Origin of the sequence: Aeromonas sp. ASNIH1 (genome assembly GCF_002934285.1) — a bacterium.
Lineage (GTDB): Bacteria > Pseudomonadota > Gammaproteobacteria > Enterobacterales > Aeromonadaceae > Aeromonas > Aeromonas caviae.
On sequence record NZ_CP026228.1, the window covers coordinates 3,593,006 to 3,706,121 of the forward strand.

Genomic DNA, 113,116 nt, shown 5'->3' on the forward strand with positions numbered 1-113,116 from the left:
GCAGGCGGTGAGCCGCCTCGAGCAGGAGACTCAGCAGATTGGCTCCGTGCTCGACGTCATTCGCGGGGTGGCGGAGCAGACCAACCTGCTGGCCCTCAACGCCGCCATTGAAGCGGCACGGGCCGGGGAGCAGGGGCGCGGCTTTGCGGTGGTCGCCGACGAGGTGCGTACCCTGGCGACCCGCACCCACAGCTCCACCGACGAGATCCGGCAGATGATCCAGCGGCTGCAGGAGGGGGCCGGCAAGGTGGTCAGCGGCATCAGCCAGTTGCAGCAGCTCTCCCGCGCGACGGCGGACAGGGCCGGCGATGCGGATGTCGCCATCAATGCCATCGATGGATCCGTCCACACCATTACTGCCATGAATGGGCAGATTGCCACGGCGGCGGCGGAGCAGAGCCGGGCGGCGGAGGAGATCAACCAGCGGCTGGTGGCCATCACCCAGCTGGCGGCGGATGCCCTGGCCCAGAACCGGCTGACCGAGCAGGCATCCGGGCAACTGGCGCTGGCCTGCGACGAGCTGGGGGCCCTGGTGGCGAAATATCGCATCTGACGGCCTTTATCCCCGCTTTTTCGGGATAAGGCTTGAGTCTGGGGGGCTTTTGGGACACCATCTGCCCCATTCTCGGCCAGCCCTGGCCGACAGCCTGCCATTGCTTTGCAAGAGAGAGACCCCATGAGCAAACTAACTGACAATCTTGACGCCAATTTCCAGCTGTTCATCGAAGAAGTCCGCGAGTCGGGTCAGGTGTGGGGTCTGCGCTACGGTGAAGACTGGGTGGTGTGCCGCTCCGCCGAGTTCGAAGATGCGGACGTGATGCCGCTCTGGTCCGCCGAAGGAGATGCCCGCCTGCACTGCGTGGACGAGTGGGCGGATTACGAGCCGGAAGTGATCGAGCTCGAAGAGTTCCTGGACATCTGGATCAACGATCTGGACGAGGACGACGTGCTGGTCGGCCCGAACTGGAACGCCGATCTGGAAGGCCAGGAGCTCGAGCCCATCGAGCTGGCCAAGGCGCTGGTGGAACTGGACGCCTGAGTCTGCCGTCTTGCCGGATTGTGATGAACCGGCCCCCTTCGGGGGGCCGGTTTTTTTATGGTTCTTCGCGGGATCTTGGGGAAGTGGAAGTTGACAGACAGGGTGCTGGTAAACTGGCTGTCTCCAAACACACCACCACCATCACCCTGCTGTCGCCGTGCATCATATTGATATTGCCTCCTTCTGGCCAGGTTATACCGTCATCGCCCAAGCGCTTTCTGCCAACCATCACACCCTGTTTACCCTTGAGCCTCGCGCCGACCTGTTGCCCCGTTGTCGCCGATGCCTGCAACCCACGCCATTGATCCACGACCAACGTATCCGCCGGGTGCGTGAGCGAGACCTATTTGACCGACAAGTCTGGTTACAACTGCCTGTTCGCCGCGTCGACTGTCTGCGCTGTGGTCGCGTCAGTGAACATATCGACTGGCTCCCCTCTGGCTCCCGCCTCACCCGGCGCATGCAGTGCTGGATTGAAGCGCTCGTTCAGTACCTCCCCATCCGCCATGTCAGCCAGCTCACCGGGGTCGGTTGGCACACCATCAAGGAGATCGACAAGCGCCGTTTGCAGACCAGTGTGGGCACCATCGAACTTGGGGAGGTGCGGCGGCTGGTGATGGATGAGTTTGCCCTGCACAAGGGACACCGCTATGCCACCGTGATCATGGATGCCGAGCGAACCCGCGTCCTGTGGGTGGGGCACGGCAACAGCCGGGCCGCTATCCGTCCCTTCTTCGAGCAGCTCGGCGAGCGATGCCAGCAGATTGAAGCGGTGGCGATGGACATGAACACGGCGTTCGACCTGGAGGTGAAGCAACACTGCCCGCAGGCGGAGGTGGTCTACGACCTGTTCCACGTGGTGGCTCGCTATGGCCGAGAGGTGGTGGACCGGGTGCGAGTGGAGCAGGCGAATGCACTGAAAAGCGATAAACCGGCGCGAAAAGTGGTCAAAAGTGCGCGTTGGTTGCTGCTACGTAATCGGGCGAAGTTGAGTGAAAAACAGGATGTGAAGTTGCAGGAGCTGTTGGCGGCGAATCAACCGCTGGCGATGGTGTACGTGCTGAAAGAGGGGTTGAAGGGCATCTGGTATGCGCCGAGCGTGTGGGAAGGATGGCGACGATGGCGGAGCTGGATGCGGCAGGTGAAGGAAAGCGGGCTAGCGCCGCTGCAACGATTTGGTCGAAATTTATCGAAATATATGCGGGGGATCCTGGCGAGTGCAAACTACCCGATGCACACGAGTGTGCTGGAAGGGGTGAACAACAAGATCAAAGTGATAAAGCGTATGGCATATGGATTTAGGGACTCAGAATACTTTTTTCTGAAAATCAAGGCGGCCTTCCCCGGAAAGCCGCGATGAACCTTTTTTATGGCCGCCATGGGCCATGAAAAGGCGATTTGCCTTTGCACCCGTCCCGGGGATGGGTCATCATCAACCCTTTGCCGATCGGGAGGTGCCATGTTTGTCTTTGACGTGACCACGAAGGCGGGGGCGCAGGGGCGGATCCAGGTGCAGGCGCTGGACTGGAGCCAGAGCGGCCCGGTGAGCTTTCAGTGTGACAGCGACGAGCTGGCCCTGGTGCTGCTGAGCGGGTGTCGCTGTGATGCCGTGGGGTACTTCAATCTACTGGGGGGCTGCAAGCCGCTCTACGTGGAGCAGTGGCTCACCTATTTGCAGGAGCGTGGCCAGCTGGAGAAGGTCACGGCCCGCCAGGAGAGCCCGTCCCAACCCGATTACCTGACCCGGGCCGGGCTGGCGGACGACGAGCTCAATGCCCTGCTCGGCCAGATCTACAAGGTGGCCGGGTTCAACCGCCTGCAGATCAACCGCTACCTCAAGCATCGCCACAACCCGACCATGCTGGCGACCCGTTACGATCAGAAGGAGCTGGAGCGCTATCGCCAGCTCAACGACATCATTCTGACCCTGTTGAAGCTGAAACCGTCTCCGTGAAGATCCCCATCTGACCGATCTCCGGTCCCAGCTCCTGGGGCCGGGCGATGAGGTAGCCCTGCAAGCCGTCCACATACATGCTCTGCAGCATCTGCTTCTGGCCTATCTGTTCCACCCCTTCCGCGATCACCAGGCAGCCCATGCGATGGGAGACGTCGACGATCATCCGCACGAACTGCTGGTTGGTGAGATCCTGCTCCAGCTCGGTGATGAGACCGGGGTCCAGCTTGATGTAGTCGGGTTTGAGCTCGCGAAACAGGCTGAAGGAGCCGATCCCCTTGCCGAAGTTGCAGATGGCCGAGCGGCTGCCGTGGCGCCTGAGCAGCTCGAACAGCCGCCTGGACCCGGTCAGGTTGCGCTCCAGGTGCTCCTCGTCGAGCTCGAACACCAGGTTGGCCCCGATGTCGGGGTCTTTTTGCAACTGGTGATCCAGCCAGATGAGAAAGGCGCTGTTTTGCAGCAGGGAGCCCGGTAGATTGAGACCCCATCGGCTGTTGTGGCCTCCGAAGGCGCGGTATTGGCGGATGACGTGGCGGATCACCATCTGGGTCAGGCGCAGTACCATGTCCAGCCGCTGCGCCATGGCGAGCAGGGTATCGCTTGGCAGCACGGTGCCGTCGCTGCTGCAAAAGCGGGGATAGATCTCGTGATAGGCGAGCATGCCGCGATGCAGGGGCTGGATGGGCTGGCAGGTGAAGCTGATGCTCTCCTGTTCCAGCAGATCGGTCAGCACCTGGGTCCAGTGACGCTGACCCTGCACTTCGACCACCTCGTCGTTCTGCTGGATGGCCCAGCCATTGACTACCTCTGTCTGGGCGCGGGCCAGCGCGAGATCCGCCCGGGCCAGAATGGCCTCTATCTTCTGCTCGCTGCTCAAGCGGGTCATGCCCGAGTAGGCGGCGCTCTCGAGCTCGTGATCGTGCTGATAGCGATCGAAGGCGAGCTTCAGATCCCGTCCCAGCAGATGGGGCGGGATCTGGGCCAGGGGGGGCAGCAGGACGGCAAAATCGGCCCCCGAGATGCGATAGACCCGGTGGCCCGGGAAGCGGCTGACGGTGTGGCTGATGAGGGCGGCGATGTCCCGGATGTAGGCATCTCCGGACTGGAAGCCGCGCTGGGCATTGAGCTTGCCGAGCTCGGTGGCGCGGATCAGCACCAGGATGGCGGTCTGGGTGTTCTCCTGCTGCAGCAGCTCGGTCAGATCGCGCCGGAAGGCGTGGCGATTGCACAGCCCCGTCATCTCGTCACGGGTCGCCTGGTTGTGCAGCTCGGTGATCTGGCGGTGGGCATCGAGCTCGGCCTCATTGAAGGAGGCGAGCAGCTGGCGCAGAGTCGTTTGTGCCTGTAGGCTGTCGAGCATGGCGGGATCCCGCTGCTGCAGCGCCAGCAGCCAGCGTTGCTCCTGCCTCGCCTTTTCCCCACGGCGCACGCTGTGGGTGAGAAAGAGCAGCAGGGCGAATCCCGTCAGGGTGGTCATCAGGACCAGCAGCAGGGTGAGCGGTGAGGCGGGGGGGGCGAGCAGCACTCCCTGCAACAGCAGCATGGGAATGCAGACCAGTGCGCTGACCAGCAGCAGGTTTCCCTCATGTTTATTCAACATCGTTTCATCCTTGATGATGTTCATGATGTAGAAATTCTAACCAAGTCGCTGGCGCAAAACATGAGTACTCACGCAACTCCACGATAAAGCGCCGGCGGAATGCAACTAAATGTGAGTGAAAACACTTTCATGGTCTGTAAAAAAAGCGAAGATGGGTTGAAAACAGCCCCAACAGAGAAGAGGTAGATATGTCGCTAGAACCCGTAAACACAGCCAAAGCGCGGCAGCTATTGAATCAGAGTATGGCCTTGGTGCTCGCAGGGGGACGAGGCAGTCGCCTGAAGCAACTGACCGACAACCGTGCCAAACCCGCCGTCCATTTTGGCGGTAAATTCCGCATCATCGACTTCGTGCTCTCCAACTGCATCAACTCCGGCATCCGCCGGGTGGGTGTGATGACCCAGTACAAGTCTCACAGTCTGTTGCGCCACCTGCAGTCCGGGTGGTCCTTCCTGCGCTACCAGATGAACGAGTTCATCGACTTGCTGCCCGCCCAGCAGCGGGTGGACGAAGTGCACTGGTATCGCGGGACAGCAGACGCCATCTACCAGAACGTGGACATCATTCGCGACTACGGCCCCAAATACATAGTGGTGCTGGCGGGTGACCACATCTACAAGATGGACTACGCCGCCATGCTGCTCGATCACGTGCGCCTCGGCGCCAAGGTGACGGTGGCCTGTATCGAGGTACCGCGCTGCGAGGCATCGGCCTTCGGCGTGATGGACATCGACGAGCAACGCAAGATCCGCGCCTTCGTGGAGAAACCGGCCAATCCGCCCGCCATGCCGGGTAACGAGAACGTTTCCCTGGCCTCCATGGGTATCTATATCTTCGAGGCGGATTACCTCTACCAGCTGCTGGAGGAGGACATCCACAACCAGGAGTCCAAGCATGACTTCGGCATGGACGTGATCCCGCGCATCGTGGGCGAGGGCAAGGCCTTTGCCCACCCGTTCAACATGTCCTGTGTCGGGGCCAAGGAGGGGCAAAAACCCTACTGGCGCGACGTGGGGACCCTGGACTCGTTCTGGGAGGCGAACATGGATCTCGCGTCCGTGGTGCCCGAGCTCGACATCTACGATGAGAGCTGGCCCATCTGGACCAGCCAGAACATGTCGCCGCCCGCCAAGTTCGTGCAGGACAGAAACGGTCAGCACGGCATGACCATCAACTCCATGTTCGCGGGGGGCTCCATCGTCAGCGGCTCCTTCGTGTTGAACTCGGTGTTGTTCACCAATGTGCGGGTGCACTCTTTCTGCACCCTGGATCAGGCGGTGATCTTCCCCGGGGTCGAGATTGGGGCCGGTTGCCGCTTGCGCAGGGTGGTGGTGGACAAGGGCTGCAAGCTGCCAGATGGCCTGGTGGTGGGGGAGAATGCGGACGAAGATGCACGCCGCTTCTACCGCTCCGAGCAGGGCATAGTGCTGGTGACCAAGCCGATGCTGGCCAAGCTGGTGTGAGCTTGACGGCAGGATAAAAAAAGGGAGCCAAAGGCTCCCTTTTTCATGGGGTATTACAGGGTTCACTCGCCGATCACGGCCTTGCCAGCCATCACCATGGCGGTGCCGTGCTTGCCACCGGCGGCGGTCACCTGGGGCACGCCGTCTTCGTCGGTGTCATGGCCCGCGCCTTCCACCAGATTCTCGCCGGAGTCGCCAACCCATTCGGCCATCTGCATGCCGCCGTTCACGGTGCCGCGGAACCAGCTCACGTACTGCTTGGTCAGAGTGGCGAGTTCCAGTTCGGGCGCCTTCTCAGCCCCTTCGTTGCGCAGGTTCAGCATGGCAGAGCGCAGGGCGCCGGAGATGGCGGCCTGGGTCCAGGGGGTGTATTCACCCTGCTTGCCCGCCAGCCAGGTACCGGCCTTCTGGTTGAAGTAGGCCTTGTCGGTGGCGATGAACAGCTCGCGTGCCGCGGTGCGGTACTTGGCATCCGAGGTGGCCAGGAAGGCGGCGGTCAGGCCGCGGATGGCGGCGAACTGCGCGTCGATGGACTGACCGGCGTCAAGCTTGCCGCCCAGGGTCAGACCGTCATGGACCAGGCCGTTCTTGCCCTTTAGGTTGGCGAGGATGAAATCGGCCTGCTTGCGGACCAGTGCGATCGCCTGCTCACCCTGTGGGGTCTTGAGGTTCAGCTCGCCATTGTCACCGGCGGCGTAACCCACCGGCAGCGCATCCTGGGCGCGCTGGAAGATCTGTAGGGCGACTAGGGCGTAGGCGGCGTCGAAGGTGGTGACGTGCCCGGCCTGTTTGCCAGCCTGCCAGCTGTCGACCAGGGTGCCAGCCTTGGGCTCGAAGTGCAGGGCCAGCAGGTTCTTGAAGGTGAGGTTGGAGAGGTTCAGGGCCAGGGAGAAGGCATCGCTGCCCGCCACCGCCTTGCCCAGATCGTTGGTCTGGTTGGCAGCCGGAGCGGCGGCGAACGGGGCACCGTCAAACACGGCGTGGAAGGCCGGGTTCTGATTGGTGTTGGCCGTGCGCTGATCGCTGAAGGCGTAGAACTCGGAGAGGGGCCACAGCAGCATCCAGGCGTCGCGCAACTGGGCGGAGCCGTCCACGACCTCCAGCTTGCCGATGGCACCGGCGTCGTTCTTGCTGGTCTCGGTCACTTTCACCTGATGAGGGAAGTAGACAACCCCCTTGGCCGGATCGTACTGCGGGGTGATTTTGGCGCCCAGGGTCTTGCCGTCAAAGCCGAGCTGATCTTGCAGGATGGCGAGCTTGTCGATGGACTGCTCGGTCAGCATCATGCCGTTGAAGCCGTCGGCGGCAGAAACCCCCAGCTTGTGCTTGCCGTCCTGATCCATGGTGACGGACGCGGCTTCCACCTCTTCATCGGTCTCGGCTACGTGCATGCCCCCCAGGAAGTCCTGGGACCACATCACCTCCTTGAGCAGGATGCCGCCCACGGCGGCCGGGACCAGCAGGTTGTCACTGCCGCTCCAGCGCAGGGTGGCGTAGTCGCGGAAGTAGGCGGGGACCTGGGTCTTGACGCTCTTCTCGTTGCCCTTGGCGGTCTTGATGGTGATCTGGTCACCGTTGACTGGGGTGGCGTTGACGGCTTGCGCGAACTCCGGGTTGGCGGAGGCGTAGGGCAGGGAGAGGGGATACATGCCCTGAGGAATTTCATCGGCGGGGAAGCCGACGGCCTCGGCCATGGCCAGTACCCGTTTGCCCAGGTCGGCCAGGGTGCCGCCACGCGCCTGGTTTTGCGGCCCGTTTACCAGATGGGGGCCCATGCCGGACTGGTAGTTGAGGGCGTACATTGCCTCTTCGGAGTATTCATAGGATTCGATCCCGGCGGCGAAGTCGAACGGGGTCGGCTCGTCGGCGCGGTTGGCGTCCAGCACATCCAGATCCAGCCCCAGGGCCTCGGCCAGCGGCTCGCCGGAGAGCTCGAATTCGGTGTAGGCCAGCATGTTGGCGGCGGTGTTGAACGTCTTGTCCTCCACCTTGACGGCAGCCTGTGCGGCGCTGCTGAGGAGTGCGCAGGCGATCGCCTGCACCAGTACGGTTTTTCTCATGTCCTTCTCACCATATTGTTGATTTTATTATGACGCTTCTCATGAATCTAAATGAGAATGGTGTGCATTATGGGGCAAAGGGCGGGGCTTGAGAAGAAAAAAACCGCGCCCCGGTGGGGTGAAGAGGAGAGGCGCGGCGGCAGGTGTCACATCAGTTTGAAGGGGATGACCAGTCGGCCCGGCTCCACCTTGAGGGCTTCGACCTTCTCCTTGATCCGCGCCTCGTTCTGGCGGCTGCCATCGAGCCGGTAGACGGGGGTCTGGGAGAGGAACAGGGAGAGGGACTGGTTGAAGGTGGGCAAGAGCGGGGAGAGGGCGGTGCCCACGTCCGCCGGCTCGGTCTTGACGGAGAGCAATTCGAGATCGCGCAGATAGATGGCGCCCTGCTCGGCCACATAGTCCGGGCGTGCCCGCAGGGAGAGGCGGATCTTCATCTGCTGGCTGCCAAGGGGGCTCGCCACCTGCAGCTCGCCGGCGGCATCCAGCTCGACCTTGTCGGCCTGGCTGCGGCCGATGCGGCTTTGCATGTCATCGAGTCGGATCTTGCTCGACATGATGCCGGGGATCCCCAGCTGTTTCTCGAAGGCGACTCGCTCCTTGAGGTACTGGTTGATCTCCCCTTCGCTGACGCTGTACTGGGTCAGCGAGCAGGCCGCCAGCAGCAGGGCGAAGGGAAGCAGAAGCAGGTGTTTCAACATGGGAGGGTTCCATTTTCGGGGCTGTCACAAGAGGTGGCGCCATCTTAGAGGCAAAGCGGGTTGGCCGCCAGTGGGGCCGCCCTGACCGGTTTCTGTCGCATCCCCCATATGGGGATGGCAATCCGTTTTCATTCGAGTAGCTATTTCCCTTCACCGCCAGCAGGCCCGCCCTGGCGTCATCCCCGACATACCCACAGACAAGCTCCTGTTTTAACGATGCAAAATCCCATTGACCCCGCGATTTCAAAGCGAGTATTTTACCGCCGCACAAAGTCAAATTGATAATCATTATCATTTTGAATCTTCTTTGAGGGTATGACGTGAAGACTCGAGTAATGGAAAATGGCACACCTGCCGAGGCGAAGATGTCGCCTGATTTCTTGTTTACCTCGTGTCAGGGCACGATCAGTGCCACTGACCTGGGGCAACCCATCACCACCCCCGCCTGCGAGTGGCCCCTGCTGGCACAGCAGATAACCCTGGCCCTCGATGCCGCTAGGGCTGCCGGCCAGACCAACCCCCTGCTCATCGGTGCTTTTGCGTTTGATCCGGCGGAGGCTTCCTGCCTCTATGTGCCCGGCCGCTATGAGCGGGGCGAGAAACTGGCCCCGACAGAGCCGACACCGGCGACAGAAGTGGAGCAGACCGTCGAGGCCAACCGGGTCATCTCGGTGCAGAGCACCCCGCCGGCCAGCGAATTCCAGGCCTCGGTCAGTGCGGCGCTGGATGCGTTTGCACAAGGCCGGCTGTCCAAGGTGGTGTTGTCGCGCAAACTCACCCTTACCCTGCACCAGCCTGCCGACCCTAAGCAGGTGATGGCCCGTTTGATGGCCCAGAATCCCCACGCCTTCCACTTCTCCCTGCCGCTCGGCCAGGGTCGCCGCCTGCTGGGCGCCAGCCCCGAGCTGCTGCTGCGGGTCAGCGGGGGAGAGGTGTTCACCCACCCGCTGGCGGGCTCCGCCAGACGGGTGAGCGAGCCGGCGCAAGACGAGATGGTGGCCCGGGAGCTGCTGGCCTCTCGCAAGGATCAGCATGAGCACCGCCTGGTGATCGACGAGATCCGCCGGGTGTTGACGCCCCACTGCCGCGAGCTGGCGATCCCGTCCAGCCCCTCGCTGATGAGCACGGATACCCTCTGGCATCTGGGCACTCCCATCGCCGGCCGACTGCACGGTGGCGAGGCCTCGGTGCTCTCCTTGGCCTGCCAGCTTCATCCCACCCCGGCCCTGTGCGGCTATCCCACCGAGCTCGCCCGCCAGTTTATTCGCGAGCAGGAGCCCTTCCGGCGCGCCCTGTTCAGCGGCATCGTCGGCTGGTGCGACAGCCAGGGCAACGGCGAGTGGGCCGTGGTGATCCGCTGTGGCGTGCTCGATGGCCATCAGGTCGAGCTGTTTGCCGGCGCCGGCATCGTCGCGGGCTCGGATCCCGCCATGGAGTGGGCCGAGACCGGCACCAAGCTGGGGACCATGCTCAAGGCCCTGGGCCTGGATTTGGAGGTGGCGCAATGACGCAGCTTCAATATCTGGGTTGGCAGAGTGTGCAGCCGAATTTGAAAGCACTGGGCCTGGATTTGGAGGTAGCGCAATGAGCCAATTCAACCGCTTCCTGCCCTATACCCGCTGGCCCGACGAATTGGCCCGGCAGTACCGCGCCAAGGGCTATTGGCGTGGCGAGCCGCTGACCGCCATGCTGGCGCGTCAGTGCGAACTGGCCCCCGACGCCGAGGCCATTCTCTGCGGCGAGCGCCGCTTGAGCTATGGCGAGCTGGACGCCGCCTCGAGCCGGCTGGCCGCGAATCTGGCCTGCCACGGCCTGGGGGTGGGGGACACCGCGCTGGTGCAACTCCCCAACGTGGCCGAGTTCTATCTGGTGTTCTTCGCCCTGCTCAAGGCCGGCATCGCGCCGGTCAACGCGCTCTTTAGCCACAACCGGCTGGAGCTTCTCTCTTATGCCGAGCAGATCACACCGCGCCTCTTTATCGGCTCGCTGGCTCATCCGCTGTTTGCGAGCAAGGGTCGCGAGAGCGATCTGCTGACAACCATCGGCACCGAGCTGGTGCTGCTGGAGGGCGATGGGGGGGAGCTGGGGCTGACCCACTGGTTGACGAAGGGGGATGAGAGTGAGCCGGTGAAATGTGGCCCGACCCCGGCGGACGAGGTGGCCTTCTTCCAGCTCTCCGGCGGCAGCACCGGCACCCCCAAGCTCATCCCCCGCACCCACGACGATTACCTGTACAGCGTGCGCCGCAGCAACGAAATTTGCGGCCTCGGCCCCCATACCCGCTATCTGTGCGCCCTGCCGGCGCCCCACAACTTCCCCCTGAGCTCCCCGGGCGCTCTGGGGGTATTCGAGGCGGGCGGCACTGTGGTGCTCGCCCCCGATCCCAGCCCCATCAGCTGTTTCCCGCTGATTGCCCGCCACCGGGTCAATCTCACCTCGCTGGTGCCGCCGGCGGTCTCGCTCTGGCTGCAGGCCGCGGAAGCGGATCCCACCGCGCGCACCCAACTGGCGAGCCTCGACTTGCTGCAAGTGGGCGGCGCCAAGCTGGGGGAGGCGGTGGCCAGCAAGATTGGGCCGCTGCTCGGTTGCCGGCTGCAGCAGGTGTTCGGCATGGCGGAGGGGCTGGTCAACTACACCCGGCTGGACGACCCCGACGAGAAGGTGATCCATACCCAGGGCCGCCCCATGAGCCCGGACGACGAGGTGCGCATCCTCGATGAGGCGGGCAATCCGGTTGCCCCCGGCGAGCCTGGCGCCCTGCACACCCGCGGCCCCTATACCTTCCGCGGCTACTACCAGAGCCCGGCCCACAACGCCCGGGTGTTCGATGCCGAGGGTTTCTACTGCTCCGGCGATCTGGTGGTACAGGATGCCGATGGTTACCTCACCGTGGTGGGGCGGCAGAAGGATCAGATCAACCGGGGCGGCGAGAAGATCGCGGCGGAAGAGGTGGAAAACCAGCTGCTGCACCACCCTGCCATCACCCATGCGGCCCTGGTCTCCATGCCCGACAGCGCCATGGGGGAGAAGAGCTGCGCCTTTATCGTCAGCACGGATCCCGCCTTGAAGCCGCTGGCCTTGCGCAAGTTTCTGCGCGAGCGCGGGGTGGCGGACTTCAAGCTGCCCGACCGTTTCGAAACCCTGGACGCCCTGCCCATGACGGCGGTGGGCAAGATTGACAAGCAGGGGCTGCGGGCGCGCATTGCGCACGCCATCGCCGCCAACCAGCCCCTGACAACAGCATAAAACTAAAAAGGAATCATGACGTTATGGCTATCCCAACCCTGAACAATTACGCCATGCCCAGCCAGTGGAAGGCCAACAAGGTCGACTGGTCTCTGGATCCCAAACGCGCCGCCCTGCTGATCCATGACATGCAGGAGTACTTCACCGCCTTCTATGGCGAAAACAGCCCGCTGATTGCGGCGCTCACCGAGCGCCTGGCCGCCGTGCGCAAGCAGTGCAAGGCCCTCGGCATTCCGGTCTTCTACACCGCCCAGCCCAAGGATCAATCCCCTGAAGATCGCGCCCTGCTCAACGACATGTGGGGCCCGGGGCTCAACAAGCGGCCCGAGCAGCAGCAAGTGGTGGCAGCACTCTGCCCGGAGCGTGACGACACCGTGCTGGTCAAGTGGCGCTACAGTGCCTTCCAGCGCTCCGAGCTGGAGCAGATGCTCAAAGCGCTGGGACGGGATCAGCTGCTCATCGGCGGCATCTACGGCCATATTGGCTGCATGATGACCGCCTGCGACGCCTTCATGCGCGACATCCAGCCCTTCTTCCTGGCGGACGGGGTGGCGGACTTCTCCCTGGCCGACCATCAGATGGCGCTCGACTACGTGGCAACCCGCTGCGGCAAGGTGATCCCCTGCGAGGAGGTGCTGGCCCTTGCCCCGGCTTCCGCTTCTGCCGCCCAGCCCACCAATCCCTTGCTGACGTATGAGGGGCTCAAGGCGCGGCTGCTGAGTCATATCGACGAGGACGAAGATGAGTTTGACCCCGACGAGAACCTCATCGACTACGGTCTGGATTCGGTTCGGATCATGGCCCTGCTCACCGAGTGGCGCGCCGCCGGGGTGGAGCTCGGCTTCGTGGATCTCGCCAAGCTGCCGACCCTCAACGGCTGGTGGCGCCTCATCGAGGCCAAGCTGGCAGCCCAGGCCCTGGAGGTGACCCCATGAACCGCTTCCCCTTGACCATCCCCCAGCAGGGGCTCTGGTCCGGACATCTGCTCAATGACGACAAGGCGATGTTCAACACCGCCGAGTGCATCGCCTTCGACGGCAAGGTCGAGGCGGCCGTGCTGGTCGCGGCCCTTGCCAAGGCGGTGGGGGAGTGCGAGGCGCTCAAGGGCCACTTCGAAGACGATAAGGAGGCGGTCTGCTTCGTCTCGCATGAGCTGCCCCTGGCCTATGAAGAGGTCTCCCTCGAGCACGATGACGAGACGCTGGCCCGCGCCTGGGCTTGGGCCGATCTGCGCCGCCCGTTCGAGCTGACCCAAGAAGCGCCCTGCCGTTTCGCCCTGCTGCGCGGCCCCGGCCGCGATTATCTCTACAGCTGCGTGCACCACATCGCCCTCGACGGCTTTGGCACCACCTTGCTGTTCCAGCGCATCGCCGAACTGTATGCAGAGGGGCTGGCCGGTGAGATGAACTCCCCATCTCCCTTCGGCTCGTTGGCTGAGGTGCTGGCAGAAGAGGCGAGCCGCGAGCAGAGCGGCAAGAACGACGCCGCCCGTGCCTTCTGGCAGGAGCAGCTGCAAGGCTGGCCCGAGGTGAAGTCCTTTGGCGAGACCCGCGCACCGATTGCCGCCGACTTTATCCGCGAGAGCCGTCCGCTGCCGGCGGCGCTGTGGCAATCCCTGACCGGCTTTGCCGACGAGCACAAGCTGGGCTGGCCCGATCTGCTGCTGGCCGGTCTCTCGGCTCAGTTGTCGCTGTCGAGCGGCCAGAATAAGACCCTGCTCGGCCTGATGATGATGAACCGCATCGGCTCGGCGTCGCTGACCGTGCCCTGCATGCAGATGAACATTACCCCGCTGGCGCTGACTCTGGGTGAAGAACTGGATCTGGCGGGGGCTGCTGGCGCCGTGGCCAAGGCCAAGCGCGGGGTGCGCAAGCACCAGCACTACCGCTACGAGCTGCTGCGCCGCGACCTTGGCCTGGTGGGGGGCGACAAGCGCCTGTTCGGCCCGCTGGTCAACATCATGCCGTTCGATCACGCTCGCCGCTTCGGGCCGTTATCTGCCCATATTCTCAACATCAGCGCCGGCCCGGTGGAGGATCTCACCATCGAAGTGCAGGTCGGCGTCGATGGCCTGCCCAGACTGGATCTGGACGCCAACCCCGGCTGCTACCAGCAGGCCGATCTGGCGGTCATCGCCGATACCCTGTTTGCCCTGCTGGGACGTTGGCTGGCCGAGCCCGCCCAGACCCTGGGTGCGCTCAAGGCCGACTGGCTGGCCGAGCAGCGAGCCAGCGCCCTGATCGCCGGCCCCGCCCATGAAGTGATCAAGACACGGTCGGTGCTGGAGGCGCTCTGCCACTTCGCCGCCCAGACCCCGGACAAGATCGCGCTGGAGCAGGGAGAGGCCCGCTTCAGCTACGAGGCGCTGCTGGCCAGAGCCGAACAGATGGCGGCCGCTCTGCAGGCCGAAGGCGTCGCCCCCGGCGACAAGGTGGGGGTCATGCTGGCCCGCACCCCCCAGGCCATCTTCGCCCAGTTGGCGGTGCTGCTGGCGGGCGCCGTCTACGTGCCGCTCGATCCCGAGCAGCCGCTGGAGCGCCAGGGCCATATTCTGCGGCTGGGGGAGGTCAAGACCCTGATCACCCAGGCCGAGTATCGTCACAAGCTGGCCAGCCTGTTTGAGGGGCGCACCCTGCTGGCGGGGGATCTGGTGAGCGGTGATCGGCTCAACCAGCCGGCCGCCGGCCGCGCCGTCGCCTACCTGATGTTCACCTCGGGCTCGACCGGCCTGCCCAAGGGAGTGGCAGTGAGCCACGGCGCGCTGGATCACTTCGCCGCCGCCGCCCGCTGCCGTTATCACCTGGATGAAGAGGCGCGAATGCTGCAATTCGCCCCCTTCAACTTCGACGCCAGCATCGAGGAGGTGTTCGCCACCCTGAGCGCCGGCGCCACCCTGGTGCTGCGCACCGACGCCCTGCTCGAATCCATGCCCGCCTTTGCGACCGGGGTGGAGCAGATGGGGATCACCCACCTCGACCTGCCCACCGCGTTCTGGAACGAGTGGGTGGTGGCGCTGACGGCGGGTCAGGCCCACATCCCTGCCGGGCTTACCGCCGTCATCATCGGTGGCGAGGCGGTCTACCCCGAGCAGCTGGCCCAGTGGCAGCGTCAGGGCCGCTCCGATGTGCGCCTGTTCAACACCTACGGCCCCACCGAGACCACAGTGGTGGTGACCACCCAGGAGCTGCAACAGGAAGACCCGAGCCAGGCCCAGCTACCCATCGGCCTGCCGCTGCCCGGCATGCAGGCGCTCATTCTGGGAGCGGGGGATCAACCCGCCAGCGAGGGGGAGCTGGTGCTGCTCGGCCCGCAGCTGGCCAATGGCTATGTGGGGGGCGTGCAAGGGAGCTTTGGCTCCCTGCGGATCGGTGAGGAGGAGCTGCCCGTCTACCGCACCGGCGATCGAGTGCGCCTGGTGGCCGGCCGGCTGGTCTACCTCGGTCGGCGCGACAACGAATTCAAGATAAGCGGCTATCGCATCCAGCCCGGCGAGGTGGAGGCCCAGCTGTTGGCCCTGCCGGGGGTGGACGAGGCCTGCGTGCAGGGGGTGAGCATCGGCAGCGTGCGCCGGCTGGTGGCCTTCGTGGCGGGGCCGGAGCGCGACAGCCGGGTCATCAAGGCGCAGCTGGCCAGGGTGCTGCCTGCCGCCATGATCCCCACTGATTATCGCCACTATGACCAGCTGCCCCGCACCGGCTCCAACAAGCTGGATCGCAAGGCCCTGCTGGCCGCCTACCAGGCGGGTGGTGAGGCGTTGACCCTTGGCAGCGAAACTGAGAACCGGGTCGGCACCATCTGGCAGCAGATCCTGGGGCTGGCCACCATGGCGCCCACGGACAACTTCTTCGAACTGGGGGGCCAGTCCCTGCAGACCATCCAGATAGTCAATCGGCTCGGCGCCGAGTTCGGGGTGCAGGTCAAGGTCTCCGACGTGTTCGATCACCCGCGCCTCGATGACTTCTGCCGTTTCCTCGACGGCCTGCTTGCCGAGGATGAAGAGAGCGTGGAGATGGTGTGGTGATGGATAAGGAGCAACAAGCAATGGCCTTTGATTTCACTGGCAAGCGGGTCTGGGTGACCGGGGCCGGGCGTGGTATCGGCCGCGAGGTGGCAACGCAGTTCGTGGCGGCCGGCGCATCCGTGGTGGGGCTGGATCTGGCGTTTCCCGAAGCCGACTACCCCTATGCCACCCGGCTGCTCGATATCGGCGACTCGCAGGCGGTCAACGCCTGCTGCGCAGCGCTGCTGGCGGACGGCGGGCTCGATGTGCTGGTCAACGGGGCCGGGGTCTTGCGCCTCGGCTCCACAGAAACCTTAAGCGATGACGACTGGCACGACTGCATGACGGTCAACACCAGCGGCGTCTTCTATCTGCTACGGGCCCTGGTGCCCCACTTCAAGGGGCAGCGGCGCGGTGCCATCGTCACCATCGGCTCCAACGCCGCCCATGTGCCGCGCATGCAGATGGCGGCCTATTGCGCCTCCAAGGCGGCGGTCACCAGCCTGACCCAGACGGTGGGGCTGGAGCTGGCCCCCTTCGGCGTGCGCGCCAACCTGGTGTCGCCGGGCTCGACGGATACCCCCATGCTGCGCGGCATGCTGCCAAGCGAGGAGGCCATGGCCCGCACCATCGCCGGGTTGCCGGAGCAGTTCAAGCTCGGCATCCCCCTGCGCAAGGTCGCCACCCCGGCGGAGATCGCCCATACCGTCCTCTTCCTGGCCTCGGATCTGGCCAGCCACATCACGCTGCAGGATCTGGTCGTCGACGGCGGCGCCACCCTGAGTGCCTGAGGCTTGAGAAATAGATGAACAATATGATTTTGCTGTTGAAACAGCTGGAGCGGCAGGGGGTCAAGCTGGCGCTGAACGACAAGGGCCAGCTTATCTCCCAGTCGAGCAAGGAGGCGGTGACGCCGGCCATCGGCGCCACCATCAAGGCCCACAAGGATGAACTGGTGCGCTGCCTGGCGGCCCGCGCCGCCTTCGAGGCGCCCATTCTTGCGCAACGTGATGCCGAGGGCGCCCGGCAGGGGCCGCTCTCGTCGTCCCAGAGCGGGCTCTGGTTTATCGAGCAGTACGAGGAGGCCTCCCACCTCTACAACATGCCGGTCTATTTTCGCGTCAAGGGAGAGCTGGACACGGCGGCGCTGGAATTTGCCTTCGACCACCTGTTTGCCCGCCACCCCAGCATGCGCACCCGCTTCATCAAGGACGAGGCGGGCAGGGGGGCCCAGGAGATCCTGCCCCACGTGCCCTTCAAGTTGCACATTGAGAACGTGAGCGCAGAGCCCGCAGCCGAGCGGGAGGCCTATGTGGCCCGCCGGGTGCGCGAGGAGATAGGGCGTCCCTTCTCCCTGACCCTGGGGGATCTCAGCCGGGTGCACCTTATTCGGCTCGGCAGCCGCGAGCACGTGCTGCTGATCACCCAGCACCACATCATCTCCGACGGCTGGTCGGTCAAGAACATGTTCGCGGATCTCAAGCGCGCCTTTCTTGCCCATCAGAACCGCGAGCCCCTGCAGGTGAGCGAGCTGCCCCTCACCTACATCGACTATGCCCGCTGGTTCAATTCAGACCGTTTTCTCGATTATCATGCCGAGTTCAAACCGTTCTGGGTCGATCGGCTCGGTGGCAGCCCCGAGGTGCACGGCCTGCCGCTCGACAAGCCGCGCCCGGCCCATCAGGACAGCGGCGGCGAGCTGGTCTTCTCCACCATCGATAACGATCTGTGGGAGAGCTTCAAGCGCCTCTGTCAGCGCCACAGCACCTCCAACTTCATCGGTCTGCACGCCCTGTTTGCCCTGCTGATGGTGCGCCAGAGCGGCGAGAAGGAGGTGGTGATCGGTACCCCGCTCGCCTATCGCGAGCGCCACGAGATCGAGTCGCTGGTGGGCTTTTTTGTCAACACCCTGGTGCTGCGCACTCAACTCAGCGGCAAGCCCAGCTTTGTCGACTATCTGCAGCAGTGCCGGGAGGAGGATCTGGCGGCCTTCGATCACCAGCTCTACCGTTTCGAGGCGCTGGCCGAGGCCATCGGCGCCGATCGCACCACCGCCATCAACCCCATCTTCCAGATCATGCTGGTCTATCAGGCCAAGGTGGACTTCAACGATCTCATCCCCGGTTGCCAGCTGGTGGAGGAGACCTCGCCTGTGTTGCCGGCCAAGACCGACATCTCGGTCAAGGTGACCGAGCTGATGGACTCCGTCCGGGTGGACTGGCTGTTCGCCACCGCCTTGTTCGAGCGAGAGACCATCCAGGCCTACGCCGATCGCCTGCTGCACCTGATGCGCGCCGTGGTGGCGGCCCCCGAGACCGACATCTGGCAACTGCCGCTGGAGGCGGGCACCGACCAGGCAGCGCTGGCCGCCGAGCTTGCCGATCTGCCGCCGGACTACCCGAGCCGCGACACCCTGCTCTGTCATATCGAGCGGCGCGCTATTCAGTTGGCGGACGCGCTGGCGGTCAGCGACGGCGTGCAATCGTTGACCTATGGCGAGCTGGAAACGCGTGCCAACCGGTTGGCCCACTGGCTGCAGGCTCAGGGCGTCACCCCGGGCGCCGCCATCGGCATCCAGGCCAGACGCGATGTTGCCTTCGTCATCGCCCTGCTCGCCTGCTGGAAGGCGGGGGCGGCCTATGTACCCCTCGACCCTGCCTATCCTGCCGAGCGGCTGGCCCATATCTTAGGCGATGCATCCATCAGCCTGGTGTTGGGCGGCGTGCCGGATCCGCGGCTTGGCGAGGCGCTGGCGGGCACGACTGCCGAATATCACGATCTGCACCAGCTTGCGCTGGACAAGATGCCAACCAGCACGCCCGCACTGTCTCGGGACGCTGCCATGCTGGCCCAGATCATCTACACCTCCGGCAGCACCGGCTTGCCCAAGGGGGTGATGGTGGAGCAGGGCAGCCTGGTCAACCTGATGGCGGATCACGGTGAGCGCATCGCCCTTGGGAAGGATGGCGCCATGTTCAACTGCATGTCCCTCTCGTTCGATGCCGGCAACATGACCAGCTTGCTGCCCCTGTACTGCGGCGCGGCCCTGCACTTTGGCGAGCCGGGCGAGGGGGTGATCAGTGCCGCGATCGCTCGGGGTGCCAGCCATATGATTTTGCCGACCGCCCTGCTCGCGAATCTATTGCCACCGGCGGAACTCGGTTCCCTCAAGGCCATCGGCTTTGGCGGCGAGGCGTGCCCGAGCAGCCTGGTGGAGCGCTGGGGGGAGCGGGTGGCGCTGTTCAACATGTACGGCCCGACCGAGTGTACCGTCACCGCGCTCTGCGCGCAGCTCACCCCGGGGGCGCCCATCACAATCGGTCGACCCGTCAACCACCTGAAGGCGCTGATCCTGGACGAGGCGGGCAACCTCTGCCCGGTGGGAGTGCCCGGCGAGCTCTGCCTGGCAGGGCTGGGGCTGGCCCGCGGCTACCTCAATTTGCCGGCGCGCACTCAGGAGGCCTTTATCGAGCTGGCGCTGGCTGATCGACCCCATCGCCTCTATCGCACCGGCGATCGGGCCTTGCTGCGCCGCGACGGCAACATCCAGTATCTGGGCCGGATGGACGAGCAGATCAAGCTGCGCGGCTATCGCATCGAGCCGGGTGAGATAGAGACCCGGCTTGCCGAATTGTGCCCGGCGATGCGCCAGGTCAAGGTGGTGGTGCAGGAGGGGCGCCTGCTGGCTTACGCCTGTTTGCAGGCCGGAGCAAGGGAGCCCGACGGCGATGCCCTGCTGCAGCGGGCCGGCGAGTGCCTGCCCGAATACATGGTGCCGGTGCGCCTCTGCTGGCTGCCCGAGATGCCGCTCACCCCCAACGGCAAGCTGGACTTGCGCCGCCTGCCCGCCATCGTCTGGCAGCAGAGCAAGGGCGAGCCGCAAAACGAACTGGAGCAGACCGTGCTCGCCATCTGGCAAGGGGTGCTCAAGCAACCGCTCGGGGTGGAGGATGACTTCTTCCGCTTAGGCGGTGACTCCATCCTCAGCATCCAGCTCACCACCCGGTTGCGGGATGCGGGACTGCACTGCAGCGTGAAGGACGTGTTCGAAGCCAAGACGGTGCGCCGCCTCTGCCGCCAGCTCGGCCAGCAGCAGGCGGTCAGCCACAGGAGCGAGCAGGGCAGCCTGACCGGCGAGTTCCCGCTCCACCCCATTCAGCACTGGTTCTTCGAGCAGGGCTTTGCCAGGCCCGGTCACTGGAATCAGGGGGTGATCCTGCGCCTGCCGGCCGGGGTGGACGATGAGGCCCTGCGCGGCTGGCTGAATGCCCTGCGCCAGCACCACGATGCCCTGCGCCTGGCGGTGACCCCGACTGGCCAGCGCTACCTGGCCGAACTGCCATTGCCGCTGCTGCCGACCCTGGATGCCGCCAATCTTGACGAGGCCGAGCTGCAAGCCCGCCTGACCGAGCTGCAGGGAGAGCTCGACCCTGCCAGCGGCCACACCCTGGCCTGGGCCCGCCTGCGCAATCTCTCTCTGGAAGGTGAGCGGGAGGGCGAGCGCGAGACAGTGGAGGGGCTCTTCCTCGCCTTCCATCACCTGGTGATCGATGCGGTCTCCTGGCGCATTCTGGCCGAGGATCTGGCACGGGTGAGCAAGGGCGAGCCACTGCCCGCCAAGGGCAGCAGCTATCGCCAGTGGGGCGAGGGGCTCGCGGCCTACGCCAAACGAGAAGAGGATCAGCTTGGCTTCTGGCTGGCTCAGGGGGAGGCCAGCAAGCCAGGCTTGCTGGAGGAGCGACGCGCCGCCGATGGCCGCGCCGCCGCCAGCCTGCTGCAACTGAGTCAGGAGACCACGGCCCGGCTCATCGACACCGCCAACCAGGCCTACTTCACCCGGGTGCCCGACCTGCTGCTGGCGGCACTGACCCGTACCCTGAACGAGCAGGGTTACGGCAGCCGTCACTGCGTGATGCTGGAAGGACACGGTCGTGAGGCCATCGATGCTGAACTGGACGTGAGCCGTACCCTCGGCTGGTTCACCAGCACCTATCCGCTGGCGCTGGCGGATGCCGGGGCGTGGGATGCGCTGGTCTGCGCCACCAAGGAGCAGCTGCGCGCCGTACCGGACAAGGGGGTGGGCTTCAACGCCCTGCGACTGCACCACCCTCGTGGGTCTGAGCTGCCCCAGGCCCTGGTGGTCTTCAACTACCTGGGGGTCAGCCATCAGGGTGAGGCCGCTCAAGCCTGGCAGCCCCTGCCGATGGCGCCGGGGGCACCCAGCTCCCCTGACAACCTGCCGCGCGAGCTGGTCAGTCTGCACGGTGGCGTGTTTGATGGCCGCCTCACCCTGCGTCAGGTGGGCGCCCTCAACCAGCAGGCGAGCGACGCCCTGATGGCGCGGCTGGCGGACAACCTGACGGCGCTGGTGGAGCACTGCTGCAACTTGAAGGCTCCGCGCCATACCCCGAGCGACTTCCCGGGGCTTGGCCTCTCGCAAGCCGCGCTCGATCGGGTGCTGAGTGGGCGCGAAGTGGAGACCCTGCTGCCCATGACCTCGCTTCAGCAGAGCATGTTCCATCACAGGGCGCTGGCGCCCCGGGATCACGCCTATCACCTGCAGACCGAGATGGACTATCACCAGCCGTTGGACGTGGCGGTCTACCGTCAGGCCTGGCAGGGGCAGATCGCCCGCTGGCCGGCCCTTCGCAGCGAGCTGGTGCTGGCGGATGGGGTGGCGCTCCAGCGCATCCTCAAGCACGCCGAGTTGCCATTCCACTATGAGGATTTGTCTGAAGTGGAATATGCAGATACACGGGTCCAGGCCTATCGCGAGCAGGATCTGGCCAGCCCGATCCCGCTGGAACAGGCCCCCCTGCTGCGCCTTGCCTGTTTCAAATTGGCCCCCGATCACCACAAGGTGATCTTCAGCGCCCATCACGGCGTGCTGGATGGCTGGAGCGGTCCCGTGTTGCTGGGTTCCTTGCATCGCGCCTATCAGGCGCTGATGAACGGCCTGTTGCCGCAGGGCGAGCCGGATACCGCCTGGCTCGAATTTGGCCGCCATATTGCCAGCCAAACCCGCAGCGCCGACGCCTATTGGCAGGGGCAGGGCGAGCTCTTGGCAACGCCTAACGATCTCGCCTGCCTGTTCGGGGTGACGCTGGACGCAGGCTCAAGCGGGCGCCATACCCAGCAGCGACCGGCGGTGCGCGCCACGGCGCTGCCGGCCGAGGTGGCGACCCTGCTCGCGAGTCGTGCCCGCGACCTTGGCGTGACTGCGGGCCTCTTGGCCCAATATGCCTGGCACCGTCTGCTGGCACGCCGCTCTGGCGATGCCGTCACCCTGGTGGGCAACGTGACCCCGGGCCGGGATTACCCCATCGAGGGGATCACCGCGAGCGTCGGGCTCTACATCAACAGCCTGCCACTGGCCCTGGAGTGGTGCACCGAGTTGACCCTGGCCGAGCATATCGCCCGGTTGCAGACCGACCTGATGGCACTCAATGAGCACGGCACCCAGTCGCTGGCGGCACTGACCAAAGGCCGGGCGCGTCTGTTCCAGAGTCTGTTCGTGTTCGAGAACTACCCCATGCCGGCGGCCCCTGTCGCCCCCGAACCTCACCAGCTGGTGCCGCGCTTTGGCACCGTGGTGGAGAAGGTGGAGCTTCCTCTGTCGCTCGTGGTCAGCAGCCGGGGCGAGACGCTCCAGCTGCGCCTCGAGTTCGATGGCGAGCAGATCCCCGAGGCTCGGGCAGAGGCGGTGCTGGCTGACTGGCTGGCCGAGCTCGACTGGCTGGCGCAGGCGGACCTGAGCCAGCCGGCCAGAGTGGCGGCGGCCGCGCCGTCCCCGGGGAGGGCGCAAGTGGCCACCACCAGGGCGGAGCCCAGCCTGGCTCCGCCACCGGCCGAGGCCCGCGCGCTGTTGGCCCTGTGGGAGCGCCAGTGCGGCGTGCCCGGGATCTGGCAGCAGACCCTGTGTGAACTCGGGGTGGATTCGGTGCAGCAACTCGCCCTGCTGGCGGCCCTCAACGAGGCGTTTGCACAGGAGCGAGCGCCGCTTACCCTGCAGACGCTCAAGGCCCATCCATCCCCCAGCCGACTCTATGGGCACTGGCTGGTACGCCAAACGGAGGCAGCGCTATGACGGTGACCATCAAGCATAAGGCTCCGCTCGTGCAAACCCGGCCTGCCCCCCGTGAGGGGGCGGCCAACCTGGGGGCGCGGCTGGCGGCCTGTCTGGCCGCCACCCCGCTGGCCCCCGCCATCCGCATGGGCGTGGCTGGCATCAGCGAGGACGGATCAGGTGAGCAGTGGCTTAGCTACGGCGCGCTCAATGTCAGGGTCGGCGAGATTGCCGCGCGATTGCAGGGGCTGGCGGTGGGGGAGCGGGTCGGCCTCCATCTCTCCCGTAGCCCCGACCTGGTGGCCTGCCTGCTGGCCTGCCTGCGGCTCGGCCTCACCTTCGTGCCCCTTGAGCCGGACTTTCCGGTGGAGCGGCTGCAGGGGATCGCCCGCCAGGCGCGCCTGTCGGCGGTGATCTGCGACGGTGACAGACCGGCTCCCGCCTTCGGCTGTCCGCTGCGCACCCTCGACGGGCCGGCAGCGGCAGGGCTCGTCTCCTGGCCCCAGGTGGATGATGCCCTGGCCGCCTACATGATGTTCACCTCGGGCTCCACCGGCGAGCCCAAGGGGGTGGTCATCAGCCGGCGGGCCCTGCTCTGCTTCCTCGACGGGATCCGCGAGCGGCTCGGGCTCTCACCGAGTTGCCACTGGCTCTTCATCACTACCCCGGCCTTCGACATCTCCCTGCTGGAGATGCTGGGGCCGCTCTGGGGCGGTGGTCGGCTGACGGTGGCCGGGGGCGAGCACAACAAGGATCCGCTGGGGATGCAGGCCTTGCTCGAGGCCGATCCCTCCATCAACTGGCTGCAGGCCACCCCGGCCTGCTGGCGCATGCTGCTCAAGGCCGGCTGGCAGGGGCGCAATACCCTCACCGCCCTGTGCGGCGGCGAGGCGCTGGATTTGGGATTGGCCGAGCAGCTCTGTGCCCGCACCCGGCGACTGTGGAACTGCTACGGGCCGACCGAGGCCACCGTCTGGTCCCTGGTGAGCGAGGTGCGCTGGCCACCGACTGATGGCCAGATTACCATCAGCCACAGCCTGCCCGGCTATCGGCACTGGGTGCTGGACGAGGCGGGGCAGCCGGTAGCAGAGGGAGAGTGCGGCGAGCTCTGCATCGAGAGCCCGGCCCTGTGCGAGGGGTACTGGCGCAAGCCGGCCTTGACCAGTGCCGCCTTCCTGCGCCTTGCCACCCATCGCCTCTATCGCACCGGTGATCGGGTGCGCCTCCTTGGGGCGGACCGCTTCCTCTATCTGGGGCGGCGCGACGATCAGATCAAGCTGCGCGGTTTTCGCATCGAGCTCGGCGAGGTGGAGGCGGGACTGCGCCGCCAGGCCGGGGTGCAGGAGGCAGCGGTGCGTCTGGTGGGAGAGGGGGACGAGGCCATGCTGGTGGGCTACGTGGAGGCGAAAAGCGGGGTGACCCTCAATCGCCTCGCCCTGCGCAAGGGGTTGCAGGCGACGCTGCCGCACTACATGGTACCGGCGCGGCTCATCCTGCTGGATGCCCTGCCCAAGACCAGCAGTGGCAAGCTCGACAGAAAGGCGCTGCCATTGCCGGAGTAGACGGCCTTGCCGAGCCATGGATAAAAAGAAGCCCGCATCATGCGCAATGCTGTTCACTTAAGCGGAGCCGCATTGCGATTTACCGGAAAACGGGTCTTTGATATCTTCACCGCCCTGGGTCTCGATGGCCTGGGGCGTTTTTCTATGAACATGACGCCTATGCAGCCCCGCAACTCCGCCAACCTCCGTGGCGTATGGGCTGGCGATAACGCGCCCGCCATCACTGCCATCTGGTTCGCGATGAGCTGACAGGCAAACTTAAAGCTCACCTCATTGGGCGCTCGCTGATGGGCTACGGCGGCCTGGCTGGCCTCCCGCCTGACCAGATTGTATCCAAGCAGCAATCCCCACAGCTCCTGATAGACCAAGTCCACTTTCTTGCTTCTCAGCGTGATGGCGTTGTGCTGCATCGCGCTTTTGATATCCCGGTATCCCAGCTCGATTTCCCAGCGCTCGTGGTACAGGGTCGCCACCTGAGCTGCACTGAATCGCGCCACGGGCAGGGAGGTAAAGACCGTTTTCTCCTTGCCTGCCACCTCATAGGTCACTGCGCGAACTTGCCAGTGTGTCGGCAACGCCGGGTTTTTCTTGCGAGCCTGAGGCGAGACCGTCATTTGCAACAGACGGTCACCGTCGCCATAGCGCTCAAGTTCCGTGTATACCAGCCCCTTGCGTTCCGGGATGAGCCAGTGACGGTCGGTGTCTTCGGCCTGAATACGCAGCAACAGGTCGGCACCGAAGAAGCCTTTATCCAGCAGGGTCACTGACTTGTCCGGCAATGAGTGAATGAACTCGCTGGCCAGGGGGATTTCCCCTTTGCGGTACGGGCTGATGGCCGCGTTGGCAATGACATGCGAGCGGACATTCATGAGCGTGACCAACCGCAGCATCGGGTAGGGTGTCTGCCGGTTGGTTGAGGTGTTACCCGAGCCGAAATGTGCTCTGAGTTCAGGCATATCCTGGGTTCGGAACAGGGCCCCATCGATGGCAAAGACCTGTAAACCGTGCCAATGGTCTTCAGGATAACGTTCCCGCCCCCACACATCGGCGCACTGTTTGAACAGCCACTCGAGCGGCTGTTTGCCGAGTCGCTGACGGGCCTGAGACAGGGCACTGTCCGCGAGCAAGGCATCATTGGCCAACCCTTCTGCACAGATGTTGAGGCGCCGAGCGACCTCGGAGATGGGCTCATTGCGGAAAAAGGCCATCCCCACGACGAGCCACAAGACCATATCAGAAGGTAAGCGGCGTCGGCGGATAGTGGCCTTTTCAGACAAGGCGGCAGCGGCAGTAATCCATTCGTCGGGAATATGGTCGGCAAAAATGGCCAGCCGAGCCAGCATGTCGCCAGATGCCTCAACAACATCGTTCAGATCGTTTGCAATAGACATAAAAAAATCCGGAACCAGTGATTGGTTCCGGATTGTCCTACAGCAGAAGGATCGGTCAATGGATCCTTAACTGATCAGCATTGCGCATCATGCGGGCTTCTTGTTGGCCGTCAACCGAGGGGGGATTAGTGAGCGATGGGGGCGGCATTCGGTTTGGTCAGCAGGCGCTCGACGTCGTCGATCACCTTGAGGGCCGCCTGGGGGCCGCCGGTGGAGGTCCAGAGTGACCCGTCCACGGCGCCGAAGCGCTTGCCCTTGATGGCGCCGAGCTGCTGGAAGGCCGGGGTCTGCTCGGCCTGCTTCATGGCATCCACCGCATCCCCGCTGGTGCTGAGGGTGCCGATCACCAGCCAGTCACCGTCCAGCAGGTTGAGGGATTCGAGGCTCAGGGCCGGGGAGTGGGGGCTCTTGTCGCCAATCTGGTGGGACGGTCGGGTGAGCCCCATCTCGGTGACCACGCTGCTGGCAAAGGTGCCGCCGTGCATGTAGCTCGGCCCCTTGGGGTTCCAGCGCACTATGCTCATCTGCTCCCCCTGATGCTGGGCGAGCTTGCTGCGGGCCTCTGCCAGGCGGGCCTCATACCGGGTGAGGAACGCCTTGGCCTCGGCCACCCGGTTCATCGCGTCGGCGCTGCGACCGAACACGGTTTTCCAGGGCTCGCCCCAGTTGCCGGTGACGACGGTAGGGGCGATCTCCTTGAGCAGGGCGAGGAGCTCGGGCTTGGTCTGGCCGGTGAGGATGAGGTCCGGCTCCAGATCGATGAGGGTCTCCAGATTGGGGTTGTCCAGATCCCCGACCACGGCGATCTCCTTGCCCGCCTTGTCCAGCAGATAGCGGGGCAGGGTGGACTGGCCGCGTCCATTGACGGTGCCTACCGGCTGCACCCCCAGAGTCAGGGCGCTGTCGAGATCGAGTTCGCTCAACACGACGACCCGCCGGGGCGCATCGGGGACGCTCTGGGACTGGCCGTTGGCATCGATGACCTGGCGGCTGCCCGCCTGGGCCTGGAAGCCCGTCAGGCTGGCCAGCATGAGCAAGGTGGCCAGCGGGGAGAAGATCTTCATGGTGACATCCTTATGGGTGAAATCGGTGGGCCGGAGTCTGTGGAAAGTGCCTGAGAGCCGCCCGGCCAGCCCCGAATGGGCGGGGACATGCTACCACAAAGCAAGTGAGAAGCGTTGTCATTTGTATTTGTGGCATGACCTCGGCTTGCTTTGGTACCATCGCAGACCCCTGTCAGGAGCCTTTCATGTTGCCTCGTTGTCCCTCACTCGATGGATCCTTTGTCCGTCAATCCGATACCTTGTGCCTGCCGGGCCTGGAGACGCTGCCTCTTCATCGGGTCAGTTTTGATCCCGCCGCCTTCTCGCCGGAGTGCTTTGGGGCCCAGGGCATCACCCTGCCTGCTTCATTGCAGGGGGCTGCCCCCAAGCGCCTCGGGGAGTTTCTGGCGGGGCGCCTCGCGGCCCGCGAGGCCCTGCGTCCCTTCGGTCTTGCAGGATGCAGCGTGGACATCGGAGCGGCCCGGGAGCCGCTCTGGCCTGAAGGGGTGGAGGGGAGCATCAGCCACAGCCGGCTGGCGGGAGAGGGGGTGGCCCTGTGTGCGGTGCGCCCGGGCCAGGAGGGAATAGGGCTGGATCTGGAGGCCTGGCTCGATGGCGACCAAGGGGCGCAGCTCTGGCCCGGCATCATGGATGGGGAGGAGTGGGGGCGGCTGGAGGCGGGGGTTCACGACGCCCAGCTGAGCCTGGCAGAGGGCGTGACCTTGGTGTTTTCCGCCAAGGAGAGCCTCTTCAAGGGGCTCTATCCCAGGGTGGGGCGCTACTTTGATTTTCTCGATGCCCGCTGGCTCGCCATGACGGTGCAGACTCTCACCCTGGAGCTCAAATGCCCGCTGACGCCGGCCCTGCCTGCCGGCTGGCGCTGCACCCTGCACTGGCAAGCCCTGCCGGGGGGTGTGCTCACCGTCTTGCTGCTGTGAGCACGATGCCAGCGCCCGGATAACGCCAACGCAAAGCCCAAAAAAGAAACCGCCATCAGGCGGTTTCTTTTTTGGGCACAGGATCTGGCTCAGGCCGACACGCCATGGTCGGTGCGCAGGCGGGGCACTTCGTCAGCCCGTCGGCGGGGCACGATGACAGGGGCCCCGTCGCCGGGGGCGTGCAGTATGTCCACATCGGTCTGGTAGAGGCGATCGATGAGGGGCTTGGTCACCACCTCCCGGGCCGGGCCCATGGCCTGGATGGCGCCATCCCCCAGGGCAATCAGCTCGTCGCAGTAGCGGGCGGCGGTGGCGAGATCGTGGATGACGATAAGCACCGTCTTGCCCTCGGCGGCGACCCGATGGATGGCCTCCATCACCTCGGTCTGGTGGCCGATGTCCAGCGCGCTGGTGGGCTCGTCCAGCAAGATGATGTCCGCATCCTGGGCCAGCACCATGGCGAGCCACACCCGCTGGGCCTGACCGCCGGACAGCGAACTGGCGCTCTGGTGCCAGATGGCATCGAGCTGCATCCGCTCCCGGGCCCAGTCCACCATGCGGGCATCTTCCTCGCTCCACTGATTGAACCAGCCCTGATGGGGATGGCGGCCATATTGCACCAGCTGCTCCACCAGGATACCGGGGGGGACCAGGGGACGTTGGGGCAGATAGGCGAGCTCCCGAGCCAGGGCTCTGGCGCCATAGGCACCGAGTGGCTTCTCCTTGAGCAGGATCTCCCCGGACCGGGGTTGCTCCTGTCCCGCAAGGAGCTTGAGCAGCGTGGATTTGCCACCGCCGTTGGGGCCGACGATCCCCACCAGCTTGCCCCGGGGGAGGGAGAAGGAGATCTCCTTGAAGATGGTCTTTTGCGGGTAGCCGAACTGGAGTCGGTTCACGGTGAGCGTCATCGGGCGGCCCTCGGTCTGTATTGAAAATGGATGAATGCCATGGTCAGTCGGCCTTCTGGCGATCTTTGAGCAGGATGAAGAGCAGCAGCAGGCCGCCGAGAATGCGGGTCATGATGCCGGTAGCCACTTCGTGGGGGCTGGCCAGCACCCGCACCAGGGTGTCGCTTGCGAGCAGCATCAGGGCGCCGCACAGGGCGGCAATCCAGAGCGGCACGATGCGATCCCGGCTGAGCCAGGAGGCAAGGATGGGGGCCGCCATGGCGATGAAAACCACGGGGCCGCCGATGGCGGTGCCAAGGGCTGCGACGATGATGGCCTGGGCCAGCACCCCGAGCTGCACCCGGTTCACGTTCACCCCGAGAGTTCGGGCGGTGACCGGTCCCAGGCGCAGCACGCCAAGGGAGCGGGAGAGACAGACGGTCCAGGGACAGATGAGCAGGAGCAGCAGGCTTACCGGCAGCAAGGTGCCATAGCCCTGACCGACGAAGTTGCCCATGTTCCACAGATAGAGGCTGGTGAGGTGCACCAGGGACTGGGTGGACATGACGAACTGGCCGAGGGCGTTCATCAGCTCCGAGACCCCGATGCCGATCACCACGAACAGGTAGCCCTGCTCCCCCGGCTTGTTGCACAGGGCATAGAGCACGGCGGCGGCAAACAGGGCGCCGAAGGGGGCGGCCCACCAGGGCCAGGTACCCAGGGTCAGATAGAGGGAGAAGATGATGATGGCCAGGGATGCCCCCTCGTTGACCCCGATCATGTCCGGGGTGGCGAGGCGGTTTCGCACCAGGGTCTGCACCAGGCAGCCCGAGAGTCCCATGGCGGCGCCAGCCACCAGCACCGCCAACAGGCGCGGCAGTCGGATCTTGAAGACGGTCACCTGATCGAGTCGGCTTCCCTCCCCGAGCAGGGTCTGGATCACCCCCATCATGGTGATCTTGCCGGAACCCAGGGTGAGGGCCAGCAGGGAGAGCAGGGTGAGGGTGACCAGGAGCCACAGGGTGATGAGCCAGGCGCGGCGGTGCAGCAACAGGGTGCGGCTGCCAAGGCGAAGGCAGAGGGTGCCGCTCGGGAGTGAGAGAGAGTTCTTCATGGGCGTGGCACCTTATTTGACGGCCAGCAGGGAGCGGAAGCCGCCGCTGCGCACCACCAGGATGAGCACAGGCGCCCCGATGAGCGCCAGAATGACGCCGTTGGGCAGCTCGTAGGGCTGGATAAGCCAGCGGGCCAGCACATCGGCACCGAGCAGAAAGAGCACCCCGAACAGGGCGGAGAAGCGTACCTGGATGGCGAGGCGAACCGGCTCCACCAGGCGGGCGCAGTAGGCGGCGAGGAAGCCGACAAAGCCGATGGGACCGGCGATGGCGATGGCGCAGGCGGTGAAGAGCGTTGCGGCCAGGAGCACGCCGATCCGCACCCGGGTGGGGCGGATGCCGAGGGCCCTGGACTGGTGATCCCCCATCTGCATCAGGGTGAGAGGGCGACAGAGCGCCAGTGTCAGCAGCAGGGCGGCCAGGGCGAAGGGGACCACGGTGAGTACCGCTTCCAGACTGGAGGCGGCAAGGGACCCTAAGTTCCAGAAGCGGAACTGCTCCAGCACCACCCGGTTGGAGAGCAGCAGGAAATTGGAAAGACCGCCGAAGGTGGCGGAGAGGGCGACCCCTACCAGGATGAGCTTGAGGGGGTTGGAGCGCCCCACCATGAGGCCGAGGCCCAGCACGATGAGGTTGCCGAGCAGGGCCCCCATGCCGGACCAGAGCAGATACCCGTAGGCGGATTCGACGCCAAACCAGGTGAGGCCGATCACCAGAGCAAAGACGGCGCCGGCATTGACCCCGAGCAGGCCGGGTTCGGCCAGGGGGTTGCGGGTGGCACTTTGCAGCATGGAAGCCGCCAGGGAGAGTGACGCCCCCACCACCAGGGCTGCCAGGGTACGGGGCAGGCGCAGGGTATGGACTATCATGGCGAGCTTTTCATCGGCCACGAAGGCGGGATCGCCCATCAGGAAACCGGCGACCTCGCGGCCACCATAGACACCGGCCCCGGTGGCCAGTGACAGACAAATCAGCAGGAAGAGGAGCAGCACGCCGAGCCAGAACAGCCGAGCTTGGTATCTGAGCACTCAATGACTCCTTGAATTCGGGGAGGCAGAAACGCAAAAAGGGAGCCCCGCGACCGGGGCTCCCGCATACAGGATGGATTACAGCTTGTAATCGACCCCTGCGTAGACGGTGCGACCTTCCAGGATGAAGTCGGCGTCGGTCGCCACCTCGTCACGCTGGGTGTTGGTGAGGTTGGTGATGCCGAGCTTGAAGTCCAGGGCCGGCGTGACGGTCCACTTGGTGTTCACGTCCAGGGTCTGGTAGTGCTTGGAGGTGAATGCCTGGGCGTTGCGGGCCGGCACCTTGATCACCTGGCTGCCGACATACTGCCAGGCCAGGTTGGCGCTGACCACGTCGCTCGCCTTCCAGTCCAGGCCGATGTTGCCGGTGTGATCCGGGGTCTTGGCCAGATCGTCACCCGTGCTCTTGTCTTCGGAGTCGAGCAGGGTCAGGTTGCCGGTCAGCTGCACGTTGTCCAGCACGTCGAACCAGCCGGTCAGCTCCAGCCCCTTGATGCGGGCCTTCTTGACGTTGAGGTAGGTCATGACGGTCGGACGGTAGCCCGGGCCCCACTGATCGCTCTGGATCAGATCCTCGATCTCGTTGTGGAAGCCGGTCACCCCTGCACCGAAGCGATCGGCGTTGTAGGCGGTGCCAAGCTCGTAGCTGACGGAGGTTTCCGGCTTCAGATCCGGGTTGCCTATTACCTTGCAGGCGCCGCGGCAGGCGGTGGTGGCGAATCCTTCGCTGGACTGGGCCAGGGTCGGGGCCTTGAACGCCTTGCCAGCGCCGCCCTTGATCACCCACTCGTCACTCAGGGAGTAGAGGGCGTAGGCACGGGGGCTGAACTCGTTGCCATAGGTCTCGTGGTGATCCAGACGGCCGGAGAGCGTCAGGGCCAGATCCCCAAAGCCGAACTCGTCTTGCAGGTAGAGGGCGCTCTGGCTCGCATCCACGCTGCCGTTCTGGATGCTGCGGCTGTGCTCCAGCTCGGTCTTGCGGAACTCTGCACCCGAGGTCAGCAGGTGATCCCCGAGGTAGCCGCTCAACTGGCCATCCACCGTGTTGTTGGTCTGGGTGATGTCGGCGGCGCCACCGTTGAGCTGGGAGTCATCCATCAGATCGGTCTGCTCGAAGTAGTAACGAGCGCGGCTGTCGAAGTGTTCCCAACGGCCGTTATGGGTCAGCCCCAGGCTCAGGCGATCGAGTTTCTGCACGTTGTGGGGGGTGGCCGGTGCGGTCGGGGCACGGGGCACGTTGTTGAAGTAGCTGTCCATGTCGTTCTGGTTGTAACCCAGATCGAAGTCGATGTCCTGGTTGTCGGCCACCAGCCACTTCAGGCTGGAGAGCACGTTGACCACTTCCCGTTTCTCCAGGGCGTCGGCATCCGGGTTGTTGGACTGCTCGCTCTTCCAGCGATCCCGCTGATAGCCCTCCACCACCACGCTGCCCAGCAGCTTGTTGTCGATCAGGGCGCCGGAGACGAAGGCGCTACCCTGGTTGGCATCCCCGCCATCCCCCTTGGTGGGCATGGTGTGGGTGTAGCCGACGGCCGCTTCGGTGTTCTCCTTGGCCTGGCGCAGGATCACGTTGACCACGCCGCCGAGGGCATCGGCCCCGTACAGGGAGGAGACGGGACCGCGGATCACCTCGATGCGCTCGATGGCGGCCATGGGGATGGAGCTTAAGTCGAAGTCGTTGCCAAAGGAGCTGCCCAGGGTCTCGCGGGCGTTGACCCGCTTGCCGTTGACCAGCAGCAGGGTGTAGTCACCGCCCATGCCGCGGATCTTGATCTCGTTGCGACCCGTGGGGTTGGTGCCGATGATGTTGACACCGGGCACGTGCTTGAGGGCATCGCCGATGTTGTTGACGTTCATCTTGTCCAGATCGGCGCGGGTGACCACGGAGACGCTGGCCGGGGCGGTCAGCTCGGTGTGCTTGGTCTGGGTGGCGGTGACCACCACCGTCTCGTTGGCCTTGACGGACTCGGCCTGGGCCAGGCCCGGTACGGCCAGCAGACCAAGGGAGAGCAGAATGGGGTTCAGTTTAAAGAGGCCGTGCTGCAACTGCATTGTCAAAAACTCCATGGATATAACTGAGGTTATGGGGTCCGGATTCTTCTGATCCGGTGCTCACTGACTTCCTTGTCTGGCGGTGCCAGAGGCAGGATTATTGTTATCTCTTGTGCGCTTCAGGCCCCGGATGAGGAACCAGACACCGGCGCAGGCCACCAGGGTGCACGCAATGTTGATCCAGGCCAGGGTGGGGAAACCGTGCAGGGCGCCCCCCTCGTCGGAGACCAGATATCTGGCGGAGAGCAGGCTGCCGAGGCCCGCTGCCACATTGGTGACCGAGCCCTGGAAAGACATGAAGGCGGCGCGCTGATGGGGGGCCGGAATGGCCGCCGTGACCGCGAGGGTGGTGCTGGCGCGGGCGGAGCTCAGGGCCATGAAGAGGGTGAACAGCAGATAGAGAGGCAGGCCTGCTGGCAAGGCAAAGCCCACCAGGGTGATCAGGGCCAGGGCCAGGCTGGTGAGCAGGATGGCGCCCTGGGCGCGGCCCTGATCGATCCAGCCGCCGCACAGGCGCATGGTGGCCATGCTGGCAAGGCCGCCGCACAGATAGAGGCTGGCGATCTGCTCGCGCGGGAAACCCAGGTTGAACTGGAAGTAGTTGGCAAAGTGCGGAATGAGCAGGAAGTGGCCGAACATCTGCAGGCAGAGGATGAAGAGGGCTCCCTGGCAGAGCGGTGACCCCAGCAACTGGCGCATCCCCTGGCCTGCCGGGGCCCGGTTGACCGGCAGGGACGGCAGCCAGATGGCACACAGCAGGGCCAGCAGCAGGCCGCCTGCACCAAACAAGAGGAAGGGGCTCTGCCAGCCAGACCACTGGGCCAGCACGAGGGCCGCGGGCACGATCAGAATGGCGGCCAGGGAAAACGCCATGCCCACGTAGGCGAGACGGCGGCCCCGCTCGGCGGGCGGTACCAGATCCAGCACCGCCGCCATCAGGATGGCCCCCAGGGGGCCGGCCACGCAGCCGGACAGGATAAAGAGCAGCAGCAGTGTCTGGCTATCCTCGGCCAGGGCGCAAGCCATCAAGAGCAGGAAGCGCAGGACCAGCAGTACCAGCAGAGCGGGTTTGCGGTTGACCCGATCGAGCCAGGGGGCGGCCAGGAGGCCCAGCAGGGCGGCTCCCAGGGTGGCGCCGCCGCTGAAGTAACCTGTCTGCTCCGGCAGCATCCCCAGACGGGTTACCAGTTCCGGGCCAAGGGGCATCACCATCATCATGCAGCCCATGGAGAGCATGTTGATGAGCAGCGCCAGGTGGATGGCGGCAGGGGTGGATGCGACGGATTCTGGCTTCATCAGAGGCTGACTCGAAAAAATGAGTCCGAATTGTATCCGAGGGTTTTTGTTGTGACAACAAATGATAACCATTTTTATTTGTATTGATTGGTATCTTAACGAGTCTTTATCAGATGCCTCTGTATGGGGTTGCATACCAGGCCCGTTGCAATCGGGGCGCCATGGACCATGATGGCAGGAAGCGAGAGGGTGGCGGTGAACGCCGGGAGGAGAAGATGCGCGCTGGATCAGGGTATTGGGGGCTGGGGTGCTGCCTGTTGCTGGCATTGCCCCTGAGGGCCGAAGTGAAGGTCATACCGGTATTCGAGGCGGATGCCGCGGTGCAGACGCTCAAGGAGATCTACCCGGATCTCGGGGTGAGCGCCATGGGCAACCAGCTGGTACTGAGCGGAACCCCCGCCCAGTTGCAGGAGGCCGAGCGTACCCTGGCGCAAGTGAACCAGCCGCCCCAAAGCCTGCTCATCGAGTGGCGGGTGGATGGCGCCTCCAGCCGTCAGCAGGCCGGAGTGGGGCTCGGCCTGGATGCCAAACGGCAGTGGTTGCTGGAGGGGGATGCCCGGCACTATGAACGCAGCCAGAGTGACAACTGGCAGGTGCGTGGCCTCTCCGGGCGGCCCGTGTTGTTGCAGATGGGGTCCTATCAGCCGGTCACCTTTTACCAGTGGCAGGGGGGAAGGGTGGTGGGCATGATGCCGCTGATGAACGGTCTCTACGCCACCGCGACCCTGATAGGGGACAGGGTGCAGGTGGCCCTCAGCAGTGAACAGGCAAGAGTGGAGCGAGGCAACATACACACCGGCCAGAGTGCCACCGAGGTGAGCGGCGCCCCGGGCCAGTGGCTGACGGTGGGGGAGCTTTCCACAACCCAAGGCAGCCGGGAGGCCGCGATCGCCAATCCATCAGGCATGGGCGGGGCCAGCGGCAGCGAACGCCAGACTCTGCAGATCCGGGTCACGCGCCAGTGAACCAGCCTGTCAGTGGGGCTGATCCAGAGCGTAATCCCGCAACTGGCGGCTTCTTAGCAGATACCAGAGCGCCCAGAGGCTGGCGATGAGCACCAGGGCGGTGGGCCAGTTGAACGACCACTGCTGCAGATTGAGGCTGTGCAGTTGCATCACCAGGCCGCTCGCGGTGGAGCAAAGCAGCAGAGCGCGGCTGTGGCGTCTGAGCCAGGCTCTGGCACTGTGGGTCTGGCGATGGGTGCCGCCGCAGGCGAGCAGCGCCAGCATGGCGGGCACGTCCGTCAGCAGGCTGACATAGAGGGTGAGCTTGTCCGGGTAGAAGAGGGTCAGGATGGCGCTGCCACTCTCCCGGGTGACCCCCGCCATCAGAAACAGCCAGACCGAGCGGGTCAGCAAGAGGGCTATGGGCCAGAACCAGAGCGGGGGGCGCAACTGGCCGTGATCGTCGTAACGGTGTTCGGGGTAGAGGGTCATGGTGGCCCGGTATCCATTCATGCAGTGCGAGTGATGAAGGGGATATGGGGCACAGGGCAGGCCATTGCAAGGCCGGCAACGGCCGGGAATTAATCGGGGGGCCAGCCCCCCCAATCCACAGTCTTTAGTTGCCGGGTTCCGGCGTCACAGCCAGCCTTTTCTCTTGAAGAAGAGACCGGTGCCCAGCGATGACATCACCATCAGCACCAGGGAGAGGGGGTAGCCGTATTCCCAGGCGAGCTCCGGCATGCGGCCGAAGTTCATGCCGTAGATGCTGGCGATAAGGGTCGGCGGCAGGAAGATGACCGCGGCTACCGAGAAAATCTTGATCACCTTGTTCTGCTCCAGATTGGTCACCCCCATGGAGGCCTCCAGCTGGAAGTTGATCTTGTCGAACAGGAACTGGGTATGGGGCAGCAGGGATTCCACGTCGTGCAGCATCTCGTCGATCCACTTATTCTGCTCCCCCGTCATGCGCTGGCGCAGACTGCGTTTGAGAAAGCGCAGGGCGCGGCGGGTATCGTGCAGGGAGAGACGGATCTGGCCGTTGGCCTCTTCCTGGGCCATCAGCTCCTTGAGCATGGGGTTGATCTGGTCCGGCTCGAAGATCTGATCGGCGGTGTTCTCCAGGGTCTTGTAGCCATCCTCGATCAGGTCTGAGAGGTACTCCACCTTGAGGTTCTGCACCTCCAGCAGGATGTCGAGGGCGTCTTCGACCTCCAGCCTGTCCTGACGCATGTAGTGGCGCAGCAGACGCACCAGGCCGATGTCATCCTCGCGAATGCTGATCAGCAGGTTGTTGCGCAGGGTAAAAGAGACGTGCACACCCTTGGTGTCGCGACCGATGCGCTGGGGAAACAGGGAGTGGATGTGCAGACCGTCGGTGTCCCAGTAGAATCGGGCGGATGCCTCGATGTCATCGAGCTCCTCCTTGTCCGGCACCTCCTCCAGGAACAGGCCCGTCAACCATTCTCGCTCCGCTGTGTCCGGCTTGTAGGCATCCAGCCAGACGGTGTTGTCGGGAACGATGTCATCCGGCCCGAGCGTGACTATGTCCAGCACCTTGTTATTGAGAATGTAGGCGGTGATCATCTGTCCCCCCTTAAGAAGTCATGGGTAATCAGGGATGGTTGCACAGGTTCATGCGGCCTTAGATCGCACGGAAAGCGATCCCATGAAATAGCATAACGAGGCCGATGGACAACCTGAATGCGGCGAACTATACAGGGGCGGGACCCGCTTGTCAGGGCCTATTCATCAGGGGTTCAGCCTGTTCGCTCAAAAAAGCGGCGAGGTCGGATCAGCCGTGGCGACCCCGATGCGGGCGATCCCGGCGTCGCCTCCTTTGTTCGCCCTGGAGTGGAGGAGGGCCCGGGCTCACCGGCGGGAATGGCGGGTTTATGGTCGCCCTGCGACAGCCCCCGGCCAAGCGCAGGAAACGGTCTCCGGGCGGTGTTCCGGGGCGGCGTCTCCTTGTTATCTGCTCTGGTGTGCGTGGGCAAGCCTGTTACAGATTGGGGTAGTTGGGGCCCGAGCCGCCCTGGGGCGGCGTCCAGACGATATTCTGGCTGGGATCCTTGATGTCGCAGGTTTTGCAGTGAATGCAGTTGGCGGCGTTGATCTGCAGCCTTGGCAGGGTATCCCCATCAAGGATCTCGAACACCCCCGCCGGGCAGTAGCGCTGGGCGGGTTCGGCCCAGGTGGGCAGGTTGACCTCGACCGGAATGCGCGCGTCCTGAAGGGTCAGGTGACAGGGTTGATCCTCGTCGTGGCTGGTGCTGGCCAGATAGACAGACGAGAGCTTGTCGAAGCTGAGCTTGCCGTCGGGTTTGGGGTAGTCGATGGGCTGGCAACGGCTGGCCAGGCGCAGCTGGCGGTAATCCGGCTCCTTGTCCAGCAGAGTAAAAGGAGAGGTCAAGGCAAAGAGTCGCTGCTCCAGCCAGTTGAAGGCGCCGCCGAGCCAGGGGCCGAAGCGGTGCAGGGCGGCCCCAACGTTGCGGGCCCTCTTCAGCTCCCGGGTCAGCCAGCTTTGCAGCAGCGCGTCCTGAAACTCGGCCAGATCCCGTCCCCCTTCATCCCCTCCTCGCAGTGCCATGGCGACCGTCGCGGCCGCCACCATGCCGGACTTCATGGCGGTGTGGATCCCCTTGATGCGGGAGAAGTCCAGGGTGCCCGCGTCACAGCCGATGAGCAGGCCGCCGGGAAAGTGCATGCGCGGCAATGAGTGCCAGCCCCCCTTGGTGATGGCTCGTGCGCCGTAGCTGATGCGCTCGCCCCCCTGCAACGTTGCCGCGATGAGGGGGTGGTGCTTGAGACGCTGGAATTCGTCGAAGGGGCTGAGCCAGGGATTCTGGTAGTTGAGATCGACGATAAGGCCGACTGCCACTTGATCCTGGGCCAGATGATAGAGATAAAAGCCCCCCTGACTCTTGTTGCCCTTTCCCTCACCAAGGGGCCAGCCGCTGCCATGGAGCACCCGCCCAGGATGGGATTGTCCCGCAGGCACCTGCCACACCTCCTTGAAGCCGATGGCGTAATGCTGCGGCTGGGCGGTATTTTCCAGATGGAATCGGGCGATTAGCTGTTTGCCGAGGTGGCCGCGCGCCCCTTCGGCAAACAGGGTATAGCGGCCATACAGGGCCATGCCGGGCACGTGATCCGGCTTGGGGTTGCCCTCCTTGTCGAGGCCAAGATCGCCGGTCACCACCCCGCGCACCCGGCCCTCCCCCACGATGAGGGTGCTCGCCGCAAAGCCCGGGTAGATCTCGACACCGAGGGCCTCGGCCTGCTTGCCGAGCCAGCGGCAGAGGGTGCCGAGGCTGATGATGTGGCTGCCGTCATTGTGCATGCGGGGTGGCACCGCCCAGTGGGGCAGTTGCAGGGAGCGGCTGTCGCTTTGCAGCAGATGGACCTGATCATCCGTCACCGGCACGCCGAGGGGGGCCTCCTGCCAGCTCTCTGGCAGCAGCTCCCTGAGGGCGACGGGATCGAGCAGGGCGCCGGAGATGAGGTGGGCGCCTATCTCGGCCCCCTTCTCCAGCAGGCAGACCGAGAGGGCCGGGGCCTGCTGCTTCAATGCGATGGCGGCGCTCAGGCCTGCCGGGCCGCCACCGACGATGACGACATCAAATTCCATTGCTTCGCGTTCCATCTTGCCTCTGTGCTCGACTTGGCCTAGGGTAGTACTGGTAGTTTACGTAAACGTAAACCACTTTGTCAGCAGAAAAGTGAGTGACGACAAGGTGGGCCCACACAACAGGTATGAGGGATGACCGCCATGAAGCTGCTGGTCGCAGTCAAACGGGTCGTTGATTACAACGTCAGGATCCGGGTCAAGGGGGATGGCTCCGATGTGGAGCTCGCCAATGTGAAGATGGGCATCAACCCGTTTTGTGAAATCGCGGTGGAGGAGGGGGTCAGGCTGCGGGAAGCCGGCGTGGCATCCGAGCTGGTGGTGGTGACCTTCGGCCCCGAGGCGGCGGCCGAGCAGTTGCGCCATGCCCTGGCGCTGGGGGCGGATCGGGCGCTGCACTATGTTACCGGCGAGACCCTGACCCCGCTCACCGTGGCCCGGGCCCTGCAAACGGTGTGCGGGCAGGAGCAGCCCGATCTGGTGCTGCTCGGCAAACAGTCCATCGATTCCGACAACAATCAGGTGGGGCAGATGCTCGCCGCCCTCAATGACTGGCCGCTTGCCACCTTCGCTTCCGCCATCAGGCTGGTGGAGGGGGAATTGCAGGTGACCCGCGAGATAGACGGTGGTCTCGAGACCCTCGGCATGGCGCTGCCCGCCGTGGTGACCGTGGACTTGCGCCTCAACGAGCCGCGTTTCGCCTCCCTCCCCAACATCATGAAGGCCAAGCGCAAGCCGCTGGAGAGCCAGCCGTTCGCCGCCCTCGGGGTGGTGCCGGCCGGCCAGACACGGCAGCTCGGGGTGATGGCGCCGCCGGTGCGCAGCGCCGGCATCAGGGTGGGCTCGGTGGACGAGCTGCTGGACAAGCTCAAGCACGAAGCCCGGGTGCTCTGATGGGCAGGGGCATGAGAGGGATGCCTCCCGCAGGCGTGAGCGCCATGCATGGGGCAGCGGCCCCGGGGAGCAAGGGATCAATGGATGACATGAAGGTGCTGCCATGAGCGTACTTGTGATTGCGGAACATCATCAGGGGCGGATCGCCGACAACCTGGCCCAGCTGGTCACGGCGGCGGGGCGCCTGGGGGGCGAGGTGCATCTCTTGCTGTTGGGGCAGGGGCTGACGGAGGCGGGGGAGCAGGCCGCCGCTCTCACGGGGGTAAACCGGGTGCTGCTGGCGGAACATCCCATGCTGGCGGAGGGGCTCAACGACGGGGTAGACAGACTGCTCGCCGAGGTGGCCAGGGACTACCAGCACTGCCTGATGGCGGCCAGCAGCCAGGGCAAGGATCTGCTGCCGCGAGTGGCGGCCAGGCTCGGGGTGGAGATGATCGCCGAGGTGACCGGCATTGAGGGGCCCGACACTTTCCTGCGTCCCATCTATGCGGGCAACGCCATCGCCCGGGTGGCGAGCAGCGCCCCCATCAAGGTGCTCACCGTGCGGCCCACCGCGTTCGCCAAGGCCGGGTCCGGGGAGGAGCGTGCCGTGATGGAATCGCTGCCGGTGGGCGAGGTGCGCTGCCGTACCCGGCTCATCGAGCGGCGTGCGGTGCGCTCCGCCAGACCTGAGCTCGGGGCGGCCCGGGTGGTGGTCTCCGGCGGGCGGGCACTCGGCTCGAAAGAGCACTTTGCCCTCATCGACGCTCTGGCGGACAAGCTGGGGGCTGCCGTCGGGGCATCGCGGGCCGCCGTGGATGCAGGTTATGTCTCCAACGACCTGCAGGTGGGGCAGACCGGCAAGGTGGTGGCCCCCGAGCTCTACATCGCGGTGGGCATCTCGGGCGCCATCCAGCATCTGGCGGGGATGAAGGAGTCCAAGGTGATCGTCGCCATCAACAAGGACGCGGAGGCCCCCATCTTCCAGGTGGCGGACTACGGTCTGGTGGGGGATCTCTTCACCCTGCTGCCGGAGCTCACCGCCAAGCTGTAAATTTGCCACAAAGGGGCGAAGTAAAGCCGTCCGTGCTGTCTCGCCCCCGTTTCCATGCATATTCTCTGCAAGCCCTGGCCCGTTCAGGGCTTTTGTCTGATGGGTGCCCGGTGGCGCCAGGGCAAAAGGTTGCGTTGGATCCCAAAAAGCCTTTGCCCCCACGGGGGGCTGTCGTGTAAAAACGTTCGAGTCACCGATCACACACATCCATTCACGGAAAGCGTCATGAGCAAACAGATTTACAACTTCTGCGCCGGCCCCGCCATGTTGCCGGTTGAAGTCATGGAGCGCGCCCAGCGCGAATTTTGTAATTTCCAGGGGCTGGGAGCCTCGGTCATGGAGCTTTCCCATCGCGGCAAGCCCTATATGGCGGTCGCCGAGAAGGCGGAAAGCGATCTGCGCGACCTGCTGGCGGTGCCGGACAACTACAAGGTGCTCTTCATGCACGGCGGTGGCCGCGGCCAGTTCTCCGCCGTGCCCATGAACCTGCTGGGTGGCGCCAACAAGAAGGCTGATTACCTGGTGACCGGCGTCTGGGCCCAGAGCGCCGTGGATGAAGCCCAGAAATACGGTGACATCCAGACCTTCCAGGGGGTGGCCAAGAACGAGCAGGGGGTCTCCCACCTGCTGCCGACGCCGGCGTTTCGCGCCGATGCCGCCTATGTGCACTACTGCCCGAACGAAACCATCGATGGCATCGAGATGTTCGACATCCCGGCCACCGGCGATGTGCCCCTGGTGGCGGATCTCTCCTCCACCATTCTCTCCCGTCCCCTCGACGTGAGCCGCTTCGGCATCCTCTACGCCGGTGCTCAGAAGAACATAGGCCCCTCTGGTCTGGCCATCGCCATCGTGCGCGATGACCTGCTGAACCAGGCCCGTGCCGATGTGCCGTCCATCTTCGACTACCAGCTCACCGCCAAGAACGACTCCATGTTCAACACGCCCCCCACCTACGCCTGGTATCTGGCCGGTCTGGTGTTCGAGTGGCTCAAGGAGCAGGGTGGCCTGGCGGCGATGGAAGCACGCAACAAGGAGAAGGCCGACTTCCTCTACGGCTACCTCGATCAGTCGAACTTCTATGGCAACAAGGTGGATGTGGCCTGCCGCTCCCGCATGAACGTGCCCTTCCAGCTGAAGAACGAGGCCCTGGACAAGCTGTTCCTGGCGGAATCGGAAGCGGCCGGTCTGCTGGCCCTCAAGGGACACCGCATCGTCGGTGGCATGCGCGCCAGCCTCTACAACGCCATGCCCCTGGAAGGGGTCAAGGCCCTGGTCAGCTTTATGGATGACTTTGCCAAACGCCACGGTTGAGGCGTGTCTCCCCATTGCCAGACGCCGGGGACTCCCCGGCGTCTGTTTTTCAGACCCATCCTGACCCAGGCCGCCCTCTCCCGAGGTCGTGCCATTGTCGAACTTGCCGCGGGGGACGCGGGCTGTTAACGTCCGGTCAGGTGATTTAATTGAGATCGAACAGGAAGTCTATGAATTCGTTGCGTTTGGAACCCATTTCTAGCGTGGCCGGGGTGGTCAATCTGCCCGGCTCCAAGAGTGTCTCTAACCGGGCTCTGCTGCTGGCGGCCCTGGCCCGGGGCACCACCCGGCTGACCAACCTGCTCGACAGCGATGACATCCGCCACATGCTGGCGGCGCTGACCCAGCTCGGCGTCAAGTACAAGCTCTCCGCCGACAAGACCGAGTGCACCGTGCACGGTCTGGGTCGCAGCTTCGCGGTCTCGGCACCGGTCAACCTGTTCCTCGGCAATGCCGGTACTGCCATGCGCCCCCTGTGCGCCGCCCTGTGCCTGGGCTCCGGCGAGTACACCCTGGGCGGCGAGCCGCGCATGGAAGAGCGCCCCATCGGCCACCTGGTGGATGCCCTGCGCGAAGCGGGTGCCCACATCCAGTACCTGAAGAAAGATGGCTATCCGCCCCTGGTGGTGGATGCCAAGGGGCTCTGGGGTGGCGATGTCCACATCGACGGCTCCGTCTCCAGCCAGTTCCTGACGGCGTTTTTGATGGCGGCCCCCATGGCGGCCGGCGACACTCGCATCCACATCAAGGGTGAGCTGGTCTCCAAGCCCTACATCGACATCACCCTGCACATCATGAAGCAGTTCGGGGTGGTCATCGAGCACGACGACTACAAGGTGTTCTACATCAAGGGAAACCAGACCTATGTCAGCCCGGGGGACTTCCTGGTGGAAGGGGATGCCTCCAGCGCCTCCTACTTCCTCGCGGCGGGCGCCATCAAGGGCAAGGTGCGGGTTACCGGCATCGGCAAGCACAGCATCCAGGGGGACATCCACTTCGCCGACGTACTGGAGAAGATGGGTGCCCGTATCACTTGGGGCGATGACTTCATCGAGGCCGAGCAGGGGCCGCTCAAGGGCATCGACATGGACATGAACCACATCCCGGATGCGGCCATGACCATCGCCACCACGGCGCTGTTTGCCGAGGGCACCACCACCATCCGCAACATCTACAACTGGCGGGTGAAGGAGACCGACCGCCTGCACGCCATGGCGACCGAGCTGCGCAAGCTGGGCGTGGAAGTGGAGGAGGGGCACGACTTCATCACCGTGATTCCGCCCGCACAGCTGACCCACGCGGCCATCGACACCTACAACGATCACCGCATCGCCATGTGCTTCTCCCTGGTGGCACTCTCCGATACGCCGGTCACCATCAATGATCCGGGTTGCACCTCCAAGACCTTCCCGGACTACTTCGACAAGCTGGCCAGCGTCAGTCAGGCCTGAGCCCTTTCGGCCCGCTTCGTGCGGGCCTTTTCATCTCTGCCCCCCGCTTTTTTCATGCCTCCTAGCAGCATTATACAAACTTGCAAGGTGCGATAATAAAATTCCTTGCCGAAGAATGTAATTTTCTATTTACACCGACCCGGCACAGGGCTAGATTGAGATCTCTTTATCGCAGTCATCTAGCAGGAAACTTGGTCATGCAGCATCAAACCGACGACGTTCGTATCAGTGAAATCAAAGAGTTATTGCCCCCGGTTGCGGTACTTGAGAAGTTTCCGGCGACCGACACCGCCTCGGCCACCGTGTTTGAATCCCGTCAGGCCATCCACAACATCCTGGCCGGCGACGATGATCGCCTGCTGGTGGTGATCGGCCCCTGCTCCATCCACGATCCGGTCGCCGCCCTGGAATACGGCAAGCGTCTCAAGGTGCTGCGCGACGAGCTGAAAGATCAGCTGGAGATCGTGATGCGGGTCTACTTCGAAAAACCCCGTACCACAGTGGGCTGGAAGGGGCTGATCAACGATCCCTACCTCGACAACAGCTGCCAGATCAATGACGGCCTGCGCCTGGGTCGCAAGCTCTTGCTGGATCTCAACGACATGGGGCTGCCGACCGCCTCCGAGTTCCTCGACATGATCACCCCGCAATACGTGGCGGATCTGATGAGCTGGGGTGCCATCGGCGCCCGTACCACCGAATCCCAGGTACACCGCGAGCTGGCCTCTGGTCTCTCCTGCCCGGTGGGCTTCAAGAACGGCACCGACGGCACCATCAAGGTGGCCATCGATGCCATCGGCGCCGCCAGCGCCCCGCACCACTTCCTGTCGGTGACCAAGTACGGTCACTCCGCCATCGTCTCGACCGCCGGCAACCCGGACTGTCACATCATCCTGCGCGGTGGCCGCGAGCCCAACTACAGCGCCCGTCACGTGGATGAGGTGGTGAGTGGTCTGGACAAGGCCGGTCTGCCCCAGAAAGTGATGATCGACTTCAGCCACGCCAACAGCAGCAAGCAGTTCAAGAACCAGATGCTGGTGGCCGAGGACGTGGCCGGTCAGCTGCGTGCCGGCAGCAAGGCGGTGTTCGGCGTCATGGTGGAGAGTCACCTGGTGGAAGGGCGTCAGGATCTGGTGGACGGGTGCGAGCTCACCTTCGGCCAGAGCATCACCGACGCCTGCATCGGCTGGGCCGATACCGAGGTGCTGCTGCGCAACCTGGCGGACGCTGTGGCCGCTCGCAACGCCCTCTGAGCCCAAGGCGCCCCGTTGGCGGGGCAATAAAAAAGCGCGACCCTGGGTCGCGCTTTTTGTTTGGCCATCTCTCGGCAGGTCGCGGTTTACTTGGCCCGCTCCTGGTGGCCGCGCAGGCGGATGTTGATCATCTCCACCACCAGCGAGAAGGCCATGGCGAAGTAGATGTAACCCTTGGGAATGTGCAGATCCAGCCCTTCGGCCATCAGCGCCACCCCGACCAGGATAAGGAAGGAGAGGGCCAGCATCTTGATGGTGGGGTGGGTATCGACGAAGTCGCCGATGGCCTTGGCGGCAAACATCATGACGCCGACGGCGATGATGATGGCCAGCACCATGACAGGGACATGATCCGCCATGCCCACGGCGGTGATGACGGAGTCCAGGCTGAAGATGATGTCGAGGATGGCGATCTGCACCAGGGTGGACAGGAAGCCCGCGGTCTTGCTCACCACACCCGCCTCTTCGGCGGCCCCTTCCAGGCTCTGGTGGATCTCGTGGGTGCTCTTGGCGATGAGGAACAGACCCCCCACCAGCAGGATGAGATCCCGTCCCGAGATGGCTTCCCCCAGCACGGTGAAGAGGGGCTCGGTGAGGCGCATCACCCAGGCCAAGGAGAGCAGCAGCAGGATGCGGGTGCCCATGGCGAGCCCCAGCCCCAGGATGCGCGCTTTCTGGCGCTGGGCTTCCGGCAGGCGACCCACCAGGATGGAGATGAAAATGATGTTGTCGATGCCGAGCACGATCTCGAGCAGGGTCAGGGTGGCGAGCGCGACCCAGGCGGAGGGGTCCGCAATCCATTCCAGCATGATTGAACCTTGGTTGAACAGTGATTGAGGTAGAAGCCGCGCATTTTAGCAGGGGGTCATGGCTTGTCCCAGTGGCGGGAAAAGATAAAAATGGCGGCGATCCAACAGGAGGGAAACATGTTTCGATTAGGGCTCATCATCAACCCCGTCGCCGGCATCGGCGGGGCCGTCGGTCTCAAGGGCAGTGACGGCATGGTCGCCGAGGCGCTGGCGCGCGGGGCCGTCCCCAAGGCCCGGGAGCGGGCTCGCCAGGCCCTGTTGCCCCTGTGCGAGCTGACCACCCCATTCGAGCTGCTGACGGTGGCCGAAGAGATGGGGGCCGACCTCGCCGCCGAGCTGGGGCTGCCCCATCGCATCGTTCATCGGCCTGCCGGGGCGCAGACGAGTGCCGAGGACACCCGGGCTGCCGCCCTGGCCCTGCGCGATGCCGGGGTGGATCTGCTGCTCTTCGCCGGTGGCGATGGCACCGCCCGTGACATCTGCGCGGCGGTGGGGGAGTCCTGCCATGTGCTAGGTATCCCGGCGGGGTGCAAGATCCACTCCGGGGTCTACGGGGTGACGCCGGCGGCGAGTGGCCGGGTGGCGGCCAGAATGATCGCAGGGGAGCTTCTGAGCCTGGTGGATGCGGAGGTGATGGACATCGACGAGGAGGCGTTTCGCGCCGGCAAGGTGCGCGCCCGCCACTACGGCCAGCTGCTGGTGCCCGGGGATCTGCGCTACGTGCAGGCGGTCAAGCAGGGGGGGCGGGAGTCCGAGGAGCTGGTGCTCGCCGATCTCGCCGCTGGCGTGGTGGAGCAGATGGAGCCCGATACCCTCTACCTGATGGGGTCGGGGAGCACGGTGGCCGCCTGCATGGGGGAGCTGGGTCTGGAAAATACCTTGCTCGGTGTGGATCTGGTGGAAAATGGCCGGCTTATCGGGCAGGATCTCAGCGCCGCCGAGATCCTGACCCGGATCCGCGGCCGTCGCTGCCGTCTGATCATCACCCTGATCGGCGGTCAGGGACATCTGTTCGGGCGCGGAAATCAGCAATTGAGTCCAGACGTGATCCGGGCCGTCGGGCGCGAGCATATCCAGGTGCTCGCCACCAAAGCCAAGCTGGCGGCGCTAGAAGGCCGTCCGCTGCTGGTGGACACCGACGATCCGGCACTGAACCGGTCGTTGAGTGGTTATCTGCGCATAACCACGGGATACAAGGATCAGGTCATCTACCCGGTGGCCAACCCGGAATAGGACATCAAGGATGCGGCTGGCCTGGCGCCAGAGAGCCGCGATCAACCGGATCGCGGTTCCACTCCCCGAATTTTTTGCCGGCAACCCCGGAAATGAGGCTGCGTTAAATGACGATTCACGATTTTGAACACAAGTTGTTGGGACTGATCGACGCCATGGTCGCCACGGCCAGCGAAGACGAGCTGTTTGCGGGTGGCTATCTGCGAGGGCACATCTCCCTTGCGGTGGCGCGCGCCGAGCTGGAGGGCAAGACCCTGGTGCGGGACGTCAAGAGCTATGTGCTGCGCAGCCTGAACGAGGCCATCTTGCAGGGTGAGCTCTCCGAGCAGGACGAGGTGCTGGTGCAGGAGATGTGGAAGCGTCTGCAGGCCCAGGCGGAAGCTTGATCCCATTCGCAGTTCAAACACAAGTTTAAGTAATCTGCTTCCCTGAGTGTTATCAAAAGGTTAATAATGAGGCTCGCCTTTTGTTTCAGGGATTAAACCATGGCCTCCACCTCACGCATTGCCACCAGACTGCCGCTCGAGATGCTCTATCACTGGGAGCGGCAGTGTCCCGACCGAATCTATCTGCGTCAGACCATCCACCGCGAATACGTCGACTTCACCTGGGGTGAGGTCGCCGACGAGGCGCGGCGCATGGTGACGGCACTGCGTGCCCTGGGCCTGGAGCCCGGTGACAAGGTGGCGCTGCTCTCCAAGAACTGCGCCCAGTGGTTCATCGCCGATCTGGCGATGCAGATGGGGGGATACGTGAGCGTGCCCATCTACCCCACCGCCAACGTCGACACCATCGAATACGTGCTGCGCCACAGCGAAACCAGGGCGATCTTCGTCGGCAAGCTGGACGACTGGAAGAGCCAGGAGGCGGGGGTGCCCGGGGATCTGCTGCGTATCGCCCTGCCTTACGACACCATGCCGGCCGCCCACCAGTGGGACGATCTGCTGGCGCAATACGACCCCATCCCGGACAGCCCGGTGCAGGCGCCGGATGCCCTGCTGAGCCTGGTCTACACCTCCGGCAGCACCGGCAAGCCCAAGGGGGCCATGCTGAGCGTGGAGCGCTATGCCTGGTCCTGCGAGAAGCTGGTGGAGGCGGTCTCCCTCACCGCCGAGGATCGCGGCTTCTCCTACCTGCCCCTTGCCCACATCACCGAGCGGGTCTACATCTACGGCGGCAGCCTGTTCAGCGGTGCCACCATCGCCTTCCCCGAATCCCTCGACACCTTCATCGAGGACGTCAAGCGCTGCCGTCCCACCGTCTTCATCTCGGTGCCGCGGCTCTGGGCCATGTTCCGCATCAAGATCCACGAGAAGCTGCCCCAGAAAAAGCTGGCGCTGCTGCTCAAGATCCCCCTCGTCTCCAGCCTCATCAAGAGCAAGCTGCAAAAGGGGCTGGGGCTGGATCAGGCGCGGGTGCTGGGCTGCGGCTCGGCGCCGGTGGCCCCGGCGCTGCTGGAGTGGTATCACAGCATCGGCATCCATATCACCGAGGCCTGGGGCATGACCGAGAACCACGCCTACTCCACCCTCAACTACCCGTTCCGGGCGGACAAGATAGGCACCGTCGGCAAGGCCGGGCCCGGGGTGACCATCAAGATCTCCGACGAGGGGGAGATCCTCTGTCGCTGCGACGGCATGATGGTGGGCTACTACAAGGATCCCGAGCACAGTGCAGAGGCCATCGACGCCGAGGGCTGGCTGCACACCGGTGACATGGGCAAGCTGGACCGGGAGGGCTACCTCACCATCACCGGCCGCATGAAGGACGTCTTCAAGACTGCCAAGGGCAAGTACGTGGCCCCGGTGCCCATCGAGGGGATGCTCGGGCAGGAGCCCATCATCGAGCAGCTCTGCGTCATCGGCTACGGCATGCCGCAGCCGGTCGCCCTGGTGCAGCTCGCCGAGAGCGCCATGAAGGGGGACAAAGCCGGGGTGGAAGCCCAGCTGGAGGCTGCCCTCAATCGGGTCAACGACAAGCTGGAATCCCATGCTCGCCTGCGGGGCATCCTGGTGGTCAAGAGCCCCTGGAACATCGAGAACGGGGTGCTGACCCCCACCATGAAGATCCGCCGCCACCTGCTGGAACAAAAATACGCGGACATCGGCGAGCGCTGGTCCGGCAGCCAGCGCATCCTGTGGGAGTCCTGACAGGGGTCGGTGCCGCCATATCGGCCACATCAATGACAGTCGGGGGAGCCAGTGGCTCCCCCGCTGTATTTCAGGGGGAAGCAGCCGACAGGGGGCGGGTGGGACTGGGGCATTGACGCCTTCTCCGATGCTTCCCGCTGCCGCCATGCCGCCCCGCGGCGGGGGAACAGGCAGGGAAAGGTATTTGCAAAATCCATGGAGAGGGATGATCCCAGTGGCTGGGCGAATGCATCTTGGGGTCACACACGGGGGCCGCAAGGGGCGAGGGCAGGGCATTGGCCCCTTCACCGACGTTTCCCGCTGCCGCCATGCCGCCCTGCGTCGAGGGAACAGGCAGGGAAAGGTATTTGCAAAATCCATGGAGAGGGATGATCCCAGTGGCTGGGCGAATGCATCTTGGGGTCACACACGGGGGCCGCAAGGGGCGAGGGCAGGGCATTGGCCCCTTCACCGACGTTTCCCGCTGCCGCCATGCCGCCCTGCGTCGAGGGAACAGGCAGGGAAAGGTATTTGCAAAATCCATGGAGAGGCGTGATCCCAGTGGCTTGGCAAATGCATCTTGGGGTCAAACACGGGGGCTGCAAGGGGCGGGGGCGAGGTATTTATCCCTTCCCCGACGTTTCCTGCCGCCGCCATACCGCCCCGCATCGAGGGAACAGGCAGGGAAAGGTATTTGCAAAATCCATGGAGAGGGGTGATCCCAGTGGCTTGGCACATGCATCTTGAGGTCAAACAAGGGGGCCGCAAGGGGAGAGGGCGGGGCATTGACCCCTTCACCGACGCTTCCCGCTGCCGCAGAGGAGGTCTGCCAATAAGGTCATCGGAGGGAGACCGCCCTCACATGGGGCAGGGGGGCATCTGATGCACGGCGCCAGAGGCGCAGAGAAAGGGGGTGAGGGGCAGGATGAGAGCCGCAGAGAGCAAGAAGGGGAGCCGCAGCTCCCCTTCCCGTTGGTGGATGCCGGGGTCAGACGGCTTTGTACTCAAGCTCGACCGAGCCCAGGGCCTTCAGGGTGGACTGGGCCGAATCCCGCTGACTGATCTGGCCATCCTTGCTCTCCAGCAGCACGGCGCGGCGCACGGTGGCGAGATCCTCGCCACCCAGCACCGCGTGGGCGCAGGCCATCTGCATCGGCGGCAGGCTCGGGTTGAAGGCGGCGTTCTCGGCATAGCGGCCGCAGAAGATGCGCCCGTCCTCGAACTGCAGCGCCACCGCGGCATAGCCCTGGCTGTAGGGGGCATAGCTCTGGCGGGCGGCGGCGAGCGCAGCCTGCCATAGGGGGTCGTCGCTCTCGAGCACCAGCTCGTCGTGAGCCTGGGGGCTCATCAGGGCATCGGTGATCTCGAGATCGGCGGGGCCGAAGGAGTGGGGCAGGAAGGATTGCAGCTCGCTGAGATCGTCCGGCAGGGAGACCTTCAGGGTCTTGGCGGTGCTCAGCTCGTTCATGAACTGGCGGCAGTGGCCGCAAGGGGTGTAGTTCACGGTGATCTCGGAGATCCCGGTCTCGCCACCCAGCCAGGCGTTGGAGATGGCGGACTGCTCGGCGTGGACCGAGTGGAACAGCCCCTGACCCGCGAACTCCATGTTGGCGCCAAAGTACCAGGTGCCGCTCAGGCCGCAGGCGATGGCGCCGACGAAGAACCTGGAGATGGGGGCCACCGAGCAGGCGGCCGCCAGCGGCAGCAAGGCCAGACGCAGGGCCCTGTCATCCAGCCCGGTGGCGGCTTTCAGGGTCGCGACCTGGTCCGGGGTGAAACGGGCCTGGAAATCGTCCCCCAGCATGGGCAGCAGGGCGGCCTGGAGCGGGGCGGAAAGGGTCTCGAATGGCTTGGCAAAGCGGGGATGCATACTGTGTCCTCAAAGGCCAATTGGGGGGCCATTGTAGGGAGCAAGCGCGGCGAATTGTGTGAGCGCGCTCACGCCTTGATGGGCAAAGGGGCGAGGATGTTAAAGGAAACGTTTGTCTTTCGCAATCTGTGCGCCAGCTCCCGGCATCAGGGAGGTGAGGGTATCGGATGGAAACGGTGAAAGGGCACAGAGGCCATGGCCGCAGGGGCGGCCATGGCAACGGGGATCAGCTCAGCCAGTGGTAGAGGGCGAACAGCAGGGGGGCGATGGCTGCGGTCAGCACACCGCACACCACCATGGCCAGCGACGAGAAGGCGCCCTGGGTCACCCCCTGCTCGGCGGAGGCGGCGGTGCCGATTGCGTGGGCGCAGGCTCCCATGGCGAGCCCCTGGGCCTCGGGGTCGGTGACCCGCATCAGCTTGAGCAGGGGATAGCCCGCCAGGGCCCCCAGGATCCCCACCACCACCACCACGGCGGCGGCGATGGCGGGAATGCCGCCGAGGGACTGGCTGACGCTCATGGCGAGCGGCGTGGTGATGGACTTGGTGGCGATGGAGGCGAGCAGCGCCGGATCCGCCCCCATCAGGTGGCCGACCCCCAGGGTGGTGCAGACCGAGATGAGCACCGCGGTGAGGGTACAGGCCAGGATGGGTGTGAGCTTGTCGCGGATCTGGCGTGCCTGCTGGTAAAGCGGCAGGGCCAGGGCCACCACGGCGGGTTCCAGCAGGGCGGTCAGGGGCGAGGCCCCCTGCTGGTACTGATCCAGAGGCAGATCGAGCCAGAGCAGCAGGCCGATGATGACGGCGGTGGGGATCAGCACCGGATTGATGACGGGCCAGGGCAGGCGGCGGTAGAGGGCCCGGGTCATGAAATAGAGCGCCAGGGTCAGGGGAATGGCCAACCAGAAGATCATGGCTGCATCCTTGTGATGACAGGGTAAGGTGAGGTGAGGGGCAGGGCAAACCAGAGGATCATGGCTTGTTCATCCTTTGATAGAGGTGGCCAACCGCGCCCAGGATGAGCACGATGCCGAGCACGACGCAGAGCATGATGAGACCGAAGGATTGGCGCAGGGGCTCGAGCCAGGCCACCAGGCCCACCGCCACCGGCACGAACAGCACCCCCATGTGGCGCAGCAGCAGGCCGCCCCCCAGCTCGACCCAGGAGAAGCGGACGATCTGCAAGGAGAGCAGCACGAACAGTAGCAGCATGCCGATGATGCTGCCGGGGAAGGCGAAGGGCAGGATGGCCGCCACGGCTTTGCCTGCCAGCAGACAGGCGATGATGACCAGACAATCACGAAGGTAGCGCAGGGTGCGTTGCAGCAGCACGGGGGCCTCATCTTGGCAAGTGTGAGCAAGGTCGCAGTTTAACAGGCACGGGGGGGAGGGAACAGGGTCAACTGGCCCGCAGGGGATACAATGGCCCCGGCTTCATCCCCATTCACAAGAAGGAGTTCCCATGTCGACCCCCTCTCTCCTGGCCCGGTTGCGCCAACTGCCCGCCGATCCCGCCCTCCCTGACACCCTGCTGCAAACCCGCCAATGGGAGGGGCCGCTTTGCCGGGTGAGGCTTGACAACACCGGGAAGCAGTCCGAGGCCGTCCACCACTGGCGGCTGTTTGAGGGGGATCTCGGACTTGCGCCCGACGCGGCCATCTACGGAGAGGGGTTCCAGATGCTGGCCCAGACCGGGGGACGCTGGAATGCCCCCGAGCACCTGGGCCGCTGCCCCGATGCGTCTGTCTATCGCATCACCGCCGACCATGGCTACCACACGGTGCACAATCTGCTGCTGGTGGCGCAGGAGGGGGGCTGGCTGCTGCTGGCCTTTGCGAGCTGCCAGCGCTTTGGCGGGGAATTTCGCCTCCATCCCGACGGGCGCCTCGAGATCGTGATGAACACCGAAGGGCGCACCCTGGCGCCGGGTGCGTACTGGCAGAGCGAGGCGCTGATCTGCCTGGAGGGGCCGGACAGGGAGGCCCTGCTCGCGACGCTGGCGCAGCATATCGCCGCCGAGCACGGCTCCTTGGTGGGGGAGGTGCCCACGCGCCCGAGCGGCTGGTGCTCCTGGTATCACTACTACGCGAACGTGAGCGCGGCGGACATTCGCGAGAACCTGGCGGTGCGGGCCGAGCGTTTCCCGGCCCTGCGCTACGTGCAGATAGACGATGGCTATCAGGCCAGGATGGGGGACTGGCTCACCCCTTCCGCCAAGTTCGAGGAGGGGGTGGCGGCCCTGGCAGGGGAGATCCGCGCCGCCGGTTGCGAGCCTGCGCTCTGGGTCGCCCCCTTTATCGCCGAGCCCGGCTCGCAAGTGTTCCAGCAGCACCCTGACTGGTTCGTGAAAGGGGAGGATGGCCTGCCGCTCCCCTCGGAGCGAGTCACCTACGGGGGCTGGCGCTGCACCCCCTGGTACGTGCTGGATGGCACCCACCCCGAGGTGCAGACGCACCTGGAGCAGGTATTTCGCACCCTGCGTACCCAGTGGGGCATTCACTACTTCAAGCTCGATGCCAACTTCTGGGGGGCCATCCACGGTGGTCGCTTCCACGACCCCGCCGCCACCCGGGTGGAGGCCTATCGGCGCGGTATGGCCGCCATCCTGCGCGGCGCCGGGGAGGGGGCCTTCCTGCTCGGCTGCAATGCGCCGCTGTGGCCGAGCCTCGGCCTGGTGCATGGCATGCGGGTGAGCGATGACGTAGAGCGCCAGGGCCCCCGTTTTCGCCAGATAGCGCGAGAAGCCTTCTGCCGCGCCTGGCAGCACGAGCGGCTCTGGGTGCTGGACCCCGACTGCGTCTGCCTGCGGGATATTCCGGGCCAGCACGGGAGCTGCGCCGAGTACGACTTCCACCTGGCCGCCCTGGTGGCGAGCGGTGGCATGGTGCTGGCGGGGGACAGATTGCATGATCTGGACGCGGCGCAAGGGGCGCGCCTTGGCAAGCTGCTCGCCCTGTGCGCCGCGCGCACCCCGGCGGCCCGCTTCGAGGGGATGGCATTCGAGCGCGGGCGGGTGGCGCTGCCCGGGGGCGGCGAGCTGCTCTGCCTGTTCAACTGGGGGGAGCACCCCTGCGAGTTCCCGTTGGCGCCGGGGGGCACGGACTTCTGGGACGAGACGCCCCTGGGGAGCACCCTGGTGCTGCAAGGGGGGCAGGGGGCGGTGATCCGCTACCCCTGATGGCGTTGCACTGCAAAAAGGCTCCCTCGGGAGCTTTTTTACGTGGCGAAATGGTCTCTAGAAGTGCCACTCCATCCCGATGGCGTAATTGGCGGAGCCATAGCCCGGGATCTCGTTGCTGGAGGCGAGTGCCTTGACGGTGAGGCGAGTTGTCAGGGGGATGCCGAGCCCCATGCCGATGGCGATCTCGTCGCTCTGATCCCCCATCATGTCCACCCGCAGGGTGCGATAGAGGGAGAGATCCTGGCTCATCTGGGCATAGATCTGGGACGACTTGTTGTAGAGCTGGCCGAACACCTCCATCTGGAAGCCGTTTTGCGGCGTGATGGCCAGGGGAATGCCGGCGAAGCGGTAGAGATCCGAGTGGTTGAAATAGCTGTTGGTGATTTGCGGGGTGAAGTCGGTCTGCTGGTAGAGGGTGCTGAAATTGCGCTCGATGAGCCGGTAGGTCTGCTCCGGCAGGCGCAAGAGGTAGTCTGGCACCTCGAACCGGGCGCCAGCGAGGGCGGCCTGGGGCAGCAGGGCACAGGCGACGAGTGTCAAAGCAGGCAGAGCTGAACGCATAAAACGAGAGTTCCCCAACAGTCGAAAGCACGGCATCCATGCCGTCAGCGCATCTAAATATTCACACTATCAGGAGCTTGGGCTCCCTGCCCATTATGTCGCGAGCCGGGGAAACGCATCGGTTTTTAACTGTGAAACGGCTCACATCTCACAGATTTTCAAGGTAGTGATAGAGACTCTTTAGAATCGCAAAGTTCCGTTCGTTCCCCTGGTTCTGTTCCGCCAGGGCTTCCAGGCGCGGCACATAATCCGGCAGGCGGCGGCTGAAGTAGTCGCTGCAGTGCAGGCGCCAGCGCTTCTGCTCCGCTTCGCTCAAGGTGTGGGGCCAGTTGCGGGCGCGGTAACGGAACAGCATCTCGGGCAGACGGGGATCCGTGAAGGCAAACTCCCGCTCCCCCAGCAGATCCGCCGGGGTGGCGCGCACCAGATCCATGGTGGACTTGTCGCCGTGGCCGAAGAAGCCGGCGTAGAGCTGGGTGTCGGGGTCGCCGTCGGTGCTGCCGGCAAACTCCTGGTTGAACACCTCCACCAGTTTTTCCCGCACCTCGGGGTGGGCCCGCAGCAGATCCAGGCTCTTGCGGCACTGTGCCCGATTGATGCCCAGCTCGTCCGCCCGCTCCGGCGTCAGGGTGGCGGCCGGGGCCAGCACCGGGCACTTGTTGATGTGCACCAGTTTGACCGGAATGCCGGCCAGATCCCCCAGCTCCTCTTTTTTGGTGTAGAGGCGCTCGCGGATCTCCTCGCAGGAGAGCTCGATGAGCGGAGTCGGGTCACGGGTCAGATCCACCATGATCACCGCGTTCTGGTTGCTGGGGTGCCAGGCGAGCGGCGACACCCAGCTCGCACACCCCTGCCAGGGGGAGAACATGCCGGAGACGTGCACCAGGGGTTTCATGGTCACCACGTCGATGAGGGCCTTTACCTTGTTCTTGTTGCGAAGATCAAAGAGGTACTCGAAGAGCTTGGGCTGGGCTTTTTTCACCAGCCTGGCCATCTCGATGGTGGCCAGCACATCCGAGAGCGCATCGTGGGCGTTGGCGTGGGCCACGCCATTGGCCACCGTCAGCTTCTCCAGCCGGAAGCTCGGCTTGCCCTCGTCGTCAAACGCCCACTCTATCCCCTGCGGGCGCAGGGCGTAGCAGGCCCGCAGCATGTCGAGGATGTCCCAGCGGGAGTTGCCGTTCTGCCAGGCGTAGGCATAGGGGTCGTAGAAGTTGCGATAGAGGGTGTAGCGGGTCACCTCGTCATCGAAGCGGATGCTGTTGTAGCCGAGCACGCAGGTGCCCGGGGTGGCGAACTCTGCGTGGATCTGGCGGATGAAGTCCGCCTCGCACAGTCCGTCCTTCATCGCCTTTTGCGGTGTGATGCCGGTGATGAGGCAGGCTTCCGGCTCCGGCAGGTAATCCGCCGGCGGCTTGCAGTAAATCACCAGCGGCTCGCCGATGACGTTGAAATCCGCGTCGGTGCGAATGCCCGCAAACTGCGACGGCCTGTCTTTGGCCGGACTGATGCCGAAGGTCTCGTAGTCGTGGAAGTAGTAAGTGGGCTGGGTGGTCTGCTTCGCTGATGTGCTCATGTGTTCTTGTGTGTTCGCGCTTCTGATTGATTTTTCAGGGTTTAGTGCCGTTCTGGTGAGGTGCAAATTCCGAAGACACTTTCATCGTTCACCCAAACCTGACGTTGTTCAATGGCCTGCTGGTACATTATCTGGTACAAAACACCCCATGAGAGTGGTACAAAATTTTAATGGGGTAGCAATGGCGTTATCAGATAGCTGGCTTCGAGGGGTGAATGGTAAACCATATGCTGGCCCGAGCGAAGTGAGCGACGGTGATGGGTTGAGTGTCCGGGTCTCACCGAAGGGGGTGGTTGCGTTCCAGGTTCGGCATGTGGTCGACGGGAAGCGGGTTCGGACCTCTCTTGGTCGGTACCCGGCTCTGACCTTGCGAGAGGCCCGGATAAAGGCCGATGAGCTCAAAAGCGGTGTTGCGCCGATCAGTGCCTCGGGCGACGAGCCTACGCCTGCAGCCTTGTTTGATGAGTGGTTCGAGAAGTACGTGATGCGGGAGTGCCGAGAAGGTACCCAGAAATACTATCGCTATACCTTCTCGTCGGTGAAGAACCGCTTGCCTGACCGGCCAATCAGCCAGATCACCATGGACATGTGGTTGAGCTATTTCGATGCCATCAGCGAACGGGCACCCGGGGTTACCCGTGTGGTGATCACGGGGCTAAAGGCCTGCTTCAACTGGCATGTTCGCCGCGGCACGATCAACATGCCCAACATGATGAGTCTGCGGGCCAGGGATGTTGGCGCCCCCGCCAAGACCGGTCACCGGGTGTTGACGGTGCCAGAGGTTGCAAAGATCTGGCGGGCCATTGAGGCCAGCCGGGCCGGAACCGGCAACAAAGTGATTCACTTGCTTTGTCTGGTCTATGGGTGCCGGCTGTCCGAGGCCAGAACGCTCAAGCGTCAGGACCTGGATTTCGAGTCTATGGTCTGGACCGTACCGGCGGAGATCAGCAAGACCGGCCGGCCTATCCGCCGCCCCATCACATCGGTGGGCAAGCAACTGTTCGAACGAGCAGCCATGGCGTCGGTGGACCCAGTCTATCTGTTCCCGGGTCAGGGGGAGGGGAATGGGCCGTTGGAGATCCACTCATGTAATCGGTTGGTGAGCCGCTTGCGCAGCAGCCTGGGGATCCCCCATTGGAGGATTCATGATGCTCGTCGAACGCTGTCGACCCGGCTATCGGAATTGGGGGTGTCGCCCCATATCACCGAAGTGATGCTGGGGCACACCCTGACTGGCGTGATGGCTGTTTACAACAAACATGACTGGCTTGAGGATCAAGCGGCTGCCTATGAGCGCTGGTGGACAGTGATCCAGCGGGAGCTAGGCGTTGCCACTGATCCGGTTGTGGCTATCAATCCAGGCCATGACGTGTGATTTGATCCAGCGCAGTGGCTGGTGGTCGATAGGCTTGGGAAAGGTCGCGTCTTTATTGCGGAGGTGATACAAGGCGGTTCGACCTTTTCCCAGCATCACCATCAGTTCTTTCTGCTCAATTTTCTCAATGGGCTCTAACATAAATCCTCCGGTGAATCCTAGAACGGCAGGTCGTCATCGTAATCAAATGGCGGCTCGTTGCTTTGCTGGCCCGCAGATGGGGTGGCGGCAGGCCTGGCTGGTGGCTGGGACTGAGCCTTCTGCGAACTGCCTTGCTGCGGCTTGCCGCCAAGCATCTGCAGTACCCCGGTGAAGCTGTCGACCTGCACCTCGGTGGTGTAGCGGTCCTGACCGCTTTGGTCCTGCCACTTGCGGGTCTGCAGTTTCCCTTCCACATAGACCTGTGAACCCTTCTTCAGGTACTGGCCCGCCACTTCGGCCAGCTTGCCCACAAGCACCACCCGGTGCCACTCGGTGCGCTCCTTGGCCTCGCCGGTCTGCTTGTCACGCCATGTTTCTGAGGTAGCCAGGGTGATGCTGGTGACAGCGTTCCCGCCGGGTATGTAGCGCACTTCCGGATCCTGACCCAGGTTGCCGATCAGGATGACTTTGTTGATGCCGCGGCTGGCCATCAGCGATGCTCCAGGGCTTGATGGAGTTGCTGGAACTTGGCGTTGACCTGCTTCCATTCGGGATCCTTTGCCTGCTTGAGGCAGTGGATACGACGGGCCATCGCGAACTTGGCCTTCTCCAGTATGTTGGCGCTGGTGGCGTGGTGCTGGGCTTTCTTGTAGGAGAGGGCCGCATCCTGATGGTTGCCGGCATGCTCCTGCTGGATGGCCTGCTTGAGATCATCCCGGTAATTGCGCTGGTAAAGTTTGATATGCATCGTGTCCTCCAGGACAGTCGTGGTTCGTTACACCCAGGCAGCATGGCCGGGCATTCAATTCAGGGGGGATTCAATCTCCTGGTACTCCAGTTCGTTGAAATTCAGATACTGGGCCGGGGCCTTGTCGATGGCGGCCAGCCGGATCTGCTGGTGGGTCATCGGGTGGTGCGCCTCGACAGTTCCGGTCAGGCGATCCGGTGCGGCTCCCAACTCTGTGGCCGCATTCAGGGTGTAGCTGTAACGGTGCATTGGCCTGCTCCTTTGGTTGTGTCGATCTGCCAGCGGTAGCCGCCGTGTTGTTTCTGCTGGCCGGCAAGACAGCGGGTGATGCCGACCCTGACAAAGCCTCCCTTGGTCTCGGCATCCGTGACGCTGTCGAACCGGACGACCTGATCCCCATTGATGCCAATCACCGGGGTCTTGCGCCACTGTGGCGGTTTGACTGCGTCAACGAAGAGGCGGCGGGTATGGCGTCCACGACCGTTATCCCCAACCATGCAGAAGTGTTCAATCCGGGTGGTGAAGCGGGACTCTCGGTGGATCTGGCCCATCACGATGCTGGCCTCACTGACAGTGAGGGAGAACTCGGCGGCCACCTCGGCACTGATGGCGCCGCCGCCTCGGGCATGAACCCATTCGGCAATGTCCTGTACAATGCTCATACGTTTCCCGCCTCGATTTGCGCCAGTACCTGCTCGGCTTCCTCCCGCACACCCAGCTCATCGCCGTCGAACGTCTTGATGAAGGCGTGGATCCCATGCCAACGTGAGCTGAGAGAGGCCTCGCTCACCTTGGCTATGGCGTCCAGCGCCAAGTGGTGTTTTTGTCCTTTGGTATCGGTGACCGTGATCATGCTGCGTCCTCCTTACATCAGCGCCAGCGCAATGAGCGTGGCCAGTGTGTTGAGCACCAGGATGGTGATCCCGGCGGCTTGCTGCTTGGTCATGCTGCCCTCCTGGCTTGCAGGTGCTTGTACGGGTTGTTGGCTCTGGCGATGGCTGCCATCGGCGGCGGGCTGACGCTGTTGCCGACCATCAGCACTTGATCGGTGATGGAGAGCGGGGTGCCGTCGTGACCGCGGTCATGGATGTAGTGGCGCGGCATGCCTTGGCAGCCATACAGCTCCTTCGGTACCAGCATGCGCAGGCCGATATCCACGATCACCCATGTGTTGCCGCACCAGGTCACGGTCACCAGTGCCAGCCGGTCCTTGGTGGTGATGGTGTGCATCGGCTCAGTGACGGCCCCCCACTGCCCGCCGCTCGAGTAGTAGCGCATCAGGAAGGCGCTGACCCGCAGGGCCCCGGCCTCTTGCTCCGGTGTCAGGCCAAACTCACCCGGGCTCGCCATCACGGTCTGCACCAGAGCGTGATGCTGGCCCGCTGAAACGATGGTGGGGAGCTGGCTCTCAGGAGTGCTCGGCGGCAGGTTCTTGCGCAGGTGCACCATGAAAGCGGAGGACAGTTGCTGCTGGCTGCCGCTGGAAGTGATAGTGCTGCAAGGATCAGCCACGGATCTGGCAGGCACGGTGTTGAACCCGCCGTTGGCCTGCACCATCAAGGGGGCCGCCAGCATAGACTTGCCACCGCCGCCGGCCATGATGGCCGCAGCGGGCTCATCGACCCCGTGCTCGCCCCCTTTACCAAAGTGGCGCACCACCAGCGGGGCCAGACTCGGGTTGCACAAGGCGAACGCACCGCCCTTGGGCCAGCCGGTGATGGTGCGCAGCGGGGCGTCAACCGAATCGACACCGCGCCCTGACCAGTTGGCCAGCTCAATGATGAAGGGCTTGGGATTGGTCAGCACCTCGCGGATCACCCCGATTGCCACGCGCTCCAGGGTCGCATCGGCCAGCGGGCGTTTGACGTTGAGCCCCTGTGCCAGGGCTTCTTCCTTGGTGAGGAAGATGCTGGGGCAGGGGATAGACCAGTCGATGTGATCCGCCGTTACCCGATACGGCTTGAGGTGGCTGCCTGGTGCCGGGGCCTTGCAATGGGTTGGAGCGGGCCAGCAAACGGGCTCCCCGTCCCGGCGGGCAACGAGGTAGAGGCGCTGGCGGCTGGTGGCCGCACCGTAATCGGCAGCATTCTTGACGGTATGGTCAAGCTCATACCCCATGCGCTCGATGCTGGCCAGAAAGCGGCGCCAGGTCTGGCCTGCCCGCTTGGGATCCGGTACCAGGTATTGCTGCTGGCGTGGCACCCGCTCCCCTGGGTCGGCGATATGCTGCTCGATCTTGGTCTTCTTGCCGCGCTGAACCTCGACCAGCTTGATGACCCGGCCAGTGGCCTTGTCCCGCTTGGCGACGAGGGGCCCCCAGGTGCGCATCTGCTTGACGTTCTCCATGGAAAGCACTGCAGGTTTGCTCAGGGCCAGCCACTTGGTGATCACCCAGGCCAAGCTGCGGATCTCCTGCTTGCGCGGCTGACCGCCGGCGGCCTGTGAGTGGTGGGTGCAATCCGGGCTGGCGTGCAGCCAACCGACCGAGCGCCCTGCCAGCACAGCAACCGGGTTCACGGCCCAGATATCCTCCTGCAGGTGCAGGGCCTCCGGGTGGTTCGCCTGATGCATGGAGAGTGCCTTGGGGTTGTGGTTGATGGCGATGTGCACCGGGCGCCCCAGCCCACGCTCTATCCCCGTGCTGGCGCCACCGCCGCCAGCGAACAAGTCCACGTTGATGGCAAACTCCAGATTGAGCGGGGTCCCGGTCACCTTGGCCCTGACGGCGCGGGAACGACGAAGTGTGTTGCTCATGCTGCCACCTCATTCACTCGAGTAATGGCATTGACCATCACGCTCTTTTGGGTGACGGGGCTGAGGGTCGGCTCGTTATGCAGGGCGTTCATAAAGGCGATGACGGCCTCCTGGCGGTGCAGGTCGAGCATGGTGAAGGCTTCTGTGAAGTTGTATCCCTCAACCTGCTTCAGAGTGGAGACAGCCTTGCGCAGCAGCGCCTTGGTTTCCTCGTCCAGGGTGGTGTATTCGTCCATGAGCTGCTCATCGCTGACCGAGATGGCGATCGCTACCTCCCGGGCGGTGTAGTGCTCCTTGATGCCATAGAGCACTGTCAGCACGGCGACAAAGCACGACCACTCAGCGCCGCCCAGATTGAGCTCGTCGTTCTGGTAGTCGAAGGCCCAGTCCTCGAGCGGCTTGGTGCTGGGTTCCTCGGTTGGGTGGTGGGCATCCAGCAGCTCGAGCTGCCGCTCTGCATGGTTTGGCTCTGGGCTGGTGGCTTCGGCACTCTGCGCCAACAGCTCGGCGGCCTTGGCGGTGGCCAGTTCCAGAAGATCGCCTGGGGCCGTCAGGTTGTCGATGATCCAGGCGGCCAGCTCGGCGGTCCTGGCCTGGGTCAGGATGTCCGCATCGTCGATCTGGTAGATAACCCCCTTCACTGCTGGGTGGCGTTGCCAGTGGGGCAGGGTGGGGGAACGACTCTCTTCTGCGACAAAGCCCTGATGGATAGGCTTGCCAGCAGGTTGGCGACTGCCAGATCGAGCCGATAGAAGATCTCGGAGAGTGGATAAGGCTCGTCCAGCCAGCCTTGCACATAACCCCTGACCGTATCCTGTTGCTCTTCGCCGAGATCAACGCACTCAATCTGCTTGGCCATGATGCTGCTGGCATCGGCATAGCCCAGTTCGGCCGCCGCCGCGGCGCTGGCCTCGTTATCGTCGGCTGCTGGTGGTTCCCCCGCGGCCGGTTCTGTTTCGGCGGGTTGCTCCTGGGTGACCACGGGGGTCAGCTTGGGCGTGGCGTTACGGATAACGTGATCGGCGGCCAGGGTGAGCTCCACCGCTTGGCGGTGGATCATGTCGAGGATGATGCTGCCGGTGGTGATGAGGTCGTCACGGCGCAGGCGCGCCTCGGGGCGGCGCTCGCCCTGCCAGCCGGCGTCGAAGATCACCACGGCTGAGGCGAAGCCGCTGGAGCTGGGCTTGTCCTTCTTCGGGTCGCGGGGCACGTACCAGCTCGGTACCTCAAAGCCGATGCGCCCGCTGATGAACTGGATGAAGTCGGCATCTTCTGGCCACCAGGTTTCGCTGGTGGCGGCCTTGATGAGCAACATGATCTTGGCGCCCAGCGCCCGTTGCTCGCGGCAGTAGTTGAGGATGGCCTCCATCCCGGTGATGGGGTTCCCCTCACTATCCGTGCAGGGGCGCGAGTAGGGCGGGTTGGCGTAGGCAGCGCCCCCCAGGCGGCGCAGGTCGGCGGCCAGCTCCTGGGTGAGGGCGTTGTCTTCGGCATCGTAGTAGTGCGGCACCAGGTGGTTGCAGTCGTCGGCAAACATGTCGAGCACCACTGGCCCCAGGGTGGGGGCGAACTGGTGGAACAGGCCCCAGGCCAGCGCCTTGGGGGTCTGCCACTGATCGCCGATCTGCTTGAGTTCGTGGTCAGGCTGGGCCTGCAGTTCGGCCAGCGCTTGGGCGTAGTGGTTCATTGGGGTTTCACCTGATAGATGACGACGTTGGCTTGGCGTGGGTAGCGGCCGATGCTGCCCCGCACCTGACGGCGCGCACTGCGTCTGGCGAGCTGGCCTGCATTCACCAACTGATTGAGGTGGTAGCGGGCGTTGTAGTTGTTGCAGGTGCAGCAGATCTGGCCCAGCCATTTCGTCATGGCCTCGCTGACGGTCATGGGACCATGCTCGGCAAACAGCGCGATGATGTTGGCGTTCATGCTGTGCTCCTTTCCTGAGTGGGCTTGCCCGCCAACTGCTGAATGATGGCGCTGACGTAGCGGGCTTGGTGCTTGGCATCGTCCAGGGCGCAATGGCGAACTCCCTCGAAGGGCATCTCCTTCTTGGGGTTGAAGCCGAGCAGGGTACGACCGAGGTCAACGATGGTGCGCACATCACGGTCGTTCCAGTGTTTCCAAGGCACGATGAGGCCGCACGCCACATAGGCACTGCGCAGGATCACATTGTCAAAACCCGCTCCATTGCCCCACATCTGCACATCACGATCAGGGCAGCAGGCGACGATCCAGCGGTAAAAGTTGCAGAGGGCATCGGGCAGCTGGAACTGCTCCCCCTTGATGAGGCCTGCTCTTGCTTCCTCTCCTTGACCCAACCACCACAGCACGGTATCGGGGTCGATCTCCCCGGACTTGGCGCTGCAGCGCAGATCGATGGCAGCCTCGAACTCTGCGCCAAACTCGCCGGTCAGCGGGTCAAAGAACACGGCCCCTATGCTGACAATGGCCGCACGCGGGCCATTGCCCATAGTTTCCAGATCCAACATGACGTGCTTCATGCTGCTTCTCCTTCAGTGGTGGGATACCAGGCAAAGCCGTCTTCGGCTTGGCGGATGACTTTTCCGCACTTCATGGCGAGGTGGAACTCGGCGGTGGCGCCCTGGCTATCGCGCCAGCCTGGGAGCATGACCAGCTCGTCGGCGAGCATGACCATAGGCAGGCAACAGGCCATGTACTCGGCTTGGTTCAGGCCCTCGGGGAGGGTGGCAGGGTTGAGCGGGATATGGCCGCGCTCACGCTGGTGGTTGGCCTCGGCATGGAAGGCGGGGCGGTTGCAGTCAGGCATGCCGGTCATGGGGCCGGCGATGTAGATGCGCTTTTGGTGGTGTTGGTTCGACATGGGTCATCCCGTGTACTGATGAGTACGGGATAAGTTAAGTCATCCAAACGCTAAAGTAAAGGTTGATGTTGTGAATGCTTAACACTACTGTTGGTAAAAGCCCGCCGTGCTGGTGGGCTTGAGTGCAGTAGTTTCTATTTCACGGCCTGAAGTTGTTTTGCAACATCTCTAGCCACTTGGGAGGCAACATCGTCCCAAGCTGCTTCCAAGATACCTGTAGCGCTCATACCGCCTATGGATGGATCATTTTTACGTGAGAAATAGGTTTTCACCCACTGACTTTTGCCCAAGGTAAGCTTGGCTTTGAATGTTATCTCACCTACGTCTAGAGAGGGGGTTACATTAAATACGCCAGCTGAATACTCGAATTTTGACTTTGCTTCAATAACATCAATCAGTAAAGGAAGACCATTTGGAGAAACCTGAGTGAAAGCGCTAATGGCTTCACTGATCCTAGCTGCCATGGCGACACCGGTCGGAATCCGGGTTTGGGATGCGCTGCCCACATAGCCAGAAGCACCTTGAACATCGATCCTGGTTGGGAAGCTTGATGGGGCCCATGTGATCATGACCGCTGGCAAATCTCTATCTACAGCTTCTTTTTTGAGTTCTTGATATGTTGGATATGAGAGGCGGTTGTTGAATGGCAGCGTCACTGCACAACCACTGAGAACACTAATAGCTAGGGTTGTTATTAATAATGGTTGAACTGTTTTCATATTAATCCTTTGTTTTTATTTTTAGAACCAATGTTATTTGGACAGATTTTTCTTAGCTTATAGAAAATAAAAGCATAAGACACCATTGTTGAATTTATGGTTGTTTAATTGGCTGTCTATTAAGAGCTGAATTGTTCAGTCCTTTCACTTATAACAGTTTTCAATCACCCCAAACTATTCCAGCAAGGTGATACATTGGAATTGTTATCTGCGCTTTCTTCTTCGGCGATGTTCAACCATAGTGCCGATGATTTGGATATGCTGGCGATCCGAGCGCATGGTGGGAAAATCGTCGTTAAGTGGGACTAGTTCAAAGACCTCTTGGCCATCCTCTCCGATTCCCCTAGGGCGATATTTCTTGAACGTTGCAGCTTCCTCACCATTCTTGGCAACTACGAAATCCCCTGGGTGAGGGTGTTCGTCCGGGTCAATCAGCACCACATCCCCTTCGACAAACTCCGGTTCCATGGAGTGGCCTTTCAACTCTATGGCAAAAGCCCGCTCCCCCAGTTCGAGGTCTGTGGTGATGTAGGCCATATTGCCATCGCACTCGCGGATCTCGTTTGGTGCTGTCCATACCCCTGCCTGCACATAGCTGATCACCGGGATCCGGTGAGTGTCTGGTGATGCTATCTCCATGTTCTGACCAGAAGGCTCGCCCTTCCCATCCATCAACCAAAACACAGAGACGGAGAGTGCCTTTGCCAACTCGGAAAGGTTCTTTGCGTCAGGGGTATATACCCCATTCTCCCACTGTGAAATGGATGCCTTGTTTGCGCCTATTTTGTCGCCGAGTTGCTGCTGGGTCATTTTCAGGCGCGACCTAGACAGCTTGATGCGTTCTCCGATGCTCATAGTTAAGTAATTTAAACCTTTTGGCGTTAATTGTGCTTGACCGGAGAGTTGCGCTTACTTAACCTTTCCTCATCGACAGGAGGGGCTATGAAGAAACTAGACGTTATCGCCTACTTTGGCGGGGTAACAAAGACCGCGAAAGCACTCGGCATAAGCAAGTCGGCAGTGTCGCTATGGGGGGAAGAAATCCCTTACGGTCGCGCTTGTCAGGTCCAGCTCCTCACCAAGGGGAAGCTGAAAACTGAGCAGGTGCGACCATCATGACAAAACCCACCAGAACAACCACGAGAGTGAAGCGGGATCACTCCCACCTTTCTGACCCTATTGACGCCGCTTATCAGTTGAGCCGCAGCTACAACGTCACCGAGCTGGCAAGACTGATGGGCAACAAGCGCCCGACCACCCTGAACAACAAGTTCAATCCGCAGTGTGAAGACCACCACTTGTATCTGTCTGAGGCGATCGCCGTGACCGAGCTGACCGGTGACAACGCCATTCTGCAAGCCTGGGCGCTGTCTCGTGGCCAAGTGCTGGTGGCCCTGCCGGATACCACGGTGACCGAGGAAGAGCTGGCTGACCAGGTGATGACGGTCACCTCTGTGGTGGGGGCGGTGTTCGGTGAGCTGCATCTGGCGCGTCAGGATGGGGTGATTGACCCGATCGAGCGGCAGGCGATCACGGCGGCGGTGCATCGCGCCATCAGGGAGCTGTTGAGTTTGGAAGAGTCAGTGGCAAGTCAGGTTCGTCCGTTGCCAGTGGCTGTGCAAGGAGGAGCGAAGTGATGAACGTCGTTGAAATGAATCGGGCCCGCGCCGCGGTAACAGCCGGACCCACGGTCGATTTCACTGGAGAAAACAACATGGATAAGCGTATCGAAGCTGGCGACAAAGCGCAAGGCAAGCGGCGCAACGTGATCCCGGCTGTGATCCCGCGTCTGGTGGAGAGTCAGGGCCAGTCCTATCTGGTCTATGGCGGTCTGCTGCGCGGCATCAAGATCCCGGCAACCAAAGAGCAGGCCAAGCGTCACCTGAACTGCCTGATGCAGCACCTGCAGGAGGTGGCCCATGCATCCTGAGCTGTTTATCGAGCGCAACGTGGCGCAGATCCTGACGGCGGGGGGATACACCCCGGATGTGGTGCACACCGCAACCCAGGCGGCCCTGCGGCATTTTCGCACCATGCCGTGCTTTGCCAAGGGGCAGGCCTTTGCCAAGTGTCTGGCGGAGGGAAAGAAGATGGCCAAGTTGCTGCAACGCAAGCTGCGCCAGCAGGAGAAGGACGCCAAGAAGGCGGCCAAACCGACGCGAGTGAAGAAGGTGAGCCATGGGTGAGGTAGTCAGACTGGCGGCCCCGGTGGCCGCCCCTGTTTCGCGAGGATGCAATGTGGCCGACAACCGTCGCAGTGGGTTTGTCCTGCTGTACAAGAGCCTGAAGGAGGTGCCGTTTTACCGCGATCCGGTGCGCAAGGCGCTGTGGCTGCACCTGCTGCTGGAGGCGGCGCACGAGCGCTGCGAGGTGAGCTTCAACGGCAATCGCCTGTTGATCCAGCGTGGCCAGGTCGTAGGCTCTGCCCGTTCCCTTGGGGAGGCCTGCGGCATCTCTGAAGACAGTGCTCGCCGATCCCTGGATGCTTTCGAGCAGGAGGGGATGATCAGCCGCTCCAGCAAGCAGGGTACCCGTGGTTATACCCTGGTCACCCTGCTCAATTACGACCCTTACCAGCGCGGAGTTTCAGAACACATTGGCGCGGAGTTTCGCGCGGAGTTGCAACCCGCATCAAAGCAGGGGACGGAGGGGGTATCGCAATCTGATGGCGCGGAGTTAGGCGCGGAGTATCACGCCGAAGATCTAAACAAGATAAACAATAAAACAAACAAAGATCTTAAAGACTCTTCGTCGCAACTCGCTGACGCGACTTTCGACCAGCAGGGGGAGGGAACTGCCATCGAGGGGGTTGCCGATCCAGAACCCAAGGCCCGGGTGATTCCCGAGGCTGCCATCCAAACCCCGAGCGGCAAGGCGTGGGGAACCGGTGATGACCTGATGACCGCGCAGTGGATGTTCCGGCGGGTGCAGTTGATCACCCCGACCGCCATTGAGCCGAACTGGGCGCAGTGGGCGAACGTGATACGGCTGATGCGCGAGCTGGACCAGCGTAGCCACCGCGATATCTGCGAGCTGTATGACTGGGTGAGCCGGGATGCGTTCTGGTGTGCCAACGTGCTGTCGCCGCAGAAGCTGCGCCAGAAGTGGGACCAGCTGCAGGCCAAGCGCGGTAATCCATCTGGCGGCCACCAGCGCCCCCTGTCCAATCTGGCGCAAGCCCAACAGCAGGCCCAGGCCCTGCGAGCCGCGGGGGTCGATTATGACGACAACACTCCCCTCTAACGTGACCAGTCTGCCCGTGAATCAGGCCAGTCTGCAGGTGAGCACCGGCATGTCGATGTTCCTGGCCGATGAGCTGTTGCCGTTGATGGCCGGGTGCTGGCCCGCCAGTGCCAGCCAGTTGGATGCCAATGCCCGCGGCGTGGCCATGGCCTGGGGTGTTCAACTGCGCGGGTTCACCGCCCAGCAGATCCGCGAGGCGGTGTTAGAGCTGGCCGATGACGCCGGCCGCCAGTTCGCCCCGCGCCCGGCCGAGGTCAAGGCCACCATCCTGCAGCGCAATCCGGTACCGAAGTCTGCCCCTGTGGGCCGCCAGGTCTCTTTGCGAGCCTGCGAGATGCAGGCGGAGGCCCTTGTCTATGTGCGTGATCGCGAGGTGACCGATGAGGCTGTTCAAGCTGAGCTGCAGCCACTGCTGGCCCAACTGCACCGCGAGGGTGTGACGATAACAGGGAGGATGGCGTGATGGCGGTGACGTTCAGTGATGCCTGTGAGCGGGACATTCGCCGCGCCCGGTATGTGCGGGTGGCGGTGTACCCGGAGGTGAAGGACTGGTTGCCGGTGCAGGTGCGCCTTGAGGTGTCGGATTGCCCGCGGCAACTGGGGTTCACCTCCCAGGCCCACCGGGCCGGGCACTACCTGGTACAGGGTGCCGAACTGGCTGAGGTGATGAAGGCGGTGAACGCCCTGCGCGGCCAGCAACAGCGGCCCGCCCCGCTGGAGATGATCCCATGCGCGATTTCATGAGGGGTACCCTGATGGTGGTGGTGCTGGTGGGGTTAGCGGTGTATCTGGCCGCGAATGTGTCGATGGGGGTGAGGTGATGGAACTGATGATGCGGGGGGCAACCCCTTTGACGATGACCAGCGTGGAGATCGCCGAGCTGACCGGAAAGCGCCACGACAACGTGATGGCCGATATCCGCAAGATGCTGGTGGAAATTCAATCTCCTGAGAAGTCAGGCGATTACCAGGATGGCCGTGGTCGCACCCAGCCGTGCCTGTTGCTGGACAAGGACGAGACCCTTTGTCTGGTGGCCGGTTACAGCGCCCAGTTGCGGATCCGGATTATTCGCCGCTGGCAGGAGCTGGAGCAGCAAGCCCACCAGCCCGCGATGATGATCCCCCAGACCCTGCCGGAGGCACTGCGCCTTGCTGCCGAGCTGGCCGAGCAGAAGATGGCGCTGGAACAGAAGGTGGCGATGGATGCCCCGGCGGTGGAGTTCGCCAAGCAGATCGCCAGTGTGGAGAAGGGGATCACCTTGTCGGCGTTCGCCAAGACGGTGGGCCTTGGCCCCAATACCCTGTTCACCCTGCTGAGGGAACGCAAGATCTTGATGAGTTGCCGCGGGGAGCGCTGGAACCTGCCGATGCAGGAGTATGTGGACCGCGGGCTGTTCGCGACCCGGGAGAGCTCGTTTGACAGCAACGGCGAGCGGCGCATCAGCTTCACCCCCCTGATCACCGGCAAGGGCCAGCAGTGGCTGGTGGAGCGACTGATCCGTGACGGCATCCTGCGTGGGGTGGCGGCATGAGTCACAACCTGGCCCTGTTGCCATCGGCTGAACGGCAGCGCATCGAGTTGATCAAGCAGGCGCACCTGCTGGTCTGGCGCCGGCGGCGCAATGAGATCGGGCGTGAGGTCGTGGTGGCCGCCATCGATGAGGTGGATGAAGAGCACCGTGAGTGGTTTCGCCAACAGTTGAATGCGATCAGGGGGCAAGCGTGAGCGCAGGTAACGCCGTGTTTGTCGAAGCGCTGGGGCTGGCCCTGGTGCCGCTGGGAGACAGCCTGCCGGCGGTGAGGCGTCAACTGGCTGGCAAGCCGGTGCGCCTAGTGCGCGATCAGGGATCCGACCTGCTGGCCCAGTACCCTGAGCTGGTGTCGGCCCTGGCCTGCGCCGCAGTGGTCAATGCCGCCGGTGGGGAGCTGCTGACCGCCAATGCCACTGCTTGCGTGATAGCCGATGGCTGCATTGGGGAAACCGTCACCGCAGAGGTGGAGGGGGTCCATCTGCCTTTGTGCTGGCATCACGACAACGAGCACCGCAATGGGCAGTTACCGATCCGCCTCGCCGATGTGGCCGGGTGGCTGGCGCAGCTTGTGCTGCAGCGGGTCGCTGGCTGGTGTGGGGTGGCCGCTGCTGACCTGACTGCCCGGGATCTGTGCTGGTGGGCGACCGTCTATAAGGTGCTGCCTTCATTGCCGGATCCGCTGCTGCGCTCTGCCTGTCGCCTGGCACCCATCGAACCGGATCGGAAGTGGTCGCCCCGTGGTAACCGGGAGACCGATGCTCGCTATCGTGATCATCGCCTTGAGGTGGCAGAGCGCGATCCACTGGCCGATCTGCGGGCTCGCATCAATGCCAAACCGGCCATTCGCCAGATTGATCCTGAGCCTGCGGCCTTGCATTTAGGCAAGCCCAAACGACAGCGCTGGGAGTGTGCGGCCTACTTGGCTTTTGTTCGACAGTTGCCCTGTGTGGTGACGGGCCAGCGCGAGGGCATCGAGGCGCACCACGTTGTGGGTCACGGGATGAGTGTGATGGGCAGCAAGGCGCATGACCTGATGTCGTTCCCACTCGCCCACCAGCCACACATGGAGTTGCACCGGATCGGGTGGAAGGCTTGGGAGGCCAAGCACGGTTCGCAGTTGGAGCACGTTATCAACACACTGGAGCTGGCTTGCTCCTTGGGAGTGTTCAATGCCAAAAGCTGATTCATGGACAGTGACCCTGCCATGGCCCCCTTCAACCAACCGGATCTGGCGCAATGTGGCCGTGAGCGGTAAGCCCAGAACCCTGCTGAGCCAGGAGGGGAGGGTTTATCGCAAAGCTGCGGCCGATGCCTGTCTGGCTGCCAAGTTAGCCGGCAAGCAGATTCCCGATCGGCTGGCCCTGCGGCTGGTGGTGCAGGCCCCTGACCGGCGAGCCCGGGATCTGGATAACACGGTGAAGGCGGTGCAAGACGCCCTGACCCACGCCGGGGTGTGGCTGGACGATAGCCAGATCGACCGGTTGCTGGTGGAGCGCGGGCCGGTAGTGAAAGGGGGAATGGTGTCGGTAACGGTGGAGGTGATGAGTGCGCTTTGAATATGCAATCGCGATTGGGGATCCGCGTTCTGTGATGCTGCACGCCTATCAGGCCCAGTCAACGGGGCGCTCTCATCTGACAAAGAGTGATGTGATGACGGCATTGGGAATGGTTCAGAAGCACAATGGTGCCGGCATGGCGCTGGTGATGGCGCGTTACTGCAAAGACCTGGGGGACGCCAAGAAGGCCCTGCTGGCGGTGCAGGCCGAGTGCACCAAGATTGCTCCCCGCTATGTGGGGGGCAACAAGGAACGTGGCCACGGCATGGCCTTGCGCCGGGTGGCCTTGCGCCGGGTGGCCGAGTTGGCCCTGGAACACTACTGCCGCACTGCTGACACTCCTGGGGCTGCTTGTCGTTGTGGTGGTAGAGGGACAGTCCGGGATCTGGAGTTATCCAAGTTACATGGCAAGCCCATGGACAAAGCCTGTCCCCGCTGCGGTGGTACTGGACTTCGTCCGATCCTGGGCAGTCAGGTCAGGCGGGCTATTGAGGTGCTGGTGGGCCAGTTCACCCGCGGGCAGTGGGAGAGGGGGTGGCACCCTCTTTATCTCGCGGTGCTGGCCTGGTGCCACCAGCAGGAGTCTACGACACAGGCGCGCTATGGGTATGTGACACGATAGAGCCGCTTCTGGCTAGATTGAAAAGGGGGCTTTCGCCCCCCCAATTATTGCATTACCAACATGGCTACTGGCCGATCAGATGATGGCGCGCTCACCCAGGGTGGCGAAGTTAGTGACCCTCACGACTCCATCCGGGAAGCGGGCCACAACTTCCAATTGACCTCCCATGGCTTCAATGTGGCTGCGCAGTGTCGAGAGATACATATCAGTGCGCTTTTCCATTTTGGCTATGGCTGGTTGTTGGACGTGCAGTATTTCTGCGAGCATTTTCTGGGACAGCCCGCGAGCCTGACGCAGTTCGTCCAGTGGCATCTCGGCCAGCATTGCCTCTGTTTTTGCTACGGCGCGAGCCTGTGACTCAGGAGTCATCTTGGCGCGCAGATCGTTAAATTTCTTAGCCATCGATAAGGCCCTCCCTTCTCAGTTGTGCCAGATGTTGATCATAGAGGCTGTCTGCGATCGGGATGTGAACATCATACTTGTTACTAAGGCGAGTGTAATAAAGCGTAATCATTCCATCAATGGAATGCGCTTATTGCTCCGATCTATCGGTGTCTTTACATCCCCTGCAATTTTTGGCAAAGTTGGCACCAATGATGGAAGACTGCACCCGAAAGGATGTGGTCTTTTTTATTTCTTGCTCTCAAACCTCGGCCTTGCCGAGGTTTTTTCGTTTCTGGGGTGGATTCATGAGTCAAGGCCATGAGCAGATCGCTACCACTGTGGTCGGTGAAACTGCGAAATCTGCCCCTCCTGTAGCGGTGGTGAGTATGTCGTGGGCTGGTGTCTCTTTGAATGACTGGGTGCTGATCGCGACGCTTGTGTGGCTTTCGGTTCAGATCGGCTGGTTTATCTGGTCGAACATCATCAAGCCACGCGCCAAGCAGGTGGGGTAGGCATGACAAAAGTACGAATTGCCATAGCGGCGCTCACTCTCAGTGCTGCCGGCTTTGTGGGGATCCTGAATCGGGAGGGGTTTGAGCCGACGGCTTACCCCGACCCCGTACACGGTACCAAGCTCCCCACTATCGGCTTTGGGAGCACCGAAGGGGTCAAGATGGGTGACACCATCACGCCCGTCGCCGCGGTGAACAGGAGCCTTCGGGAGGTGCGGGTGTTCGAGAATGCCCTCAAGGCCTGCATCAAGGTGCCACTCCACCAGTATGAGTTCGACGCCTATGTCGAGCTCTCCCACAACATCGGTCCCGGCGCCTTCTGCCGATCCACCATCGTGAAGCGCCTGAACGCTGGCGACTACCCCGGGGCCTGCGAGGCGATCCTGCTATTCAAGCGTTCCGGCAACCAGGACTGCTCGGTACCGGGGAACCGGGTATGCCCCGGGCTCTGGAAAGACCGGCTGCGCCTCAATGCGAAGTGCAAGGGGGTGTGATGGGAGTGACTCAGCAGAGCAAGGTGCTGCCGTTCCTGGCCGGTGCCTTGGTGATAGCCGCACTGGCCGGCGGCGGTGTGGCGCTCTATCGCTCCGGTCATGCTGCTGGGGAGGAGGGGGAGCGCAAGACCTGGCAGGCAAAGTGGAATGAAGAGGCTGCCCGCCTTGCCTCAGCCAGAACTAAGGCTGAGCTGAAGGCTCGGGAGGAAGAGCAGCGCCGGCAGGCTGAAATCGATGAGGTGAGAGACCATGCACAAGAAGAAATCGCCCAAGCGCAGGCTGATGCCGCTGCTGCTGACCTTGAGTCTGGCCGGCTGCGCGAGCAAGCCCGCCGCCTGGCAGCCCGAGCAAGTCAGTGCGCCAGCAATCCCGGGGCTGCCCAAGGAGGCCCGGCAGCCGGACATCCTGCCATGGTGCTCGCCGACCTGCTCAGCCGGGCTGACGAGAGAGCGGGTGAGCTGGCAGCAGCGTATGACCGAGCTCGAGCGTCAGGATTGGCCTGTGAAAGAGCCTATCTCTCATTGACTCAACCCCGTTAACCCAACTACCGCAATACCCCACCCCCCAGGTCAAAGGTGCAGCGCTTTGACGTTGCCCCCGCCTCGTTGCTTGATACTGGCAACATGCGCAGACATTGATTTACCTTGCCGCCCAATGCTAGCGCCATGCAGCGATGCCCATAGCAGCAGCGGGCGGCCCTTATTGTGGAGTGACCATGCCGCCAAGACGGATGAAGCCATGCCGCCATCCTGGCGGTTGCAGTGCTCTGACCAATGACAAGTCCGGCTTGTGCGAGGCTCACCGCGTTTCTGGATGGGAGCGATATCAGGCTGGGTTGTCCAGGCATCAGCGCGGGTATGGTTCGGCATGGGATAAGCTGCGGGAAACTATCTTGCAGCGTGATGGATACCTTTGCCTGACCTGCTTGGGCGAGGGGACATACACCCCCGCGAACATTGTTGACCATGTGGTGCCAAAGGCGCACGGCGGCACGGATGACCCGAGCAACTTGGCGTCCATTTGTACCGCTCACCACAAGGTTAAGACCGCGAACGAGCGGCTGAACCGGCGGTGAACTGGCGTGAAACTGAACGCCAACCCAGAAAACAGCCCTCCCCAGGCACCCTTTCGGCGAGATCCTCAAGAGATCCAAAAAGGCCGCCGAGATCCAGTCGCGGCGCGGGTCAGGCGGGGCGGGGGTGGTCAAATCCCTACCGCCTCAAGCCCCTTAGTACCGCCGCCCAGGGATTTTTACACGGGCGGGAAATAAGAAAAATTTTCCAGCGTGATGTCACGGCCACCGATTGAGGTGGCGGCGTGATGTCACACGAGGTGCGTTTATGACAAGAGCCGCAGGGGGAGGCCGCCCGACTGGCGGAGATCTGCCGGCGGTTGCCTCCGACCAACTGATCACCAGGGCGCCCCCTGTTCCCGAAGATTTGCAAGACTCCGCCCCCGCCGCTGCTTTGTGGAAGCAGACCATCAAGATCCTGATCAACCGCAAACAGCTCACCGGAGATCACCTGCCGCTGGTGCTAGCCTATTGCGACTCGTTCGATCTGTATCTCACCGCCAAGAAGATGATCAAGGAGGACGGGATCACCACGCCGACCGAGAGCGGCATCAAGAAGCACCCGGCGGTCGCTGTGCGTCAGGATGCGCTGTCTACCCTGGTGCGGGTCGGTAGTCTGCTTGGTCTGGACCCGACCAGTTACCGCCGGCTGATTGGAGGTGGCGGAGGCGGCGACCCCGAGGGGGACAATGAATTTAGGACCTTCTGACCATGGCCGCCAATCCGAATGTCAACGCCGCGAACAAGTACGCCCGCGACGTTGTCTCGGGTCGAATCACCGCCGGGCTCTATGTTCGGCAGGCCTGCCAGCGCCACCTAGACGATCTGGAGAAGGCCAAAGATAAAGCCTATCCGTACAGGTTCGACATCGCCGCCGGCGAGCGGGCCTGCAAGTTCATACAACTGCTTCCCCACACCAAGGGGAAATGGCGGCGCCTGCCGCTGGCCCAGCGCCGTATCACCCTGGAGCCGTGGCAGCTGTTCTTTCATGCTTGCGTCTACGGCTGGAAGCGCAAGAAGGACGGCCTGCGCCGGTTTCGGCGGGCGGCCCTGTTCGTGCCGCGCAAGAATGGCAAGTCCATCGTCGCGGCTGGGAACGGGCTCTACATGTTCGCCGCCGATAACGAGCCTGGCGCCGAGGTGTATTGCGGGGCGACGACCGAGAAACAGGCGTGGGAGGTGTTCAAGCCAGCCCTGCAGATGACGCACCAGTTACCCAACCTGCGTCGTCATTTCGGTGTCATGGTCGCCGCCAAGAAGATGATGCGCCAGGATGGCTCTGTGTTTGAACCCATCATTGGTAACCCCGGCGATGGCTCCAGTCCCCACCTGGCAATTGTCGATGAGTACCACGAGCACGACACCGCCGAGTTGTTCGACACCATGGACACCGGTATGGGGGCCCGTGAACAGCCGCTGATGCTGGTCATCAGTACGGCGGGCTTTGACCCGACCGGTCCCTGCAAACAGTTCTGGGACGAGTGCGTCAAGATGCTCGCGGGGGTCGAACCCGATGACGAGCTATTCGCACTCATCTACACCCTGGATGATGGGGATGATCCCTACAGCATCGAGGCCCTGCGCAAGGCCAACCCCAATTTTGGCGTGTCGGTGTTCGAAGATTACCTGGCGGCCCAGTTGCTACGTGCCAAACGCAGCGCTCGCAACCAGACAAAATACCTGATCAAACACTGCAACGTCTGGACTACCGCCGCCGTCACCTTCTTCAACTTCGGCCACTGGCAAGCCGCCGGTGACACGACGCTGAGGATAGAGGACTTCATCGGTTGCCCCTGCTGGTTCTCGCTCGACCTGGCCAGCAAGCTCGACGTCTGCTCCATGGTGATCGTGTTCGCCCGCTACGAGTCGGACGGCCAGCTCCATTACTACCTGTTCAGCCGTCACTGGCTGCCGGAGGAGACGGTCAACGACCCGGACAACCGCAACATGGCGCGCTATCAGGAGTGGATCGCCACCCCCTGGCACAACAGTGGATGGGTGGCTCTCAATGCCACCGATGGCGCCGAGATAGATTTCGGCGAGATCGGGGAAGAGGTGATCGGCCTGGCGAATGTCTACTCGCCCCGTGAGGTGCCGCACGACCCATGGAACTCGGCGCAGCTCGCCCAGCAAATCGCGGCGGCCGGCTGGCTGCCAGTGGCGATCCCGCAAACCACGGCGCACCTCAGCGCACCGATGAAGGAGATCGAATCGGCGATCGCCTCCGGGCGCCTGCACCATGACGGCAATCCGGTGCTCAACTGGATGATCTCGAACGTCATGGCGAAGGAGGATGCCAACGAAAACGTGTTCCCTCGCAAGGGGAACCGCGACGCCAAAATCGACGGTGCCGTCGCGGCCATCATGGCCGTGGGCCGCGCCATGCTCAACAAGGGCGAGTTCATGAGCCCCTATGCAGATGATGACTATGACCCGACTGATGCGCGTCTTGATTGACGTGACGCTGCTGCTCGGCCTCTGCCTGATTGGCGCCGGGGCCTACTTCACCTATGGCCTCGGCCCCGCCCTGTTGCTGGTCGGTGGCTTGCTGCTGGGGCTGGCCCTGCTGGTCGTCCTGGTAATTTTGAAACGATGGGGAGACCGCCATGCTCGGGATGTTGCTCGGCAGTGAATCGCGTGCAGAGGTGCTGTCCTCGTCAGATCCGGCGCTGGCCGAATGGTTTGGCCTGGCCCCGGTGACTGACAGCGGCATCGCCGTCACCACCAAGAGCGCCATGCGCCTGGCGGCGGTCTATGCCTGCGTCCATCGGCTGTCGAGCAACATGGCCCAGCTTCCGCTTCATGTAATGCGCCGGGACGGTAGCAACGTGGTGGATGGCAACGATCACCCGGCCCACGCCCTGCTTTCCACCTCGCCGAACCAGTGGCAATCCAGCTACGACTGGCGCGAGCAGGCCCAGCAGGTGGTGCTGACCAACGGCAACGCCATCACCCGGTTGCGCCGTGATCGGCGTGGTCAGCTGATCGAGCTGGATTTGTTCGAACCGGAACATATCGGCGAGCCTATCAGGGGGGCCTCCGGCTGGTATTACCCGGCCTATGACGCCCAGGAGCAACGCTGGTTTGCCCTGCCGATCTATGACGCCGCCCACATCAAGGGGTTTGGCGGTAGCCGCTACTGGGGAATGAGCCCGATCCGCTACCATGCCGAAACCATTGGCCTGGGCCTCGCGGCCAAGAAATACGGCTCGCAGTTCTTCGGTGGTGGTGGTCGACCCTCAGGCATCCTGATCGACAAAACCCCCAACGCTGTTGGCGATCTCGGCAAGCAACACCGCGCCAACCTGAAATCTGCTTGGAAAGAGGGCGGTATCGGCAAGGGTAGCGGCCGCACAGCCCTGCTCTCGGGAGATCTGGACTACAAGGCGATCACCATCTCGCCGGAAGAGGCGCAGTTCCTCGACACCCAGAAGATGAACCGCAGCGAGATCGCCGGGCTATTCAACGTCCCCAGCCACATGATCAACGACCTGGAGAAGGCGACCTTCTCCAACATCAGCGAGCAGGCCATCCACTTCGTGCGCCACAGCATCATGCCCTGGGTGGTGCGCTGGGAGCAGGAGCTAAACCGCAAGCTGTTCACGGATATGGAGCGGCGGGCGGGTTACTACGTCAAGTTCAACCTGGCCGGTCTGCTGCGCGGCACCGCCAAAGAACGGGCCGAGTTCTATCACTACGCCATCACCGATGGCTGGATGTCCCGCAACGAGGTCCGTCTGCTCGAAGACAAGAACCAGAAGGATGGACTGGACGAGATGCTGGTCTCGGTCAACGCGAGCAAGCTGATCGGCGATAAAGACAAAAAAACCAACGACGAGGTTAAAGATGACCCAAGCAACAGCAACCAGTGATCGGGAGCGCCGCTTCTTCCGCTGCGAGGTGCGGGCCGATCCCGGCGGGGAGGGGCAGGGGGCCAAGATCATCGGCTACGGCGCCACCTTCAACAGCCTGAGCGAAAACCTCGGCGGCTTTCGCGAGATCATCAAGCCCGGCGCCTTTGACAGCGTGATGCAGGACGATGTGCGTGGGTTGTTCAACCACGACCCCAACTTTGTGCTGGGCCGCACCAAGAGCGGCACCCTGCGCCTGACCCTGGATGACACCGGCCTGCGCTACGAGATCGACGCCCCGGACACCCAGACGGTGCGGGATCTGGTGTTGGCCCCGTTGCAGCGGGGAGACATCGACGGTAGCTCGTTCAACTTCCGGGTGGCCCACGACGGTGAGCGCTGGTACTACGACGATGACGGCCTGCTGATCCGCGAGATCACCAAGTTTGCCCGCCTCTACGACGTGGGGCCGGTGGCCTTCCCTGCTTATCCGGACTCTGCCGCCGCCTCCCGCTCTATGCAGGAATACCTGGCCACTGAGGCCCGCGCCCTTGCCGCCGAGGAGCGCGAGCGCCGGGAGCGAGAATTGAACCTGATCGGCGCCTGACCGCGCTGTAAACCCTGACCCGCTTCGGCGGGTTTTTTATTGTCCTAACGGAGCAGTGCCCATGAAATTGCACGAAATGAAGCAGAAGCGCGCCACCATCGCCGGTCAGATGCGCAAACTGCACGACGAGAACAGCGAGAAGCGCTGGGATGAAGCCCTGACCAAGCAGTGGGGGGACATGAACCAAGAGCTGCGGGATCTGGATGCAGCCATCGCCCGGGAGGAGCAGCTGCTCAGCCTGGACACCGACGACCTGAACAGCGACCCCGAGCGCCGCTCCCTGATCGACACCGACACCAGTGTCACCGAAGCGCGCCAGATCAAGGTGCTCGACACCATGCTGCGTGGTGGCTTCAGTGCGCTCGATACCGAACAGCGTCAGCTGTTTAAAGAGATGCGCGCCCAGACGGTTGGTACCGGCTCCGAGGGCGGCTTCACCGTGCCGACCGAGTTCCGCAACCGGGTGGCCGAGGCCATGAAGGCGTTCGGCGGCCTCGCCAACATCGCCACCGTGTTCGAGACCGACAGCGGCAACCCCATCACCTGGGCGATCACCGACGGCACCGCCGACGAGGGGGTGATGATCGGCGAGAAGGAGGAAAGCACCGAGCGGGACATGGAGTTTGGTCAGGTGGTCATTGGTGCCAAGAAGATGACCTCCAATATCGTCAAGATCTCCGACGAGCTGCTTCAGGACTCTGGCGTCGATATCGCTGGCCTGATTGCCCGCCGCATCGGCTCCCGCCTGGGGCGTGGCGAGGCTAAACAACTGCTGACCGGCAACGGTACCGGCAACAACATCAAGGGGCTGTTGAACCAGGTCACCGGCGGCAAGACCTCGGCGGCGTCTGGCGCGATCGCCCATGCCGACCTGCTGGCCCTCAAGCACGCGGTGGATCCGGCTTACCGTGCCGGCACTGCCCGCTGGCTGTTCAACGACAACACCCTGCTCGGCCTCAAGCTGATGAAAGATGGACAGGGGCGCCCGCTCTGGCTGCCTGATATTGAGGGCGTGGCACCCGCCACCATCGACGGCGACCAGTACCAGATCGACCAGGGGATGCCCGATGTGGCCGCGAATGCCAAGGCGGTGGCCTACGGCGATTTCAGCTACCTCCAGATCCGCCGCGTCAAAGGCATGGAGTTGCGCCGCCTGACCGAGAAGTATGCCGAGTTCGGCATGGTCGGTTTCCTGATGTTCCACCGCTTCGACGCCCTGCTCGAAGACAAAGCCGCCGTCAAGGTGTTGACAGTCAAGGCCTAACCCCACACCGGGGGCCACGGGCTCCCGGTGTACAGGAACTGAAGGAGTGCGCGATGCACGTCATTCTAACGACCTCGCTGTTTGGCGAGCGCAGCGGCAACGCAGGGGATCTCCTGACCGTTGCCAATCAGGCAGAGGCGGACGAGCTGGTACAGGCGGGGTATGCTAGATACGCCACCGATGGCAATGCCGACCCCGACAAGAAGCCGCCCCGCAAGGGCAGGGGAGGCACCAGTGCCGCTACTTGATGTGGTGCTGCTGAAAAAGCAGCTACGGCTTGATGCCGACGACACTGCCGAGGATGAACTGCTGGAGGTATACCTGGGGGCCGCAGAACAGGCCGCCGCCAACTACATCGGCCGTCAGCTCTACCCGGCGGGGGAGCTGGTGCCTGAGGGCGACAGCTACGGCCTGACCCTCGACAACAAGGCGGTGGTGGCAGCCATTTTGATGCACGCCGCCCAGATGTATGAGAATCGGGAGACCGTTGTCACCGGCATCACCGCCAGCGAAGTGCCCATGGCCTATGCCCATCTGCTCGGCCCGTACCGGATTTTGTATCCGGAGTTGTGATCAACCCGGTAGTAGCTATCGTTAGGCAGCGATAGAATCCAGTCCATAGTATTCATGGAAGGATAAACTATGCAGTTCAAGCACTTAGTTATGGGCTCGATTCTCGTATCTACAACAGCACTGGCAACGTTCACTCCTCCCGCTGGTTTTCGTGACATGCTCTGGGGCTCATCGCCAAGTAGCGTGGCGGGCGGGATGACACTTGAGGACGATGATCATGACTCGAAGTGTTACACCAGAAAGCAAGAGAAGCTGAAGATTGGCGATGCAGACCTGAAATGGATTGGTTATTGCTACCACAAAGACCGTCTTTTTGGTGTTGGGGTCAAATTTGATGGTGTAAGAAACTTCTCCAAAATTAAGGAAGCACTAGTTCAAAAGTACGGTAAACCAATCCGTCAAAATTCGTATGCAGAGGATTACTTGTGGGCGGCAAAGGACAGTGACGTAGGCCTCTCGCTTACATTCAATGATATCCGCCAAAATGGCGAGATCTCATATCTCTATATGCCCATTTTTGATGAGCGAACCAAGGACAGAGAGCAGCGAGCAGCTCAGGCTACTAACGACTTATGATTAACCTCCAGCCTAGGGCGGCAAGGCTTGACGGTTCCTATCAAAGCCGATAATCTTGCCGCCAAGAGCGTCGAAACTCTTGTTGAACACCGGTCCATCCTACGCCCGTCAGCCGTAGTTTTTTTATGCCCAAAATCTATCCAGAGTGGGCACCTGAGCCAGTTTTTATGGCCGGGAGGGTGAGGAATAAAATACCCGCAAGGGGAATAACTCCGCCGCGTGTTCACGGTTTCGAACCTCCCGGCCACCATACTCTGATGGTGGTCAATCCGATTCGAACGGAGTGACACAACATGAACACCAATATTTCTGCCGAAAGCCTTTCCCTGATCACGCACAACCAGATCCCAGTTCTTACCACTGAAACATTGGCGCAGTTGTACGATACCGAAGTGATCCGTATCCAGCAGAACCATCAGCGTAACAACGACCGTTTCACAGAGGGAAAGCACTACTTCAAACTCGTCGGGCAAGAGCTGAAAAGTTTGCGACTATCTTTGAGCGAGTTACAAATTTCCCCCAAAGCCCGCAGCCTTATTCTCTGGTCCGAACGTGGTGCCGCCCGCCATGCCAAGATGCTGGAAACCGAGCAGGCGTGGGAGGTGTTCGAGAAGCTGGAAGACTGCTACTTCAAGGCAAAAGAAGATCATCTCCAGCCGCCCCATCAATCCAAGGCTCTGCCCCACGGCCTGACCGTGGAGCAGCAAATCAGCATCAAGGCGCTGGTGAAAGCACGAGTCGACGCACTGCCACAAGAGAAGCAGGCCAAGGCGGCGATCACCTGCTGGTCGGCGCTCAAGTCCAAGTTTGGGGTGACCTATAAGGAAATCGACGCCGAGCATTTCGCGGACGCGGTATCGCTGGTGGCCCGGATCCCGCTGGAAGGTGAGTTGCTGCCCAGAGAGGTGGCAAGGCAGCTCGATATCCATTTCCCACTCGATGCCTGGATGGCCCTGAACGCGCCGCTGATGGGAAGTCAGGCGATGGGCGGGGCTTGTATCCCGGCCAGCGCGCTGATCGGAGGCGATGCCCGCTCTGCCATCGGTGCCCTGCTGACCTTGCTGGAGCAGCGCCAGTACGAGGTGTCGGCCTGTCGGGCCGAGTTGCGGTCTCTCAAATCTCATCTGGAATCGTCACACAATGCCCTGAACAGCATCGTGGACAATGCCGAACGCACGATGCGCCGACTCTGGCGCGAATGGTGATGACCGCCCCTTTAAACACTCACAACCCCGCTTCGGCGGGGTTTTTTATTACCGGAGGAAACATGCCAGCAGGTCGCTTGCGAGACCGTATCACTCTGCTGACCCGCCAAGCTGGCCGTGATGCCGTTGGTCAGCCTCTCGATGGCTGGGATGAATCCAGCCCCATCTGGGCGGATGTGCAGATGATCGGCGGTCGTGAACAGATGCGGGCCGGGCGAGAGGTGAGTGAGGGGCAGTACAGCATCCGCATTCGCCACCGTCCTGGCGTGACCACCGCGCAGCGCATCCGGCTGGCGGTATCGGGTGAGGTACTGGACATCAAGCTGGCGCAGCCAGACCAGCGCCGCGCCTGGCTGACCATCACCGCCGAGAGGGTCGACCCATGACCACTTCGTTCGATGTGTCCGGCTTTGATGAGCTGGAAAGCCAACTCGCCAACCTGGATTTGGCCGTGCAGAAGAAGGTGCTGCGAGAAGTCGCCCGTACCTCGGCTCAGCCGGTGCTGGCCGATACCCAGTTGCTGTACGAACAGAACTGGGACCACGACACCGGTCAGCTTGGCGAGAGCATCAAGCTGCGGGTCAGCATTCCGCGCAATCCCACCTGGGCCGATGTGGTGGCCTCGGTCGGGGTGTTCAAGAACTACAAGGTGCAGGTGGCGGCAGGCAAGGCCATCGACGCCCCGGTGTACGCCTATTGGCTGGAGCACGGCACCCGCGAGCACAGCCTCGCCTCGGGGGCCAGCCTCAAGAAGCACAGCGATTCTGCCAAGGCGCAGAAGCGCGCCCACCTGCGTCGCGACCGCCCAGGGCAAGAGATTCTTATTCACCCCGGTATCGAGGCGCGCCCTTTTATCCGCCCGGCATTTGACCGCCATATCGAGGATGCGCTCGAGATCCAGCGCACCACGCTGTCAGCGGCCATCGACAAGGCATTGCGATGATTTTCAGAGAAGCGTTTCACCGGCTGATCAGCGGCGCCCTGGGCATTGAGCCATACCCCGGCACCGTGCCTCAAGAGGCCGCGCTGCCGGCGGCGGGCTACTTCCTCACCTCGCCGGTGCAAGCCGCCCGCACCCTGGAGGGCGGGATCACCCTGCAGAGTCACAACTGGCAGATCGACCTGTTCGCCACCCGCCGCACGGAGCTCGACGAGCTGGCCAACCGGCTTTCCGCCCTGGACGGCACCACCACCGATCAGTTTCAACGGGTGACCGTGCTCGATGCGCGGGACGCCAAGAGCGAGGGCGGCAGCGAGCTGCGCGCCATCGTTGAGATCCAAACCACCAATCGGAGAAATAGAGCATGACCACTCCAGCATCCCCGCAAGACGCCGTCCTGGGTGCCGGCACCCTGACCTTCTTCAAGGAGAAGGGCGCCGCCACGGCCTTCCAGCAGGTGCCTGGCACCATCTCCATCGGCCAGGTCGGCGAGAAGACTCCGACTCTGGAGCAAACCACTCTGGAGGACACTTCCAAACGCTATATCGCCGGCCTGTTCGATGGCCCGGACAAGGAGCTCAAGGGTAAAGCCTATGACGCCGACGAAGGTCAGCAAGCGTTCTTTGCTGCCGCACGGGCGCGCAAGATCGTCATCATCCAGCACGAGTGGCCTGACAAGGTGACCGCCGAGTATGAGGTGGTGCTGCTGGGTTATATGCGCGATGAGACCGGGGGCGACAAGACTATCGATTGGGTGGTGCCGTGCAAGCAAAACGGCCAAGTGACCTGGGGCAAGAAGGTGGGGGCGTAATCGAACATGACAGCGAAGAAACCCAAGAGTACCACCGTCACGGCGCTGGCCCTGCTCAACAAGTTGGCCTATCGCCATGAGCGTGTCCCGGCCCCAGAGTTTGGGGACGACATGGAGATCATCGTGCGTGAGATGTCCGTCGCCGGCCTGCAGGATTACCAGCAGCGCAACTTTGACCCACTCACCGGCCACCCCCTGATCGACAACCCGTTCCAGTGGATGGTCTCCCTGCTCGTGGCCTGTATGGTCAACGAGGATGGAGATCCGTTGGCTACCCAAGACGATGTGCCGCAGCTGATGGACGCCATGCCCATATCCCTGGTTGACCGGCTGCTGCCGGTGGCTAAGCGCCTCAACCACATGGGCGAGAAGGCACTGGAGCAGGAAAAAAACGAATAAGCGCCAGCGACACCATGAAGCTGGTGATCCGCCTGGCGCTGGATCTACACAAGAGCATCACGGAGATCATGGCCTTGCCGGTCTCCGAATTGAATACCTGGCTGGCGTGGTATTGGCTTGAGCACGAACGTCTGCACCCCACCCCGAAAGACCCCAACACCATCACACCAGAAGAGTCCAGGCTTGCCGTCAAGGCGCTGCTTGGGTAAGGAGCCCCCATGGCCGTACTTCGTTCCCTGGTCACCACCCTGGGGCTCAATGCTGCACAGTTTCGCAGCGAGCTGAAACGTTCCCGAGACGACTTCACCAGCTTTGGCGGCAGCATCGTCACCGGTGCCAAGGCGGTGGCCGGTGGCGTTCAGGCCACGATCGCGCAGATATTCAGCCTGCGCAGTGCGCTGATTGCCCTCGGCTCGGGGGCTGCCCTCGCGGGCATCAAGGCCGCGTACAGTTCGCTGGACCAGACTGCCCAGCTCGGCCGAAATGTTGGCATCGCTGCGCAGCAGTGGCACGCCTATGCCCAGGCCGCTGAATGGGCGGGCACCAGCAGTGAGCGCCTGGCCGATGTGGTCAAAGACCTCAACGTCAAGATCGCCGACGCTGCCAAGACCGGCGGCGGCCCCATGGCGGACTTCTTCAAGCAGATCGGCCAGTCGGCGCAGTCTTGGGCGGCTCTTTCGCCGGACGAGCAGCTGCGCCGTTTCACCGCTGAGCTGCAGAAGATGAGCGCCAGCGATGCGCGATTCTGGCTTGATGAGCTGAACGACGCCGCCGCCGAGCTGTTCGATACCCTCTACACCCGCAACGGGGAGCTGCTGACTTTTGCCGACAGCATCGAGGCGATGGGGATGGCGCTCACTGGTGGCCAGTTCGCCGCCGTGCGCGATGCCCGTCTCGAACTAGATCGGCTGGTGTCGGTGATGGGGTCGCTCTGGCAGCAGGTCAAGGCCAGCATGGCCCCTGCCGTGGCGGAGGGGTCCCGTCTGATCAGAACGTGGATCACCGACAGTGCCGAGGCCAAGGGCGGCTTTGCCGAGTTGGGCAAGGGGATCGCGCTCTACGTGATTGATGGCGTGGAACAGGCCAGCCGCGCACTGCAAGCGCTGATGCAGTGGGTTGATCAGACGATCAACAAGATAGAGCCCCTGATGAACGAGTCGATGCGGGCGCCTTACCTCAAGGCCCGTGCCGACCTGTTCGCTGCTCGCGTCGACTACAACGAGGCCGAGAAGGCGTTTATCGCTGCGTCCAGTGATGAAGGTGCGGCCGCTCCCGCCTTTGGCCATCTTGCGCAAATGGGCGAGGCATTGTCTCAGGCTGAGGAACGGGTTAAGTCGTTTCTGAACGTCGGCGAGAGCAACGGCTGGGATGGCTATTTCAAGAACCTTGGTCTGCTCCGCCAGAAGATTGCCGAAGCCACAACAGCAGGTGATGGCGAAGCGCCTTTGCCTGCTCCTGGTGCTGCTCGTCCAGTCGGAGTAGTGGCGATCCCGGATGCCCCCAAGGCGCCGAAGAAAGCCAAGGCCGCCAATTATGCCGCCGTCGATTCCTTCCGTGAGGAAACCGCACAGATCGCCCGCGAGCTGTCCAAGCGCCAAGAATTGCTTGAGAACAGCAATGCTGCCCTCGCCGGGGTAGACCAGCGCTGGTATGACGCCCGTGCAGTTCAAGCTCAGGAAGCCTATGGCGCCTCCATTATCGAGGAGGCGAGCCGTTGGCAAGATGCCCAGGCTCGACTGCAACAGCAATACGCCAGCGCCTATGATGCGGCTGCCGGCAATCACGAGCTGCAGATGCAACTGCAGATGGAGCGCTACGGTGCCCGCGAGCTTTTGGAGCAAGATCACCAATCCCGCTTGCTACAAATCGAAAACGACCGGGTCAACAAGCAGCGCGAGTATCAGGCCACGGTGGCGGCCGAGTTGCTGACGTTTACCCAACAACAGATGAGTATCACCACCTCGGCGATGCAGCAGGCTGGGATGGAACAATCCGCCCTCTATAAAGTGCTGTTTGCGGCGCAGAAAGCGGCGGCGATTCCATCGATGATCGTGGCAACAGAAGATGCGGCTACTAAGGCGCTAGGTGCCGTTCCTGCGCCGTATAGCATTCCGCTGGCGGCCAGCGTCAAGACGTTGGGTTATGCCTCTATCGGCGTTGTGGCAGGCCAGACCCTTGCTGGCATGTTCGACAAGGGCGGCTATATTCCGGCCAACCAGTTCGGCATCGTGTCTGAGCTCGGTGATGAGTTCGTCAACGGCACCCTGGTTCGTGGCCCAGCCAAAGTGACCAGCCGCCGTGAGTCTTCGGAGATCCTGGAGCGAGCGGCGGGGCGGGGTGGTAACGGCGGCGGGGTGACAGTCGTCCAGCATATTTCCGTATCCGGTGCAGGCGATGAAGCCTTGGCCCTCGCCTGTCAGCAGGCCGCTCGGCAGGGTGCAGAAGCGGGAGCAAAGCAGGCGTATCAGATGGTGGTTGATGATGTGTCTAGCTACGGGCCTATCCGTAAATTGATGGGATGATGATGAATGGCTGAGGTAATTGATTGGCCGGTGGATCTTATCCCTGGCGAGATGGGACTGGGATTGGAAAGCATGACCAGGACGTTTGAATCCCCGTGGACGGGTTCCACCCAGACGGCTGAAACCCCTGGCTCGAAAGTCGTGATGCAGCTCAGTTTCAAGGGGTTGCCCGTGGACAAGGCTCGGCGTTTGGAGGCGCTGATCTTCTCCCTGGATGGTCAAGCCGGCAGGGTTCGTTTGTGGGATTTCGGTGCGCAGCTGATCAGTCGCCCTCAGCCGGTGCGCGGCGCACCGGTTGTGACCGAAGGGCTGGCAATGCGAAAGGTGCTGACCAGTCGAGGCTGGACCCCTGCCACCAAGGTTTTGCAGGTCGGCGACTGGATCCAGATCGGCGATGAGCTGAAACGGGTGTTGGCTGATGTCACATCAGACCTGAGTGGTAGCGCCCTCATCAGAATTGCCCCTATGTTGCGGGCGGATTACCCCTCCGGCACCCCCCTATCCGTGAGTCGCCCCAGTGGGGTGTTTATGCTGAACGGCGACAAGGCGGTGACGTTTCAGCGCTCCCCTGGCGTGTTCACCGATGTGTCTCTTTCCTTCGTGGAGTGCTTCTATCCATGACTGTTCTGCTGACCGGGTTAGACCCGGCGACTATCCATGCGCTCAATCAGCCCCATGTAACTGCTGTCTATGCGCTCAAGCTGGATCTGGTCAGCGGCGTCAGCCGGGTTCACTCCGGCCTGGGGCCCCTGGTAATCAACGGTGAGACCTATTACGGCGTGGGGTCCATGGGGTCTGTCGGCCCCCAGAAAGAACAGCTCTCGACATCGCCAACCAAGTTGTCGGTCGCCTTGGGCGGGCTCGATGACAGCCTGCTCGCCGAGGTGATGCGCGAGCGCATCGTGGATCGGATGGCCTGGCTCTACCTCGTCGTGATGGGGCCTGACGGGGCACCGCTCAACGCCTGCCTCCAGTTCAAGGGGCGTATCGCTCAGACCCCCGTCAAGGTGGGCAAAACCAACACGATCCAGCTCACCATCAGCAACATTTTCGAGGATTGGCAGCGCGGCTTGAACCTACGCAACACCGACGAGAGCCACCGCCGCCTCTACCCGGACGACCACTTTTTCCGCTATCAGAGCCAGATGGCTGACCGCTCCATCTTCTGGGGCTCGGTCAAGGACGCGCCCGGCTTCGTTTATGAGGACTGATCATCATGCGCCATCCAGACTGGCAACTACGCACCATCCACACCATTCAGGCCGCCTCCGAGCGCAATGCTGTTCACTTAAGCGGAGCCGCATTGCGATTTACCGGAAAACGGGTCTTTGATATCTTCACCGCCCTGGGTCTCGATGGCCTGGGGCGTTTTTCTATGAACATGACGCCTATGCAGCCCCGCAACTCCGCCAACCTCCGTGGCGTATGGGCTGGCGATAACGCGCCCGCCATCACTGCCATCTGGTTCGCGATGAGCTGACAGGCAAACTTAAAGCTCACCTCATTGGGCGCTCGCTGATGGGCTACGGCGGCCTGGCTGGCCTCCCGCCTGACCAGATTGTATCCAAGCAGCAATCCCCACAGCTCCTGATAGACCAAGTCCACTTTCTTGCTTCTCAGCGTGATGGCGTTGTGCTGCATCGCGCTTTTGATATCCCGGTATCCCAGCTCGATTTCCCAGCGCTCGTGGTACAGGGTCGCCACCTGAGCTGCACTGAATCGCGCCACGGGCAGGGAGGTAAAGACCGTTTTCTCCTTGCCTGCCACCTCATAGGTCACTGCGCGAACTTGCCAGTGTGTCGGCAACGCCGGGTTTTTCTTGCGAGCCTGAGGCGAGACCGTCATTTGCAACAGACGGTCACCGTCGCCATAGCGCTCAAGTTCCGTGTATACCAGCCCCTTGCGTTCCGGGATGAGCCAGTGACGGTCGGTGTCTTCGGCCTGAATACGCAGCAACAGGTCGGCACCGAAGAAGCCTTTATCCAGCAGGGTCACTGACTTGTCCGGCAATGAGTGAATGAACTCGCTGGCCAGGGGGATTTCCCCTTTGCGGTACGGGCTGATGGCCGCGTTGGCAATGACATGCGAGCGGACATTCATGAGCGTGACCAACCGCAGCATCGGGTAGGGTGTCTGCCGGTTGGTTGAGGTGTTACCCGAGCCGAAATGTGCTCTGAGTTCAGGCATATCCTGGGTTCGGAACAGGGCCCCATCGATGGCAAAGACCTGTAAACCGTGCCAATGGTCTTCAGGATAACGTTCCCGCCCCCACACATCGGCGCACTGTTTGAACAGCCACTCGAGCGGCTGTTTGCCGAGTCGCTGACGGGCCTGAGACAGGGCACTGTCCGCGAGCAAGGCATCATTGGCCAACCCTTCTGCACAGATGTTGAGGCGCCGAGCGACCTCGGAGATGGGCTCATTGCGGAAAAAGGCCATCCCCACGACGAGCCACAAGACCATATCAGAAGGTAAGCGGCGTCGGCGGATAGTGGCCTTTTCAGACAAGGCGGCAGCGGCAGTAATCCATTCGTCGGGAATATGGTCGGCAAAAATGGCCAGCCGAGCCAGCATGTCGCCAGATGCCTCAACAACATCGTTCAGATCGTTTGCAATAGACATAAAAAAATCCGGAACCAGTGATTGGTTCCGGATTGTCCTACAGCAGAAGGATCGGTCAATGGATCCTTAACTGATCAGCATTGCGCCTCCGAGCGGCCTTTTTGTTGGGGTAAAAACGACTGTTGCCTGTTCGTGGCAGACATCTGTCTTGCTGTCTGCGACAAAGATCCGGCGGCGGCGTATCGCGGTCGCTACCGCACCGAGATCGGCGCCAAGCGGGTGTTGGCCAAGACCCACGGCAGCATTGCTGCCGCCCTCGATGTGCTGTTTGAGCGGGTGCCCGTGGCCATGGCCCAACGTGGCGATGCCCTGGTGTTCGACGGCCCCCAGGGCCAGACCGCCGCCGTGATGTGGGCGGGGCAGGTGTGGGCCATGACCGAACAGGGTGCCCGCCCCATTCCTGATGTTGTTCCCCTGTTTGCCTGGAGAGTCGAGTAATGCCCGCTGTCGCCATTCCTGTCATTGCTGGTGTCGCCGCTGGTGCGGGGTCGGCCCTGGTAGTCACCACCGCCACGGCCATCGCCATCGGGACGGCGGTGGCCAGCGCCACCATGATGATCACTGCCAAGAAGCCGAACTTGGGGGACTATCGCAGCGCCAACGAACGCAGTCAGATCCTGCGGGCGGCTGCCAGCGACAAGAACTGTGTCTATGGACGGGTGATCTCGTCCGGCCTCATGAGCTTTGCCGCCGAGCAAGCTGGCGAGCAGGATGAAGGGGAGTGGCTGCATATCGCTCTGGTGCTGGCTGGCCACAAGCTGAGTCGCATCGGTGACATTTGGCTCGGCGACGATCTGGTGGCCACATACGGGGCGCTGGTGAGTTACGAGCTGCACGCCGACCGTCAGACCTGTGATCCCTTCATGCTGGCCAACTGTGCGGATTGGCGCTCGGACATGATTGGCAAGGGGATCACCTGGCTGCGGATCTCGTGCAAGTTTGACGCCGAGAAGTTCCCCGCCGGGTTGCCCAACATCAAAGTGGAGAAATTTGGCAAGGAGGTGTGGGATCCCCGAGACGGCAAGTGGAAGTGGAGCGCGAACGCCGCCCTGGTGATCCTCGACTATTACCGTTCCTGGCTCAAGGTGCCGGACGATGAGATCCGACTGGACGAGTTTATCCAAGCGGCGAACCTCTGTGATGAGCGGGTGGCCATCCCCGGCGGTGGCACCGAGGCTCGTTACACCATCAACATGGAATTTGACCTGAGCGAGCCCAGGGCCAAGGTGTTGGAGGCCATGCACATGGCCTGCGCAGGCCAGCCGACCTATGTGGGCGGCAAGCATGGCATCCTGGCGGGGGCCTACTATGGCCCGGCGAGCGACGAGCTGCGAGCCCATCAGCTCATCGGTGATCTGGAGCTGCTGCCGGAGCCCTCCAGCAGCGACAAGATCAACCAGGTGGCGGGCACCTTCGTCGATCCGGTCAGCTTCAAGAAGACCGATTTCCCCGCCGTCATCGTGCCGGAATGGGTCGAGGAAGACGGTGGCCACCCGCTGATCGAAGATCTCGATCTGCGCTGTGTCACCAGTGAGCACCAGGCCCAGCGCCTGGCCAATATCATCCTTCGCCAGCGCCGCAATGCCCGCACTCTCACATGCAGCGTCAACCTGTCTGGCTGGCGCTACCGCCCCGGCCAGACCATCAAGCTCTATGTCCCGCCGCTGGGCATCAATGGCGTCGAGTTCCGGGTCACGGACTGGTCTTTCAGCCTCAACGGCGGGGTGGATCTGACCCTGCGGGAGGACTCCCCGCTGTTCTGGGCGGACGCCATTGGCAAGCCCATGCCCCGCCCGGAGATCACCGGCCTGCCCACGGGTGGTGCGGCCATGCCGGATCTGCTGCGCTATGAGGTTGAGACGGTTGGTGAGGTGCTGCAAGGGGTGTTGTCCTGGCGCAACACCGGCACCGTGGCATACAACCAGGTGATCATACAGCGCCTGACCCAAGGGGCGGCGCCGGTCACCGTCATGACCGCCCAGGTGCCGGGTCAGTCTTGTCGGGTAAACGGCCTGGCCACGGGCAACTATGTTGCCCTGGTGCGCACTGTGGCGCTCACCGGTGCCCATTCGCCGGTCGCGGCGGTCAACTTCGTGATTTCGGCCCCGACCATGCCGCAAGGCGTGGACGTGGAAGCGGGTAACTGGTCGCTGGCGCTGCGCCCCCGCTTCGCCGGTGGCCACGATTATGGCGTGCTGTGCGAATGGTGGTGGAGCCATATCGATCACCCCCTGGGGGAGGCCATGGCCAAGGCCACCCCGGCGGGCATCGCCAGCTACATGACCCTGCAGGGGCTGCGCCCGGACACGGAATATTTCGTCTGGCTGCGGGCGGTCAACGCCTACGGCAAGTCTGGGCTGCTCGCTGCCAAGGCAAAGACCAGCTACGACGCCGCCTCCATCCTCGATGTGCTGGACGGGGAGATCGGTGCCGAGCACCTGCGCGAGGAGCTGCGCAAGCCCATCGCCGATATTCCCGCACTGAGCAAGTCCGTGACGGATCTGGGGGGCGCTCTTTCGGCCCTGGACAAGCGCGAGAAGGATGTGAAAACCCTGCTGGAGAACACCCAGAACCAGCTCGGGGCGAACTACATCAACGTGACCCTGATCCAAGAGCAACTGCGCCAGCGCATTGATCGCTACAACCTGGATTTCACCGACTTCCGGGATGCGGTGTTCAAGCTGGACCCCGAAACCGGCCAGATCACCATGGAGGCGATCAACGCGGTGCGCTCGGAACTGGGCGCCGAGATCTCGACCGTCAGCCAGCATCTCGATGCGGTTGAAGCCATCGTGAAAACTTGTGTGACCAAGGCTGAGATCAGCGCTGATCTGGAGCGCATCACCTCCGTCGAGCAGGCGATCGACGGTATCAACGGCACCTTGGCCCAGACGGCCACCAAATCCGAAGTCACGGCGGTGGGGTCGCAAGTCACCCAGGTGGGACAGGAGTTGAATGCCGTCAAGGGCACGCTGAGCCAGAAGGCGGCCCAGAGCGCGGTGGATGCCCAAGGACAGCGCCTGACGGCGGCTGAGCAGCAGCTCAGTGCCAACACCTCCGCCACCACGGCTACCGCCCAGCGCATCGAGCAGGTCAAGGCGGAGCTGCAACAGGCTGACGCGACACTTAGCGCCTCTGTGACTAACCTGGCGCAAGCCGTGGCCACCACGACCGCCGCCCAGGCCCAGCGCCTGCAAGCGCTGGAGGTGTTGACCGGCGGACACTCTGCCGCCATCACCGAGTTGCAGCAGGTGGTGACGAGCGAGGGGCAGTCCCTGGCCAGCCGGTTCGAGAACTTGCAAGCCAGTGTCGATCTGACCGCCGAGGCGGCGGTGCATGGCGCCCTGGGTGCGGCCGCCGAAGCCACCCGGCAACGGGAGGCGTCCGGCCTGATACGCCGCGATCAGAAGGTGATGGCTGACCAGCAGCAGGCGCTGGCGCAGACCATTGAGCAGGTTTCCGCTGACGTCCAGACGGCGGATGCGGCCATCAGTGCCAATCTGCTATCGGAGCAGCAGGCCAGAACAACGGCGGATGAAGCCCTGGGCAAGCGAGTGGACACGGTGCAAGCCGAGATCACTTTGCAGGGGGCGAACCTGGCCGCCGGTCTGCAATCGGAGCAGGAAGCGCGGGTGACGGCTGACGCGGCCCTGGCCCAACGGGTTGACACCGTGCAGGCCAAAGCCAATGAGGTTTCGTCTGCGGTGCAGACGGTGGCCGAGGCCCATGCTGGGCTCAACAATGCCGTGGCGGCGGGCTGGTACACCAAGGCCCAGATCAACGGTGAGGGCGGCGGGTTTGGCTTGTCGGTCAAGCTGGCCGCCGATGGCTCAACGCTGACCAGTTTTGTGATCGATGCCGATGTGTTTGCCGTGCTCTCCCGCACTGCGGGGGCCACATCCAAACGCCAGCCGCTGATCGTCAAAAACGGCAGCGTCTTCTTGAACCATGTCCTGCTCGATACCGCCGAAGCGGGCGCCGTGATCGCCAAGTACATCAAGGTCACGACCCTGGATGCGGCCACCATCACCAACTCCGTGCTCAAGGGGAATGCGGCCGCCTTTGGCGCTGGCGGCCCCCATGCTGCGTTTGGCGCGGGGTGGTACACGGTGATCAGCAGTGACGGCACTCTGAAAACGGCGCGCCTGGAGGCAACGGCAGGCTCGTTCACCGGGGAGGTGAATGCCAACAAGGGCACCATGAACAACGTGGAGGTCAAGGAAAACTGTGTTGTGCGTGGCACCATCTATGCCGCCAAGTTGGTGGGTGACGTCACAAAAGTTAGGGCGTTTGATCTCGGGTTGTTGAGCGGCCAGATAATTCCCGCTGGAACAGCCGTCACCCTGCTATCGGTTAATTTCGCTTCGGCAGACTTTATCCAAGAGCTGACAATTGAGCAGATTGATATCAGGGTATGGGGGTATGAACAGGGGTCAACAACTGCGCGGATGTATGTGAAAGTTGGCTCGGCAGCAGGCGTGCAAATTGACCTGCAATCAAGCTCAGGAGATATATTCTCGGATATATCCCCCCTTACTGTGAGTATTCCGGCAGGGCAGTCCTCTCTGACCATTTATTACGTGGCAGAAAAAAAATCATCGTATAGCCGCCCCGCTCAACGACGGCTGATTTATTTGAACAAGCAAGGTGGAAGTTTCAGCGCAAGCTGAATGCCGCCAACTAACAAACCCGGCCTTGTGCCGGGTTTTTATTTGGAGCCAAGAAATGGCAGGAATCTGGTATCGCGCTGGCACGGTCAGCGTGACGAATGGCAGCAAGAAGATCACCGGCTTTGGAACCTTGTGGAAAACAACGGCGTTAAAGCCTGACAAGGGCCACCCCGTTCATGGCCCAGATGGGCGCATTTACGAACTGGATTACGTCGAGAGCGACACAGTGATGTATATCGTCACGGCGTATGCCGGGGCGACGGCAGCGGGCCAGGCATATGCCATCGACATCCCCAGGACTAGCAGCATTCCAGCATTCAGCCGCGATCTGGCGGAGTTTATGGGGTATCACCAGACGCAGATGGACGGCTGGCAGAAGGTGCTCACAGGCACAGGAATGGTGACGCTGACGGCGCCGGATGGCCAGCAGGTTCAAGTCCCTGCGCTGTCAGCGTTCCAGCCCACCTCTGCCTCGCTAAAGGCGTTGCAGGCGTTGACCCCGGCGGCGGACAAGTTGCCGGTGTTTAGCTCCAGCACGGCGGCCAAGTTGATCGACCTGCCTGCGTTCTCCCAGTCGTTTCTGAGCAAGGCGACGACGGCGGCATTGGCACGGGCGGAGCTGGAAGCCAAACAGCAGGAGGTCTTCCTGAGTTTTCCGCTCTCGCTGAACTGGTGCAAGATTGCCACCGTGACCATTCCGCAAGCACGGACTGAAATCATTGAGTTATTTGGAAATGCTGGATATGACGCTACCTCCAACAAATGGGCTCAGAAGGTGGAAATCATCATTCGTGGGTTAAACGGCAGCCCCAAATCCATTAGCGTTATCGCCAGAAACCCAGGAAAGCAGAATGCTATTCTTTCAGCTATTTGCTTCACCAATCCTGGTGGCGGTGATGTGTATGACATTTATGCAATCCCCGGCAATATTTACACGCAGAATATCCTGGCGCGATGCAGCCCAGGTGTCGAGCTCTCCCTTGTCAATACGGGAAGCACAGAGACTCCCGCGAACAGTACTCCCGGCCTGATTTATACCCAGTTTGATAGCAAAAACGCCGTGGGCACAGTCTCCCAGGATAACGGGCTCCCCACCGGCGCCATTGTTGAAACAGGTGAAAACGCGAACGGCATGTACATCAAGTTCTTGGGCGGCTTGATGGTGTGTTTCTGCAACCTGTCAGTTTCGTCGTTTGCTGTGACAGCGGCAGTGGGGGGGATATTCCAGAGTGCAGCCACGGTGACGGTGAACTATCCCGCCACCTTTGTTGGCGCGGTTCGCAGCTTCGCCGAGGCCCTGTATGGCAGCGGCGGTAACCGACCTTGGCCGGTGTTGACGACGCAAGGGACATCCTATTCCAGCTACGTCTTCCAATCCGGGTTATCCATGGCCAGTTTCAACGGCAACCTCCTGGTGGGGGTCATGGGCCGCTGGCACTAAGTCAACGTTGAAGGCAAAAAGTAGATGAAAATCAAATTGAGCCCCCTGAGTACCGAGGAGCGCCTGACAGCCGATGTGAATGGGGACACCCTGGTACTCAACGGCACGCCGCTGAATTTCTCCCCCCTGGGGGAGGGAGACATCCTGCCCATTTCCGCCATCGACTCCCCGTGGATTGCATCGGATGTGACGCGAACGGATGGTGAGATATCGCTGACCCTCCGCGTACCCCACGGGGCGAATGCCCCGCGTGAAACACTGTTCCCCGCCGCCTTCGATGTGCCGATAACGGTAATGGCTGGCCCCGTTCCCCTGCCGCCGTATGAGACTGAGCCGGAGGTGATGTCATGAGCATTGACTGGAGCCAAGCCATAACGTCAGAGCGCCGAGCCGCTGAGCAGGCGCTGGCCGACTACGAGGCATGGAAGGTTGAACGGCAGGAGCGGGTAGATGCTCTGGTGGTCGAGGTGGATGGCCTGGTGTTCGATGGCAACGAGATCAGCACGCGGCGCATGGCTGATGTGATCGCCGCAGCCGATGACCTGGCCGATGCCACGGAGTGGACGCTGGCCGACAACCGAGTGGTGGTCGTGACCGTGCGTCAGCTCAAGCAGGCCCTGCGCCTCTCCACGGCATCACGAACCGCTATCTGGAACGATGGCCGCCCTGCCTAATGCTTCAAAATCAATTATGGTACAAAAAATGGTACAGATTTTATTGTCTGGATTTAAATAAGATTAAAATCAATTGATTATGAACACGTTTCGTAATCGTGGAAATAGAAGGTAGGCTTTGTCTGCTGGCTCATTTCGTGGTTCTGAATTGTGTTTATATGCTTGAAAAACAAGTCGTTATACGGAGTGTCATCTCAGATTGTCTCACTTTGTCCGATCTTGATTCAGTCCGTTTCAGACCAGTTTGGTACGTATCTGTGTACACGTCTGGGCGCGTTAATGTGTCAGTGAAAAATCAGATGGCCAATCACAGGAGAGTCATATGCCACTTACTGATGCGAAGCTACGTGCCCTGTATGGTAAGCCCTACTTTGGTAAGACGGAATTGTCAGATCGTGATGGATTGTCAGCTCGGGTCACCGAGCGTGGCACCATCTCATGGCAATATCGCTATCGCTGGCAAGGAAAAGCGGCGAGACTCAAAATTGGACGCTATCCCGACCTTAAACTCGCTGATGCCAGGGCTTTGATCCCTGCTATCCGTGGTGCACTTGAGCGTAATGAACATCCCAGAGTTTTCTGGGATAAGCTCCACCAGAAGCATGATGTCACACTGAAACAGTGCTGCGAGCATTTTCGTGAGCATCATCTGCCCAAGCTGCGGCCCCGTACGGTCATGCTTTATGAGCATACCATGCAGCGCTATTTCGAACCTCTGTTTATTGGTATTCCGGTTGAACAGATCCCGTTTTCCAGCTGGCTGGAGTGGTTTGATAAAATTGGCAAGAAAAAGCCGAAAAACGCAGGGCATTTATTGCGCAGGTTAAAATCCATTCTTAGTTTTTGTATTCGGAGAAATCTGATTGTCGGCTCCCCAGTGTTGCAATTACGCACGGAGGATGTGGGTTCTCAACCTGAGAGAGGTACTCGCGTGCTGACCATGCGTGAACTCGCTCAGATTTGGATTGCATTCGAACAGAGTAAGGCCAGCCGCGGATTAAAATTGGCGGCCAAACTGGTGATCCTGCTGGGCTGTCGCAGCGGCGAGGCATTGGGGGCGCAGTGGAGTGAGTTTAATCTGGAGGAGCAAATTTGGACGGTTCCCGCTGCTCGTGCCAAAAGTGGGGCGCCAATACGTCGGCCTATTCCTACCCGGGTGATGATGTTGCTGCAAGAAGCGGCAGCGAAATCTCGGTTAAAGGGCGGCCCTGTATGTCGCTCACCTGTGAATCCAAAGATGCCATTAAGTAGTGCATCTCTTATCCAGCTTGCAGAGCGGGTGAGAGATAAACTGGAACTGCCATATTGGCGTATGCACGACATGCGTCGGACGTTGAGTACGCGTTTATCGGAAGAACGAGTTCTACCACAGGTAACCGAAAAAATTCTTGGCCACAGGATGGCGGGTGTCATGGCTATTTACAATCTCCATGATTGGATTGATGAGCAACGTGAGGCATATGAGTTATGGGATACAAAATTAATGGAAGCAGTAAAATCCTTACAGGATATTTAAATATAACTGACCCATAAGATGGTGTGATTCATCATCTAAGATGAGTCCTTTTTCCTTGATATCCAGCTATTTACCGCTGCGGCAGAATAAAAGCCGTTATTGATAGGCGGTGGAAATTTGTCTTCTTTAATCCATCTGTATGTATGGAGATGGTATTCACCTGACAGTTGCCCACAAAAGGGAGTGGTCATACGGCTTCAAACCGGATAACAAAACGGTACCCCTACCGTGTTATCTGGAGTCACCGTATGACCACCAACGAGAAAGTAGCACGTCGCAAACTCAGCCTGCTAGAGCTCGCCAAAGAGCTCAATAATGTCAGCAAAGCCTGCAAGCTCATCGGCTACAGCCGTCAGCAGTTCTACGAAATTCGCCGTAATTACCAGACCTATGGCGCCGAGGGATTGCTCGACAAATTGCCCGGCTGTAAAGGGGCTCATCCCAATCGGGTCGCTCCCGAGATTGAACAGGCCATCCTCGATTACTCCCTCACCAGACCAACTCATGGCCCGCTGCGGGTCGCGCAAGAACTGGCTCTGCAAGGCATCAATGTCAGTGCGGGCGGTGTGCGTGGCGTGTGGCAACGGCACGACTTGCTCTCCAAACACGACCGCTTGCTGCGCCTTGAGAAAACTCACCGGGAGCAGACCATTGAGCTCAATGACGAGCAGATTCGCCTGCTCGAACGCTTCAGCCCCGAGTTTCGCGAACGCCAGATTGAGGTTCACTACACCGGAGAACTGGTGGCGGTCGACACCTTCTTCGTCGGCGCGCTCAAGGGGGTTGGCAAGGTGTATCTGCAAACCGTGCTGGACTGCTATAGCCGCCACGCCTGGGGACGGCTCTACACCAGCAAGCTGCCGGTGACCTCGATTCATGTGCTCAATGAAACGGTACTGCCGTTTTTCGAGGCCCACGAGGCACGGGTCTATACCATCCTGTCGGATAACGGGCGCGAGTTCTGTGGACGAGCTGACCACCATCCCTACGAGCTGTTCCTGCAACTGGAGGGGATTGAGCACCGGACAACCAAGGTACGCAGGCCGCAGAGCAACGGCTTTATCGAACGGCTGCATCGCACACTGCTGGATGAACACTTCCGTATCAAGGGGAGGACGACCTGGTATGAGTCGGTAGAGCAGATGCAGACAGACCTGGATAGCTACCTGGAACACTACAACACCCAGCGGCCACATCAGGGCAGGATGATGGAGGGACAGACGCCTTACAGCATGTTCAAGAAGGGTCTGAAATTGATACCGAAGGAAGTGCGCACTAAAGTAGCGTAAACAAGACACCGGTTTGAGGCCGGTGTCAGGTGATAACTAGGGAAGGTGCGAATAAGTCATATGGCACGAGAGCATTTACTGGTAACCCATTGATATTAAATGACTAAAATTTTCATTTTTTGTTCTTGGGATACTTGTTCGCACTTTCCCTAGGGAAGGTGCGAACAAGTCCCTGATATGAGATCATGTTTGTCATCTGGAGCCATGAAAAAGGGTTCATCATGAGTCATCAGCTCACCTTCGCCGACAGTGAATTCAGCAGTAAGCGCCGTCAGACCAGAAAAGAGATTTTCTTGTCCCGCATGGAGCAGATTCTGCCATGGCAAAACATGGTGGAAGTCATCGAGCCGTTTTATCCCAAGGCTGGTAATGGCCGGCGACCTTATCCGCTGGAAACCATGCTACGCATTCACTGCATGCAGCATTGGTACAACCTGAGCGATGGCGCGATGGAAGATGCTCTGTACGAAATCGCCTCCATGCGTCTGTTTGCCCGGTTATCCCTGGATAGCGCCTTGCCGGACCGCACCACCATCATGAATTTCCGCCACCTGCTGGAGCAGCATCAACTGGCCCGCCAATTGTTCAAGACCATCAATCGCTGGCTGGCCGAAGCAGGCGTCATGATGACTCAAGGCACCTTGGTCGATGCCACCATCATTGAGGCACCCAGCTCGACCAAGAACAAAGAGCAGCAACGCGATCCGCAGATGCATCAGACCAAGAAAGGCAATCAGTGGCACTTTGGCATGAAGGCCCACATTGGTGTCGATGCCAAGAGTGGCCTGACCCACAGCCTAGTCACCACCGCGGCCAACGAGCATGACCTCAATCAGCTGGGTAATCTGCTGCATGGAGAGGAGCAATTTGTCTCAGCCGATGCCGGCTACCAAGGGGCGCCACAGCGCGAGGAGCTGGCCGAGGTGGATGTGGACTGGCTGATCGCCGAGCGCCCCGGCAAGGTAAGAACCTTGAAACAGCATCCACGCAAGAACAAAACGGCCATCAACATCGAATACATGAAAGCCAGCATCCGGGCCAAGGTGGAGCACCCATTTCGCATCATCAAGCGACAGTTCGGCTTCGTGAAAGCCAGATACAAGGGGTTGCTGAAAAACGATAACCAACTGGCGATGTTATTCACGCTGGCCAACCTGTTTCGGGCGGACCAAATGATACGTCAGTGGGAGAGATCTCACTAAAAACTGGGAATAACGCCTTAAATGGCGAAGAAACGGTCTAAATAGGCTGATTCAAGGCATTTACGGGAGAAAAGATCGGCTCAAACTGAAAAAATGAAATGACTGAGTCAGCCGAGAAGAATTTCCCCGCTTATTCGCACCTTCCCTAGATCTGTACAATCTGTACAGCGTCGATCTGGATATGCCAAGTTTTTTTAATAATGTTTTGGTTCTTATTAGTGCTGGTTCGTTGTTGTTCATATAGCCTCCTGTTTTTTAGGAGGTTAAACATGATTGGTATATGTGTCAACTTACCATATTTTTAGACGGCTTGCTTTTATGATATAGAAAAACAAGTCGTCATTTTCATACTGCTAAAATCAATTTAATAATTGTTTTTGTGTATTATAAAAGCAATAAAAATGGCTATGGAATAATATGGCTTATGGTCATGACATGTAAATTTCAATAACAATTATGGCTCGTTTTAGCTCTCGATAGTTGGGTATAGAGTGTGTTCGTGCTGTTAAGTCAACGGGTGGTGCTATTCATTATTGGTAAAGTTGTAAAAGTGATTGGCTAGGTTAGCCCCGAGGGGGTAATAAAGTGGGGGTTAAGCAGAGAGTTAATAAAGTCTTTGTGTTTCATGGGATTGTGAATCCGTTCACAAATCATGACGTTTTTTTAAAAACATCATGTCACGCATTGCAAATTGGATTCGTTGGAGTATTGTTTGCGGTTTCATATGGTTATACTAGTTCCGGATAAACTATTGATGTCAAAGCTACTCCTTATGGCTGCAACCTTGGTTGCAAGCAATGCGGTGATGGCCACTACGGTTATTGATGTAAACGTAATGGTTCCTAAATCCATCGTTGATCAAGATGGTGCCGAAAAAGTGTTTAACACTATTCACCAGCGCGTAGCGGCTATGGACGAGTATTACACTAGTCAACGCACCGGCATCGTCAAAAATGGCAATCCTGAGAACCTGCATTTCGAGGTGAAGCAGATCCTCGTTATGAGTGATACCGTCCTGCACCCGACGTGTAAAACAGGCTACTCAGCCGCGGTTGTTCTGCTCAACGAAAAGGTTATCGGTGTTCGTAGCTCTTATGGCCCGAACTTCGGCATCATGGCGCCTCCGCTGTGGGACGGTGTATGCACCAACGAGCAGGACATTCAAGACCTGACCTTCGCTGCGCACAGCTCTGGTGCCGATATGTGGATCACCACCAAGGGCGGCCCAGATGGCAAGTTTGATGGGATGGCTACTTCCGGCGCTGATTTTATGGTGAGTCGTTATGACGCCACCCCTGATACCTACGCACATGAAGCCTTCCACCTGTTCGGCGCAAAAGATCTTTACAACCGTAAAGGTGCAGAAGGATTCTGCGACCAAGGGGGCATCTGGGCTGGTCGTCTGATGTGTGGTTACGGTGATCTGACCAAGAACAACATGTTCGGTGGCAGTCCTTCCGCCATTGACCAAGGGGATATTTGCCCGTACGGCCCAAGCGAGAGATATTTGCTCCAAAACTTCTACAACAACCCTGACAGCCCTGATGCCGCTCGCCTGTTGACGATGCCTGATGGCAACCTCCGTGCTTACTACGGATGGACAAAAGGCACTGGTGCAGGCGTCATGCCGAGTGCAGACGTTGCTGACCGCACTTTCACCATGAAAGTAGACGGCACTACCCTGACCAATGCGAAGCCGTACATCGATGTTACCATCACTGCCTCTGGCACTGATGCTGCCGGTAAGCGTCTCTCTGTAGAGCTGTATAGCGAGTCTGGCAGCGCTGTTGTTGGCCAGCACTACAACGACGGTATCTCGCAACTGGTGCGCTTTGACCCGACTACAGGCCAAACAGCACTCGATGCGGCAGGCAATCCGACTTACACAGTGCGTTTGACCGCCCGTGATCTGGCGTTCGTTGGTGCCAAGAGCTTCACCCTCGGTCTGCGTAGCGGTACTGGCGGTAATGTGATTACCCAGCCAATCGTTATTACTGTGCAAGGTGTCAACACTGATGATGGCCGCAACGATGGTGGTGACAACGGTGGCGGTGGTTCGACAGGACCGATCTCATTGCTGACTTTGGTTATCTGCGGTTGGTTCGCCGGCTTAAAATGTGTTGATAAGCCTTGTACCAATACCCTTTTTCATCATTATGGCAAGGTGGCCAAGCTGCGTTGGCATGGTGAGTCGCCAAAGCACCCAGATGTTATGAGTGTTGCCGAGAATAATTACGGGCGTCCCCAAAACACGAATTCCGATTAAACGATTTATTACAGTCAAGGCTCCCGCCATGTCGGGAGCCTTTCTTATTTCTATCTCTCTTTGCCGGACCTGATTACCCATGACCCTCAGCCAGCTTCAAGAGCCGATATGGCATCGGAGGGCTTGCCACGACTGCATGCCCCAATTCAACCAACATGCTCTTGAGGTCAAAACGATGATTAAACCGGAAGCAGTATTCCGCAAGATGCCTTGGTAAATGCTTCGCTCCGAGCGTATGGCAACTGCCCCGCAGCGAGTTTTTCACATTTCCTATCATCGTGTTTACCCAGTTGAATGCCGGATGATCCAGCCAGTCCAGGTTGCCCCCGGTGACAACACCCAGGTGCTCACAATTGGCCTCCTTGACCGCTTTGAAACAGGCCAATCCATCGGATATCACCGCGCTACCACTGGCAATATGCCGTTTTGCCCAATCAGCAACGGACTTGGTTTTGAAACCATCGACCACCGTCATCCGCATCTTGATTGGATGTCCTTCCTTGTTCAGGGCCACTGCTGCCACAAACGGCGTCTTGCCTGCCGCGCCCCGACCCCGTTTACCACCACGGCGCTCGCCACCCCAGTAGACATCATCGAGCTGAATGATGCCGCTGATGGGCTGCTTGTCATCGGACTCTTTCATGGCTTGCAGCAGCTTGTGCTTGAGCATCCAGGCGGTGTCATATTTGACGCCCAACTGGCGCTTTAGCTCCATCGCTGACAAGCCTGTTTTGGTTTGTGACAACAGGTGCATTGCCAGAAACCACTTGGTCAGTGGGAGCTTGGTGTTTGCGAAAATCGTGTTTCCAGTCAATGACATCTGGTGACGGCAGTGATTGCATTGCCACACACGTGGCCGCCTTCTCAGGCGACAACAGGTCTTGTTGGCACATTCAGGGCAGACAAAGCCGTTAGGAAAACGCCAAGTGAACAGCGCGTTTTCGCACTGAGCCTCAGTGCCATAGTCCTTGAGAAACTCAAACAGGCTGTAGCCTTTCTGGAATTGGATTTTGCTTTTGGCCATGATCTCGCACCTCGATAACTGTACGTAAGATCAGTATAGTTCGTGGTAACTGACTGCTAATCATGGGTAATCAGGTTGCCGGATGTGCGGAGAAGTCGGACATCATGGTGCCATGGTTAACTTGGTCGCATTTGTAGGTCTGCACTCTTGAGCTTGAAGGTACAGGTCAACAAGAGTGATGTGAAGTAGAAAAGGCCACCGCCTACGTAGTCTGGAAGGAGCTCTACGGCCAGCTGGCCAGCGCCGTGAGTGAGTTGAATCCACATCAAGGGAGAGGGGGCGCTACTTTTGGGAGCGGGTGGCGCGGTAAAAGCGGGGGGGGGGGAGCCAACTTCTGCCTGAAAATGTGACATGTGAATTTATACAGGCCTTTAAAGGGATATGGTTTTATAGTATTTTGGTTCCACAAGAAGCTTATCGCTTTTCCATCAATGAGTTATTGCGAAGGGTCACGTCCGGTAGAATATTGCATAGTGAGTACAAAGTGTGCAATTTGGGCTATCCCAAAACGACGTGTTTGCTCCAAGAACAATCACATTCTTGCGGTGAACACAAAGCTAGCACTCCTGCGTTTGCACCGGTTAGCCATGGCTCTGTGATCTCGGCGATATGATGGAAAAAGCATACGTGTAAGTCGCCTCAATTCTCACTCATGAGTGAACGCATTCGAATGGCTAATATTTACGTTTGGGTTGACGAAAAAAATCGCAACAAAGTCGTCCGTGTAGTTAGTGACCTTGCGCGCCGACATTCTCAGTTCCGGGATTTTCTGGGTGAGGGCGATGGAATTGAAGGCGTCTTGAATCTGCTGTTTCCGCATGGGATGCCCATGGAATACCACGCGGCTAACCTCAGCATCGAAAACCGCCCCGACGACAACTTGATCCTTGCGCTTCGTCCGGTCATCAATCCTGAACAGCCCTGGCCGTTTCCAAGAGGCTGTTCGCTGGCGGTAAGGGGCTTCTGGCCGACTCGCGTTCCCAGCCCTGTGTTCATGGTTCAGGACTTGTTTGAAGTCGCTGATGCGTCTGGGCACAGCTATGAGCGCAGCCTTTCGGTGGTGGTATATCAGGAAAACCCGCAGCTGCCACGAATCCAACGCAACAACAATGCCTTGACCCGTGAGTTGGCATTCGAGCTACCTCCCATTTCAATCACCACCCGGGAGAAATTGGTCGATTGGACCGAATTCCTGAAGTGGAAACGCAAGCTCGTGTCGGAGAAAACCCGTGGGTTGAGGTTCATTCAGCGTGAGTGGCAAGAGGACAGGATCCTCTTCAGAGTGATTGGCGAGAGCGAGCAGTCCCTGCGCGAAGTTCATCGGTCGCTCTCACGTCAAGACGTTATGGTATTTGACCTTAATGTATCTGTCGATCCCTGGGCCTTTCGAATCAGCGATCGGGAAGGGGCAAAGCGTGCTCCGAGAGGTTTTGAGCTCGGCCAACCTGAGGCGATGGCGAAGATCGCACCACACAAGGAGAAGATCAAGGACTGCGAATGGAATGAGCCACACCTCGCTGAAGTCGTGGTTGCTCTCTCTGAAGACGACCAGAATCAGCTAACAGTTGTGGAAGACTTGGCGAACATTCGCCAGATGATCCTTTCCAGAATCCCCGAGCAAGGGTTCTTGTCCGTATCGGCTGCGGGTGATCTTGCTTTGATTCGCCGCCATGAGATGGCGATCAAGCGCTTGCAAGATCAAGGAGGCTATGCCCCTTACCTCTCCTCCTACCTGTTTGATGCCCGACAAGCTAAGAAGCCTTCAGCCAAAGAATCGATCACGCACTGGTTCCGAGATGATCTGAACCCATTCCAGAAAGAGGCAGTCGAGAAGATCTTGACCGCGCCTGACCTGTGCCTGATTCAAGGGCCGCCGGGTACAGGTAAGACAACCGTGATCGCGGAGGCCATCATGCAATTGGCCCGTCGCGGTGAGCGCGTACTGCTGGCCAGTCAAGCCCACACGGCCGTTGACAACGCACTAGAACGGCTCGGCAAACATCCTGATTTGCGAGTTATTCGTTTGGCACGTGACCTAGATAAAGTCTCTGGTGATGGAAAGTACTTTGTCCAGCAAGCGGCTTTGTCCCGGTATTACTCATCCCTGGCGGAGCATGCGAGCAACCGATTCTTGAAGCCTTGGCGTGAAACTGCCGATCGGATGAGTCGGCTTCAGTCCTGGCTGAACAGAGCCGAGTATGTGCGCCGCGACATTGTCGAAGCACAAAGAGGTATTGATCTATATGAGCAAGGTCTTGTCCGGGCAAAGCTTGAGAGAGACTTGGCGTGGCAAAAGCTGCAGGAGCAGGCACAGAATCACGAGGACGCGAAACGAAAGCGGAACCGCCTTTCGACCCTAAGTGAACTCTTGGTGACAGGCGAAGAGGATGTTGCAGATGGGGGGCCGCTGCCTGAACCACTGTCATCAGAGCTAGCGTCCAGCCTCTTCGGGTTGACGGCAGCGCGAACAAAGCTCCCGGTCTCGAAGGCCGATTGGGACGCCGTGCCACAACAACGTCCTCAAATGCTTGCAGGACTGGTGAGGTGTTGGCGCAAGTTGAGGACACGTGAACAAGAACTGGAGAAGGATGTGGCTCGCTTGTATGCGGCGGGGCCCCGATCTCTACAGAGTCCTGATGTGGCTATTCGCATTGCGGAACTGGAGGCCGAAGAAAAGGCCCTGGCTGAGCGGGTTGACGATGACGATAGCTTGGTCTCGGCCTGGAGAGCCAAGCGTCAGGAGATCAAGCAACTCCGAAACAGTTCTGCCGGTGGGCTGAGTGCCGATCTGTACAGCGCTCTCTTCGTGGACGCTGATCGCTGGTGTTCGGCCATCGACAACGCAGAACAGGTTGGCGCAGAGCTTGCCGATCGTTTGGCCGCATTACGTACCAGCAATGCGGCCATTGATCAGGCTTTGGAACGACTGATTGCAGAGGTGCACAGGCTCATTGATCTCTGTGAGGTTCCGGAAATCGATGAATCTGAATGGCGGCAGCGCGAACAGGAACTCGAGCAGCACATCAGGACAGAGCCGAGGGTAAATCAGCCTCTGACAAGTTCTCTTGCCCGTGCATCAGAGCTTCTTCTTGCGCAGGCAGTAGAAAACTCCGCGAATGACAACCCGGTCGATGTCGCTGCCTTGCTCAGCCAAGAAATCTTGGTTCGCCAAGGCGAGGTCCGCACGCTGGAGGAACAAATACAAAATCAGAAGGGTGAGCAATATGTGTGGGGGCAACTGATCCAGGACTGGGTGAATGATCTTCGCAGACCAGCTTCAGCACAGTCTGATTGGGAGCACTTCAAAGAAGTCTATGTGCCGCAGTGCAACGTCGTCGCCATCACATGCAATGAACGTGAACAAACGCTCGAAGACTCTGGTCAGGTAAGTTTTGACGTTGCGATAATCGATGAAGTCAGCAAGGCGACTCCTCTGGAGATGCTGCTACCTCTAATGCGTGCGCGGCGCTCAATCTTGGTGGGTGATCACCGTCAGCTTCCACCATTGTTTCAGGAGGGGGCAAATGCCCAGACATTCAGCGACGTTGTTGAAGAGGCGGAGCAAGACGAGCAAGAGAGTCGAACGGCTTTGACCGGGCAAAATCTGCACCGATTCGAAAAGATGGTTACGGCATCCTTGTTCAAGTCGCACTTTGAAGCGGCAGATGATGCGATACGCGCACGCCTCGAGGTCCAGTTCCGTATGCATCCGCAGATCATGGCAATGGTGAACCATTTCTATGAGCGCCGCCTGACCTGCGGGCTAGAGTTCCCGAATTACGATCGCAATCATGGGCTGGTTCTGGTCGACGCAGATGGGAAATCTATCGTCAAGCCCGCGCTTGATGGTGGGGGCAATCGAATTTCCAAGAACATTAGTTTGCCGTCCTCAGAAATTCCTCGTGCAGAAAAAGAGAAAGTCGTTCACGAGGGTGACCACGTACTGTGGGTGGATACATCTCGCAATTTGGAAGGGCAGATCCACAAGGAGGACATGGACGCAGCGGGTAAACCTGCGCGTAGCAACCGCCTCGAAGCACAGTTGATTGCCCACACATTGCTTCAGCTCGACAAGCAGAGCGCCCTTCTTGGATATTCACCTCAAAAGCGGCGTCAAGTCGGCGTGGTTTCCTTCTACGCGCGTCAATGCCGGTTAATCCGAGAGGCGATCCGTACGGTCAAACCTTCCGGGCGATTCGAATGCCTGGATGTAGAGGTCAACACCGTAATACGGTATCAGGGTAAGGAGAAGCCAATCATTCTTGTTAGTCTGGTTCGCAATGACGGAATCGACACCAGAAGTCAGGGTATGGCAAGGCGCAGATCTAGCCGTGCGAATGTCGCACGATACGAGTTCATCAACGTTGCCTTCTCTCGAGCGCAGGAGCTACTGATTGTTTTTGGTGCAAGAAGCATGTATGAGTCATATGAGGTAACGCTACCGCATATGGATCGGGAGGGCTCAACGACACGCACGGTCTATAAGGACATTCTCGATCAGCTGGATAGAGACGCCCGTCTGATTCCGGCGAGCCGACTTATGCGAAACGATAACCCTGGTCAACGCAAGTTCACACCGCACCCTAGCAACGGCAATCGAGGTAATCAGCGATGAAGTTGGGTTCTTTCTCTGTCGGCATGCCGCTCTACGAAGTGGAGTCGGAGGTGACGTACCAGACCGTGCGCACGCCGACAGTATTTGAGCGGACGGTAATGAAGCTATGCGGTAGCTATCGGGCGACCCATGGGATCGCTGACATGACACTGTCTCAAATTTTTGAGCATCAACTTGGCGTGGCTTCGGCCACTGAACTGGTCGGGCCAAGCGTTGAAAATCTGATCTATATGGGCGTTTTGAGCGGACCAACATCGCAAGACTATATGGATCTTCGGCTCGCAGAGCTTGCGCTTACCGCCGATGGCGTGACATTTCTCGAGCGAGATCGATTACCTAGCCGGTCTCAGCAAACGTCCGTCTCACACCTGTATTATCCGCTTTCCAATTCGATCAAGCCTCATCGAAGTGAAACTCGGCTATCAAGATCACCTAGCCGTCCGTTCATCGCAGGTGCTGTGCTTGAGCCTTCCGATTGCTCCGCGTTGGTTCGGGAGTCTGTTGAAAAAGAGCGGCACGCTTGGAAAACACCGAATACTGAGATTCACTCCGTTCAACCCCAAGTTGTCGGCATTGTTTGGGAGCAGCATCAAGTCACGTTGGAGTGCGATGAGTCAGGCGTACTTACTGTCAGCGCGAAGGGTTCGCCTGACTTTCAGCGATGGCTAGCCGCGGCAAATCCCGATGTGATCTGGGAACACGTTCTAGAGCCAATCCTCGCAAGTGAGGCAGCTTTCGACTGGCCAGCGCTCAGTGAAGCAAGCGTCCGCAGTGCTGTTGCGATTGCTCTGCTGGACGCAGACTCTCCAGTTGATCGTAACAAGGCGACCCTATCGAGGGCAGTGCTGCGCGTATTGGTTGATGAGGAGCAACTGGAAAATCACATTGGCGAAGACATCGTTCTGCTGAAAAAAGACGGTCATGTCTTCCAGCGGTTGACTGCGCTGTTCAGAGGTGCAGATCATGGCCTTCGCCGGTTGCCATCTCAACAGGGAACGATCTGGCTTGAAATGGCTCCACCACCGGATCTGCCCCCAGGATTCGACGGATTGGTGCTTCGCAAAGACGATCACTCACCAGAGGTGCGAATGACTGGATCGTCGCGAGTCTTTTGGGCGGGCCAGGAGCGTCGTGCAGTGCTCACGCTAACTGCCGAGAAAGGTTCCAGCGCGCGCGTTTGGCAAACTGTGCAGACCGAGTTGAGTACCGCCTTGAGTTCGGCACAGCCTGCCGACGCCTACGCGATCGCTTCGCTGTGGGAAGCGCCACAGGAAACCATTTTGCGCTGGCGATCGCGAGTCGAGGCATTGCCTATCGGCGAGTTGCTCACAGACGCCTCTGATTTCATCACCGCGCTGGAGCGCTTTTCACCCGACGCTGGGGATGGTTGGCGAGCAGGCTGGTATAGCGCCTTGGCGGATCGGCTGATGTCGGCGATCGATCGCTTGGCTGATGATGTTGATCTCGCCGAGATGTTGGCCTATTTCGCCGGAGCCGAACGGCTGATGCCAAATCAGTCGGATGAGATCAAGTCTGCTCTTTTGAAGCACTGCCATCCGATCTCTGATACCGAGTCCCTTGAATCGCTTCGCAGAGCTGTCGGGCCATCGCTATCCCTGCCTGATGCCGTGATTGGCGATGCGCTTCTGCAGACCTGGGTCGCCCAAGTCCTGACCGATTCCAGTTTGGCCCTTCATGGTCCCCATTCTTATTCGCAACCATTGACGGCGATTAGGTCTGCTCACCAAGCTGTACTGCGCGATGTCGGTTTGAAATCCCTTCAGGATGCTTCCGATGGAAGCCTTAGCCTTCAAGGCGTAAAGACTTCTGCTCTGGCCAGCGTCAAAAAGTGGCAGGAGGCTTGCTCGAGTGTTCTCAATATGCGGAGATCTCTCACGGGCGACACACTTTTGCCAATTCATCAATTTGATGCATTGGTCGGTTCATGGCGCGACTTGGCCGTGCGGAAACTTGCGCACCCGACAACGACCGGCCAAAGGCTAATCGTGCTGGATACCAATGCCTTGATGTTGGCTCCCGATCTTCTTACTACTATGCGTCGAAACGACATCCCTGTTGTTGCCCGACGGGTGCTTGAGGAACTGGACGGAATCAAGGACTCCCCCGAAGAGGAAAGAGCCCAGAAGGCGCGGGCTGCAATTCGTTCTTTGGAGCGTGCCAGGCAAGCCATCCGCTACGAGTCTGAGGTGCTGGATCTTTTACCGCCAGACTGGGAGCCAACATCAGACAATCGAATCTTGTCGGTGGCGCTCTATCTCCGGCTGAGTGACGTCATCGTGGTGACCGGTGACAGAAACTTTAGAAACAAGGCACGTGCAGAGAACATCACTGCCATGCTGCCGGAAGAGTATAGAGGCGGAAGTCCAAATCAGACAGGGCGTCGCGACGCAGGAGGAAAACGCAAATGAGCAGACATGACGAGGCACGCTATCAGATCGAACGCCAACGGCGTCAGGATCTTTTTAACCAGCGTGTTCGAGAGACGACTTGCACTTACCTCGCGCGATATCGCGGCATTCTGGAAGATGTGCAAAGCCAAGGCCTTAACGAATACGTTCAGGCAGAGTTCTCTGAGCTGGAGAGGGAGCTGGCAAGTCTGACACGTCTTGTCAAGAGCGATCCTGCCGCAGCGCGAGACCGCAGCATTGAGTTAGGGCGACAGGTGCATGCACTGCCACGACATGCACGAGGAATGAGACATGCATACATCGAGGCACAACGCCAAGCCGAAGAAGCAGCCAGAGAAGAGGCTCGCCGTAGAGTCGAACAAGAGGCTAAGGCGCGGGACGAGTTGGAAACCGCGTGGCAAGACGAGTTGATGCGTTGGGCAGACCCATTGGCCAGGCAGTTGGCTTTCAAATCGCTGTCCGAAGCTCGGGCACGCCTGATGGGGGTGAATAGCCATACGTCGATCGCTGAGCTTCGAACGGCGATTGGAACGATCAAGGCCGAGTACGAGCAGCGATCTCGGCAGATCAGAGAGAAGGAGTCCAAAGCAGCAGAGGAAAGTGCGTCAGCGGATGCATTGCAATTATGTCGTGAGCAGATCGCATCCGTCGGTGGCGGAGCAGCAGAGCGCGCTCAAGCATTGGGATCGATGCTCAATTCAACCAGCGCGATGTCGCCCGAAGAGGTATCTAGGCGATTGGTTGAAGTCACCCGAGATCTCGATGCTGTCGTGGTTGATGAGAGTTGCAGGCGTGAGGTTGTGCAGGCCGTATACCGCGCACTGGAGGACGCTGGGTTTGTCACGGAAAAGCCTCGACTCGTTCGCGAAGGTAGCTCCAACGAGGTACTGATTCGCGGAAAACGCCCCGCTGGTGCCCAGGCAGAGTTCAAGGTAGAGCTCAGCGGAAAGCTGAATTACAAGTTTGATCACTATCACGGCGCTGCGTGCAAGAAAGACATCGATACGGTCCTGCCGCGACTGCAATCAATCTATGGAATACAGCTTTCCACCGAACGCACGATTTGGGAGAACCCGGATGACAAGGACAGCGATGCCAAGCCACAGCCTGGCATGACAAGGGAGAAGTAAATGGCATCTGGACAAACATCTTGGCAAGACGCTTTCCTTCGGGAATGCGGCATTCGGAGAGGGATCATCCTGCACGGCAATGTTGTCGATGTGGTGGCTGATCCAAGCTCGCTTGATCGTTGGCAGAGCGTGCCCGACGCAGTGGACACTATTCTCAAGCAGCGTGGTTATCGTCACGTGATCCGTTGGGATCGTGTCGCAGGCGTTTCCGGCGTCGACTCGAGAACCTGGCGAGAGCTGGCGGCGTCTGCCGTTGCCACTGCACCTCCTGCGGCAGGAGAAGACTACGACATGGGCGAACCGCTCGCCCCCAGTCGCCAAGCTCAGGAAACGGGTTCACTTGAGGTAACCCCACAGGACTTTCTGTCGGTGGTTTCGCGCTCGATGAAGCAGTCTGGTCCAGATCGCGTTGCGTTCGTTTTGGACTGGTCACATCTCCTGTTTGGACAAGCCAATGCCCTGAGCGAAGCCGAAAGAGGATGGTTGCTGATGATGGGCAAGGCGACCAGGGATGCGAAAATTACGCTCAGCCCGGCCGATGTAGATAGGCCGCAAACACTGATGGTCTTTCTGTGTCAGGGGCTCTCGGTCTTGCCGCCATCGCTCTATCTGAATAACCCTCTGTTCAAAGAAATCAATGTCCCTCTGCCATCTCGTGTAGTGCGGGAGGCTGCCGTGCTTCAGCTTTCTTCTGTACTCAGTGTTGAGCCGCCAGTGCTTCCTAAGAGCCGAGTCCTCGCGGATATTGTCGATTCCCTAGAGGGACTCACACTTCGCGACATTCACAATCTTGCGAAGCTTTCGCGCCAGCTGCCGAAGATGAGCGCTGAGTCGTTAGTCAGCATGTATCGCTACGGTGAGCGCCATAGCCCGTGGGAGCAATTAAACCGGGACAAACTTGGCAAGGCTGTCGAGACACTGAAAGTCCGAGTCAAAGGCCAAGATCAAGCAATCGATGCAGTCAATCAGATCCTGGTTCGGGCATACACCGGATTGTCAGGGCTACAGCATTCCAGCAAGCAAAGAACACCGAAAGGCGTATTGTTCTTTGTCGGCCCTACTGGCGTGGGCAAGACAGAGCTGGCCAAAGCCCTCGCGCAGTTTCTGTTCGGTGATGATGAGGCTTGTCTCCGATTCGATATGTCGGAGTTCAATCACGAGCATGCTGATCAGCGCTTGGTCGGAGC

General features: G+C 61.4%; 107 protein-coding genes (2 of these 107 cut by a window edge). 72 read left to right on the top strand and 35 right to left on the bottom strand.

All coding sequences use genetic code 11. The features are described from left to right. The 4 genes from C2U37_RS17595 to C2U37_RS17610 all read left to right on the top strand — a co-directional run. Positions 1-553 carry the 3' end of a methyl-accepting chemotaxis protein gene (locus C2U37_RS17595; protein WP_042017275.1) on the top strand. The gene continues 1,076 nt to the left of window position 1, outside the view, so the window shows 553 of its 1,629 coding nt (coding positions 1,077-1,629); its start codon lies off the left edge, out of view; the stop codon is at positions 551-553. Positions 554-676: 123 nt separating this feature from the next. After that, positions 677-1,039: a DUF2750 domain-containing protein gene (locus C2U37_RS17600; RefSeq protein ID WP_010674427.1), complete on the top strand. Its 363-nt coding sequence runs from the start codon at positions 677-679 to the stop codon at positions 1,037-1,039. A 157-nt stretch (positions 1,040-1,196) separates the two neighbouring features. Then, entirely contained in the window at positions 1,197-2,399 is a 1,203-nt protein-coding gene (locus C2U37_RS17605) for an ISL3-like element ISAeme19 family transposase (protein ID WP_076611394.1), read from the top strand. 99 nt (positions 2,400-2,498) lie between these two features. Then, entirely contained in the window at positions 2,499-2,993 is a 495-nt protein-coding gene (locus C2U37_RS17610; RefSeq protein ID WP_010674428.1) for a hypothetical protein, read from the top strand. Here the strand turns inward: C2U37_RS17610 and C2U37_RS17615 are convergent. Further along, positions 2,956-4,593 (bottom strand): EAL domain-containing protein, encoded by a 1,638-nt coding sequence (locus C2U37_RS17615; protein WP_104452784.1) that lies wholly within the window; start codon positions 4,591-4,593, stop codon positions 2,956-2,958. The genes C2U37_RS17610 and C2U37_RS17615 overlap by 38 nt on opposite strands. A gap of 188 nt (positions 4,594-4,781) precedes the next feature. Between C2U37_RS17615 and glgC the strand changes: the two genes are divergently transcribed. After that, entirely contained in the window at positions 4,782-6,056 is a 1,275-nt protein-coding gene (gene glgC, locus C2U37_RS17620) for a glucose-1-phosphate adenylyltransferase (RefSeq protein ID WP_104452785.1), read from the top strand. 62 nt (positions 6,057-6,118) lie between these two features. On the opposite strand, the gene C2U37_RS17625 is transcribed toward glgC, so the two are convergent. Both C2U37_RS17625 and C2U37_RS17630 read right to left on the bottom strand, forming a co-directional pair. Continuing rightward, positions 6,119-8,116, bottom strand: a complete 1,998-nt coding sequence (locus C2U37_RS17625; RefSeq protein WP_104452786.1) for a hypothetical protein — start codon at positions 8,114-8,116, stop codon at positions 6,119-6,121. 146 nt (positions 8,117-8,262) lie between these two features. Then, positions 8,263-8,814, bottom strand: a complete 552-nt coding sequence (locus tag C2U37_RS17630) for a lipoprotein (RefSeq protein ID WP_039038906.1) — start codon at positions 8,812-8,814, stop codon at positions 8,263-8,265. 335 nt (positions 8,815-9,149) lie between these two features. On the opposite strand from C2U37_RS17630, the gene C2U37_RS17635 reads away from it, so the two are divergent. The 7 genes from C2U37_RS17635 (at position 9,150) to amoH (ending at position 24,688) form a co-directional block, all read left to right on the top strand. After that, positions 9,150-10,322, top strand: a complete 1,173-nt coding sequence (locus tag C2U37_RS17635) for an isochorismate synthase (protein WP_174722090.1) — start codon at positions 9,150-9,152, stop codon at positions 10,320-10,322. Positions 10,323-10,398: 76 nt separating this feature from the next. Further along, positions 10,399-12,060, top strand: a complete 1,662-nt coding sequence (amoE, locus tag C2U37_RS17640; RefSeq protein ID WP_104452788.1) for an amonabactin biosynthesis (2,3-dihydroxybenzoyl)adenylate synthase AmoE — start codon at positions 10,399-10,401, stop codon at positions 12,058-12,060. Between the two features lie 23 nt (positions 12,061-12,083). Continuing rightward, positions 12,084-12,995 (top strand): amonabactin biosynthesis bifunctional protein AmoB, encoded by a 912-nt coding sequence (gene amoB, locus C2U37_RS17645; RefSeq protein ID WP_104452789.1) that lies wholly within the window; start codon positions 12,084-12,086, stop codon positions 12,993-12,995. Beyond that, positions 12,992-16,081 (top strand): amonabactin biosynthesis non-ribosomal peptide synthetase AmoF, encoded by a 3,090-nt coding sequence (gene amoF, locus C2U37_RS17650; protein ID WP_104452790.1) that lies wholly within the window; start codon positions 12,992-12,994, stop codon positions 16,079-16,081. Before amoB ends, amoF begins: the two co-directional genes overlap by 4 nt. Positions 16,082-16,101: 20 nt before the next feature. Next, a complete protein-coding gene (gene amoA / locus C2U37_RS17655; protein WP_104452791.1) occupies positions 16,102-16,851 on the top strand; it encodes an amonabactin biosynthesis protein AmoA in 750 nt (249 codons plus the stop codon). A 14-nt stretch (positions 16,852-16,865) separates the two neighbouring features. Next, positions 16,866-23,147 carry an amonabactin biosynthesis non-ribosomal peptide synthetase AmoG gene (gene amoG / locus C2U37_RS17660; protein WP_104452792.1) on the top strand — a complete coding sequence of 2,094 codons (6,282 nt, stop codon included), beginning with the start codon at positions 16,866-16,868 and terminating at the stop codon, positions 23,145-23,147. Next, the gene (amoH, locus tag C2U37_RS17665) at positions 23,144-24,688 is read left to right on the top strand and encodes an amonabactin biosynthesis glycine adenylation protein AmoH (protein ID WP_104452793.1); all 1,545 of its coding nucleotides are present in this window, start codon (positions 23,144-23,146) and stop codon (positions 24,686-24,688) included. Before amoG ends, amoH begins: the two co-directional genes overlap by 4 nt. Positions 24,689-24,741: 53 nt before the next feature. Here amoH and C2U37_RS17670 read toward each other — a convergent pair whose 3' ends face one another. Beyond that, on the bottom strand, positions 24,742-26,079 hold the full coding sequence (locus C2U37_RS17670) for an IS4-like element ISAeme15 family transposase (protein ID WP_104452794.1): 1,338 nt from the start codon (positions 26,077-26,079) through the stop codon (positions 24,742-24,744). A gap of 125 nt (positions 26,080-26,204) precedes the next feature. Beyond that, positions 26,205-27,143, bottom strand: a complete 939-nt coding sequence (locus C2U37_RS17675) for an ABC transporter substrate-binding protein (protein WP_104452795.1) — start codon at positions 27,141-27,143, stop codon at positions 26,205-26,207. A 185-nt stretch (positions 27,144-27,328) separates the two neighbouring features. Between C2U37_RS17675 and C2U37_RS17680 the strand changes: the two genes are divergently transcribed. Then, the gene (locus C2U37_RS17680) at positions 27,329-28,060 is read left to right on the top strand and encodes a 4'-phosphopantetheinyl transferase family protein (protein ID WP_104452796.1); all 732 of its coding nucleotides are present in this window, start codon (positions 27,329-27,331) and stop codon (positions 28,058-28,060) included. 89 nt (positions 28,061-28,149) lie between these two features. On the opposite strand, the gene C2U37_RS17685 is transcribed toward C2U37_RS17680, so the two are convergent. The 5 genes from C2U37_RS17685 to C2U37_RS17705 all read right to left on the bottom strand — a co-directional run bounded on the left by C2U37_RS17685 (position 28,150) and on the right by C2U37_RS17705 (position 34,438). Next, positions 28,150-28,968 (bottom strand): amonabactin ABC transporter ATP-binding protein, encoded by an 819-nt coding sequence (locus C2U37_RS17685; protein ID WP_104452797.1) that lies wholly within the window; start codon positions 28,966-28,968, stop codon positions 28,150-28,152. Positions 28,969-29,011: 43 nt separating this feature from the next. Beyond that, positions 29,012-30,061, bottom strand: coding sequence for an amonabactin ABC transporter permease subunit 1 (locus C2U37_RS17690; protein WP_104452798.1), 1,050 nt, complete (start codon positions 30,059-30,061; stop codon positions 29,012-29,014). A gap of 12 nt (positions 30,062-30,073) precedes the next feature. Then, positions 30,074-31,090, bottom strand: coding sequence for an amonabactin ABC transporter permease subunit 2 (locus tag C2U37_RS17695; RefSeq protein WP_010674444.1), 1,017 nt, complete (start codon positions 31,088-31,090; stop codon positions 30,074-30,076). A gap of 78 nt (positions 31,091-31,168) precedes the next feature. Continuing rightward, a complete protein-coding gene (locus tag C2U37_RS17700) occupies positions 31,169-33,142 on the bottom strand; it encodes a siderophore amonabactin TonB-dependent receptor (RefSeq protein ID WP_010674445.1) in 1,974 nt (657 codons plus the stop codon). A 60-nt stretch (positions 33,143-33,202) separates the two neighbouring features. Further along, positions 33,203-34,438, bottom strand: a complete 1,236-nt coding sequence (locus C2U37_RS17705; RefSeq protein WP_104452799.1) for an MFS transporter — start codon at positions 34,436-34,438, stop codon at positions 33,203-33,205. Positions 34,439-34,653: 215 nt separating this feature from the next. Between C2U37_RS17705 and C2U37_RS17710 the strand changes: the two genes are divergently transcribed. Beyond that, a complete protein-coding gene (locus tag C2U37_RS17710; protein WP_103259986.1) occupies positions 34,654-35,403 on the top strand; it encodes a hypothetical protein in 750 nt (249 codons plus the stop codon). 9 nt (positions 35,404-35,412) lie between these two features. Here C2U37_RS17710 and C2U37_RS17715 read toward each other — a convergent pair whose 3' ends face one another. The 3 genes from C2U37_RS17715 to C2U37_RS17725 form a co-directional block, all read right to left on the bottom strand. Further along, the gene (locus C2U37_RS17715) at positions 35,413-35,874 is read right to left on the bottom strand and encodes a DUF2919 domain-containing protein (protein WP_045524977.1); all 462 of its coding nucleotides are present in this window, start codon (positions 35,872-35,874) and stop codon (positions 35,413-35,415) included. 144 nt (positions 35,875-36,018) lie between these two features. Further along, a complete protein-coding gene (gene corA, locus C2U37_RS17720) occupies positions 36,019-36,966 on the bottom strand; it encodes a magnesium/cobalt transporter CorA (protein ID WP_005301617.1) in 948 nt (315 codons plus the stop codon). 415 nt (positions 36,967-37,381) lie between these two features. Next, positions 37,382-39,025, bottom strand: coding sequence for an electron transfer flavoprotein-ubiquinone oxidoreductase (locus C2U37_RS17725; protein WP_104452800.1), 1,644 nt, complete (start codon positions 39,023-39,025; stop codon positions 37,382-37,384). A 126-nt stretch (positions 39,026-39,151) separates the two neighbouring features. On the opposite strand from C2U37_RS17725, the gene C2U37_RS17730 reads away from it, so the two are divergent. The 5 genes from C2U37_RS17730 to aroG all read left to right on the top strand — a co-directional run bounded on the left by C2U37_RS17730 (position 39,152) and on the right by aroG (position 44,952). Continuing rightward, positions 39,152-39,901: an electron transfer flavoprotein subunit beta/FixA family protein gene (locus C2U37_RS17730; protein ID WP_039038996.1), complete on the top strand. Its 750-nt coding sequence runs from the start codon at positions 39,152-39,154 to the stop codon at positions 39,899-39,901. Between the two features lie 103 nt (positions 39,902-40,004). Continuing rightward, positions 40,005-40,934, top strand: coding sequence for an electron transfer flavoprotein subunit alpha/FixB family protein (locus C2U37_RS17735; protein WP_104452801.1), 930 nt, complete (start codon positions 40,005-40,007; stop codon positions 40,932-40,934). A gap of 225 nt (positions 40,935-41,159) precedes the next feature. Continuing rightward, positions 41,160-42,248 (top strand): 3-phosphoserine/phosphohydroxythreonine transaminase, encoded by a 1,089-nt coding sequence (gene serC, locus C2U37_RS17740; protein ID WP_104452802.1) that lies wholly within the window; start codon positions 41,160-41,162, stop codon positions 42,246-42,248. 170 nt (positions 42,249-42,418) lie between these two features. Further along, complete coding sequence (gene aroA, locus C2U37_RS17745; RefSeq protein WP_042863731.1) at positions 42,419-43,699, top strand: 3-phosphoshikimate 1-carboxyvinyltransferase; 1,281 nt, start codon at positions 42,419-42,421, stop codon at positions 43,697-43,699. 197 nt (positions 43,700-43,896) lie between these two features. After that, entirely contained in the window at positions 43,897-44,952 is a 1,056-nt protein-coding gene (gene aroG, locus C2U37_RS17750; protein WP_041212942.1) for a 3-deoxy-7-phosphoheptulonate synthase AroG, read from the top strand. 86 nt (positions 44,953-45,038) lie between these two features. Here aroG and C2U37_RS17755 read toward each other — a convergent pair whose 3' ends face one another. Beyond that, positions 45,039-45,761, bottom strand: coding sequence for a TerC family protein (locus tag C2U37_RS17755; protein ID WP_010674455.1), 723 nt, complete (start codon positions 45,759-45,761; stop codon positions 45,039-45,041). Between the two features lie 117 nt (positions 45,762-45,878). On the opposite strand from C2U37_RS17755, the gene C2U37_RS17760 reads away from it, so the two are divergent. The 3 genes from C2U37_RS17760 (at position 45,879) to C2U37_RS17770 (ending at position 49,144) form a co-directional block, all read left to right on the top strand. Continuing rightward, positions 45,879-46,994, top strand: coding sequence for an ATP-NAD kinase family protein (locus tag C2U37_RS17760; RefSeq protein WP_069652588.1), 1,116 nt, complete (start codon positions 45,879-45,881; stop codon positions 46,992-46,994). A gap of 107 nt (positions 46,995-47,101) precedes the next feature. Then, complete coding sequence (locus tag C2U37_RS17765; protein WP_010674457.1) at positions 47,102-47,380, top strand: YfcL family protein; 279 nt, start codon at positions 47,102-47,104, stop codon at positions 47,378-47,380. Positions 47,381-47,479: 99 nt separating this feature from the next. Then, positions 47,480-49,144, top strand: a complete 1,665-nt coding sequence (locus C2U37_RS17770) for an AMP-binding protein (protein ID WP_010674458.1) — start codon at positions 47,480-47,482, stop codon at positions 49,142-49,144. A 967-nt stretch (positions 49,145-50,111) separates the two neighbouring features. Here C2U37_RS17770 and cdd read toward each other — a convergent pair. The 3 genes from cdd to C2U37_RS17785 all read right to left on the bottom strand — a co-directional run bounded on the left by cdd (position 50,112) and on the right by C2U37_RS17785 (position 52,324). After that, positions 50,112-50,993 carry a cytidine deaminase gene (gene cdd / locus C2U37_RS17775; RefSeq protein WP_010674459.1) on the bottom strand — a complete coding sequence of 294 codons (882 nt, stop codon included), beginning with the start codon at positions 50,991-50,993 and terminating at the stop codon, positions 50,112-50,114. A 226-nt stretch (positions 50,994-51,219) separates the two neighbouring features. Then, positions 51,220-51,906 carry an LrgB family protein gene (locus C2U37_RS17780; protein ID WP_104452803.1) on the bottom strand — a complete coding sequence of 229 codons (687 nt, stop codon included), beginning with the start codon at positions 51,904-51,906 and terminating at the stop codon, positions 51,220-51,222. Positions 51,907-51,964: 58 nt separating this feature from the next. Then, positions 51,965-52,324: a CidA/LrgA family protein gene (locus tag C2U37_RS17785; protein ID WP_104452804.1), complete on the bottom strand. Its 360-nt coding sequence runs from the start codon at positions 52,322-52,324 to the stop codon at positions 51,965-51,967. Between the two features lie 130 nt (positions 52,325-52,454). Here C2U37_RS17785 and C2U37_RS17790 point away from each other — a divergent pair, with 130 nt between their 5' ends. Then, complete coding sequence (locus C2U37_RS17790; protein ID WP_104452805.1) at positions 52,455-54,170, top strand: glycoside hydrolase family 36 protein; 1,716 nt, start codon at positions 52,455-52,457, stop codon at positions 54,168-54,170. Between the two features lie 57 nt (positions 54,171-54,227). On the opposite strand, the gene C2U37_RS17795 is transcribed toward C2U37_RS17790, so the two are convergent. After that, a complete protein-coding gene (locus C2U37_RS17795; protein WP_039038881.1) occupies positions 54,228-54,734 on the bottom strand; it encodes a hypothetical protein in 507 nt (168 codons plus the stop codon). A gap of 148 nt (positions 54,735-54,882) precedes the next feature. Further along, entirely contained in the window at positions 54,883-56,310 is a 1,428-nt protein-coding gene (sbcB, locus tag C2U37_RS17800) for an exodeoxyribonuclease I (RefSeq protein ID WP_104452806.1), read from the bottom strand. Between the two features lie 181 nt (positions 56,311-56,491). On the opposite strand from sbcB, the gene C2U37_RS17805 reads away from it, so the two are divergent. Further along, positions 56,492-57,685: a tyrosine-type recombinase/integrase gene (locus C2U37_RS17805; RefSeq protein WP_158656270.1), complete on the top strand. Its 1,194-nt coding sequence runs from the start codon at positions 56,492-56,494 to the stop codon at positions 57,683-57,685. A gap of 158 nt (positions 57,686-57,843) precedes the next feature. On the opposite strand, the gene ssb is transcribed toward C2U37_RS17805, so the two are convergent. The 13 genes from ssb to C2U37_RS17870 form a co-directional block, all read right to left on the bottom strand. Continuing rightward, positions 57,844-58,317 (bottom strand): single-stranded DNA-binding protein, encoded by a 474-nt coding sequence (gene ssb / locus C2U37_RS17810; RefSeq protein ID WP_104452808.1) that lies wholly within the window; start codon positions 58,315-58,317, stop codon positions 57,844-57,846. Beyond that, complete coding sequence (locus C2U37_RS17815) at positions 58,317-58,574, bottom strand: hypothetical protein (protein ID WP_104452809.1); 258 nt, start codon at positions 58,572-58,574, stop codon at positions 58,317-58,319. Before C2U37_RS17815 ends, ssb begins: the two co-directional genes overlap by 1 nt. A 54-nt stretch (positions 58,575-58,628) precedes the next feature. After that, positions 58,629-58,823, bottom strand: coding sequence for a hypothetical protein (locus tag C2U37_RS17820; protein ID WP_041211145.1), 195 nt, complete (start codon positions 58,821-58,823; stop codon positions 58,629-58,631). After that, positions 58,799-59,236, bottom strand: a complete 438-nt coding sequence (locus C2U37_RS17825) for a hypothetical protein (RefSeq protein WP_104452810.1) — start codon at positions 59,234-59,236, stop codon at positions 58,799-58,801. The genes C2U37_RS17820 and C2U37_RS17825 overlap by 25 nt, the downstream gene beginning before the upstream one ends. Then, positions 59,233-59,427 (bottom strand): hypothetical protein, encoded by a 195-nt coding sequence (locus C2U37_RS17830; protein WP_104452811.1) that lies wholly within the window; start codon positions 59,425-59,427, stop codon positions 59,233-59,235. Before C2U37_RS17830 ends, C2U37_RS17825 begins: the two co-directional genes overlap by 4 nt. Positions 59,428-59,516: 89 nt before the next feature. Continuing rightward, the gene (locus C2U37_RS17835) at positions 59,517-61,328 is read right to left on the bottom strand and encodes a DNA cytosine methyltransferase (protein ID WP_104452812.1); all 1,812 of its coding nucleotides are present in this window, start codon (positions 61,326-61,328) and stop codon (positions 59,517-59,519) included. Further along, positions 61,325-61,969, bottom strand: coding sequence for a hypothetical protein (locus C2U37_RS17840; RefSeq protein ID WP_104452813.1), 645 nt, complete (start codon positions 61,967-61,969; stop codon positions 61,325-61,327). The genes C2U37_RS17835 and C2U37_RS17840 overlap by 4 nt, the downstream gene beginning before the upstream one ends. After that, entirely contained in the window at positions 61,966-63,015 is a 1,050-nt protein-coding gene (locus C2U37_RS25140; protein ID WP_233768421.1) for a phage N-6-adenine-methyltransferase, read from the bottom strand. Before C2U37_RS25140 ends, C2U37_RS17840 begins: the two co-directional genes overlap by 4 nt. Continuing rightward, positions 63,012-63,254: a helix-turn-helix transcriptional regulator gene (locus C2U37_RS17850; protein ID WP_104452814.1), complete on the bottom strand. Its 243-nt coding sequence runs from the start codon at positions 63,252-63,254 to the stop codon at positions 63,012-63,014. Before C2U37_RS17850 ends, C2U37_RS25140 begins: the two co-directional genes overlap by 4 nt. Further along, entirely contained in the window at positions 63,251-63,829 is a 579-nt protein-coding gene (locus tag C2U37_RS17855; protein ID WP_104452815.1) for a 3'-5' exonuclease, read from the bottom strand. Before C2U37_RS17855 ends, C2U37_RS17850 begins: the two co-directional genes overlap by 4 nt. Next, positions 63,826-64,170, bottom strand: a complete 345-nt coding sequence (locus tag C2U37_RS17860) for a DUF4406 domain-containing protein (protein ID WP_104452816.1) — start codon at positions 64,168-64,170, stop codon at positions 63,826-63,828. The genes C2U37_RS17855 and C2U37_RS17860 overlap by 4 nt, the downstream gene beginning before the upstream one ends. A 134-nt stretch (positions 64,171-64,304) precedes the next feature. Then, entirely contained in the window at positions 64,305-64,889 is a 585-nt protein-coding gene (locus C2U37_RS17865; protein ID WP_104452817.1) for a hypothetical protein, read from the bottom strand. A 204-nt stretch (positions 64,890-65,093) separates the two neighbouring features. Then, positions 65,094-65,744: a LexA family protein gene (locus C2U37_RS17870; protein ID WP_041211151.1), complete on the bottom strand. Its 651-nt coding sequence runs from the start codon at positions 65,742-65,744 to the stop codon at positions 65,094-65,096. Positions 65,745-65,831: 87 nt separating this feature from the next. On the opposite strand from C2U37_RS17870, the gene C2U37_RS17875 reads away from it, so the two are divergent. The 12 genes from C2U37_RS17875 (at position 65,832) to C2U37_RS17930 (ending at position 71,841) form a co-directional block, all read left to right on the top strand. Then, positions 65,832-66,008 carry a Cro/CI family transcriptional regulator gene (locus C2U37_RS17875; RefSeq protein ID WP_050498207.1) on the top strand — a complete coding sequence of 59 codons (177 nt, stop codon included), beginning with the start codon at positions 65,832-65,834 and terminating at the stop codon, positions 66,006-66,008. Next, a complete protein-coding gene (locus C2U37_RS17880) occupies positions 66,005-66,526 on the top strand; it encodes a phage regulatory CII family protein (protein ID WP_185219228.1) in 522 nt (173 codons plus the stop codon). The genes C2U37_RS17875 and C2U37_RS17880 overlap by 4 nt, the downstream gene beginning before the upstream one ends. 77 nt (positions 66,527-66,603) lie before the next feature. After that, positions 66,604-66,819, top strand: coding sequence for a hypothetical protein (locus C2U37_RS17885; protein WP_104453273.1), 216 nt, complete (start codon positions 66,604-66,606; stop codon positions 66,817-66,819). Beyond that, positions 66,809-67,075: a hypothetical protein gene (locus C2U37_RS17890; protein ID WP_104452819.1), complete on the top strand. Its 267-nt coding sequence runs from the start codon at positions 66,809-66,811 to the stop codon at positions 67,073-67,075. The genes C2U37_RS17885 and C2U37_RS17890 overlap by 11 nt, the downstream gene beginning before the upstream one ends. A gap of 52 nt (positions 67,076-67,127) precedes the next feature. After that, a complete protein-coding gene (locus C2U37_RS24720; RefSeq protein ID WP_158656271.1) occupies positions 67,128-68,132 on the top strand; it encodes a hypothetical protein in 1,005 nt (334 codons plus the stop codon). Next, on the top strand, positions 68,110-68,595 hold the full coding sequence (locus C2U37_RS17900; protein WP_104452820.1) for a hypothetical protein: 486 nt from the start codon (positions 68,110-68,112) through the stop codon (positions 68,593-68,595). Before C2U37_RS24720 ends, C2U37_RS17900 begins: the two co-directional genes overlap by 23 nt. Then, the gene (locus tag C2U37_RS17905) at positions 68,595-68,876 is read left to right on the top strand and encodes a hypothetical protein (protein WP_104452821.1); all 282 of its coding nucleotides are present in this window, start codon (positions 68,595-68,597) and stop codon (positions 68,874-68,876) included. The genes C2U37_RS17900 and C2U37_RS17905 overlap by 1 nt, the downstream gene beginning before the upstream one ends. A 76-nt stretch (positions 68,877-68,952) precedes the next feature. After that, a complete protein-coding gene (locus tag C2U37_RS17910; RefSeq protein ID WP_041205556.1) occupies positions 68,953-69,663 on the top strand; it encodes a phage antirepressor KilAC domain-containing protein in 711 nt (236 codons plus the stop codon). Continuing rightward, positions 69,660-69,857 (top strand): DUF3283 family protein, encoded by a 198-nt coding sequence (locus C2U37_RS17915; protein WP_005324004.1) that lies wholly within the window; start codon positions 69,660-69,662, stop codon positions 69,855-69,857. Before C2U37_RS17910 ends, C2U37_RS17915 begins: the two co-directional genes overlap by 4 nt. Further along, entirely contained in the window at positions 69,854-70,846 is a 993-nt protein-coding gene (locus C2U37_RS17920; protein WP_233768422.1) for a DUF968 domain-containing protein, read from the top strand. Before C2U37_RS17915 ends, C2U37_RS17920 begins: the two co-directional genes overlap by 4 nt. Then, complete coding sequence (locus tag C2U37_RS17925) at positions 70,833-71,219, top strand: RusA family crossover junction endodeoxyribonuclease (protein WP_041211155.1); 387 nt, start codon at positions 70,833-70,835, stop codon at positions 71,217-71,219. Before C2U37_RS17920 ends, C2U37_RS17925 begins: the two co-directional genes overlap by 14 nt. A gap of 94 nt (positions 71,220-71,313) precedes the next feature. Then, a complete protein-coding gene (locus C2U37_RS17930) occupies positions 71,314-71,841 on the top strand; it encodes an antitermination protein (RefSeq protein WP_233768423.1) in 528 nt (175 codons plus the stop codon). Positions 71,842-71,916: 75 nt separating this feature from the next. On the opposite strand, the gene C2U37_RS17935 is transcribed toward C2U37_RS17930, so the two are convergent. After that, a complete protein-coding gene (locus tag C2U37_RS17935) occupies positions 71,917-72,243 on the bottom strand; it encodes an XRE family transcriptional regulator (RefSeq protein WP_104452823.1) in 327 nt (108 codons plus the stop codon). 191 nt (positions 72,244-72,434) lie between these two features. Between C2U37_RS17935 and C2U37_RS17940 the strand changes: the two genes are divergently transcribed. The 23 genes from C2U37_RS17940 (at position 72,435) to C2U37_RS18045 (ending at position 88,262) form a co-directional block, all read left to right on the top strand. Beyond that, entirely contained in the window at positions 72,435-72,737 is a 303-nt protein-coding gene (locus tag C2U37_RS17940) for a hypothetical protein (protein WP_233768424.1), read from the top strand. A 2-nt stretch (positions 72,738-72,739) separates the two neighbouring features. After that, complete coding sequence (locus C2U37_RS17945; protein WP_045525021.1) at positions 72,740-73,231, top strand: lysozyme; 492 nt, start codon at positions 72,740-72,742, stop codon at positions 73,229-73,231. Then, entirely contained in the window at positions 73,231-73,770 is a 540-nt protein-coding gene (locus C2U37_RS17950) for a DUF2514 family protein (protein ID WP_104452824.1), read from the top strand. The genes C2U37_RS17945 and C2U37_RS17950 overlap by 1 nt, the downstream gene beginning before the upstream one ends. A 191-nt stretch (positions 73,771-73,961) precedes the next feature. Next, on the top strand, positions 73,962-74,306 hold the full coding sequence (locus tag C2U37_RS17955) for an HNH endonuclease (protein WP_233768485.1): 345 nt from the start codon (positions 73,962-73,964) through the stop codon (positions 74,304-74,306). 265 nt (positions 74,307-74,571) lie between these two features. Continuing rightward, entirely contained in the window at positions 74,572-75,012 is a 441-nt protein-coding gene (locus C2U37_RS17960) for a phage terminase small subunit P27 family (RefSeq protein WP_104452826.1), read from the top strand. A 2-nt stretch (positions 75,013-75,014) separates the two neighbouring features. Next, the gene (locus C2U37_RS17965; RefSeq protein WP_104452827.1) at positions 75,015-76,760 is read left to right on the top strand and encodes a terminase large subunit; all 1,746 of its coding nucleotides are present in this window, start codon (positions 75,015-75,017) and stop codon (positions 76,758-76,760) included. Beyond that, positions 76,744-76,935, top strand: a complete 192-nt coding sequence (locus C2U37_RS17970) for a hypothetical protein (RefSeq protein WP_104452828.1) — start codon at positions 76,744-76,746, stop codon at positions 76,933-76,935. Before C2U37_RS17965 ends, C2U37_RS17970 begins: the two co-directional genes overlap by 17 nt. Further along, positions 76,910-78,175, top strand: coding sequence for a phage portal protein (locus C2U37_RS17975; protein WP_199770467.1), 1,266 nt, complete (start codon positions 76,910-76,912; stop codon positions 78,173-78,175). The genes C2U37_RS17970 and C2U37_RS17975 overlap by 26 nt, the downstream gene beginning before the upstream one ends. Then, complete coding sequence (locus C2U37_RS17980; RefSeq protein ID WP_104452829.1) at positions 78,150-78,761, top strand: HK97 family phage prohead protease; 612 nt, start codon at positions 78,150-78,152, stop codon at positions 78,759-78,761. The genes C2U37_RS17975 and C2U37_RS17980 overlap by 26 nt, the downstream gene beginning before the upstream one ends. Positions 78,762-78,822: 61 nt before the next feature. Next, positions 78,823-80,025, top strand: coding sequence for a phage major capsid protein (locus C2U37_RS17985; RefSeq protein ID WP_104452830.1), 1,203 nt, complete (start codon positions 78,823-78,825; stop codon positions 80,023-80,025). A 53-nt stretch (positions 80,026-80,078) separates the two neighbouring features. After that, on the top strand, positions 80,079-80,273 hold the full coding sequence (locus C2U37_RS24725; RefSeq protein WP_158656273.1) for a hypothetical protein: 195 nt from the start codon (positions 80,079-80,081) through the stop codon (positions 80,271-80,273). Next, positions 80,260-80,598 (top strand): head-tail connector protein, encoded by a 339-nt coding sequence (locus tag C2U37_RS17990; protein ID WP_158656275.1) that lies wholly within the window; start codon positions 80,260-80,262, stop codon positions 80,596-80,598. Before C2U37_RS24725 ends, C2U37_RS17990 begins: the two co-directional genes overlap by 14 nt. Positions 80,599-80,667: 69 nt before the next feature. Then, on the top strand, positions 80,668-81,174 hold the full coding sequence (locus tag C2U37_RS17995) for a hypothetical protein (RefSeq protein ID WP_104452832.1): 507 nt from the start codon (positions 80,668-80,670) through the stop codon (positions 81,172-81,174). A 293-nt stretch (positions 81,175-81,467) separates the two neighbouring features. Beyond that, positions 81,468-82,379 carry an ORF6N domain-containing protein gene (locus tag C2U37_RS18000; RefSeq protein WP_104452833.1) on the top strand — a complete coding sequence of 304 codons (912 nt, stop codon included), beginning with the start codon at positions 81,468-81,470 and terminating at the stop codon, positions 82,377-82,379. A gap of 62 nt (positions 82,380-82,441) precedes the next feature. Next, on the top strand, positions 82,442-82,765 hold the full coding sequence (locus C2U37_RS18005; RefSeq protein WP_158656277.1) for a phage head closure protein: 324 nt from the start codon (positions 82,442-82,444) through the stop codon (positions 82,763-82,765). Further along, positions 82,762-83,322: an HK97-gp10 family putative phage morphogenesis protein gene (locus C2U37_RS18010; protein ID WP_104452835.1), complete on the top strand. Its 561-nt coding sequence runs from the start codon at positions 82,762-82,764 to the stop codon at positions 83,320-83,322. The genes C2U37_RS18005 and C2U37_RS18010 overlap by 4 nt, the downstream gene beginning before the upstream one ends. Further along, positions 83,319-83,687, top strand: a complete 369-nt coding sequence (locus C2U37_RS18015) for a hypothetical protein (RefSeq protein ID WP_104452836.1) — start codon at positions 83,319-83,321, stop codon at positions 83,685-83,687. The genes C2U37_RS18010 and C2U37_RS18015 overlap by 4 nt, the downstream gene beginning before the upstream one ends. Continuing rightward, a complete protein-coding gene (locus C2U37_RS18020; protein WP_104452837.1) occupies positions 83,684-84,130 on the top strand; it encodes a hypothetical protein in 447 nt (148 codons plus the stop codon). Before C2U37_RS18015 ends, C2U37_RS18020 begins: the two co-directional genes overlap by 4 nt. A 6-nt stretch (positions 84,131-84,136) precedes the next feature. Next, entirely contained in the window at positions 84,137-84,529 is a 393-nt protein-coding gene (locus tag C2U37_RS18025) for a hypothetical protein (RefSeq protein ID WP_104452838.1), read from the top strand. A 14-nt stretch (positions 84,530-84,543) separates the two neighbouring features. Further along, positions 84,544-84,738, top strand: a complete 195-nt coding sequence (locus C2U37_RS18030; protein WP_104452839.1) for a hypothetical protein — start codon at positions 84,544-84,546, stop codon at positions 84,736-84,738. Between the two features lie 9 nt (positions 84,739-84,747). Continuing rightward, positions 84,748-87,051: a hypothetical protein gene (locus tag C2U37_RS18035; protein ID WP_104452840.1), complete on the top strand. Its 2,304-nt coding sequence runs from the start codon at positions 84,748-84,750 to the stop codon at positions 87,049-87,051. A 6-nt stretch (positions 87,052-87,057) separates the two neighbouring features. Then, on the top strand, positions 87,058-87,672 hold the full coding sequence (locus C2U37_RS18040) for a hypothetical protein (RefSeq protein WP_104452841.1): 615 nt from the start codon (positions 87,058-87,060) through the stop codon (positions 87,670-87,672). Continuing rightward, positions 87,669-88,262 (top strand): hypothetical protein, encoded by a 594-nt coding sequence (locus C2U37_RS18045; RefSeq protein ID WP_104452842.1) that lies wholly within the window; start codon positions 87,669-87,671, stop codon positions 88,260-88,262. Before C2U37_RS18040 ends, C2U37_RS18045 begins: the two co-directional genes overlap by 4 nt. Positions 88,263-88,335: 73 nt before the next feature. Here the strand turns inward: C2U37_RS18045 and C2U37_RS18050 are convergent, their stop codons facing one another. Beyond that, complete coding sequence (locus C2U37_RS18050) at positions 88,336-89,673, bottom strand: IS4-like element ISAeme15 family transposase (protein ID WP_104452794.1); 1,338 nt, start codon at positions 89,671-89,673, stop codon at positions 88,336-88,338. A gap of 132 nt (positions 89,674-89,805) precedes the next feature. Here C2U37_RS18050 and C2U37_RS18055 point away from each other — a divergent pair, with 132 nt between their 5' ends. From C2U37_RS18055 to C2U37_RS18100, 9 genes are all read left to right on the top strand, one after another. Beyond that, the gene (locus tag C2U37_RS18055) at positions 89,806-90,111 is read left to right on the top strand and encodes a DUF6950 family protein (RefSeq protein WP_199770468.1); all 306 of its coding nucleotides are present in this window, start codon (positions 89,806-89,808) and stop codon (positions 90,109-90,111) included. Then, on the top strand, positions 90,111-94,343 hold the full coding sequence (locus C2U37_RS18060; protein ID WP_104452843.1) for a phage tail tip protein J-related protein: 4,233 nt from the start codon (positions 90,111-90,113) through the stop codon (positions 94,341-94,343). The genes C2U37_RS18055 and C2U37_RS18060 overlap by 1 nt, the downstream gene beginning before the upstream one ends. Positions 94,344-94,398: 55 nt before the next feature. Continuing rightward, positions 94,399-95,784, top strand: coding sequence for a hypothetical protein (locus C2U37_RS18065; RefSeq protein WP_104452844.1), 1,386 nt, complete (start codon positions 94,399-94,401; stop codon positions 95,782-95,784). Positions 95,785-95,808: 24 nt separating this feature from the next. Then, complete coding sequence (locus C2U37_RS18070; RefSeq protein ID WP_104452845.1) at positions 95,809-96,135, top strand: hypothetical protein; 327 nt, start codon at positions 95,809-95,811, stop codon at positions 96,133-96,135. Then, a complete protein-coding gene (locus C2U37_RS18075; protein ID WP_104452846.1) occupies positions 96,132-96,458 on the top strand; it encodes a DUF4376 domain-containing protein in 327 nt (108 codons plus the stop codon). The genes C2U37_RS18070 and C2U37_RS18075 overlap by 4 nt, the downstream gene beginning before the upstream one ends. Positions 96,459-96,780: 322 nt before the next feature. Continuing rightward, positions 96,781-97,974, top strand: coding sequence for a tyrosine-type recombinase/integrase (locus C2U37_RS18080; RefSeq protein WP_104452847.1), 1,194 nt, complete (start codon positions 96,781-96,783; stop codon positions 97,972-97,974). 248 nt (positions 97,975-98,222) lie between these two features. Next, on the top strand, positions 98,223-99,263 hold the full coding sequence (locus C2U37_RS18085; RefSeq protein ID WP_104452848.1) for an IS481-like element ISAs19 family transposase: 1,041 nt from the start codon (positions 98,223-98,225) through the stop codon (positions 99,261-99,263). Between the two features lie 221 nt (positions 99,264-99,484). Further along, on the top strand, positions 99,485-100,465 hold the full coding sequence (locus tag C2U37_RS18090) for an IS5-like element IS5 family transposase (protein ID WP_026141915.1): 981 nt from the start codon (positions 99,485-99,487) through the stop codon (positions 100,463-100,465). Positions 100,466-101,219: 754 nt separating this feature from the next. After that, positions 101,220-102,731 (top strand): SVAGG family GlyGly-CTERM protein, encoded by a 1,512-nt coding sequence (locus C2U37_RS18100; RefSeq protein WP_158656279.1) that lies wholly within the window; start codon positions 101,220-101,222, stop codon positions 102,729-102,731. 73 nt (positions 102,732-102,804) lie between these two features. Here the strand turns inward: C2U37_RS18100 and C2U37_RS18105 are convergent, their stop codons facing one another. Then, positions 102,805-103,755 (bottom strand): IS1595-like element ISKpn3 family transposase, encoded by a 951-nt coding sequence (locus C2U37_RS18105; RefSeq protein ID WP_005342491.1) that lies wholly within the window; start codon positions 103,753-103,755, stop codon positions 102,805-102,807. 670 nt (positions 103,756-104,425) lie between these two features. Here C2U37_RS18105 and C2U37_RS18110 point away from each other — a divergent pair. The 4 genes in view from C2U37_RS18110 to C2U37_RS18125 are tightly spaced (each overlapping or abutting the next) and all read left to right on the top strand, a layout consistent with a single transcriptional unit that may run on beyond the window. Then, on the top strand, positions 104,426-108,370 hold the full coding sequence (locus C2U37_RS18110; RefSeq protein WP_158656281.1) for an AAA domain-containing protein: 3,945 nt from the start codon (positions 104,426-104,428) through the stop codon (positions 108,368-108,370). After that, entirely contained in the window at positions 108,367-110,799 is a 2,433-nt protein-coding gene (locus C2U37_RS18115) for a PIN domain-containing protein (protein ID WP_104452851.1), read from the top strand. The genes C2U37_RS18110 and C2U37_RS18115 overlap by 4 nt, the downstream gene beginning before the upstream one ends. Further along, positions 110,796-111,929: a hypothetical protein gene (locus C2U37_RS18120; protein WP_104452852.1), complete on the top strand. Its 1,134-nt coding sequence runs from the start codon at positions 110,796-110,798 to the stop codon at positions 111,927-111,929. Before C2U37_RS18115 ends, C2U37_RS18120 begins: the two co-directional genes overlap by 4 nt. Further along, positions 111,930-113,116 carry the 5' portion of an AAA family ATPase gene (locus C2U37_RS18125; RefSeq protein WP_104452853.1) on the top strand. It continues 667 nt past the right edge of the window, so only the first 1,187 of its 1,854 coding nucleotides appear in the window; the start codon lies at positions 111,930-111,932; the stop codon falls past the right edge of the window.

What these genes read in the sequence shown, in the direction of transcription:
- C2U37_RS17770 (WP_010674458.1), top strand. Translation starts at nt 47,480, where the DNA reads ATGGCCTCCACCTCACGCATTGCCACCAGACTGCCGCTCGAGATGCTC.
- C2U37_RS17940 (WP_233768424.1), top strand. Translation starts at nt 72,435, where the DNA reads ATGATGGAAGACTGCACCCGAAAGGATGTGGTCTTTTTTATTTCTTGC.
- C2U37_RS17890 (WP_104452819.1), top strand. Translation starts at nt 66,809, where the DNA reads ATGCATCCTGAGCTGTTTATCGAGCGCAACGTGGCGCAGATCCTGACG.
- C2U37_RS17675 (WP_104452795.1), bottom strand. Translation starts at nt 27,143, where the DNA reads ATGAAGATCTTCTCCCCGCTGGCCACCTTGCTCATGCTGGCCAGCCTG.
- C2U37_RS18070 (WP_104452845.1), top strand. Translation starts at nt 95,809, where the DNA reads ATGAAAATCAAATTGAGCCCCCTGAGTACCGAGGAGCGCCTGACAGCC.
- C2U37_RS17715 (WP_045524977.1), bottom strand. Translation starts at nt 35,874, where the DNA reads ATGACCCTCTACCCCGAACACCGTTACGACGATCACGGCCAGTTGCGC.
- C2U37_RS17905 (WP_104452821.1), top strand. Translation starts at nt 68,595, where the DNA reads ATGGCGGTGACGTTCAGTGATGCCTGTGAGCGGGACATTCGCCGCGCC.
- C2U37_RS17855 (WP_104452815.1), bottom strand. Translation starts at nt 63,829, where the DNA reads ATGAAGCACGTCATGTTGGATCTGGAAACTATGGGCAATGGCCCGCGT.
- C2U37_RS18045 (WP_104452842.1), top strand. Translation starts at nt 87,669, where the DNA reads ATGACTGTTCTGCTGACCGGGTTAGACCCGGCGACTATCCATGCGCTC.
- C2U37_RS18080 (WP_104452847.1), top strand. Translation starts at nt 96,781, where the DNA reads ATGCCACTTACTGATGCGAAGCTACGTGCCCTGTATGGTAAGCCCTAC.
- C2U37_RS17820 (WP_041211145.1), bottom strand. Translation starts at nt 58,823, where the DNA reads ATGCACCGTTACAGCTACACCCTGAATGCGGCCACAGAGTTGGGAGCC.
- C2U37_RS18010 (WP_104452835.1), top strand. Translation starts at nt 82,762, where the DNA reads ATGACCACTTCGTTCGATGTGTCCGGCTTTGATGAGCTGGAAAGCCAA.
- C2U37_RS18120 (WP_104452852.1), top strand. Translation starts at nt 110,796, where the DNA reads ATGAGCAGACATGACGAGGCACGCTATCAGATCGAACGCCAACGGCGT.
- C2U37_RS17985 (WP_104452830.1), top strand. Translation starts at nt 78,823, where the DNA reads ATGAAATTGCACGAAATGAAGCAGAAGCGCGCCACCATCGCCGGTCAG.
- C2U37_RS18020 (WP_104452837.1), top strand. Translation starts at nt 83,684, where the DNA reads ATGACCACTCCAGCATCCCCGCAAGACGCCGTCCTGGGTGCCGGCACC.
- C2U37_RS17730 (WP_039038996.1), top strand. Translation starts at nt 39,152, where the DNA reads ATGAAGCTGCTGGTCGCAGTCAAACGGGTCGTTGATTACAACGTCAGG.
- C2U37_RS18000 (WP_104452833.1), top strand. Translation starts at nt 81,468, where the DNA reads ATGAACACCAATATTTCTGCCGAAAGCCTTTCCCTGATCACGCACAAC.
- C2U37_RS17765 (WP_010674457.1), top strand. Translation starts at nt 47,102, where the DNA reads ATGACGATTCACGATTTTGAACACAAGTTGTTGGGACTGATCGACGCC.
- C2U37_RS18050 (WP_104452794.1), bottom strand. Translation starts at nt 89,673, where the DNA reads ATGTCTATTGCAAACGATCTGAACGATGTTGTTGAGGCATCTGGCGAC.
- C2U37_RS18030 (WP_104452839.1), top strand. Translation starts at nt 84,544, where the DNA reads ATGAAGCTGGTGATCCGCCTGGCGCTGGATCTACACAAGAGCATCACG.
- C2U37_RS17945 (WP_045525021.1), top strand. Translation starts at nt 72,740, where the DNA reads ATGACAAAAGTACGAATTGCCATAGCGGCGCTCACTCTCAGTGCTGCC.
- C2U37_RS17760 (WP_069652588.1), top strand. Translation starts at nt 45,879, where the DNA reads ATGTTTCGATTAGGGCTCATCATCAACCCCGTCGCCGGCATCGGCGGG.
- C2U37_RS17970 (WP_104452828.1), top strand. Translation starts at nt 76,744, where the DNA reads ATGCGCGTCTTGATTGACGTGACGCTGCTGCTCGGCCTCTGCCTGATT.
- C2U37_RS18025 (WP_104452838.1), top strand. Translation starts at nt 84,137, where the DNA reads ATGACAGCGAAGAAACCCAAGAGTACCACCGTCACGGCGCTGGCCCTG.
- C2U37_RS17795 (WP_039038881.1), bottom strand. Translation starts at nt 54,734, where the DNA reads ATGCGTTCAGCTCTGCCTGCTTTGACACTCGTCGCCTGTGCCCTGCTG.
- C2U37_RS17725 (WP_104452800.1), bottom strand. Translation starts at nt 39,025, where the DNA reads ATGGAACGCGAAGCAATGGAATTTGATGTCGTCATCGTCGGTGGCGGC.
- C2U37_RS17865 (WP_104452817.1), bottom strand. Translation starts at nt 64,889, where the DNA reads ATGAAAACAGTTCAACCATTATTAATAACAACCCTAGCTATTAGTGTT.
- amoE (WP_104452788.1), top strand. Translation starts at nt 10,399, where the DNA reads ATGAGCCAATTCAACCGCTTCCTGCCCTATACCCGCTGGCCCGACGAA.
- sbcB (WP_104452806.1), bottom strand. Translation starts at nt 56,310, where the DNA reads ATGAGCACATCAGCGAAGCAGACCACCCAGCCCACTTACTACTTCCAC.
- C2U37_RS17600 (WP_010674427.1), top strand. Translation starts at nt 677, where the DNA reads ATGAGCAAACTAACTGACAATCTTGACGCCAATTTCCAGCTGTTCATC.
- C2U37_RS24725 (WP_158656273.1), top strand. Translation starts at nt 80,079, where the DNA reads ATGCACGTCATTCTAACGACCTCGCTGTTTGGCGAGCGCAGCGGCAAC.
- C2U37_RS17670 (WP_104452794.1), bottom strand. Translation starts at nt 26,079, where the DNA reads ATGTCTATTGCAAACGATCTGAACGATGTTGTTGAGGCATCTGGCGAC.
- C2U37_RS17880 (WP_185219228.1), top strand. Translation starts at nt 66,005, where the DNA reads ATGACAAAACCCACCAGAACAACCACGAGAGTGAAGCGGGATCACTCC.
- C2U37_RS17700 (WP_010674445.1), bottom strand. Translation starts at nt 33,142, where the DNA reads ATGCAGTTGCAGCACGGCCTCTTTAAACTGAACCCCATTCTGCTCTCC.
- C2U37_RS17900 (WP_104452820.1), top strand. Translation starts at nt 68,110, where the DNA reads ATGACGACAACACTCCCCTCTAACGTGACCAGTCTGCCCGTGAATCAG.
- C2U37_RS18015 (WP_104452836.1), top strand. Translation starts at nt 83,319, where the DNA reads ATGATTTTCAGAGAAGCGTTTCACCGGCTGATCAGCGGCGCCCTGGGC.
- aroA (WP_042863731.1), top strand. Translation starts at nt 42,419, where the DNA reads ATGAATTCGTTGCGTTTGGAACCCATTTCTAGCGTGGCCGGGGTGGTC.
- C2U37_RS17860 (WP_104452816.1), bottom strand. Translation starts at nt 64,170, where the DNA reads ATGTCGAACCAACACCACCAAAAGCGCATCTACATCGCCGGCCCCATG.
- C2U37_RS17680 (WP_104452796.1), top strand. Translation starts at nt 27,329, where the DNA reads ATGTTGCCTCGTTGTCCCTCACTCGATGGATCCTTTGTCCGTCAATCC.
- amoA (WP_104452791.1), top strand. Translation starts at nt 16,102, where the DNA reads ATGGCCTTTGATTTCACTGGCAAGCGGGTCTGGGTGACCGGGGCCGGG.
- C2U37_RS18060 (WP_104452843.1), top strand. Translation starts at nt 90,111, where the DNA reads ATGCCCGCTGTCGCCATTCCTGTCATTGCTGGTGTCGCCGCTGGTGCG.
- C2U37_RS17625 (WP_104452786.1), bottom strand. Translation starts at nt 8,116, where the DNA reads ATGAGAAAAACCGTACTGGTGCAGGCGATCGCCTGCGCACTCCTCAGC.
- corA (WP_005301617.1), bottom strand. Translation starts at nt 36,966, where the DNA reads ATGATCACCGCCTACATTCTCAATAACAAGGTGCTGGACATAGTCACG.
- C2U37_RS17850 (WP_104452814.1), bottom strand. Translation starts at nt 63,254, where the DNA reads ATGAACGCCAACATCATCGCGCTGTTTGCCGAGCATGGTCCCATGACC.
- C2U37_RS17825 (WP_104452810.1), bottom strand. Translation starts at nt 59,236, where the DNA reads ATGAGCATTGTACAGGACATTGCCGAATGGGTTCATGCCCGAGGCGGC.
- C2U37_RS17705 (WP_104452799.1), bottom strand. Translation starts at nt 34,438, where the DNA reads ATGAAGCCAGAATCCGTCGCATCCACCCCTGCCGCCATCCACCTGGCG.
- C2U37_RS17755 (WP_010674455.1), bottom strand. Translation starts at nt 45,761, where the DNA reads ATGCTGGAATGGATTGCGGACCCCTCCGCCTGGGTCGCGCTCGCCACC.
- C2U37_RS17975 (WP_199770467.1), top strand. Translation starts at nt 76,910, where the DNA reads ATGCTCGGGATGTTGCTCGGCAGTGAATCGCGTGCAGAGGTGCTGTCC.
- serC (WP_104452802.1), top strand. Translation starts at nt 41,160, where the DNA reads ATGAGCAAACAGATTTACAACTTCTGCGCCGGCCCCGCCATGTTGCCG.
- C2U37_RS17780 (WP_104452803.1), bottom strand. Translation starts at nt 51,906, where the DNA reads ATGATCTTCTGGTTGGCCATTCCCCTGACCCTGGCGCTCTATTTCATG.
- C2U37_RS17630 (WP_039038906.1), bottom strand. Translation starts at nt 8,814, where the DNA reads ATGTTGAAACACCTGCTTCTGCTTCCCTTCGCCCTGCTGCTGGCGGCC.
- amoB (WP_104452789.1), top strand. Translation starts at nt 12,084, where the DNA reads ATGGCTATCCCAACCCTGAACAATTACGCCATGCCCAGCCAGTGGAAG.
- C2U37_RS17615 (WP_104452784.1), bottom strand. Translation starts at nt 4,593, where the DNA reads ATGTTGAATAAACATGAGGGAAACCTGCTGCTGGTCAGCGCACTGGTC.
- C2U37_RS18065 (WP_104452844.1), top strand. Translation starts at nt 94,399, where the DNA reads ATGGCAGGAATCTGGTATCGCGCTGGCACGGTCAGCGTGACGAATGGC.
- C2U37_RS17955 (WP_233768485.1), top strand. Translation starts at nt 73,962, where the DNA reads ATGAAGCCATGCCGCCATCCTGGCGGTTGCAGTGCTCTGACCAATGAC.
- C2U37_RS18115 (WP_104452851.1), top strand. Translation starts at nt 108,367, where the DNA reads ATGAAGTTGGGTTCTTTCTCTGTCGGCATGCCGCTCTACGAAGTGGAG.
- C2U37_RS17710 (WP_103259986.1), top strand. Translation starts at nt 34,654, where the DNA reads ATGCGCGCTGGATCAGGGTATTGGGGGCTGGGGTGCTGCCTGTTGCTG.
- amoF (WP_104452790.1), top strand. Translation starts at nt 12,992, where the DNA reads ATGAACCGCTTCCCCTTGACCATCCCCCAGCAGGGGCTCTGGTCCGGA.
- C2U37_RS18005 (WP_158656277.1), top strand. Translation starts at nt 82,442, where the DNA reads ATGCCAGCAGGTCGCTTGCGAGACCGTATCACTCTGCTGACCCGCCAA.
- C2U37_RS17735 (WP_104452801.1), top strand. Translation starts at nt 40,005, where the DNA reads ATGAGCGTACTTGTGATTGCGGAACATCATCAGGGGCGGATCGCCGAC.
- C2U37_RS17610 (WP_010674428.1), top strand. Translation starts at nt 2,499, where the DNA reads ATGTTTGTCTTTGACGTGACCACGAAGGCGGGGGCGCAGGGGCGGATC.
- C2U37_RS17965 (WP_104452827.1), top strand. Translation starts at nt 75,015, where the DNA reads ATGGCCGCCAATCCGAATGTCAACGCCGCGAACAAGTACGCCCGCGAC.
- cdd (WP_010674459.1), bottom strand. Translation starts at nt 50,993, where the DNA reads ATGCATCCCCGCTTTGCCAAGCCATTCGAGACCCTTTCCGCCCCGCTC.
- C2U37_RS17805 (WP_158656270.1), top strand. Translation starts at nt 56,492, where the DNA reads ATGGCGTTATCAGATAGCTGGCTTCGAGGGGTGAATGGTAAACCATAT.
- C2U37_RS17685 (WP_104452797.1), bottom strand. Translation starts at nt 28,968, where the DNA reads ATGACGCTCACCGTGAACCGACTCCAGTTCGGCTACCCGCAAAAGACC.
- C2U37_RS17910 (WP_041205556.1), top strand. Translation starts at nt 68,953, where the DNA reads ATGGAACTGATGATGCGGGGGGCAACCCCTTTGACGATGACCAGCGTG.
- C2U37_RS17830 (WP_104452811.1), bottom strand. Translation starts at nt 59,427, where the DNA reads ATGATCACGGTCACCGATACCAAAGGACAAAAACACCACTTGGCGCTG.
- glgC (WP_104452785.1), top strand. Translation starts at nt 4,782, where the DNA reads ATGTCGCTAGAACCCGTAAACACAGCCAAAGCGCGGCAGCTATTGAAT.
- C2U37_RS17995 (WP_104452832.1), top strand. Translation starts at nt 80,668, where the DNA reads ATGCAGTTCAAGCACTTAGTTATGGGCTCGATTCTCGTATCTACAACA.
- C2U37_RS18075 (WP_104452846.1), top strand. Translation starts at nt 96,132, where the DNA reads ATGAGCATTGACTGGAGCCAAGCCATAACGTCAGAGCGCCGAGCCGCT.
- C2U37_RS18100 (WP_158656279.1), top strand. Translation starts at nt 101,220, where the DNA reads ATGTCAAAGCTACTCCTTATGGCTGCAACCTTGGTTGCAAGCAATGCG.
- C2U37_RS18085 (WP_104452848.1), top strand. Translation starts at nt 98,223, where the DNA reads ATGACCACCAACGAGAAAGTAGCACGTCGCAAACTCAGCCTGCTAGAG.
- C2U37_RS17815 (WP_104452809.1), bottom strand. Translation starts at nt 58,574, where the DNA reads ATGCATATCAAACTTTACCAGCGCAATTACCGGGATGATCTCAAGCAG.
- C2U37_RS17690 (WP_104452798.1), bottom strand. Translation starts at nt 30,061, where the DNA reads ATGAAGAACTCTCTCTCACTCCCGAGCGGCACCCTCTGCCTTCGCCTT.
- C2U37_RS17790 (WP_104452805.1), top strand. Translation starts at nt 52,455, where the DNA reads ATGTCGACCCCCTCTCTCCTGGCCCGGTTGCGCCAACTGCCCGCCGAT.
- aroG (WP_041212942.1), top strand. Translation starts at nt 43,897, where the DNA reads ATGCAGCATCAAACCGACGACGTTCGTATCAGTGAAATCAAAGAGTTA.
- C2U37_RS18040 (WP_104452841.1), top strand. Translation starts at nt 87,058, where the DNA reads ATGGCTGAGGTAATTGATTGGCCGGTGGATCTTATCCCTGGCGAGATG.
- C2U37_RS17930 (WP_233768423.1), top strand. Translation starts at nt 71,314, where the DNA reads ATGACGGCATTGGGAATGGTTCAGAAGCACAATGGTGCCGGCATGGCG.
- C2U37_RS17915 (WP_005324004.1), top strand. Translation starts at nt 69,660, where the DNA reads ATGAGTCACAACCTGGCCCTGTTGCCATCGGCTGAACGGCAGCGCATC.
- C2U37_RS17875 (WP_050498207.1), top strand. Translation starts at nt 65,832, where the DNA reads ATGAAGAAACTAGACGTTATCGCCTACTTTGGCGGGGTAACAAAGACC.
- C2U37_RS18090 (WP_026141915.1), top strand. Translation starts at nt 99,485, where the DNA reads ATGAGTCATCAGCTCACCTTCGCCGACAGTGAATTCAGCAGTAAGCGC.
- C2U37_RS17925 (WP_041211155.1), top strand. Translation starts at nt 70,833, where the DNA reads ATGCCAAAAGCTGATTCATGGACAGTGACCCTGCCATGGCCCCCTTCA.
- amoH (WP_104452793.1), top strand. Translation starts at nt 23,144, where the DNA reads ATGACGGTGACCATCAAGCATAAGGCTCCGCTCGTGCAAACCCGGCCT.
- C2U37_RS17935 (WP_104452823.1), bottom strand. Translation starts at nt 72,243, where the DNA reads ATGGCTAAGAAATTTAACGATCTGCGCGCCAAGATGACTCCTGAGTCA.
- C2U37_RS17950 (WP_104452824.1), top strand. Translation starts at nt 73,231, where the DNA reads ATGGGAGTGACTCAGCAGAGCAAGGTGCTGCCGTTCCTGGCCGGTGCC.
- amoG (WP_104452792.1), top strand. Translation starts at nt 16,866, where the DNA reads ATGAACAATATGATTTTGCTGTTGAAACAGCTGGAGCGGCAGGGGGTC.
- C2U37_RS17835 (WP_104452812.1), bottom strand. Translation starts at nt 61,328, where the DNA reads ATGAGCAACACACTTCGTCGTTCCCGCGCCGTCAGGGCCAAGGTGACC.
- C2U37_RS25140 (WP_233768421.1), bottom strand. Translation starts at nt 63,015, where the DNA reads ATGAACCACTACGCCCAAGCGCTGGCCGAACTGCAGGCCCAGCCTGAC.
- C2U37_RS17960 (WP_104452826.1), top strand. Translation starts at nt 74,572, where the DNA reads ATGACAAGAGCCGCAGGGGGAGGCCGCCCGACTGGCGGAGATCTGCCG.
- C2U37_RS17885 (WP_104453273.1), top strand. Translation starts at nt 66,604, where the DNA reads ATGGATAAGCGTATCGAAGCTGGCGACAAAGCGCAAGGCAAGCGGCGC.
- C2U37_RS18035 (WP_104452840.1), top strand. Translation starts at nt 84,748, where the DNA reads ATGGCCGTACTTCGTTCCCTGGTCACCACCCTGGGGCTCAATGCTGCA.
- C2U37_RS18105 (WP_005342491.1), bottom strand. Translation starts at nt 103,755, where the DNA reads ATGGCCAAAAGCAAAATCCAATTCCAGAAAGGCTACAGCCTGTTTGAG.
- C2U37_RS17870 (WP_041211151.1), bottom strand. Translation starts at nt 65,744, where the DNA reads ATGAGCATCGGAGAACGCATCAAGCTGTCTAGGTCGCGCCTGAAAATG.
- ssb (WP_104452808.1), bottom strand. Translation starts at nt 58,317, where the DNA reads ATGGCCAGCCGCGGCATCAACAAAGTCATCCTGATCGGCAACCTGGGT.
- C2U37_RS18110 (WP_158656281.1), top strand. Translation starts at nt 104,426, where the DNA reads ATGGCTAATATTTACGTTTGGGTTGACGAAAAAAATCGCAACAAAGTC.
- C2U37_RS17635 (WP_174722090.1), top strand. Translation starts at nt 9,150, where the DNA reads ATGGAAAATGGCACACCTGCCGAGGCGAAGATGTCGCCTGATTTCTTG.
- C2U37_RS17980 (WP_104452829.1), top strand. Translation starts at nt 78,150, where the DNA reads ATGACCCAAGCAACAGCAACCAGTGATCGGGAGCGCCGCTTCTTCCGC.